The organism is Prevotella brunnea, from assembly GCF_008016795.1.
GTDB lineage: Bacteria > Bacteroidota > Bacteroidia > Bacteroidales > Bacteroidaceae > Prevotella > Prevotella brunnea.
The window spans coordinates 1-96,004 of record NZ_SDIK01000056.1 but is presented as its reverse complement, the minus strand read 5'-3'; the positions used below and the strand labels follow the sequence as shown (position 1 = coordinate 96,004).

Annotated in this window: 84 protein-coding genes, 1 tRNA gene, 1 pseudogene and 1 riboswitch; of the genes and pseudogenes, 36 read left to right on the top strand and 50 right to left on the bottom strand. The window is 49.9% G+C overall.

Annotation, left to right across the window (positions count from 1 at the left end):
- From ETF27_RS08020 to ETF27_RS11820, 4 genes and pseudogenes are all read left to right on the top strand, one after another.
- Window positions 1-376: transposase (locus ETF27_RS08020; protein ID WP_240048159.1), on the top strand; the 376-nt coding region annotated here is incomplete at its 5' end.
- A gap of 377 nt (window positions 377-753) precedes the next feature.
- On the top strand, window positions 754-1,083 hold the full coding sequence (locus ETF27_RS08015; protein ID WP_147785690.1) for a hypothetical protein: 330 nt from the start codon (window positions 754-756) through the stop codon (window positions 1,081-1,083).
- Window positions 1,084-1,085: 2 nt separating this feature from the next.
- A complete protein-coding gene (locus ETF27_RS08010; protein ID WP_147785689.1) occupies window positions 1,086-1,268 on the top strand; it encodes a hypothetical protein in 183 nt (60 codons plus the stop codon).
- Between the two features lie 691 nt (window positions 1,269-1,959).
- A pseudogene (locus ETF27_RS11820) lies at window positions 1,960-2,200 on the top strand (IS256 family transposase, variant Zn-binding type); the annotation flags it as partial.
- A gap of 330 nt (window positions 2,201-2,530) precedes the next feature.
- Here ETF27_RS11820 and ETF27_RS08000 read toward each other — a convergent pair.
- Window positions 2,531-4,120: a TaqI-like C-terminal specificity domain-containing protein gene (locus ETF27_RS08000; RefSeq protein ID WP_147785687.1), complete on the bottom strand. Its 1,590-nt coding sequence runs from the start codon at window positions 4,118-4,120 to the stop codon at window positions 2,531-2,533.
- Window positions 4,121-4,126: 6 nt separating this feature from the next.
- Entirely contained in the window at window positions 4,127-5,518 is a 1,392-nt protein-coding gene (locus tag ETF27_RS07995; RefSeq protein WP_147785686.1) for a DUF389 domain-containing protein, read from the bottom strand.
- A 166-nt stretch (window positions 5,519-5,684) separates the two neighbouring features.
- On the opposite strand from ETF27_RS07995, the gene ETF27_RS07990 reads away from it, so the two are divergent.
- On the top strand, window positions 5,685-6,869 hold the full coding sequence (locus tag ETF27_RS07990; RefSeq protein ID WP_130829791.1) for a CobW family GTP-binding protein: 1,185 nt from the start codon (window positions 5,685-5,687) through the stop codon (window positions 6,867-6,869).
- Between the two features lie 15 nt (window positions 6,870-6,884).
- On the opposite strand, the gene ETF27_RS07985 is transcribed toward ETF27_RS07990, so the two are convergent.
- From ETF27_RS07985 to ETF27_RS07960, 6 genes are all read right to left on the bottom strand, one after another.
- Window positions 6,885-7,304 (bottom strand): hypothetical protein, encoded by a 420-nt coding sequence (locus ETF27_RS07985; protein WP_130829790.1) that lies wholly within the window; start codon window positions 7,302-7,304, stop codon window positions 6,885-6,887.
- Window positions 7,305-7,309: 5 nt separating this feature from the next.
- Complete coding sequence (gene der, locus ETF27_RS07980) at window positions 7,310-8,623, bottom strand: ribosome biogenesis GTPase Der (protein ID WP_130829789.1); 1,314 nt, start codon at window positions 8,621-8,623, stop codon at window positions 7,310-7,312.
- A 164-nt stretch (window positions 8,624-8,787) separates the two neighbouring features.
- The gene (gene era, locus ETF27_RS07975) at window positions 8,788-9,669 is read right to left on the bottom strand and encodes a GTPase Era (RefSeq protein WP_130829788.1); all 882 of its coding nucleotides are present in this window, start codon (window positions 9,667-9,669) and stop codon (window positions 8,788-8,790) included.
- Between the two features lie 91 nt (window positions 9,670-9,760).
- Window positions 9,761-10,780 (bottom strand): beta-ketoacyl-ACP synthase III, encoded by a 1,020-nt coding sequence (locus ETF27_RS07970; protein WP_130829787.1) that lies wholly within the window; start codon window positions 10,778-10,780, stop codon window positions 9,761-9,763.
- A 6-nt stretch (window positions 10,781-10,786) separates the two neighbouring features.
- Entirely contained in the window at window positions 10,787-10,972 is a 186-nt protein-coding gene (rpmF, locus tag ETF27_RS07965; RefSeq protein ID WP_021991536.1) for a 50S ribosomal protein L32, read from the bottom strand.
- A 21-nt stretch (window positions 10,973-10,993) separates the two neighbouring features.
- On the bottom strand, window positions 10,994-11,512 hold the full coding sequence (locus tag ETF27_RS07960; protein ID WP_130829786.1) for a YceD family protein: 519 nt from the start codon (window positions 11,510-11,512) through the stop codon (window positions 10,994-10,996).
- Between the two features lie 112 nt (window positions 11,513-11,624).
- On the opposite strand from ETF27_RS07960, the gene ETF27_RS11180 reads away from it, so the two are divergent.
- On the top strand, window positions 11,625-11,768 hold the full coding sequence (locus ETF27_RS11180) for a hypothetical protein (protein WP_158635983.1): 144 nt from the start codon (window positions 11,625-11,627) through the stop codon (window positions 11,766-11,768).
- Window positions 11,769-12,037: 269 nt separating this feature from the next.
- Here ETF27_RS11180 and ETF27_RS07955 read toward each other — a convergent pair whose 3' ends face one another.
- Together ETF27_RS07955 and ETF27_RS07950 are read right to left on the bottom strand one after the other, a co-directional pair.
- A complete protein-coding gene (locus ETF27_RS07955; RefSeq protein WP_193557209.1) occupies window positions 12,038-13,207 on the bottom strand; it encodes a sensor histidine kinase in 1,170 nt (389 codons plus the stop codon).
- 268 nt (window positions 13,208-13,475) lie between these two features.
- On the bottom strand, window positions 13,476-14,150 hold the full coding sequence (locus ETF27_RS07950) for a hypothetical protein (RefSeq protein ID WP_147785684.1): 675 nt from the start codon (window positions 14,148-14,150) through the stop codon (window positions 13,476-13,478).
- 181 nt (window positions 14,151-14,331) lie between these two features.
- A riboswitch (cobalamin riboswitch) is annotated at window positions 14,332-14,512 on the bottom strand.
- 616 nt (window positions 14,513-15,128) lie between these two features.
- Between ETF27_RS07950 and ETF27_RS07945 the strand changes: the two genes are divergently transcribed.
- Together ETF27_RS07945 and ETF27_RS07940 are read left to right on the top strand one after the other, a co-directional pair.
- Window positions 15,129-15,566 carry a GatB/YqeY domain-containing protein gene (locus ETF27_RS07945; RefSeq protein WP_130829783.1) on the top strand — a complete coding sequence of 146 codons (438 nt, stop codon included), beginning with the start codon at window positions 15,129-15,131 and terminating at the stop codon, window positions 15,564-15,566.
- An 89-nt stretch (window positions 15,567-15,655) separates the two neighbouring features.
- Window positions 15,656-15,952, top strand: coding sequence for a glutaredoxin (locus ETF27_RS07940; protein ID WP_147785683.1), 297 nt, complete (start codon window positions 15,656-15,658; stop codon window positions 15,950-15,952).
- 164 nt (window positions 15,953-16,116) lie between these two features.
- Here the strand turns inward: ETF27_RS07940 and radA are convergent, their stop codons facing one another.
- A complete protein-coding gene (gene radA / locus ETF27_RS07935; protein ID WP_147785682.1) occupies window positions 16,117-17,496 on the bottom strand; it encodes a DNA repair protein RadA in 1,380 nt (459 codons plus the stop codon).
- Window positions 17,497-17,557: 61 nt separating this feature from the next.
- On the opposite strand from radA, the gene ETF27_RS07930 reads away from it, so the two are divergent.
- The 6 genes from ETF27_RS07930 to ETF27_RS07905 all read left to right on the top strand — a co-directional run bounded on the left by ETF27_RS07930 (window position 17,558) and on the right by ETF27_RS07905 (window position 24,297).
- Complete coding sequence (locus ETF27_RS07930) at window positions 17,558-18,451, top strand: ABC transporter substrate-binding protein (RefSeq protein ID WP_147785681.1); 894 nt, start codon at window positions 17,558-17,560, stop codon at window positions 18,449-18,451.
- Window positions 18,452-18,514: 63 nt separating this feature from the next.
- Window positions 18,515-20,707, top strand: coding sequence for a tetratricopeptide repeat protein (locus tag ETF27_RS07925; protein ID WP_147785680.1), 2,193 nt, complete (start codon window positions 18,515-18,517; stop codon window positions 20,705-20,707).
- Between the two features lie 42 nt (window positions 20,708-20,749).
- Window positions 20,750-21,373, top strand: coding sequence for a DUF2284 domain-containing protein (locus tag ETF27_RS07920; protein WP_147785679.1), 624 nt, complete (start codon window positions 20,750-20,752; stop codon window positions 21,371-21,373).
- Between the two features lie 145 nt (window positions 21,374-21,518).
- On the top strand, window positions 21,519-22,619 hold the full coding sequence (locus ETF27_RS07915; RefSeq protein WP_147785678.1) for a hypothetical protein: 1,101 nt from the start codon (window positions 21,519-21,521) through the stop codon (window positions 22,617-22,619).
- Between the two features lie 27 nt (window positions 22,620-22,646).
- Window positions 22,647-23,357 (top strand): hypothetical protein, encoded by a 711-nt coding sequence (locus tag ETF27_RS07910; RefSeq protein WP_147785677.1) that lies wholly within the window; start codon window positions 22,647-22,649, stop codon window positions 23,355-23,357.
- A gap of 205 nt (window positions 23,358-23,562) precedes the next feature.
- Window positions 23,563-24,297 carry a YczE/YyaS/YitT family protein gene (locus ETF27_RS07905; protein WP_181951334.1) on the top strand — a complete coding sequence of 245 codons (735 nt, stop codon included), beginning with the start codon at window positions 23,563-23,565 and terminating at the stop codon, window positions 24,295-24,297.
- 493 nt (window positions 24,298-24,790) lie between these two features.
- Here the strand turns inward: ETF27_RS07905 and ETF27_RS07900 are convergent.
- Window positions 24,791-24,864, bottom strand: a tRNA-Thr gene (locus ETF27_RS07900).
- Between the two features lie 258 nt (window positions 24,865-25,122).
- Between ETF27_RS07900 and ETF27_RS07890 the strand changes: the two genes are divergently transcribed.
- The 6 genes from ETF27_RS07890 to ETF27_RS07865 all read left to right on the top strand — a co-directional run bounded on the left by ETF27_RS07890 (window position 25,123) and on the right by ETF27_RS07865 (window position 29,558).
- On the top strand, window positions 25,123-25,668 hold the full coding sequence (locus ETF27_RS07890; protein ID WP_130829775.1) for a DUF4199 domain-containing protein: 546 nt from the start codon (window positions 25,123-25,125) through the stop codon (window positions 25,666-25,668).
- Window positions 25,669-25,674: 6 nt separating this feature from the next.
- The gene (locus tag ETF27_RS07885) at window positions 25,675-26,649 is read left to right on the top strand and encodes a glycosyltransferase family 2 protein (protein ID WP_130829774.1); all 975 of its coding nucleotides are present in this window, start codon (window positions 25,675-25,677) and stop codon (window positions 26,647-26,649) included.
- Entirely contained in the window at window positions 26,646-27,140 is a 495-nt protein-coding gene (locus ETF27_RS07880) for a DUF6452 family protein (RefSeq protein ID WP_240048158.1), read from the top strand. The genes ETF27_RS07885 and ETF27_RS07880 overlap by 4 nt, the downstream gene beginning before the upstream one ends.
- Entirely contained in the window at window positions 27,094-27,795 is a 702-nt protein-coding gene (locus ETF27_RS07875; protein WP_147785676.1) for a DUF6048 family protein, read from the top strand. Before ETF27_RS07880 ends, ETF27_RS07875 begins: the two co-directional genes overlap by 47 nt.
- 69 nt (window positions 27,796-27,864) lie before the next feature.
- Window positions 27,865-28,887 (top strand): FAD:protein FMN transferase, encoded by a 1,023-nt coding sequence (locus ETF27_RS07870; RefSeq protein WP_130829772.1) that lies wholly within the window; start codon window positions 27,865-27,867, stop codon window positions 28,885-28,887.
- Window positions 28,845-29,558: a Crp/Fnr family transcriptional regulator gene (locus tag ETF27_RS07865; RefSeq protein ID WP_240048157.1), complete on the top strand. Its 714-nt coding sequence runs from the start codon at window positions 28,845-28,847 to the stop codon at window positions 29,556-29,558. Before ETF27_RS07870 ends, ETF27_RS07865 begins: the two co-directional genes overlap by 43 nt.
- A gap of 186 nt (window positions 29,559-29,744) precedes the next feature.
- On the opposite strand, the gene ETF27_RS07860 is transcribed toward ETF27_RS07865, so the two are convergent.
- The 8 genes from ETF27_RS07860 to ETF27_RS07825 form a co-directional block, all read right to left on the bottom strand.
- Window positions 29,745-30,404, bottom strand: coding sequence for a lipid-A-disaccharide synthase N-terminal domain-containing protein (locus ETF27_RS07860; protein WP_147785675.1), 660 nt, complete (start codon window positions 30,402-30,404; stop codon window positions 29,745-29,747).
- On the bottom strand, window positions 30,397-31,155 hold the full coding sequence (locus ETF27_RS07855; RefSeq protein ID WP_130829964.1) for a glycosyltransferase: 759 nt from the start codon (window positions 31,153-31,155) through the stop codon (window positions 30,397-30,399). Before ETF27_RS07855 ends, ETF27_RS07860 begins: the two co-directional genes overlap by 8 nt.
- Window positions 31,156-31,207: 52 nt before the next feature.
- Window positions 31,208-32,761, bottom strand: a complete 1,554-nt coding sequence (locus ETF27_RS07850; protein ID WP_147785674.1) for an ArnT family glycosyltransferase — start codon at window positions 32,759-32,761, stop codon at window positions 31,208-31,210.
- A 507-nt stretch (window positions 32,762-33,268) separates the two neighbouring features.
- Window positions 33,269-34,246, bottom strand: a complete 978-nt coding sequence (gene queG / locus ETF27_RS07845; protein WP_147785673.1) for a tRNA epoxyqueuosine(34) reductase QueG — start codon at window positions 34,244-34,246, stop codon at window positions 33,269-33,271.
- Window positions 34,215-34,835, bottom strand: coding sequence for a polysaccharide deacetylase family protein (locus tag ETF27_RS07840; RefSeq protein WP_130829940.1), 621 nt, complete (start codon window positions 34,833-34,835; stop codon window positions 34,215-34,217). Before ETF27_RS07840 ends, queG begins: the two co-directional genes overlap by 32 nt.
- A 6-nt stretch (window positions 34,836-34,841) precedes the next feature.
- A complete protein-coding gene (locus tag ETF27_RS07835; RefSeq protein ID WP_147785672.1) occupies window positions 34,842-38,117 on the bottom strand; it encodes a glycosyltransferase family 117 protein in 3,276 nt (1,091 codons plus the stop codon).
- On the bottom strand, window positions 38,104-38,463 hold the full coding sequence (locus ETF27_RS07830; protein WP_147785671.1) for a hypothetical protein: 360 nt from the start codon (window positions 38,461-38,463) through the stop codon (window positions 38,104-38,106). The genes ETF27_RS07835 and ETF27_RS07830 overlap by 14 nt, the downstream gene beginning before the upstream one ends.
- A 106-nt stretch (window positions 38,464-38,569) precedes the next feature.
- Window positions 38,570-38,884 (bottom strand): hypothetical protein, encoded by a 315-nt coding sequence (locus ETF27_RS07825; RefSeq protein WP_130829938.1) that lies wholly within the window; start codon window positions 38,882-38,884, stop codon window positions 38,570-38,572.
- Between the two features lie 34 nt (window positions 38,885-38,918).
- On the opposite strand from ETF27_RS07825, the gene ETF27_RS07820 reads away from it, so the two are divergent.
- Complete coding sequence (locus ETF27_RS07820) at window positions 38,919-40,418, top strand: TrkH family potassium uptake protein (RefSeq protein WP_130829937.1); 1,500 nt, start codon at window positions 38,919-38,921, stop codon at window positions 40,416-40,418.
- A gap of 554 nt (window positions 40,419-40,972) precedes the next feature.
- Here ETF27_RS07820 and ETF27_RS07815 read toward each other — a convergent pair.
- The 4 genes from ETF27_RS07815 to ETF27_RS07800 form a co-directional block, all read right to left on the bottom strand.
- Window positions 40,973-43,333 carry a bifunctional dihydroorotate dehydrogenase B NAD binding subunit/NADPH-dependent glutamate synthase gene (locus ETF27_RS07815; RefSeq protein WP_130829936.1) on the bottom strand — a complete coding sequence of 787 codons (2,361 nt, stop codon included), beginning with the start codon at window positions 43,331-43,333 and terminating at the stop codon, window positions 40,973-40,975.
- A gap of 98 nt (window positions 43,334-43,431) precedes the next feature.
- Window positions 43,432-44,718 (bottom strand): serine--tRNA ligase, encoded by a 1,287-nt coding sequence (gene serS, locus ETF27_RS07810; RefSeq protein ID WP_130829935.1) that lies wholly within the window; start codon window positions 44,716-44,718, stop codon window positions 43,432-43,434.
- 282 nt (window positions 44,719-45,000) lie between these two features.
- Complete coding sequence (gene rbr / locus ETF27_RS07805; RefSeq protein WP_130829934.1) at window positions 45,001-45,654, bottom strand: rubrerythrin; 654 nt, start codon at window positions 45,652-45,654, stop codon at window positions 45,001-45,003.
- 888 nt (window positions 45,655-46,542) lie between these two features.
- The gene (locus tag ETF27_RS07800) at window positions 46,543-47,340 is read right to left on the bottom strand and encodes a YaaA family protein (protein ID WP_130829933.1); all 798 of its coding nucleotides are present in this window, start codon (window positions 47,338-47,340) and stop codon (window positions 46,543-46,545) included.
- Window positions 47,341-47,947: 607 nt separating this feature from the next.
- Here ETF27_RS07800 and ETF27_RS07795 point away from each other — a divergent pair.
- Window positions 47,948-50,755 (top strand): TonB-dependent receptor, encoded by a 2,808-nt coding sequence (locus tag ETF27_RS07795; RefSeq protein WP_130829932.1) that lies wholly within the window; start codon window positions 47,948-47,950, stop codon window positions 50,753-50,755.
- 96 nt (window positions 50,756-50,851) lie between these two features.
- Window positions 50,852-52,369, top strand: a complete 1,518-nt coding sequence (locus tag ETF27_RS07790; protein WP_130829931.1) for a hypothetical protein — start codon at window positions 50,852-50,854, stop codon at window positions 52,367-52,369.
- 76 nt (window positions 52,370-52,445) lie between these two features.
- On the opposite strand, the gene ETF27_RS07785 is transcribed toward ETF27_RS07790, so the two are convergent.
- The 5 genes from ETF27_RS07785 to ETF27_RS07765 form a co-directional block, all read right to left on the bottom strand.
- The gene (locus ETF27_RS07785; RefSeq protein ID WP_130829930.1) at window positions 52,446-52,712 is read right to left on the bottom strand and encodes a hypothetical protein; all 267 of its coding nucleotides are present in this window, start codon (window positions 52,710-52,712) and stop codon (window positions 52,446-52,448) included.
- Window positions 52,713-52,768: 56 nt separating this feature from the next.
- Window positions 52,769-53,503: a hypothetical protein gene (locus ETF27_RS07780; protein ID WP_130829929.1), complete on the bottom strand. Its 735-nt coding sequence runs from the start codon at window positions 53,501-53,503 to the stop codon at window positions 52,769-52,771.
- A gap of 271 nt (window positions 53,504-53,774) precedes the next feature.
- On the bottom strand, window positions 53,775-55,055 hold the full coding sequence (gene glyA, locus ETF27_RS07775; RefSeq protein ID WP_130829928.1) for a serine hydroxymethyltransferase: 1,281 nt from the start codon (window positions 55,053-55,055) through the stop codon (window positions 53,775-53,777).
- Between the two features lie 226 nt (window positions 55,056-55,281).
- The gene (locus tag ETF27_RS07770; RefSeq protein WP_147785670.1) at window positions 55,282-55,488 is read right to left on the bottom strand and encodes a hypothetical protein; all 207 of its coding nucleotides are present in this window, start codon (window positions 55,486-55,488) and stop codon (window positions 55,282-55,284) included.
- A gap of 123 nt (window positions 55,489-55,611) precedes the next feature.
- Entirely contained in the window at window positions 55,612-56,715 is a 1,104-nt protein-coding gene (locus tag ETF27_RS07765; protein WP_130829926.1) for an Mrp/NBP35 family ATP-binding protein, read from the bottom strand.
- A gap of 351 nt (window positions 56,716-57,066) precedes the next feature.
- Here ETF27_RS07765 and ETF27_RS07760 point away from each other — a divergent pair, with 351 nt between their 5' ends.
- Both ETF27_RS07760 and ETF27_RS07755 read left to right on the top strand, forming a co-directional pair.
- Window positions 57,067-59,982: a thiol protease/hemagglutinin PrtT gene (locus tag ETF27_RS07760; RefSeq protein WP_147785669.1), complete on the top strand. Its 2,916-nt coding sequence runs from the start codon at window positions 57,067-57,069 to the stop codon at window positions 59,980-59,982.
- Window positions 59,983-60,527: 545 nt separating this feature from the next.
- Window positions 60,528-61,496 (top strand): glucosaminidase domain-containing protein, encoded by a 969-nt coding sequence (locus ETF27_RS07755; protein ID WP_130829924.1) that lies wholly within the window; start codon window positions 60,528-60,530, stop codon window positions 61,494-61,496.
- A 27-nt stretch (window positions 61,497-61,523) separates the two neighbouring features.
- Here the strand turns inward: ETF27_RS07755 and ETF27_RS07750 are convergent, their stop codons facing one another.
- Entirely contained in the window at window positions 61,524-62,225 is a 702-nt protein-coding gene (locus ETF27_RS07750) for a peptidylprolyl isomerase (protein WP_147785668.1), read from the bottom strand.
- Between the two features lie 151 nt (window positions 62,226-62,376).
- On the opposite strand from ETF27_RS07750, the gene ETF27_RS07745 reads away from it, so the two are divergent.
- From ETF27_RS07745 to ETF27_RS07725, 5 genes are all read left to right on the top strand, one after another.
- On the top strand, window positions 62,377-62,886 hold the full coding sequence (locus tag ETF27_RS07745) for a gamma carbonic anhydrase family protein (RefSeq protein WP_130829922.1): 510 nt from the start codon (window positions 62,377-62,379) through the stop codon (window positions 62,884-62,886).
- 154 nt (window positions 62,887-63,040) lie between these two features.
- Entirely contained in the window at window positions 63,041-63,820 is a 780-nt protein-coding gene (locus ETF27_RS07740) for a ZIP family metal transporter (protein ID WP_130829921.1), read from the top strand.
- 270 nt (window positions 63,821-64,090) lie between these two features.
- Window positions 64,091-65,455, top strand: coding sequence for a dipeptidase (locus tag ETF27_RS07735; RefSeq protein ID WP_130829920.1), 1,365 nt, complete (start codon window positions 64,091-64,093; stop codon window positions 65,453-65,455).
- A 148-nt stretch (window positions 65,456-65,603) separates the two neighbouring features.
- The gene (locus ETF27_RS07730) at window positions 65,604-66,515 is read left to right on the top strand and encodes a glycosyltransferase family protein (RefSeq protein WP_130829919.1); all 912 of its coding nucleotides are present in this window, start codon (window positions 65,604-65,606) and stop codon (window positions 66,513-66,515) included.
- A gap of 48 nt (window positions 66,516-66,563) precedes the next feature.
- Window positions 66,564-67,601 (top strand): DHH family phosphoesterase, encoded by a 1,038-nt coding sequence (locus tag ETF27_RS07725; RefSeq protein ID WP_130829918.1) that lies wholly within the window; start codon window positions 66,564-66,566, stop codon window positions 67,599-67,601.
- A gap of 786 nt (window positions 67,602-68,387) precedes the next feature.
- Here the strand turns inward: ETF27_RS07725 and mnmE are convergent.
- From mnmE to ETF27_RS07665, 12 genes are all read right to left on the bottom strand, one after another.
- A complete protein-coding gene (mnmE, locus tag ETF27_RS07720; protein WP_130829917.1) occupies window positions 68,388-69,800 on the bottom strand; it encodes a tRNA uridine-5-carboxymethylaminomethyl(34) synthesis GTPase MnmE in 1,413 nt (470 codons plus the stop codon).
- A gap of 64 nt (window positions 69,801-69,864) precedes the next feature.
- Window positions 69,865-70,737, bottom strand: coding sequence for a nucleoside phosphorylase (locus tag ETF27_RS07715; protein ID WP_130829916.1), 873 nt, complete (start codon window positions 70,735-70,737; stop codon window positions 69,865-69,867).
- 180 nt (window positions 70,738-70,917) lie between these two features.
- Window positions 70,918-71,526 carry an HAD family hydrolase gene (locus ETF27_RS07710; RefSeq protein ID WP_147785667.1) on the bottom strand — a complete coding sequence of 203 codons (609 nt, stop codon included), beginning with the start codon at window positions 71,524-71,526 and terminating at the stop codon, window positions 70,918-70,920.
- 168 nt (window positions 71,527-71,694) lie between these two features.
- Window positions 71,695-73,086, bottom strand: coding sequence for a phosphoglucosamine mutase (glmM, locus tag ETF27_RS07705; RefSeq protein WP_147785666.1), 1,392 nt, complete (start codon window positions 73,084-73,086; stop codon window positions 71,695-71,697).
- Window positions 73,087-73,113: 27 nt separating this feature from the next.
- Complete coding sequence (locus ETF27_RS07700) at window positions 73,114-73,752, bottom strand: DUF4827 domain-containing protein (protein WP_147785665.1); 639 nt, start codon at window positions 73,750-73,752, stop codon at window positions 73,114-73,116.
- 530 nt (window positions 73,753-74,282) lie between these two features.
- A complete protein-coding gene (locus tag ETF27_RS07695; protein ID WP_147785664.1) occupies window positions 74,283-75,011 on the bottom strand; it encodes a nitroreductase family protein in 729 nt (242 codons plus the stop codon).
- 32 nt (window positions 75,012-75,043) lie between these two features.
- Window positions 75,044-76,291, bottom strand: coding sequence for a phosphoserine phosphatase SerB (gene serB / locus ETF27_RS07690; protein ID WP_130829911.1), 1,248 nt, complete (start codon window positions 76,289-76,291; stop codon window positions 75,044-75,046).
- A gap of 147 nt (window positions 76,292-76,438) precedes the next feature.
- Complete coding sequence (locus ETF27_RS07685; RefSeq protein ID WP_130829910.1) at window positions 76,439-77,470, bottom strand: YeiH family protein; 1,032 nt, start codon at window positions 77,468-77,470, stop codon at window positions 76,439-76,441.
- 29 nt (window positions 77,471-77,499) lie between these two features.
- Entirely contained in the window at window positions 77,500-78,840 is a 1,341-nt protein-coding gene (locus ETF27_RS07680) for an ABC transporter permease (RefSeq protein WP_147785663.1), read from the bottom strand.
- A gap of 3 nt (window positions 78,841-78,843) precedes the next feature.
- On the bottom strand, window positions 78,844-80,007 hold the full coding sequence (locus ETF27_RS07675) for an ABC transporter permease (protein WP_130829908.1): 1,164 nt from the start codon (window positions 80,005-80,007) through the stop codon (window positions 78,844-78,846).
- A gap of 21 nt (window positions 80,008-80,028) precedes the next feature.
- Entirely contained in the window at window positions 80,029-81,012 is a 984-nt protein-coding gene (locus ETF27_RS07670) for an HlyD family secretion protein (RefSeq protein ID WP_130829907.1), read from the bottom strand.
- 63 nt (window positions 81,013-81,075) lie between these two features.
- Window positions 81,076-82,563 (bottom strand): TolC family protein, encoded by a 1,488-nt coding sequence (locus ETF27_RS07665; protein WP_240048155.1) that lies wholly within the window; start codon window positions 82,561-82,563, stop codon window positions 81,076-81,078.
- Window positions 82,564-82,629: 66 nt separating this feature from the next.
- Here ETF27_RS07665 and ETF27_RS07660 point away from each other — a divergent pair, with 66 nt between their 5' ends.
- Window positions 82,630-83,028, top strand: coding sequence for a hypothetical protein (locus tag ETF27_RS07660; RefSeq protein ID WP_130829905.1), 399 nt, complete (start codon window positions 82,630-82,632; stop codon window positions 83,026-83,028).
- Window positions 83,029-83,102: 74 nt separating this feature from the next.
- Here ETF27_RS07660 and ETF27_RS07655 read toward each other — a convergent pair whose 3' ends face one another.
- Complete coding sequence (locus tag ETF27_RS07655; protein ID WP_130829904.1) at window positions 83,103-85,391, bottom strand: NADP-dependent malic enzyme; 2,289 nt, start codon at window positions 85,389-85,391, stop codon at window positions 83,103-83,105.
- A gap of 142 nt (window positions 85,392-85,533) precedes the next feature.
- On the opposite strand from ETF27_RS07655, the gene ETF27_RS07650 reads away from it, so the two are divergent.
- From ETF27_RS07650 to ETF27_RS11665, 4 genes are all read left to right on the top strand, one after another.
- Window positions 85,534-86,133, top strand: coding sequence for a TetR/AcrR family transcriptional regulator (locus tag ETF27_RS07650; RefSeq protein ID WP_240048154.1), 600 nt, complete (start codon window positions 85,534-85,536; stop codon window positions 86,131-86,133).
- A gap of 102 nt (window positions 86,134-86,235) precedes the next feature.
- On the top strand, window positions 86,236-87,630 hold the full coding sequence (locus ETF27_RS07645) for a GDSL-type esterase/lipase family protein (protein WP_147785661.1): 1,395 nt from the start codon (window positions 86,236-86,238) through the stop codon (window positions 87,628-87,630).
- Between the two features lie 17 nt (window positions 87,631-87,647).
- Window positions 87,648-89,183: an MBOAT family O-acyltransferase gene (locus ETF27_RS07640; protein WP_147785660.1), complete on the top strand. Its 1,536-nt coding sequence runs from the start codon at window positions 87,648-87,650 to the stop codon at window positions 89,181-89,183.
- A 137-nt stretch (window positions 89,184-89,320) separates the two neighbouring features.
- Entirely contained in the window at window positions 89,321-89,443 is a 123-nt protein-coding gene (locus ETF27_RS11665) for a hypothetical protein (RefSeq protein WP_262711918.1), read from the top strand.
- A gap of 258 nt (window positions 89,444-89,701) precedes the next feature.
- Here ETF27_RS11665 and ETF27_RS07635 read toward each other — a convergent pair whose 3' ends face one another.
- The 4 genes from ETF27_RS07635 to ETF27_RS11710 all read right to left on the bottom strand — a co-directional run bounded on the left by ETF27_RS07635 (window position 89,702) and on the right by ETF27_RS11710 (window position 92,432).
- Window positions 89,702-90,082 carry a hypothetical protein gene (locus ETF27_RS07635; RefSeq protein ID WP_130829900.1) on the bottom strand — a complete coding sequence of 127 codons (381 nt, stop codon included), beginning with the start codon at window positions 90,080-90,082 and terminating at the stop codon, window positions 89,702-89,704.
- Window positions 90,083-90,143: 61 nt separating this feature from the next.
- Complete coding sequence (ribH, locus tag ETF27_RS07630; RefSeq protein ID WP_130829899.1) at window positions 90,144-90,620, bottom strand: 6,7-dimethyl-8-ribityllumazine synthase; 477 nt, start codon at window positions 90,618-90,620, stop codon at window positions 90,144-90,146.
- 2 nt (window positions 90,621-90,622) lie between these two features.
- The gene (locus tag ETF27_RS07625) at window positions 90,623-91,297 is read right to left on the bottom strand and encodes a tetratricopeptide repeat protein (RefSeq protein ID WP_130829898.1); all 675 of its coding nucleotides are present in this window, start codon (window positions 91,295-91,297) and stop codon (window positions 90,623-90,625) included.
- Window positions 91,298-91,406: 109 nt separating this feature from the next.
- The gene (locus ETF27_RS11710) at window positions 91,407-92,432 is read right to left on the bottom strand and encodes a 2-amino-4-hydroxy-6-hydroxymethyldihydropteridine diphosphokinase (RefSeq protein ID WP_317131322.1); all 1,026 of its coding nucleotides are present in this window, start codon (window positions 92,430-92,432) and stop codon (window positions 91,407-91,409) included.
- 668 nt (window positions 92,433-93,100) lie between these two features.
- Here ETF27_RS11710 and ETF27_RS07615 point away from each other — a divergent pair.
- Complete coding sequence (locus tag ETF27_RS07615) at window positions 93,101-93,295, top strand: hypothetical protein (protein WP_147785659.1); 195 nt, start codon at window positions 93,101-93,103, stop codon at window positions 93,293-93,295.
- Here ETF27_RS07615 and ETF27_RS07610 read toward each other — a convergent pair.
- From ETF27_RS07610 to ETF27_RS07600, 3 genes are all read right to left on the bottom strand, one after another.
- Window positions 93,262-94,020, bottom strand: coding sequence for an SDR family oxidoreductase (locus tag ETF27_RS07610; protein ID WP_130829897.1), 759 nt, complete (start codon window positions 94,018-94,020; stop codon window positions 93,262-93,264). The two genes, ETF27_RS07615 and ETF27_RS07610, sit on opposite strands and share 34 nt — an antisense overlap.
- A 20-nt stretch (window positions 94,021-94,040) precedes the next feature.
- Window positions 94,041-94,529, bottom strand: a complete 489-nt coding sequence (gene trxA / locus ETF27_RS07605; protein WP_147785658.1) for a thioredoxin — start codon at window positions 94,527-94,529, stop codon at window positions 94,041-94,043.
- Window positions 94,530-94,798: 269 nt separating this feature from the next.
- Window positions 94,799-95,842 (bottom strand): DUF6377 domain-containing protein, encoded by a 1,044-nt coding sequence (locus ETF27_RS07600; protein WP_147785657.1) that lies wholly within the window; start codon window positions 95,840-95,842, stop codon window positions 94,799-94,801.
- Window positions 95,843-96,004: the final 162 nt, after the last annotated feature.

Genomic DNA, 96,004 nt, shown 5'->3' with positions numbered 1-96,004 from the left:
GCAGCAGCTCAGTGAGGTGTTCCAATTGGAGAACAACGAGATGAATTCCTTGCAGGGATACGAACAATTCATTACCTTTGTCGAGAAATGGGAAAGGAAATATCCTGCACTAAGAAAGTACAAGACCGAACGCAACAGTGCCTATTTCACGTATATGGACTTCCCGGCCCAAGTGCAGAGGTGCATATATACGACCAACTGGATTGAAAGGCTCAACAGGAAGTACAGGAGAACCATCCAAATGAGAACATCCATGCCATCAGAAAAGTCCGTCATCTTCCTCCTGGCAGCCGTGGCGATGGAGGAAACAAAGACAACATATGAAAGGAGAATATATCAATTCAAAAACTGGAAAGAAAAGAATAAAATAAAATAACAGTGGAAGTACAGAGAAAGGAAAGATGAATTACACACTTTTAAGGACACTACCTTTTCTTATCCCGAACTCACGTATAACTCATTGATAATCTATAATGGGATTTTGGATTATGCAGGAGCATGTGGAATTTTCCAGAGGTCTTAATGCGCAAAATTTAATATACGCAAAAAAAACAAATAATATTTAAAATAAAACAGCTTGTCCTAAAAAAAAGTATATATTTGTATTATATAATCTTTTAACAAAAAAATAACAATTATGAAAAGACATTTATTTTGTGTGCAACAACACTTTTATGCCTAAGTTTTAGCGCATGTAGTAATGATGAGGAACAAACTCAATTAACCAATCAACCGCAGGCGAAAATTATTCAAATGAATGAATACACAAATGCAGTATTGAAAAACAGGGATTTAATTACAAAATTTTGCATTGAGAAACAGAATAATGGAACAAGGGCAAGTGTCCAAAGCTCTATTGCAGAAGAAAACCTGGTAAAATCTTTATTACCAACAGCGAAAAAGTTTGCAGATGCAATAGGGCTAACTTATAATAATATCAAAGAAGTTACCCAAATAACTTCTCCCAAAGACTATGAAAAAGCATTGGTTGGCACACTACTTTTAGCATCAGAAATTAACAATTTAAATTACCAAAAGGAATTTAACACCAGGGGGGAGGAACTTTCAAAGACTGCTTTTTAGAAGTGGCTGGTATTACAGACGGGATAGCTCTTGTTGGTGCACTTTCAGTGGGTACCATGTCAAAAGCTCAGATTGTAAAAGCATTAAGAATAATTGGTCGTGTAGGAGGTAAAAATGTAGCAAGAGCCATTAGTGGTGCAGGTTTGCTTCTTATGGCTGGCGAAATTGCTTGGTGTATGTATTAAAGATTATAAAATATGAGAATAAAATGGATTTTATGGTTGGTGGCATTTGATGTCCTTTTAGCCCTTAGTCAATTAGCCGATATGGTAAGCTCTGGCACCATAGGCGCGAATCTACCAACAACGGCACGAATAATTGGACTGGCATGCTGCGGATGCTTAATAATAGAAAATGCGTATTTTAAGAAAGGAAAGATAAAGACACTATTCATATACAACACGTTATTGGCAGTACTCGTGATACGCTCAATTTATCTTATCTTTTTTGTTTAAGAAACGAACATCCCTCTGCTCTTCTTGATTATAAGAAAGTAGAGGGATGATAGTGAAGTACACCCTGAAAGTTGGACATAAAAACCTTCGGGATGTACTTCTCTATCAAAATAGTTGGCAATACAAGGATTATCCAAAACTGCCTGATTCTATCTTTTAGATGCATAATTGAGCAATATTAACGGTTTAGTATTTGAATTATAGTATATTTGTATCTCATAAACAATACTTAAACTACTACTAACAATACTAATGAAGACATTTAATAAAATCTCGGTGTAATGGACATTTGGTAGGCTGAAAAGCTCCAGATGTCCTTTATTTATTACCTTTGTACCATTTGAAAACCTATGAATAAAAAACATGTGTCTTCTGTGGCAGCTCAAATGTTAAAAAGAATGGTCATCGCCGGGGGCTGCAAATGTATTTTTGCGGTGATTGCAAGAAGCAATTTCAAGGTGGTTATCGCATTGAGGGTATCTCATTATGGAAAAGCTATCTGACAGAGAAACGAACTGTTAAAGAATTGTCGGTTATGCATAAATGTTCGGAAAGAATAATACGTAGGAAAATAAATTTGGTGATAGATAGTTTTTTCCCCTTCCTATCCCAAGGAAGCAACTGGCATAATTGATACAACGTATTTCTCAAGAACATTTGGCGGAACGGTATGATTTTAATTCGCTTTTGAAACACCCTTTGCCAAGGAGCGAAATGTGGGTTTAGATGGTTTGACACAGATTTGGTCATGATAGCTGCCGGGCATTTAACCTTGCCGCCGCCATGAAATAAGATGACAAAAACAGTGTTCGGGATGTGATTTGTAATCTGTTGATAATCAGGATAATATTAATTGTGATTTAAAAGCTTAGCTTTTGCCCTGCAATTCATGACCTTTTGCCGTGCAGAAGGTAAGCTTTTGGAGAGTGAAAGTTGAGCTTTGTGCCGGCGGGATGGAAAAAATCAGGACGTTATTGACGGGATGGAGGGAGTTATTTTTCGTTCAAGCGGTAGCCGGCGGGTGTTTTCATGATGTGATGTGTGTTGAGGAAGCGTTGTTCGTCGAAGTGGTTGCCATCGTGGCATGAGGTGAAAATGGGGAGTGTCTCGAGATCGGAGCGGAGAATTTTATGGGTGTGGAACAAGCGTTCGAAGAGGTGGTTCATCAATCTGCTGTTGAGGAGCGATGCCAACGCCCGACAACTGATGCCTAACGATGGTTTCGGCACGAGGATGTTTGCACTGTTGAGCACGAGGTTCTGTTGTGTGTCGCAGTGGAACACCAACTTGCGGGAAACGAAACGATAGATGAGTTTCTCGCTTGCTTCGTATAAGGGTCGGGGACCCACCTGCCGGCAGTCTTTCAGCGATTTGTCGATGTAGAGCGTTGGCGGTGCCAATGTTTCCGGCGATATGTCCCGTCCCCTGTAGATGGGTACGAGACCTTGGGCAGGGTGGGGACTGCAAATTCGGTTGTTGTCGCCCGTAACGATGCCCAAAGCCCATTCGGCGTTTCCTTTCAGCGAGCGGTGGGGCAGGGCGAGCAGTTTGCCGACGACGGCTTGTTCCTCCTTGGTTGTCCATGCGTTCAGGATGTGTTTCGGATTGTCTTCGAACGATGTTTGTCGCCTGTAGTGTTCCGTTTCCACACTGCAGCGCACTTCATGGTGTTTTTCCGGTTTTTTGTTTTTCAGTACAATGGAGAAAGCCTTTGACAACACGCCTTGGAACGGTTTGCCGTAATCCTTTATTTCCTTCAGTTCGCAGGCGAGGGCGCGTTTTCTGAGCGATTCGAAGGTGGCAATGTTCAGTACCGCTTCCGGAAGGAGGAACGCCAACGCGCCATCGGGTGCGAGCAGTTTCAGGGAAGCGAAGAAGAAGATGGAGCAGGTGTCTGTGCTTTTGCCACATTCGTAGTACTTGGCGAGGTTGTCTTTTTGCTTTTTGTTGAGTTTTTTCCCCCATGGCGGGTTCGTATAGATAAGGTCGAATCGGCGGTTGAGCGTTTTTCCGATGTTCAGGAAGTCGGCGCAGACGATGTGGGTTGGTTCCTTTCCCGTTTTTTCGCGAACCCGTTGTTTTGCTATTGCCACCGCCTGTTCATCGGTATCGAATCCATAGACGTTTTCCGGTTCGATGCCGCGTTCCAATGCTTCGATGATGAAGTTGCCGCAGCCGCAGCAGGGGTCGAGAAATGTGGTGTTTTTATCGGCCCTGATGTCGCGTGTCATGTCGGCGACGATGCTTTGTGGCGTGTAGAAAATTCCCTCTTTGTTGCGCCAAGCCTCGCTCAGTGATGCCTCGTATGTGGCTGCCGTTTTTGTTTTTTCCTTTCTTCTCTTCTCCTCCTTTTTCTTCTTGGTTGTCGCCGGCGCGTTTCCGCTTGTTGTTTTCCGGCTTTTGTTTGCCCGTGCCGTGAGGCGTTTTGTGTGGTCGAGCTGTTTCAGACATTCGTCCAGCGATGTGGCGCAGATGTTTCCCCGTCCTGCCGATTGCAACAATCCCGCCTTTGTCCAGTTGCGCACTGTTGCTTCCGACACTCCGAGTCGGTCGGCTGCCTCTCTGACGCGTATTTTTTCCACCGTTTTTTACTCTCTTCTCGTAACCATTACCAGACTATCCGCGCTCACTCTTGCCTTGAGCCATTGCGTCATTCTTTGTCGTTCTCGTTGGCTCTGCCAGTGGTTGGCGTCGAGTTTCACCACCGCCAACACATATTTCTTCGGTGGCATGGTGTCGATGGTTGCTTCGGTGGCAGGCGTGAGTGTCAGCGAGCGCACTCCGGGGTAGAGCGTTTTGATTTCCGGGCGCAGCAGTGTGCCCGCTTTCTCGTAGCGTTGATATTCTTCGAGCGATTCTTTCAGTTGGGCTATTTCCATCGATTGCTGTTGCAGAAGTCCCACGTTGTCGTTGTTGTTTCTGCCTGTGCCTGCCATGTTTGCCTCGAGTTTCATCAAGCTGTCGGGTCGCATGCCCTGAATCACTTCCAGGCGGATGCCTTTCAGTCCGCCGTATCGTTCCATTTCTTTTTGTGCCTCGGCAATTTGCTCGTCGGTGATGACGTTGCCCACCGCCACGACTCGGAAAGTGCTGTCGTTCCTCATGTCGTTGGCAACAATTTGTGTTCCTCCGAATGTGAGGTTTTCGCTCACAAAGCGATTCAATTGCCGTTTGAAGAAGCTGTCGCGCAGGAGGTTCAGGGTCATCATGCCGGCGGGTATCATCGTGAATACCACGATGGCGATAATGACGCGATGTACAAACTTGCGGCGAGTTTCGTCCACGTATTGCTTTCTTCGGAAGCGCAACAATCGCACACCGATGTAAGTGGCAACGGTGATGAAGACGGTGTTGATGAAATACAGGAAGAACGCACCTGCGAAGAAGGCGAGGTTGCCTGTTGCGATGCCGTATCCTGCGGTGCAGAGGGGTGGCATGAGGGCGGTGGCGATGGCAACACCCGGTATGACGTTGCCCTTGTCCTTGGCACATTGCACGGTGATGCCCGCCGCGCCACCGAAGAGGGCAATGAGCACGTCGTAGATGGTGGGAGCCGTGCGCGCGAGGAGTTCCGATTGCACTTCCTTGAATGGGGTGAGGAGGAAGTAAACGGTGGCGGTGATGATGCCGATGAGGGTGGCGATGAAGAGGTTTTTGCCCGATCGCTTGAGCAGTGGCAAGTCGTTGATGCCCACCGCCAAACCGATGCCGAGGATGGGACCCATGAGAGGCGATATGAGCATTGCGCCGATGATGACCGCCGTGGAGTTTACGTTCAGTCCGAGCGAGGCAATGAAGATGGCGAAAATGAGAATCCACAGGTTCGCTCCGCGAAAAGAAATGCTGGCGGTGATGTTTCCGATGATGTCAGCTTCGCGATCCTTGTCGCGCGACATGTCGAAGTAGCTTTTTATGTATTTCCAGATGGAGAAATTCTTGTCGTTTTGATTGCCGTTGTTTTGCGTTTGCGTTGTTTCCATTCGGTTCATGTTGTTTTATGCCTTGCAAAGTTACGCATTTCCCTTCGTTTACGCAACCCTCCCGACAGATATTTTTTTTGCTTTCTCCTCCCGGAAATATTGTCAGCCGGTGTTCTTTTGGCACAATTCTTGCTTTTCTAAAATCAAAAAAAACAGAAAGAAAGCTATGAATCATAATGAAATCCCCGTGCTTCTGCTCACGGGCTATTTGGGAAGCGGAAAGACAACACTTGTAAACAGGATTCTTGCCAATGAGAAGGGAGTGAAATTTGCCGTCATCGTGAACGACATCGGCGAGGTGAACATTGATGCCAACCTTATAGAGAAAGGTGGTGTGGTGGGGCAACAAGACGACTCGCTCGTGGCTTTGCAGAACGGTTGTATCTGCTGTACGCTGAAGATGGACCTCGTCAGTCAGCTCAACGACATTGTGAAGCTGGCGAAATTCGATTACATCGTCATCGAGGCAAGCGGCATTTGCGAACCGGCACCCATCGCGCAGACCATCAGCGTCTATCCCCAAATGTATCCCGACATGGCAAAAGAGGGGAGGGCGAAGCTCGATGCCATCGTAACGGTGGTGGACGCGCGAAGAATGCTCGATGAGTTCGCCGCAGGCAACGACCTGATGAAGAAAGATTTGGAGGAAGACGACTTGGAGAATTTGCTCATTCAGCAGATAGAATTTTGCAACATCGTTTTGCTCAATAAAGCTGCCGACGTGAGTCCGGAGGATTTGGGCAGAGTGAAAGCCATCGTCAGAGCATTGCAGCCCAAGGCGGAAATCATGGAATGTAACTATGGCGACATCGATCTTTCCGCCATTCTTCACACCGGCATCTTCGACTTCGACAAAGTGGCCACTTCAGCTTCATGGATAGCCGCCATAGAGGGGGAGGAGGAACACGACCACCACCATCATCACGACCACGACGAACTGCATAACGAGGAGAGTGGAGAGGCGTTGGAATATGGCATCGACACCTTCGTGTATTACAATCGCCGTCCGTTCGACATCAATTTCTTCGATGATTTCGTGGCGCGCAAATGGCAAAAGAACATCATTCGCTGCAAGGGCTTGTGCTATTTCGAGAACGAGAAGGATATATGTTATGTCTTTGAGCAGGCAGGCAAACAGGTGTCGCTGCGCAACGCCGGACAGTGGTATGCCACCATGCCGGAGTTCGAGCTGCGCGAGTTTCTCAAAAAGAATCCGGGTGTGCGCAAGGACTGGGAAGAACCTTATGGCGACAGAATGCAAAAACTCGTTTTTATCGGGCAACACCTTGACAAGGCTGCCATCACCAAAGCACTCGACCGGTGTTTGGTAGTGGCCGATGCCGACCGGTAGCGAGTCGATTGCGACTCATCGCATATACCACAGTCCTTTTTTCTTCACCATCGGAACAACAATCTGCTCGCGACCGCCATCGCCGAAATGGAACAGCAGATAGGCGTTTGCCGTGCTGTCCCTGCCGTTAAATTCGGTATGGTGGATGGAAATGGAGTCGATGCCATGGTGTTGCTCCTCCATCCGGTCGCAAAACTGCCGGAAATTCATCAGCATCTGGTCGCGATAGCTTCCGGGAATGGTGTCGGGCAGAAGGATGCCATCCATGAATAACGCGCTCTTGCCTGCAATGAGGCTCTCGTAATACACCTTGGCTGCCCGGGCAGCTATCATGCCGTGGTCGATAGTCTTGCCCGACTTCCCGCACGCCGTTGCCAACAATGTGGTGGCAAGGACGAGCGGGAAAGCAAGATGTCTGAGGTTTTTGCTATCCATTCTCCTTACTTTTGACGAATGAACACGTTGATGGGGCAACCGTTGAGGTTCCAGTTCTCGCGAATCTTGTTTTCCAAGAAGCGGCGATAAGGTTCCTTGACGTATTGTGGCAGGTTGGCGTAGAACACGAATGACGGAATCTGCGTGTTGGGCAGCTGTGAGCAATACTTTATCTTGATGTACTTGCCTTTCAGCGATGGTGGGGGCGTGTTCTCGATGATGGGGAGCATGACGGCGTTTAACTTTGTTGTGCCGACATGGATTTTCCGATTGAGATACACCTGCTTTGCCACGTCGAGGACTTTGAAGATGCGCTGTTTGGTGAGTGCAGAAGTGAAGATGATGGGGAAATCCACGAAGGGTGCCATGCGTCTGCGAATGGCGTCCTCGAACGTCTTGATGACCTTTTGGCTCTTGTCTTCCACCAAGTCCCACTTGTTTACCACCACCACCAAACTCTTGTTGTTACGCTGTATGAGTTGAAAGATGTTCATGTCCTGTGCCTCTATTCCGCGAGTGGCATCGATCATGAGGAGGCAGACATCTGAGTTTTCGATGCTTCGGATGGAACGCATGACGGAATAGAACTCCAAGTCCTCCGTTACTTTGTTTTTTCGTCGGATGCCGGCGGTATCGACGAGGTAGAAATCAAATCCGAACTTTGTGTATCGTGTGTAAATGCTGTCGCGTGTGGTGCCCGCTATTTCGGTAACGATGTTGCGGTCTTCTCCGATGAAGGCGTTGATAATGCTCGACTTGCCTGCGTTGGGTCTGCCCACTACGGCGAAGCGTGGGATTTCGTCTTCGAGGTCTTCTTCCGGAAGGTCTTTGAGTCTTTCGAGGAGCAGGTCGAGCAGTTCGCCCGTACCGCTTCCGGTCTGTGCGCTGATGCAAACCGGTTCGCCCAGTCCCAATCTGTAGAATTCTGCCGCCTGATAATATTCGCCACTGTTATCCACTTTGTTGGCAACGAGGATGACGGGGAGTTTGGCTCGTCGGAGGATTTGTGCCACGTCCTGATCCCAATCCGTTACGCCTGTTTCGTTATCGACGATGAAGAGGACGAAGTCGGCTTCCTCTGTTGCTATGAGCACTTGTTTTCGTATTGCGTCTTCGAAGATGTCGTCTGAGTTTACCACCCATCCTCCGGTATCGACGACTGAGAATTCTCGTCCGTTCCATTGGCATTTGCCGTATTGTCTGTCGCGTGTGGTGCCGGCTGTATCGCTGACGATGGCGCGCCGACTTTGGGTGAGGCGATTGAAAAGTGTGGATTTGCCCACATTGGGGCGTCCCACGATTGCTACTAAGTTTGCCATAAGTTTGTATTTTCCTTCCCGAAAGTCCCGGAAAGGTTGTGAAGGCGTGGTCGGGTGCCTTCAAACGTAATTGCCTGGAATGACCGGTTCCCGGCCCTCGCATTGTGCGAGAGTGTGCCCTACCATGCAGTCAGGGCAAAACAGGGGGAGATTCCCGTGATTGTTTATTCGGGATTGTATCCGAAGTTGTTCAGTTCTTTCTGTGAGTTGCGCCAGTCTTTATCCACTTTCACGAAGGTTTCAAGGAATATTTTTTTGTTGAAGAAGTGTTCCAGACTTTTGCGTGCCTCTGTGGAGACTTTCTTCAGTGCTTGTCCCTGATGGCCGATGATGATGCCTTTCTGACTGTCGCGCTCCACGTAGATGATGGCGTTGATATGGATTTTCTTGGTTTCTTCTTTGAAATGTTCCACCACTACTTCCACGGAATAGGGCACTTCCTTGTCGTAATAACGAAGGATTTTCTCGCGGATGATTTCCGTAACGAAGAATTTTGCCGGTTTGTCGGTCAATTGGTCTTTGTCGAAGTATGCCGGGCTTTCGGGCAATAGTTCCAAGATGCGCTTCATCAGCAAGTCTGTTCCAAACTTGTTTTTTGCCGATATGGGGAGTATCTCTGCTTTGGGCAGTAGTGTGTGCCATTTCTCGACTAATTCCACTACTTTTTTTTGTTCGCTCTCGTCGATTTTGTTGATGAGCAAGATGATGGGGATGTCCATCTGTGCTACTTTTGCGAGAAATTCCTTGTTTTTCTCCGGGTCTTCTATCACATCTGTTACGTAGAGCAGTATGTCGGCATCTGCCAGTGCCGATTCGGAGAAATGCAACATCATTTCCTGCATTTTGTAGTTGGGCTTCAACACTCCGGGTGTATCGGAGAAGACGATTTGTGCGTCATCGGTATTGACGATGCCCATGATGCGGTGGCGGGTGGTTTGTGCCTTGAAGGTGGCAATACTGATTTTCTCGCCGACAAGTTGGTTCATCAGCGTGCTTTTTCCCACATTTGGATTTCCCACAATGTTTACAAATCCGGCTTTGTGCATAATCGAAGATTGTTTTTAATCGAAAAACGCACCTTGTCTTTTATTGGAAAAGAAAGATGCGTTGAGACGTTTTTTTTATATCGTTCAGAGCTTATTTCTTTGCCACCTCCGAAGTTCCGTCGTAAGCCCATTTCAGATAGGATGCGCCGTGAACAAATCCTGCTCCGAAGGCTGTGAAGATGACGTTGTCGCCTTTCCGCAGTTTCGATTCGTAATCCCAAAGTGCGAGGGGGATGGTTGCTGCACTGGTGTTGCCATAGTGTTCGATGTTGATGAGCACCTTCTCAAGTGGCAACTCGGCGCGTTTGGCAACAGCTTCGATGATGCGCAGGTTGGCTTCGTGGGGCACCACCCAATCGATGGCATCGGCGGAGAGATTGTTCTTCCGCATGATTTCTGCCACGTCGTCGCTCATGCTCTTTACCGCGTAGCGGAAGACTGTTCTGCCTTCTTGGTAAAGATAGTGCAAGTGATGGTCCACGGTGAAGCGCGAGGGTGGACAGACTGAGCCGCCGGCTTTCATGTGAAGGAAGGGCAAGCCCTTTCCGTCGGTGCGCAGAAACGAGTTTCTGATGCCTATATTCTCTTCGTTGGTCGCTTCCATCAGGACCGCTCCCGCACCGTCGCCGAAGAGCACACAAGTCTGGCGGTCGGTGTAATCAACCATCGACGACATCTTGTCGGCTCCGATAACGATAATTCGCTTATAGCGTCCGCTCTGAATCATCGATGCTGCCACGTCTGTGGAATAAAGGAAACCACAGCAGGCGGCCGAGAAGTCAAAGCCGAAGGCGTTGCGCAATCCCAACTTGCCTATCACGATGGATGAGGTAGAGGGGAATTTATAGTCGGGAGTGGTGGTGGTAACGATAAGCGCATCGATGCTGTCCGGGTCTGCTCCGGTTTTTTGCAACAGTTCTTTGGCTGCTTTGCGTGCCATATAGCTTGTTCCCAAGCCTTCTTCCGTTAATATATGGCGTTCTTTTATGCCCACGCGGGCCATGATCCATTCATCGCTGGTATCGACCATGCGCGACAGTTCTTCGTTGTCGAGCACATAATCGGGCACGTATCCGCCGATACCGGTGATGATTGCGTTTATCTTCTCCATCCGCTGTTATTCAGCTGTTTCCTTTACGATGGCCACCTTGCCGCGATAGTAACCGCAGGTGGGGCAAACAGTGTGATAAACGTAGTACGCACCACAATTGGGGCAAACGGCGAGTGTGGGAGCCACTGCCTTGTCGTGAGTTCTTCTCTTGAGTGTACGGGTCTTTGACTGTCTTCTTTTAGGATGTGCCATAATGCTTAAATCTTTTAATAATTATTCTTTTAACTTTAATAGTGCTTCCCAGCGCGGATCAATGGTTGTCCCGGTGCCCTCACCGCTTCGGGCGGCAGAATGCTCGTTCAGAGTTCGTATCATGGCAGGGTTGCATTTTCCAGGTGCATGCACATGCTTGATAGGGATTGCGAGTACCATAAATTCGTAGATGTACCATGTTACATCGAGTATTCCTTCGTTCTCGGCCACAATAACACGGTCGCCATCTTCTGAGTTCACGTTTCCAAATTTGGCTTCGAGGTGCTGTTCGGTCTCGATGGGTTGTTCCATCGGGTCGAGACAAAGGTCGCAGGGAACAATCACCGTACCTTTTTCGCGAAAATCCAATGTGAAGAAATCATCCTTGGTACGAACAATATCGAGCGAAACACGCACAGAACCCTCACTCACCTCGGAAGCCTTAACTTCCTTAAAGTAAGCGTTATCCAGGGTGAACTCAAAGCTGTTCAAGCCAATGTTCAGACCTTTCAAATCGATTTTAAGGGTTTCAAAGTCCATAATCGGGTTGCAAAGTTACGAATATTTTTCTGATTTTTAGAAAATTGTAGATAGAAAATCGCAAAAAACATCAATGTCGTGCCAATTGTGCGCAGTGGTGTCCCAAATAAATTTGGTGAAACCTCATGCAAAGTTGCATCGAATCGTGGGATTTGACGTGTTTTCCTGCACGACCGAGCGGACATGTTTCCCCGTGTCGCCCCATGCTCATTCAGGTGGTGGCAAACGAATTGTTGATGCGGAACACGCCATCTGACCATTGAAAAAACATGACAAAAACAGCGATTCGTAATCTCTTGATAATCAGGACGATGTGAATGGTAATTTAAAAGCTTAGCTTTTGCACTTCAATACATGAGCTTTTGCAATGCAAAAGGTTAGCTTTCGGAAAGCAAAAGGTTAGCTTTGTGCCGATGGAATGGAAATTATGCGGACATTATCGGGTTGTGAGGGGTGGAGCGAAGACCGAAGAACCCTGTTTTCCACGGAACAAAATCGGGGTGGGAAAAGCAATGGAGGAAAGGGTTATTGTCGTTTTTTCAGTTCTATCCGGAAAGTGGTTCCGCGCCCCGGAGCCGACGACTTCACGTAGATTTTCCCATGGTGATATTCTTCTACGATGCGTTTGGCAAGACTGAGTCCCAAGCCCCATCCGCGATGTTTTGTGGTAAAGCCCGGTCGGAAGACGTTGCCTACATCTTTCTTTCTGATTCCCTTGCCCGTATCGCTGACCTCCACGCTGACTTCGCCGGCGGTTTCCTCAACGTGCAAGGTGATGGTGCCGGCTTCTCCTTTCATGGCATCGACGGCATTCTTGCAGAGATTTTCAATCACCCACTCGAAGAGGGAGGCGTTCATCTTGACGATAATTTCATGATTGGGAACTTCCAAAGCGATTCTGACGTGCTTCGAGGTGCGCTTGTCCATGTAATCCACCACATGTTCGAGCACATTGTTGAGCGACGAGGGCACGGGCTCGGGCTTGGAGCCGATTTTTGAAAAGCGGTCGGCAATGAGTTGCAAACGCTTCACGTCCTTGTCCATCTCCGGAAGAAGTGCATCGTGGGGATAGGTCTCTCGCAAAATGGTGGTCCATGCCATCAACGACGAGATGGGGGTGCCCAATTGGTGGGCAGTCTCCTTGCTCAATCCCACCCAAATCTTGTTCTGCTCGGAACGCTTGAGGGTCAGGAGGGCGAAAATGGCCAAGACGACAAACACGACGACCATGCCCAATTGCACATAAGGATAAATCGCCAAACGCTTCAATATCATCGACTCGTCATAGCAAACTACTATGACGTCGCGCCGTCCCGCCGACAATGGAATCTTTATGAATTGCCGTGCCTCCATGTACTGTTGTGCCAGGGCGGACACCTGACGCATGCTGTCGGCCTTACTCTCTGCCTTGAGGCGGACATTCCTGAAGTCGGTTACGCGATTGCGGTTGTCGAGGACGATGACCGGGATGGTGTTGTTTTCATTGAGCACCTTCAGCACCAATGCCAAGTCGGTGTTCTCGTCTGCCTGACTAAGCGCGCGCATTGCCTCCGCCCATACCTCCATCCGGCTGCGCTCTTGTTGTGCCAAGTCCTTCGTGAGCAAACTCGATGCCGCCAATGATGCCACCGCGATGACAATTGCCATCACCACCAGCCCGATCTTGATGCGTCGTATGTGATCTGTCCACTGCATAATTCTCATTGATAACGAGCGGCATCCCGATTTATTGCAAGACAGGCGGGATTATTATACGCGCCGGGGCTGGGAATGTGTCGTGTGGAGAAAACATCGTCCGCAAAGCAGGGAGCGTTGCCTGTGCGAACATGAAACGGAAAAAGCCGGGCGTCATCGCGATGCCCGGCTTTTGTTGAAAAGAGGAATTAAAGATTTGTATTATTTCACAACAATACTTTTACTCATAATTCTTTTTTCCTGAATCAATCTTCGATATGAAAATACCTTACGCTGTACACGGAAATTGTACAGCATGATTAACATCTACAATATACTTATTTACTAATACTTCTGATGTGGTGTAAAGGCTCACCTTGCTGCCTTGGGTAACATTCTTCACGATGGTGTTTCCGTTCTCAAGGTTTACGCTTGCCACGATGATGGTCTTCATCGTGCGGCAGCCCTCCGGGTTTTCTTCCGTTTCCGCGGCATGGACGCCATCGCTGAGCTGAACGAGCGTCAGCGTGGCGTCGATTTTTTGTCCGTCGGCAACGTTCTCTTCTGTGTCGCAAGCCAACCGGAAGAGGTTGTTTCCCTCAACTAGTGCGAGGGGTTCAGTAGTGGTAATTTCAAAGGCGTTGTTGGTTACGTCCGCCTCTCCGAGTTTTTTTGTGGTTGAAAAAGTATTGGAATCCTTGCTATAATATAAGGTGGCGAGTGCCACTTGGTTGTGCGTGTTGTTGGTTGTGAATCCGAATTTCCCGGTGTTGTTCTTCAGCCGTGTGGTGAGCGCGCCATCTTCGGCCGATGATTTCCCGCTTCCCACTTCTTGTTTGCTGAAGGGGGCAAGTCGGCTCTCTGCCGTTGCTTTCGTCGCGAGGACAATCCATCCGCCGATGCGCAGCATCGTTGGCAAAAACAGATGTGGTCTTTGGTTCATACCATTATATATAGGCTTCATGCTTCGTTTTTTTCATTCTTGTGTTCGGCTGCCCCTCCCAAGATCGTTGGGTGCGTTCTTTGTCGCGAAAGGACAATCCACACAAGCAATATCAACGAACAACGGCAACCTGCCATTTTCGTTATGGGTATTGATGTATGTTGATTTCTAACTTCTCAGCCTAACCCCGGAGGCTTTTCGTGAAGCGGAATGAAATAAGGCAGGTCTTCTGACTTTGTTGTCTGCTCACAAACCCCTTCCCGAACCTTGTTCAGTGGTTATGGTTTGTGCCCACAAAGACAACTCACAGCAGCCGGACTGTTTGGGATTCACACCCAATTCCCTTTTAATCGCTGTCGCGAACCAAATTCGTTGCAAAGGTAAGAATATTTTTTGAACCACAAAGAGAAAACAGAAAAAAAATGAAAAAAGTGTGTATTTGTTACAAGCGTTTCATCGCCGGGCATCACTAAAACACAAAAAAAGGGTGTTTCTCGCTTTTGAACCACGGGCGAAAACCTGCCTGCGCACACGGATTTTGTAAAAGAATATATCCTGCCGAAACTTGAAGGCTGAGCTTTTGGGTGGTAAAAGGTGAGCAAATGGAGAACAAAAGGTGAGCTTTCGCATTGCAAAAGGTGAGCTTTTGGAACATAGTTTCTAAACACTTGTGTTTCAATGGCTTGCAATCCTCATAATTTCCTTTAATGTGTAAAATTTTTTCCTCTCGTTTCCACTTCGTCATTGTGTCGCGAAATGGTTTGGCAAACTCTCTTCCAAGCGTTGCAATGGAAGAAAAAAGGGTTGTGAAATGTTTTGCAACGCCTGTTCAATGCCTGCATACGTGTTGCCGACCGGTGGATGCTTTCGATGGTTTTGTCATAATTCCGCCACGCGAATGATTGGTACAGATATTGCTATATCTTTCATGATGCTTCCGAAAAGTGGACGGAAGGGACAAATGGAAATTATAAACCATATATATATAACAAAAAAGATATGATTCACGCACAGATTGACGAGTTGATTCGCAATGCGATGAAAGCTCATGAAAATGACAAGAGAGACGTGCTCCGACTAATCAAGACGGAGTTTCTCAAGTATAACACTTCCAAAGAGGGGGCAGGAAAAGAGATGGACGAAGAAAAGGAGTTCGCCATTCTGAAGAAAATGGTGGCGCAACGCCAAGATGCCATTGCACAATACAACAAGGCGAACCGACCGGAACTGGCAGAGAAGGAACGCAAGGAACTCGACATCATCAGCGGGTTTCTGCCTGCCGTGCCCACGGAGGAGGAGCTCACGGCTTGCGCAAAATCGGTCATTGAGGCACGTCCCGAGGCAAACATGGGAATTATCATAAAAGAGGTGAAGGCACAACTCCCCATGGCGGACGGCAAGACGTTGGCGGGCATTGTGCGCGGATTGCTCAATTAGGAAACAAAAGGGCAGGGGAGGAAAGGAAAGACTTTGGCGAAAACCGAACCATCGCTTGTCCGAAGAATAAAAAAAGAAAGGAAAAGAAAATGATAAAGATGTATGTCATGCCGACTTGTCCGCACTGCTCCCACGTGGAGAAACAAGTGGAGGGCAACGCGAATTTCGAGATTGTGGACATTGGTGCACACGTGAGAAACCTAAAGGAGTTTTTGCGACTGCGCGACGCTCACCCGGCTTTCGCCGAAGCGAGGAAAGCGGGCGACGTGGGCATCCCCTGTTACGTGCGGGAGGACGGCAGCGTAACGTTGCAATCTGTCGAAGTGGGATTGGAACCCATGCCCGAGGAAGGCGCATCGTGCGGTTTGGACGGCAGCGGTTGCTGACGAATTGCTTCCCCGCGTCTTGACTTACGCCCCGCGTTTGCCTTGTCGTGGCAACATGGCGCGTGCGCAGACGTTGGCAGGTTTCGGCGTATCGACCGCCACGAGATTTTATGAGGTAAGTCGCGAAAGAGCCATGCCGACATGCCGGCATGGCTTTGCGATGTTCAACCAAAGAGCAGGCGCAGAGCTTCCTCCACTTTCGCAACGGGGTGGAGAGCTATGGTCTTGTCGGAGGGAAGTCCCGAGGCGTTGTTTGCGGGAATGATGATGTGCCCGAAGCCCAATTTTCCGGCTTCGGCTATGCGTTGTTCCATGCGATTCACGGGGCGCACCTCGCCACTCAGCCCCACCTCGCCCGCCATGCACCAACTTGCATCGATGGGTGTATCGACATTCGAGGACAACACGGCGGCTATGACGCTCAAGTCCATTGCCGTGTCGGTGATGCGCAGTCCGCCGGCAATGTTGAGAAACACGTCTTTCTGAGCCAATTTGAAGCCCACCCGTTTTTCCAATACGGCAAGCAACATGTTCAGACGGCGTTGGTCGAACCCCGTTGCCGAGCGTTGGGGCGTGCCGTAGGCAGCCGTGGAAACCAAAGCCTGCGTCTCCACAAGAAAGGGGCGCATCCCCTCGATGGCACTTGACACGGCAATGCCCGACAAGTCGCGGCGCGCTTCGGTGAGAAGCAGCTCCGACGGATTTTCCACCGGTCGCAGTCCGTCCTGCCGCATCTCATAGATGCCCAGTTCGGAAGTGGAACCAAATCGGTTCTTGATGCTTCGCAGGATGCGATAGAGATGATGTCGGTCGCCCTCGAACTGTATGACGGTGTCCACGATGTGCTCCAACACCTTCGGACCGGCTATCGACCCTTCCTTATTAATATGTCCGATGAGCAACACGGGAAGATTGACCGATTTTGCCAGCTGCAGCAAGAGGGCAGCACACTCGCGTATCTGACTGATGCTTCCCGCACTGCTTGCCACCGTCTCCGTGGCAATGGTCTGTATGGAATCGATGACCAACAGCTCCGGCTGCGTTTGTCTGATGCTGTCGATGATTTTCTCGAGCGAAGTCTCCGACAGGATGAGCACAGAGTCGGGGATGTTGCCGGCAATACGCTCCGCACGCATCTTGATTTGCTGCGGACTCTCCTCGCCACTGACATAGAGCACGCGGCGATTGGTGCGCAACACGGTTTGCAGCGTGAGCGTACTCTTGCCAATGCCCGGCTCGCCACCAAGCAGCACCATGCTTCCGGGCACCAAACCGCCCCCCAAGACTCGGTTCAGCTCAGGGTCGGTCAGGTCGATGCGCTTCTCCGCAGTGTAAGACACGCTCGAAAGCTTTTGCGCTCCACATGTCTTGCCATTCGGCGCAAAAGCATTGCCCAACCCGTTGATGGCATTTCGCCCCGCATCGCCGGCAATGCGTATCTCCCTAAACGTGTTCCATTGTCCGCAACTCGGACATTTTCCAATCCATTTCGTACTCTCCTGTCCGCAGTTCTCGCAGACGTAAGCAATCTTGTCCTTTGCCATGATGCGACAAAAGTAAGAATATTTTTCCTTGTTACAAAATTTATGTTTACTTTTGCAGGATATGAAACGATACTATCTTTGGGCTGTCGCACTCCTCTTCCTCATCGCGGCATGCGGAAAGTCGGAGAAAGAAAAGGCAATCGACCGGCGACAGCACAACCTCAGACAGCAACAAGCCTATCGGGAAGCATTCAAGGTGGCAGTATTGCCAACGTTGGATTGTCTTCCCATTTATCTGTTGAAAGACAGTTTGTTATACGATACAACTAAAGTAGATGTTCGGCTGCTCGCCTTTACCTCACAGATGGATTGCGACACGGCGATGGCAGGAGGCAGCGTGCAAGCTTCCGTTACCGACCTGATACGCGGCGAAAGACTGAAACGCCGGCGGCACGTGCCGCTGATTTACCTCACGGAGACCAACGCCGTGTGGCAGCTCATGGCAAATAAGCAATCGGAAGTGAAGAAACCATCCGACCTCGCCGATAAGTATGTCGCCATGACGCGTTTCTCCATCACCGATTACCTCACCGCAAGAGTAATCAAACTCGGAAAACCAAAGTATGCCGTGTACAAAGTGCAAATCAACAACGTCATAACAAGGCAAAAAATGCTGGAAAACAACTTGTTGGATGCCGCATGGCTCACCGAACCACAATCCACTCAAGCCCGACTGCGAGGCGACAGGTTGCTCTACGATTCTTCCGATGAAGCCTTCGTGCCCGGCGTCATAGCCCTCGTGGGAGAATCGGATATCGCCAAACAGGAAGCCTTTCAACAAGCATACGACAAGGCTGTGGAACTGATAAACAAAAAAGGTGTGAAATACTATGGAGCACTCATCGAGAAATACATGAAAGTAAACGCAAAAGTGGTTGATGCTCTGCCGAAAACAACATTTAAACGCATCGTCAGTCCACGTCCTGCAGACATCCTGAAAGCACAACGACCCTGAAAAGTCCGACACTCCAACATTGATCATGCAACCGGCTCACCACCCCTTAACACAACAAGCACAGTGAACGTAGAAAAAAAACTTTCCGAAGTCGGGGCATCGCTCCGCAATTGCAATTTGGGAAATGCCCTCGCGCTCGTCAGGAGCATCTATGACGCAAAACCATCGCTCGTCGGTCATGACGAGTTTCAGGACATTCTGCACGATTTTCAGCTCATGGGCAACTTCTTTCTGAGAGGCTTCGCCGACCCACAACGCAAACAATTCTATCAATCGCTCGTGAAACGTCTGTACAAGGTGGCAGCCGACTTGTTGCTCAGTTGGCAATGTGGCAACCTTCCCACCTTCATTGAAGCCCATCGCACAGCCAATCGGCTCAACATGAGCCCCGATTTCCTGAGAACCATACTCGAAGGATTCGTCTCCGACGTGGCAATGCTGTCGCTGGAAGCAGGCACCGTAAGACAACAGAAGGCAGACGAACTTCACACGCGGCATCAGCAGTTTCTCAATCGCTTGTTTTGCGCCCTTTTGGTGTCGCCACAATGGAACAAGTCGGACGAAGATTTCTATTCCGACCTGCTCACCACTCCCACCATAGACGCGCTCGATCAGCAGGTCATGGTGGCAGCCGTAACACTCTCATCCCTCAACCTTTTCGACATGGGCAAATACCGAACGCTCGTCCATACCTGTCTCCACGCGAACGACGAGGGGGTAGGAAAACGCGCTTTGGTGGGCTGGACACTCGTCGCCAACGACCTTCCGTTCTACGCCGATGAGAAACAGAAAGCCTTGGAACCCATCATGGCACAACCCGACCTCATCGCCGAGCTGACCGACCTTCAACTGCGGTTGCTCAACTGTAGGGAAGCGGAGCGGGATGGAGAGAAAATACAACGCGACATCATGCCCAACCTGATTAAAAATGCTCCCATCGACATGAAGAACTTTGGCCTTTCGGAGTCGGAAGCCGACCCCTTGGAGAACATCATGAATCCCAACGCCGATGAGGAGAAGATGGAAATACTCGAGGAAAACATTCAAAGGATGATGGATATGCAGAAGAAAGGAGCCGACATCTATTTCTGCGGATTTCGGCAGCTGAAACATTATCCCTTTTTCAACGACCTCTCAAACTGGTTTACCCCCTTCTCGGAAGAACATCCCGCACTGAAAACCGTGAAAGCGAAGCCCCACGGCGAACAACTGCTGAGATTGGTGCGCGAGCGGAGCAACTTCTGTGAGTCGGACAAATACTCGTTGGCGCTCTCCTTGTCGATGATGCTCGACAAAGCCTCGCCCGACATGATGGAAGCCATGCTGTCGTCCGATGCGATGGGATTTAACTCCGATGAGCAAACAACGGCAGACGGAAACCATCTTCTCGGTGGCTATCTGCAAGACCTCTATCGTTTTTTCAAAATAAAACAGGCATCGCAACACGATATTGCCGACCCTTTCGCGGATTTGCCCAAGGGACGATGGCTCATCTACGACAACTTGAGCTTCGAAGGCAGGGATTGGGAGGAACAAAAACTCACGATGGCACAACTGCTCTATATGAAAAAACGATATGAAGACGTGGAAAAACTACTCTCTACGTTTCACTCCGATAAGCTGACATACAACGTTTTGCAGGCTTTTGTGCAGGTGAAACTTCACAAGCGGAAAGAGGATGGGGGCTACTTGATGAAAGCGCGCGAGCAAGTGTCGGACGAAGGCTGGGCATTGAAGTGCCTTGCCGACTGCTACATGGAACTGGCGATGTACGAAAGGGCTGCGGAAGCCTTTGGAAGACTTGCCGATTTATATCCCGAAGCCGTGAGCTTTGCCATCAATTCCTGTTTCTGTCTGCTGAAGACACAGCGATATGACGATGCGTTGCGTAGGCTCTATGAACTGAACTATAAGCACCCGGACAATAATAAGGTGAAGCGACATTTGGCTTGGGCATTGCTTTGCACGAAAAGCCCTGATAAGGCGAAGCGGCTTTACGCGGAACTGATGGCCGATGGTCCCACCCCCGACGACTATCTCAACGCCGGTTATGCAGAATGGATAGGCGGAAACCCCACCGATGCACTGGAACTCTTCCGGAAATGGCGCAATATCAGTCGGGAAGGGGACATCATGCGACAGTTCTCCGACGATTGGTTCATGCTCAGACGCTATGACTTTTCATCCACCGACTTGGCAATGATGCGCGATTTGACCAACCATCCCGACCCATTCGACCCGCGGTGGCAAGCCTGAAAGCATACAGTCACGGAAGAACAACAAACAACAATATTGAAAATGAACATCAGGAACATCACCACACCGGGCAAAGCCGGGGGAAAAGGCTTCACTCTTGAGCATGTTGTTACGGAAATTGCGGTGGAAGAATACGCCGAAGGCTATCGCGAGATTGACCGGTTTCTATCGCTTTGTAAGCAATGCCCGCGTTTCGGAAAACAATGGACGTGCCCACCCTGCGAGTTCGATGTGAAAGCATACGTGGGACAATTCAAGTACGCCCACATCCTTGGCTCCAAAATGACTTTCACGGCCGATACTCTGCGCACCACCATCACTCAGGAGGGCGTGAAACAGGTGTGCGACGACGCCATGAAGTATGCCCTTACCAAAGCTTCGGCTTACCTTCGGAAGTACGAACGACTATCGCCGGGCAGCCTCTGCTTCCTCGGATCGCGCTGTCTGCTGTGTGGAAGCCAACCCTGCGCCCGGCAAGACGCCAAGCCCTGTCGCCATCCTCACGATGTTCGCGTATCGTTGGAGGCGGTGGGCTTCAACCTGGGCAAAACTACGAGTCAGCTGCTCGGCATCGATTTGAAATGGGGAGGTAAGGACAGGCTTCCCGAATACATCACGTTGGTTACGGCACTGCTGACCAACGATGCTACCTTGCGACTGGAATGAGTGTGCCCCCGACTGCCTTTTCCCGTGATTTTAGGGAAATCCCCCTCACGATTAGGCTTACTCCCTTGCGCGGATGGTAAATTCCCGCTATCTTTGCGATATACAATCAGAAAACGGAAGTTGAACCCTCTAAACACATACAGTCATGAAACGTCAAAATCTACTTATCACCACGGCAATCATCACTACCTTATCACTCGCGTCATGCGGAACAATGTATCTCGAAGGAGGAGCCTCCGCACCGGTTTACACCTCCGGTTCGACCTATGGCACTTCCTACGACGACGGTTATAGCGTGGCTTACAGCCGAAGCGGAATGAGCTACGACGATGCACGTCGCCAGGCATGGTTCCTGTCGGACAAGATGGCGTATGAGTTGGGCTTGTCCGATGCGCAGTTCAATGCCATCTATGAGATAAATCTCGATTACCTGCTCTCCATGCGTGGCGAACGTTCCATCTACGGAAACTATTGGACACGTCGCAACACCGACATCTTCTACGTGCTCAACGCCAGCCAATACAACTACTTCGTGAGCCTCGACTATTTCTATCGCCCCGTCTATTGGTACAACAATGCCTATTCTTTCGGCGTATATCGTCATTATGGCAATCCGCGCTATTACTATCGTGCACGCCCGACCTATTATTCCAGTTATCGAGGCGGACGCAACCGACTAAGGAAGAGCTACTATGCCGGCAGGTTCGGTGAACGAACGGGGCGTCCCATCGTAACCAACCGCAGCGGATACAGAGGAAACAATGGCTACAACGGCGTGGCGAAGACCCCGAAGAACGGCAACAACGCGGGCAGAGCCACCTTTGGAAACCAAAAGCGAGACTCGTTCAACAACAACGGAGCAAAGTTTGGCAACCAAAACCGAAACAGCAACACGAACAAGGGTTTCTCCTTCGGCAACCGAAACCGAAACAACAACACCAACACGACGCCCGTCGGACCACGTCCCAACGTGCAACCGGGCAATGCCAACGGTAGGTTCGGAGGCTCGCGCAATGGTAACGTGAACCGTCCGGCGGTAACTCCGCAACCGAAGTCCGGCACAACGCGCCCCATCAACACAACCACCAATCGACGCAGCTTCGGAGCGGGGCGCGACCGCACCATCACCACGCAGAAAACACAGAGCGTAAGCAACTCGACCGGCACATCGACGACACGCGTTGCGACACCGCAACCCAACCGGACGCAGCCCAAGAAAAACGGCAACTTCGGCGGACACAGGTGAAACCACAAACCAACATTGACACACGAAATGAGAACGACACACATCAGCAGCCGGAGAGTGGCGGCAGCATTGACGAGAGGATTCTTCAATGCCTACTTCTCGGGACAGATTGATGCCCGGTTTCCGGAGCGAAAAGACATTCAGCCGACTGCATACAAACAGATTGCTGCCGACAACTACGAAGAGCTGTCGGCGGTTTTCCTTTCCGTCTTGTTCCCCATCCTTGCACGGCTCAACTTCAGCGATGCAGAGACCGTGGCCGAAGACATGCGCCGTCGCCACTTCTCCGACAGCACGTCGCCGAAGATTCTCTTGCGCTATGCCTGCGGTTCAAAGCCGGTTTACGACACGGTGGTGGAGGAATATCGCCGCCAACTCGCGGCAATGCTGGGCGGACACGGACAATCCGTCGCCGACTTCTTTGCCGGCTGCGCACCTTTCGATACCGACGAAGCCAAAGTTCCGGTGGCTCTCGCCATTCGTTCCATGGTGCGTGTGCAGATGCACGCCTATGCCACCGGGCTGACTGCCGGACCCGCGGGGGCGCGACACTTCCGACAAGCCTCCATCTATCGCCTGATGATTGGCGGAATGACGGCATTGCTCCACACGGAACCTTTCGTTCCGAAAACCGACAACTTAGAGATGATATTCCGTGCGGCAGCACTCAACTCCGACAACTTTGAAACCCTCATGAACGAGATGAACCTTGCTCATGAGGAATTTTCAAATGGCTGAAGAGCGGGGGAGCGATTTCTCCGCAAACTCCCACCGGTGCGCGCCTGCCTCCTTCAGTCCAAATCTATCATCAGACTGCAATTTCACAATGAAAGGATGAAAACATGACTGTGATGGCAGATTGGAGTTTAACAAAAATAAAACCTTTCCCTTGCGCTTTCAGCCAAAAAAGTCCTAACTTTGTGCCCGATTTCAAACAACAGACATGGCAAGAGCAAAAAGAAGCAATCTGGAATGGACACGACGTTACGTCAGTTTCGTCTTCATCCTCTTTATCATAGCATTCGGAACCTCCTTATCCATCAGGGCAAACTTAGGTTCATCGCCCATCTCCGCCCCGCCTTACGTGCTGTCGCTGGTGCCGGGAATGCCGCTCACCATGGGACAGCTCACCATCATCATGCACGTCTTCTTCATCCTGTCGCAGATTGTGCTCTTGCGAAAGGAATTCGACAAACTGCAATTCACGCAAATCCTCGTCAGCCTGCTCTTTGGGTTTTACACCGACCTCACCATGTGGCTGACCGGTTTTCTGCAAGTTCCCTTCGACATCAACCCCCTCACCGGCTATTCCCTTCGCTTCGCCGAACTGCTCATTGGTGGCGCATTGCTGGCTTTCGGCATAGCCTGCGAGGTGCGTTGCGATTCGCTCATGCTTGCCGGCGAAGGCTTTCCACTTGCCATTGCCAAGTTTCTTCATCAGGATTTCGGCAAGGTGAAGATATGTTCCGATACCGGTCTGGTCGGTCTTGGCGTCCTCTTCATGTACGTCTTCATGGGACATTGGGACTGGAAGCTCGTTGGCTTCGGCACCCTCTTCTCTATGTTCTACGTGGGATATATGGTGCGTTTCTTCGCTCCCCATATCGAATGGCTCGATACAATCTTCATTCCTCAATCCGAAAGGCTCGCGCCACAGCGCAGCCGCGTGTCCCGGTAGGCAGTTGCCACGACTTTTTTTTTAAGTCAGTGCCTGCTTCCTTTCCCTCTTTTTGGTCAGCCGTCTTCCCATCATTAATCCACCGTTCTTTCCGTCCGGCTTTCCCCTTTTTGCATGGATAAGCCCCCTTGCCTGCACAGATTTTCAGCTTTCAATTTCAAAAGCTCACCTTTTGCGTTTCAAAAGCTAAGCTTTTGGACGATAAAAGGTAAGCTTTTGGAGAGCAAAAGGTAAGCTTTTGAAAAGCCATTGTTATGTTTCTGAAAATCAAGAGGTTACAGATGTCAATATTTTTGCTTTGCACCACACTCTGCAACAACGCAAAATTCTTGTCCGCCCTGCCGACAAACCCAAACCGGAAAAGCATGGGGCGAAGCTCCAAAATTGCTGTAAGCCGGCTTCGCAACTTGGGGAAAAGCCAAAAAAGCGAAAAAGGACGACCCACAAGGGCAGTCCTTTTTCATTTAGATTAAAGTGGAATTTATATGTTGAGAGCCTCTTGTCGGATTCGAACCAACGACCCCGAGATTACAAATCACGTGCTCTGGCCAACTGAGCTAAAGAGGCGGGTGGGCAAGCGATTCTTATCGCGCCGCTACAACCTTCTGCCCTTGCTATGTTCCCATCCTGGGGGATTCAAAGGGAGCTGGCCGTAAGAGACTTGCCCATGTCGGTACTTTCCGTTTCGGGAAAGCGAGTGCAAAGATAACAAAAAGAATTGATATAGAACAAGTATTGTATCGTTTTTTTTCGTTTTTAACAAAAAAGTATTAAAATGCGCCCCTTTTACCTATTTATATTATTTTATTTGAGTACTTTTGCAGCATGAATTACATGGAATTACGACAACTGCGTGCTTTCGCGTGGTACGACGGCATCTATCTCGCCATTGTTTGGGCAGCAAGTTTCGCTTGTTTCCTCGCGCAAACGTGGCTCCCCATGCTGGGCGATTTCAGCTCGGTGCTCATCCTCGTTACACCTTTCTTCGCCGGCTACCGACTGAAGCTGTTCCGCGATGTGGCACGCGACGGAATCATCAGCTACCGCGACGGATTTTTCTACTCCATGCGAATGTTCTTCAACGCCACATGGCTCTTCAGTCTAGCACAATGGGCATACATGACATTCCTCGACCGGGGACGAATGTTGCGCATGGTAACCGCCTTCTGCTCCACACCGGAGTTCGAGGCAACGCTGAAAGAAATGAACATCAGGAGCGACACCTTCCTCAAAGCACTGCCCGAAGCCTTGGAACCTTACTCGCTGGTGGTGAACGGCGTTGTGTGGGAACTGCTGTCGGGAGTGGTCATCAGCCTCATTGTCGCCGCCATCTTTGCACGCAAAGTGAAACCAAGAAAACTATACAATTGAAAAACTATGGATATATCTGTGATCGTACCACTCTACAACGAAGACGAGAGTCTGCCGGAACTGCATAAGTGGATTGGCAGGGTGATGAGAGCCAATCACCTCAGCTACGAAATCATATTCGTGAACGACGGCTCCACCGACAACAGCTGGGAGGTGATACGCCAAATTGCAGCAGAAGATGAGCACGTGGGAGCCATCAAGTTCCGAAGAAACTACGGCAAGTCGCCGGCACTCTACAGTGGCTTCAAGGCAGCAAAAGGCGATGTGGTCATCACCATGGATGCCGACCTGCAGGACTCGCCCGACGAGATACCGGGACTGTTCCGCATGATAAAGGAGGACGGCTACGACCTCGTGAGCGGATACAAGAAGAAACGCTACGACCCACTCTCGAAAACCATACCCACGAAACTCTTTAACGCCACCGCACGCGCCATCAGCGGCGTGAAGAACCTGCACGACTTCAACTGCGGACTGAAAGCGTACAGAAAAGAAGTGGTGAAGAACATCGAGGTATATGGCGAGATGCACCGCTACATCCCTTACCTTGCCAAAGAGGCGGGATTCGCAAAAATAGGCGAAAAGGTGGTGCACCATCAGGCACGGAAATACGGGAAGACAAAGTTTGGCATCAACCGCTTCTTCAATGGTTATCTCGACCTCATCACACTCTGGTTTCTGACTAACTTTGGAAAGAAACCCATGCACGTCTTCGGACTCCTTGGCAGCGCAGTCTTCTTCATCGGCTTCCTTGCGCTCGTGTGGCTCGCCGTGGAGAAAATCATCAATCTCGCAACAGGCATCTATGGCGACTTGCTTGCCGACCACGCCTCGTTCTTCATCGCACTCACCGCCATGCTCTTGGGAACGCAACTCTTCCTTGCAGGCTTCCTTGGCGACCTCATCAGTCGCAACAGCGCGGGAAGAAACGAATATCAGGTGGAAGAAGAAATCAACATCGAGAAAGATAACGCGAAATGAGACCATCCGGAGGAAACACTCGACACGCCTTGCTCGCACTGATGGCAACAACTTTGCTACTCGCTGCCTGCTCGGAAGTGGATTGTCCGCTGAGCAACAACGTTTACGCACGATACGCCATGAAAGGCGACACACTCAGGGACACACTCACCATCATCACACTCAGACCCGACAGCGGCGATGCCGTGATGCTCAACCGGCTCATCGGAGCAGACCACTTCTTTCTGCCCGTAAGCTACAACAACGATGCCGACCAACTGCTCTTCCTATACACCGACACAACGGGAACAGAGAGGCGCGACACCATAACCATGAGCAAAACCAATCAAAAGCAATTCGAGGGAATAGACTGTCCGCCAACCTTCTTCCACACCGTTACGGAGATGAAACACACACGCCATCGCATCGACTCCATCGTCATCCGCGACCCCAACATAGACAACAATGAAACGAAAGAGCATTTTTACATCTATTTTAATAGCACTCGGTAGTCTGCTCGCACTGCTGCCTCTCCCGGCACAAGCACAAAAGGGCGGAACAAAACGAAAAGTGGTGGCAAAAACGACTCCCGACTCCATACCGCTCTTCCGGGGATTTGCCGTGGGAACCGACCTCATCGGCATGGGACAACGCCTCATTGCCGACTACGGACAATATGAGGCATGCCTGATACTGAACCTCAAGGATTGCTACTTCCCCACCATAGAAGTGGGATACGGACAAGCCGACAAACTGAGCGATGCCACGAACATACGCTACAAGACAGCAGCACCTTACGCAAGAGTGGGATGCGACTACAATGTGCTGCGCAACAAGCACGATTCCTACCGACTGCTCGTCGGAGCACGCGTGGCATACACTTCCTTCAAATACGATATTAGCAGTCCGGGCGTTACCGACCCCGTATGGGGAGGACACACCGAATATGCCGCCAACGACGAAAGCTGTTCCATGCTTTGGGCAGAAATAGTGGGAAGACTCGACGCAGCCATTGCCGGACCGCTCAGGATGGGATGGTCGGTGAGGTATCGGACACGCATCACCAATAAACAAGGAGAGATGGGCGCACCATGGTACGTACCCGGCTTCGGCAAAGATGGTTCCACCCGATTGGCAGCCACCTTCCACATCCTACTCGAATTCTAACACATCATCACACAGCCGGAAAGGGAAACGAAACTACTTCGGTCCCTACGGCTATTCTGTAATTCGGTCATGAACAAAAACAAAAAACTTCTTTGGCAACTGCCTTTCCTAACGGCACTCATCATTGCCACCATCTTCATCGTAAAACAACAAAGGGCGATGCCCTACCAGCACAATGAGGGATTTGTCTTTGGAACAATCTACCACATTACCTACCAAAGCGACAAAGACTTGCAGCAAGAAATAGAGGCAGAACTGAAAAAGGTGGACAACTCGCTCTCCACCTTTAACCCGCAATCGGTCATATCGAAAATCAACAACAATCAGCCTGTTACCCCCGACGAGATGTTCGTGGAGGTGTTTCGGAAAGCGGAGGAAATTGCAAAAGAAACCGATGGAGCGTTCGACATCACCGTCATGCCACTCGTGAACCTTTGGGGCTTCGGCTTTAAGCAAGGCGTGAACCCATCGCAAAGCAAGATAGACAGCCTGAAACAATACATCGGCTACCAAAAAGTATGGCTCGAAGGAAAGCAAATCCGGAAAAAACAACCCAACATCATGCTCGACTGCTCCGCCATTGCCAAAGGTTATGGGGCGGACATCGTGGCACGATTGCTGAGAAAAAACGACATCAGCAACTTCATGATAGAAATAGGTGGCGAGATTGTTACCAGTGGAAACAGTGAGAACAGGCTGCCATGGAAAATCGGGGTGAACAGACCCATCGATGACAGCACAGCCACAAACATGGAAATACAGACCGTGCTCAACGTTACCGACAAGGCAATGGCAACCAGCGGAAACTATCGCAACTTCTACTACAAAGGAGGAAAGAAATACGCACACACCATCGACCCAAAGAGCGGATACCCCGTGCAGCACTCGCTATTGTCGGCAACCGTGCTGACAAAGGATTGCGCCACGGCTGACGCATACGCCACGGCATTCATGGTGATGGGAATGGAGAAAGCAAAAAAAGTATTGGAGAAACACGAAGAACTCATGGCATATTTCATCTACACCGACAAGAAAGGAAACCTAAAGGTGTGGTACAGTCCGGAGTTGGAAAAGAAAATCGTGGAAGAATAGCCATGCTGCAAATCTACGACAAACTGCTCGAATTGCCACTCTTCCTCGGAATAGGCATGGATGATCTCACGCACATTGTGGAAGCTACGAAGTTTGAGTTCATAAAACTGAGGGCAGGCAAAACAGTCGTCAGCGAGAACCAACCCTGCGAACAGCTTTATTTCCTCATGGACGGAATACTGAACATGGAAACGAGGGCGGACGACAACAGTTATACGATGACCGAGGAGATGAAGGCTCCGGCAGTGCTACAGCCCGAACGATTGTTTGGACTGCGCCGACATTATTCCAAGAGTTTCCGTACAAAGACAACTTGCGGACTGCTTTCCATTGAGAAAAGCGAACTCCTGAAACTGCTTGACGAACATTTTATTTTCCGGCTCAACTACTACAATCTGCTGTGTACTCGGACACAACGAGCCGGAGGAATGCCATGGAGAAGAACCGGAGAACAGCCACGCGACAAATTCACACGCTTCGTGAGCGACCGAAGTGACAGACCGGCAGGAAGGAAAGAACTCTGCATCACCATGCAGCAACTTGCAAACGCCATCAACGAGAGCCGTCTCAACACCTCAAGGATGCTTCACGATCTCCATGCACACGATCTTATCCGTCTTTACCGCTCGAAGGTCATTATTCCTCATCTTGAAAAACTCGTTCAAGCATAATCTCTTCCTACACATCTTTACCATTTCTCCACGCATTGTCCCACATCATTCCCCACGAATTAACAATGCATATCCCGCCATTTGCAAACAGTTGGGACAGAGCTTTCCACCGGTTGGTCATGTGTTGCGAATCGATGCGAAATGGTTGTCAAACCTTTATGTATTCATGGAAATGGGTGAAGCTCGTTATCGGGATTGGGATGACGGGTGATTAACTCGCACTCTCTTCTCGTTGGCTATGAGGAAGAGATTGCGCGTGTAAGCGATGATGCCGAAAAGCTGTCCGACGATGAGCACGGCATCGGATCGAATGATGCCATAGGTGAGAATGAGCGTTGAACCGATGAGACTAATGACCCAAAAACCTGCAGGGAGACGCGATTCGTTCTTGTTGTGGGAATAAATCCACTGATAAACGAAACGCAGTGTAAAGAGCACCTGTCCCGCGGAACCGAAAACGAGCAGCCACGGTTTCACTTCCCCATTGTTTAGGAAGCGTGTCACGAACTCGCCGGCGTTCTCTGCCACAAAGCCTGTTGCCACCAACGGCGTAACCGTTAAGACCAGTCGGGCGATGCCGGGTAGATGTTTCCATACTCCTTTGAGGTTTAAGTTCCAGAGATAGATATAATAGGAAATGAACTGTCCGAGAATGATGGCGAAGTCGTTGCGCAACCATCCGTAGATGCAGAGCAGATAGGCTCCCATGAGGCTCAGCACCCAGAAGATGGTGGGCGAGAGCACGTGGCGCGCCCTTTCCGATAGAATCCACTGTACGAGGATGCGTGCCGAGAAGAATGTTTGTGCCAAGAAGCCGATGGCGAGTGTGAGGATGCCGTCAGCCATTTTCGCGGTTTGGTTTCATGTAATTGTTTTCTGCTACCTTGTAGTTGATATAGCGCGTTTTCATCCAGCGATAAGCAAAGCAGTCGAAGAACGGTTGAACGAGGCGGTTTTGCAGGTGATATTTCGACTTCCCATTGACGCGGGGGAAGTGGCGCACGGGCATTTGCTTCACTCTTCCGTTCTGCAGGAGAATGAGTGCGGGCAGGAAGCGGTGCATTCCCGTGAAGAAAGGAACGCGGCGTGCATAGTCGGTGTGCATCACTTTCAGCGGACAGCCTGTGTCCCGTACGCCATCGTGGGTCATCATGTTGCGGAAACCGTTGGCAATGCGCGATTGAAACTTCTTGAAGAACGTATCTTTGCGGTTGGCACGTATGCCGGTAACGAGTTCGAACTCATCAATGAAGGGGAGGAGCACGTTAAAATCTTCCGGAGCCGTTTGCAGGTCGGCATCCATGTATCCCACGTATGCCGATTGGCAGTTGTCGATTCCGGCTTTCAAGGCGGCACTCAGTCCGCTGTTCTTCGTCAAGGCGAGGAAGAAGAAGTGACTGTTTCGCTCGCACACCGCCTTGATGCGTGGCAGACTGTCGTCCTTTGAGCCGTCGTCGATGAACATGACGCAGGCTTTGCGCAGCGATTGTGGCAGGAAAGCGACAAGTCGTCGTTCCAAGTTCTCTATGTTGCTCTCTTCGTTGAACACGGGCACGAGGATGGTCAGCTCGTATTCCGATGTCAGATTTGTATTCATCTCTTTGGTGTTGTTTTTTATCAAATGGATTGTATTCTTGAGTGGGGCATCGTCAATCAATGTAAATGACGGCATTGGGTCCCACAATGCATGCTTTTTTGTCGGGAAAGTATTTCAGATACTTTCGGCGCAGCATCACCACCGTGCGATGCGAGGTGCGCAGCAGTCCCAAATCTTTCTCTTTCAGTTCATTCACCGGCAGTCCCATCAAGGCATCCATGTTCTCCGGTCGGCGCAACTCCAACGCGCTGATTTTCCGCGTGTGTTTCTCGTTGGCAATCTCTTTCGTTTTTTGGCACAATGCTCCATAGCCTATCCATGGGTTGATTGCCGGCAGTGCGCATCCGCCAATGAAGAGGGTTGCCAAGAGTCCGTGGAAGAGCGTGCCGACAACGTCTTTGACTTCGCTTTGCTTTCGGAAAACGCGCCACAGCGCGAGCAATCCGGCGAGTGTCATGACCGTTGCAGCGGCGAAGAGCAGCCGGTGGGCGAGGTAAGCCGTTTCTCCGATGTTGGCAACGATGATGACTGTCGGCAGGGCGCAGACGAAGATGCCTGCCGTGACGGAGAGTATGATTTTCAGCCATCGCTCTCTTGCCATCGTCTGCAGATGGAAGGCAGCAAGATAGATGATGAAAGGAAAGGCAGGCAACAGATAAACCTGTAGTTTGGAGCTGATGCAGGAGAGCATGACGAAAGTGGAAGCGGCGGTGGCGGCGAAGAGGCGTTGAAGATTGAACAGTGGCAGGCGGCGAACGGCAGCCATGCCGATGATGGAAATGACTACGAGCGACCATGGTGCGATGGAATACCACACGGCGATGGCATAATAATAGAATGGTGCCTTGTGATGGAAGGAATTGACCGCACGGTCGAACGTCTGATGAAAGACAAGGTTATGGAGATATTCCGTACCGCCTTCCGCATAGACGGCGCCGAGCCAGAGCGTGGCACCCAACAATGGAAGCACCCAGGTTCGCCATCCCCAATAGCGGAAGAGTGTTTTGATTTCGCCGTTCCACAGCAGGTAAACCACGGAGGAGCAGAGTGGGACGAGCAGACCCACCATGCCTTTGCTAAACACGGCGAGGAAGGTGTAGAGACCCAGCAGGAGCGCGGAGCGATTGCGGTTCTCCTGCGGGCGAGTCATGCGATGGAACTCGCGCAGGGCGAGGACGATGAACATACATAAGAGCATGTCCATGCGCAGCGTTACGGCAAGACCGGCGAAGAGTCCGCCCGTGAGCAGCATCATGCGGGCGATGGTTCGGTTGGTGTCGGGCATTTCTCCTTCCACCCATTTATCCATGGTTCTCACGGTGATGAGGGCGGGAACGAGCGAAGCGAGCGAGAGAAACCACATTCGGTGAGTTCCAAACATCCATTTCCCGAGCATGACCCACCAAAAATAGAGTGGTGGCTTGTCGGCATACGCTACGCCGTGGTTGGTGAAAGTAAAGAACGTATGGTTGCGCAGGGCTTCTTCGGCGATGCTCAGATAGCGCAATTCGTTGGCGGGGGTGAAGTCTCTCAGGAACAATGTTGGCAGCACCGCGAGGAGAAACAAAACATAACAGGATGCCGCGTCCGATTTATTCCATCTCATGTAGTCAGAATCTTATACCTTTTATATATATGCTCTTGGTTTGTCATCATGCCGCTTGTTTTCAGTTTTGCGGCGTAAGGATGTGTGCAAAGGTAGATATTTATGCCGAATATGACCTATTAATTTGTTAATAATTCCTTTTCTTCCGTTTTTTTTCATAGTTTTGTAACATGAAGCTCTTGTTTTCTCCCCACGGTCATTGGGATTTCCCGGTGGCGCATGGCAGTGAGAATTTCTTTATCTTTTCCCAATTATGTTCTAATCGCCATGAAATTACATTACAAAAACCACGTTCTCGACACACTTCGTAATCCACTGATAATCAGGAGAATATTAATTGCTGTTTAAAAGCTTAGCTTTTGCACTGCAATACATGACCTTTTGCATTGCAAACGCTAAGCTTTCGGCGTGCAAAAGCTAAGCTTTGGATGGAGGAATGAAGAAAATTTAGGACATTATCGAACTTTTTTCCTCCCCATGGACGGAAAAGACTTCTCGCGTGCGGACTTAGCCCTTGTCCCCGGTGGGTGGTGTCCCTGCCGCCTCAATGTTGCGTTTCAGACCTTCATATTTGGCGCGTTTCACCGCCGAACCTTTGAACAGGCGGCGATATTCCTCTATGGTGAGGTTGTTCCATTCCTCTTTCGTCATGCTCAAGAGTTCTCGTCGCGGCATGAAATCGGGATTGTCCGAAGGTATGGCAAACCGATTCCATGGGCAAGCCTGCTGACACCGGTCGCAACCATAGATGCAATTGCCCATGGTGCGTTTTGCTTCGTCGGATAGTTCGCCACGATTTTCTATGAGTTGGTAGGACAGACATTTGGCGGAATCGAACTCCTTGTCCTCGCCGAGTGCTGCCGTGGGACAAGCGTCGATGCACCGTTGGCAGTTTCCGCAGTGGTTTCGCATGGGTTCATCGTAGGCATCCAGTTCGAAAGGCAGGAAAATTTCGCCGAGAAAGAACATCGACCCGGCATGGGGAATGATGAGCTGATGGTTTTTCCCCACCCATCCCAGTCCGCATCGCCACGCCCAATAGCGTTCGAGCACCGGTGCCGTGTCCACGAATGTGCGTATTTCCGCATTGCCATCTGCGGGTAGGGGTGGGAGTGCATCTGCCTCGTTGAGTCGTTGCAACAGCTCGCGCAGTTTTTCTTTCATTACCTCATGATAATCTCTGCCGTAAGCATAGGCAGCAATTTGATACCCTTCGGGGGGAATGTGCTCTGCCGGTGCGTAGTTCATCGCCAACGACAGGATGGTTTTCGTTCCGGGGACGAGCAATCCTGGGTCGAGTCGTTTGTCGGTGTGGTTTGCCATGTACCCCATTTCCGCATTTCCGCCCTTTTCTATCCACGTCCTGACCCTCCGTGCAGTGTCCTTGTCCACCTTTTCGGCACGAGCCGCCCCACAAGCGAAAAAGCCGAGACGTTTAGCCTCGGCTTTTATCTTAGTCGCCAATTTTGAATACTTTGAATTCATACCCTTCATTCTTCAGCCATTCCAAAGCCTTGGGCAGTGCGTAATGGAGTTTGTCGATGCTTTTCAGCGAGTCGTGGAACGTGATGATGGAGCCGTTTCGAGCATATTGCTTCACGTTCCGGAGCACGTCTTCGCCCGTGAGCCATTTCGAGTAATCGCGCGTAACGAGGTCCCACATCACCACCCGATAGTTTTGTTTCACCCACCAATACACCGTATGGCGCAACCAGCCGTGAGGGGGACGGAAGAAATGCGACTTGATGAGGAGGTTTGCCTTCATTACGTCCATGGCATAGGTCAGAGTCCAATGCCTGAACGACCCGAGATGATGATAGGTGTGATTCCCTACGAGATGTCCGCGTCGCACAACCTCATCGAAGATTTCCGGATGTTTGCGCACATTGTCGCCCACCATGAAGAAAGTGGCTTTGGCATCATACTTGTCGAGCGTGTCGAGGATGAACGGAGTGGCTTCCGGTATGGGCCCGTCGTCGAATGTCAGGTAAACGGCGTGCTCATCGGGCGACATCCTCCACAAGGCGTGGGGGTAAAGCCATCTCATCCATCTTGCCGGTTGCTCTATCAGCATATGAGTTTAATTCATTTGTCCGCCCTTCATTTGGTAGGCTTGAAGCAGCATGGCAAATTGTCTTTTGTGCTTTGCCGCCCAATTCGGGTCAGTGTCATTGCAAATATCCATCATTTCTTTCATGATTTGGAAGTGCATCATGCACGAGCTTTGACTCATGTTGAAGTAACGCTCATCCAAGCTGAGATAGTATTGCATGTACTGCCATGAGTTTTTCCACAGCGTGTCGAAGAGCTTTCTTGCCTTTGCCTTCTGTCCGAGCATGGCATAGGCTTGCGCCATGTAGCCGGAGCCGGAGAGATAGCTAACGGGGATGTTGTAACAAGGCAGCTCTTTCTCTACTTTTTCGAGCACCTTCAGTGCCTTCTGGGGCTTCTTCTCCTCGAGTAGTCTGAGGGCGAGCTGTGCCATTTCACGCCGATGGGTGTAGCACATGCGCATGATGGTCTCGTCAATGTAGAGTCCTTTGGTGGACATTCCTCCCCACTTAAATCGGTTCATCATGATGTCGTATGACTTTTCCGTATCGTAATTGTTCCTGCCCCCTTTGGTATAGAACGGTGTGATGCGGTTCACCAATCCTTCTTGGATGAAGTTGTCGCCGAGGTTCATGAAGTTTTCCGAACCCACGGTGATGGCTACATAGAGCGGACGTGTCCAATTGGTGTTCGCTATCATCTCAAGCATCATGAGATCTTTCTTGTAAATGGCTTGTTTTCCTGCAAGCGAGATTGCCATTCGGTCGGGAATGCTGTCGGTTGGTATCATCATTCCGCTCTTGCGCACAGCCTCTTTGTCGATGGTCATGTAGATGGTATCGGTGGGAATGACGTGGAGTTGCGGATCTTTCGAGCGCACCCAATATTTCAATATGTTCTTCAGCTCGAATGGGTCGTTGCCAAATTCGCTGCGTGCCGCCTGCGGGTCGTCCCTGTACAATGCCTTTAGTTCCTCCTTAATCGAGGGGTCGATGGGAACATACTCATTGGTTCCGCTCACATAGTCGATTCTTTGCCAGTTGATGGGGACACTCGGCGAGTCGTAGGCCGGTCGGCGCATTTGGTCGATGTACCAGTCGGTTTGCAAATAGGAGAGGTTGCAGACTCTTGCGTCGGTTCTGACGCCCTCAACGTCCTGATTATACCACAGCGGGAATGTGTCGTTGTCGCCGTTGGTGAAGATAATGGGGCTACCTTCCCTTTGCAGGGAGTTCAGATAGTTCTGTCCGAAGTCGCGAGCGGCGTATCGTCCGGAACGGTCGTGGTCGTCCCATGTCTGCGATGCCATTTGTATGGGTACTATCAGGCAGGCAAGCGATGCAATGGCAGCAGCTGCCACGCCTCCGACCTTGAGTTTCCTGAGTCGGTCGTAGATGGCTGTTACGCCGAGTCCGCACCAAATGGCAAAGGCGTAGAACGATCCGGCGTAGGCATAGTCGCGCTCACGTGGTTGTCCCGGTGTCTGATTCAGATAGAAGACGATGGCCAATCCTGTCATAAAGAAGAGGAAGAGCACCACCCAGCATTGCTGTACGCCGCGGCGTCCGCGATAAGCCTGCCAGAAAAGTCCGATTAAGCCGAGCAGCAGTGGCAGACAGTAGAATACGTTGTGTCCCTTGTTTGCCTTCAGTTCGTCGGGCATGAGGTCTTGATTGCCGTAGAGCATGTTGTCGATGAAGCTTATTCCCGTTATCCAGTTGCCGTGTTCCGGTTCGCCGTTGCCCTGAATATCGTTTTGTCTGCCTGCAAAATTCCACATGAAATATCTCCAATACATGAAGTTGCACTGATAGGAGATAAAGAATTTCAGGTTTTCCCATTGCGTAGGTATCTTCACTCCCTCTACGTCGTGTCCCTCGATGCCGCCCATCCATTGTTCGTATTGTGCGGCATGACTTTCATCCCACAACCGTGGGAATAGCATATTTTGTTGGAACACCTGCGTGGACTTGTGGCGTACGATGAAGTAGGAGTCTTTTTCATTGGCTGAAGCCTTTTCCTTGCGTTGATAGACGGGTGCACCCTCATTGAATTTGTAGTGCATTCCGTCGTCTTCCACTGCCGGTTGGCTGGTGTAGGCTTGTCCGTAGAGCAGCGGTCGGTCGCCATATTGGTCGCGACTGAGGTAGTTGCCTAAGGTGAAGATGTCCTCCGGTGAGTTTTGGTCCATCGGTGGGTTGGCAGTGGATCGGATGACGATGAGTGCGTAGGACGAATAGCCTATGATGAGCATGAGCATGCAGAGCAGTGCGGTGTTCTTTGTGCGCGAGCTGACCCATGCCTTTCCGTCTTTTTTTCTTTTCAGTACGAAGAAGAGGATGGAAAGGATGATGATGCCCGTGAAGAATGCTCTCCAGCCGAAGCCCACGAATGGGATACCGATGAGCGCGAAGGCAATGAGGAAGGCGATGTTCTCACGTGGCGTATTCTTGCATTTACAGGTTTCGCAGATTGCCCAAATGAATGAGCCGAGCAGCAGGAAGATATAGAGGATTGTTCCCGTGTTGAATGGCATGCCGAGTGTGTTGGTGAAGAGCAGTTCGAACCATCCGCCCACGGTGATGATGCCCGGGACGACGCCGTAGAGCACGGCTGCCACGAGCAGGACGGAGCCTCCCAATGCCAGCAGAGAGCCTTTCAGTGTGGCATCGGGTACCTTTTTATAATAATAGACTAAAACGATGGCAGGAATGCAGAGCAGGTTGAGCAGGTGCACGCCGATGGAAAGTCCGGTCATGTAGGCGATGAGCACGAGCCAGCGGTCGGCGTGCGGTTGGTTGGCGTTGTCCTCCCATTTCAGGATGAGCCAAAACACCACTGCCGTGAATGCCGATGAGTAGGCGTAAACTTCGCCTTCGACGGCTGAGAACCAGAACGTATCGCTGAAGGTGTAAATCAGTGCGCCCACCAGTGCCGAGCCTTCGATGGCGATAAGTTTTGGCAAGGAGATTTCCTCACCATCGCGCACGATGAGTTTGCGTGCGAGGTGCGAGATGGTCCAAAACAGGAACAGGATGCAGGTGGCAGAGAGCAGTGCGCTCATGGTGTTTACCATGCGTGCCACTTGCGAGGGGTCGCTGACGAATTGTGAGAAAAGATTGGCGGTAAGGGCGAAGAAAGGTGCCCCGGGGGGATGTCCCACTTCCAATCTGTAAGCTGTTGTAATGAATTCGGGACAGTCCCAAAAACTGGCTGTCGGTTCGATGGTGGAGCAATAGGTGAATGCCGCAATCAGAAAGGCGAGCCATCCCATTGCGATGTCCACGATTTTAAACTGTTTCATCCGTATCATCAGATTTTTTGTCGTTCCCATCGGGCTGTCCGACGGGTATGTTATTCTCTAATTTATTGGTGCAAAGATAAGAATATAAATTCAGAAATATACAAGGGAAGGGGATAAAATCTTTATCTTTCCAATTTTTAACATCATCGCTTCCATTCTCTTCATGGATTGTTTTCCACACGCAAGCCCCGGCGTGGCTTGCGGAGCGTGGGTGGAAGGGACAACACTGCCCTTCCTTGTTGCTTCCCGACGTGCGCGGAAAGTCATGCCGCTGGGGCTCGTGCAGTGCAGAATCCGGCTGTCTTTTTCCCTTGTGTTTCCTGCTTTCTAAGTTGTTGTGTTTCAAAAGCTTACGCTCCTGTCTGCAAAAGCTCACCTTTTGAGTTGCAAAAGCTTACCTTTTGAGTTGCAAAAGCTTACCTTTTAAATAGCAAAAGCTTAGCTTTTGTTTTTCAACGCTGAATCTTGTGTGGCAAAGGGGGTGGAAGTGTCGTTGCGAAGCGTTCTTCATTCAATATTTTTCCCATCGGGATTCCTCTTCTAACTTTCTTTGCTTTCCTGCGCTTGCATATCATATATTTTGCGTACCTTTGCCGGCTGAAAGGGCAGGGCGGATGTTGCGCAACGGCAATTCTCCCCGCCTCCCGATCAAGACTACATTCGTCATTGAAGTAATTGCACGGATGGTGTCGGATGATGTCGGGATATGGGTGGGCGGTGCTCCCGAGATGCAAACCGAAGCAGGTTGCGACAAGAGTTCGCTTCATTCCGCAGGATGATTGAATATAGAGAATACGGATTATGAATTTCAACATTTTCACGGCGCGCCCGAAGGAATCGGACAATAAGGCGAGCCATAAGCTCATTGCCCACATGGTGGGACAGCTGTTGCTCTTTGAGCCGTTGTTGCTTTTAGCTTGTTGTGGCGTGTCGCTATGGTATGGCGAGGAAGACTGGAAAGCGTTTCTCATTTCCTTGTCGGCTTGTGCGTTGGTCAGTGTTACGCTGCTGATTTACGGTAGGAACAGCAGCGACACGGCAAGTCGGACGGAGGGTTACATCGTGGTTGCATTCTCATGGGTCTTCTACACACTCTTTGGCATGATGCCTTATGTCGTGGGTGGGTACATTCCCTCGGTGGCAGATGCTTTCTTCGAGACCATATCCGGATTCACCACCACCGGAGCGACCATTCTTAACAACATCGAGCAGATGCCCCACGGCATACTCTTTTGGCGCAGTCTGACGCAATGGATTGGCGGACTGGGCATTGTCTGCTTCACCATTATCCTCCTGCCGGGCTTCGGCACCAGCGGACAGATGCTCTTTTCATCCGAAGCCACGGGCGTTACGCATGACAAGATACATCCCAAGACGCGCATCATGGCACGTTATATTTGGACTATTTATTGCATCATCACGGCCCTTGAGACGGTATTGCTCATCGCGGGCGGCATGGGTGTCTTCGATGCTCTCTGCCATGCCTTTACCACCACTTCCACGGGTGGGTTTTCCACCAAACAAGCGAGCGTGGCTTACTGGAATTCGCCATTTATGGAATATGTCATTTCGCTGTTCATGCTTTTCTCGTCAGTGAACTTCTCACTCTATTTCATAGCCGTCAAGGGGCATTTCCGACAGGTTTGGCACAGTGTCGAACTGCGTTGGTTCTTGGCTTCCGTGGGAGTTCTCACCATCATCATCACCCTTACGCTGATTTGGCAGAATGGTTATGGAGTGGAGGAAGCGTTCAGAAAGGCATTTTTCCAAATGTCTTCCTTGCACACCTCCTGTGGTTTTGCCACCGATGACTACAACCTTTGGCCGCCGTTCACGTGGATGCTCATCCTCTTCGCCATGCTCTCGGGAGGTTGTACGGGTTCGACAAGTGGCGGAATCAAGAGCCTTCGCCTGGCAATTATTGCCATCTGCATCAAAAATCAGTTCCGACAAATCCTCCATCCGCATGCCGTTTTGCCCGTGCGTGCCGGCAAAATGTTCGACAACAAGGTCGTTACCACGGTTCTTGCCTTCTTTGCCACTTACTTTGTGTTGATTTTTGTGGGTTGCCTGCTGCTGATGTTGTTGGGCGTAGGCTTCACCGAGGCAACGGGAACTGTTGTTTCCGCCATGGGCAACACCGGTCCGGGCTTGGGCAAGTTTGGTCCGGCTTACACGTGGGCGTTGCTTCCCGATGCCGGGAAATGGATTCTCTCCGTGCTGATGATTATCGGACGATTGGAAATCTTCGGTTTCCTGCTCATCTTTTATCCACCCACTTGGCGCGGAAGCTGGGCTTAGTGAGCAATTTTTCTCACCACAAGTCATCTTCCATAAACTCATGTATCGACATCTGCGCCTGTCGGGGCAAGACAACCGACAGGCATATTCTTTGGTTTTTGGGCGTTGAAAACACGAAAATTCTTCCCCGGCGGCATGGAGAAAGTTCAATAATGTCCTGAAAATTCTTCATTCGTCAATCCAAAACTTAGCTTTTGCACGCCGAAAGCTAAGCTTTTGCAATGCAAAAGGTCATGTATTATGGTGCAAAAGCTAAGCTTTTAAAAAGCAATTAATATCCTACTGATTATCAGCGGATTACGAAGTGTGTCGAGAACGTTGTTTTTGTAATGTTATTTCATGGCGGTTAGAGTGCCATCGGGAAAAGATAAAGATTTTCTCACTGCCATGGAACACCGAAAAATCCTAATGAGCGATTTGAGATAAAAGAATATTCATGGAAGCAGCAGTATATAACGAAGAAACGAGCGGACGCAATGCGCCTGCTCGTTTCTTTTGAGGAATGATGGCAGGGAGAATCGCCTGCCATCGTATGTTTGCCAATCGGCTTTTGCCTATTTTCCTTTTTGCAGAAGGCTTTCCGCCATGTTCTTCGCTGCGCGTCTGCCATCGCCCATGGCAAGGATGACGGTGGCACCGCCACGCACGATGTCTCCACCGGCATAGATGTCGGCTTGCGAACTCTGCATGCTCTCGTTCACGACGATGGTGTTCTTTCTGCCCAATTCCAAGCCCTTGATGGATTTCGGAACCAGCGGATTGGGCGATACACCCACTGCCACCACCACCTGATCGCAGTCGATGGTAATTGTCTTGCCCGTGGTTTCCGGACGGCGCCGACCACTCTCGTCGGGTTCGCCAAGCTGCATTACGTCGAGGATTGCACCGCTGACGCGCCCATTCTCATCGGCGAGATACTCCTTTGGGTTGTGGAGCGTGAGGAAGTTGATGCCTTCCTCCTGAGCGTGCTTCACCTCTTCGGCTCTTGCTGGCATTTCTTCGATGGAACGGCGATAAACCAGCGTAACGTCGGCACCCAGCCGTTTTGCCGTGCGACAGGAGTCCATGGCGGTGTTGCCACCTCCCACGACGAGCACTTTCTTGCCAATGATGATGGGAGTGTCGGTATCGGGGTTGGCAGCATCCATGAGATTGACACGTGTGAGATATTCGTTGCTCGAAAGAATGTTGATGCTGTTCTCACCGGGTATGCCCATGAAGTTGGGAAGTCCGGCTCCCGACCCCACGAAAATGCCTTTGAATCCGTTTCGTTCCAATTCCTCCACGCTGATGGTTTTTCCAATGATGGTGTCGGTTTGGAAGTGTACGCCGAGTTTTCTGAGGTTCTCCACCTCCACTTCTACGATTTTGTTGGGCAGTCGGAACTCCGGTATGCCGTATTTCAATACGCCTCCCACCTCGTGGAGTGCCTCGAAGACATATACTTGGAAACCTCTTTTCACCATGTCGCCGGCAAAACTCAGTCCGGCGGGTCCTGACCCGATGACTGCCACTTTGATGCCATTCGATGGTTCAAGATCGGGCAGGGTGATGTTTCCACTCTCGCGTTCGTAGTCGGCAGCGAAACGTTCCAAATAACCTATGGCAACGGCAGGCTCGTTCATCTTCAGGTGGATGCAACGGCTCTCGCACTGTTTCTCCTGCGGACAGACGCGACCGCAGACTGCCGGCAAAGCGGAAGTATCTTTCAGCACACGGGCGGCATTGAGGAACTGTCCGCGCTCAATGTTCTTGATGAAACTTGGGATGTTGATGCTCACCGGGCAACCTTCCATGCAGGTGGGCTTGGCACAATCCAAACAACGTTGCGCCTCGCGCATTGCCATTTCCGTTGTCAGTCCTTTGTTCACCTCCTCGGTGCGTGTCGTGGCGCGATAGATTGGGTCAAGCTCCGGCATTCGCACACGCTCTATTGCTGTTCGCTCCTTGGGTTTCATACTCTTGCGCAGCTCCTTTCGCCATTCAGCATCGCGGTTGGTAAGTTCGGCGAGTGGCACTTTCGTTTCTTCCGCAGGGTGCAAGTTGTCCGTCCCGGCAGGTGCTGCGTTCTCGTCTTTCTTTTCCGTGTGTTCGATGACAGCGGATTTGCGTTCCATCTCTTCGCGTTCCACTCCCTTGAACGTTCCCATTCGTTTGAACATCTCGTCCCAATCCACGAGGTCGCCGTTGAATTCCGGACCATCTATGCAGACGAATTTCGTCTTTCCGCCAATCGTCAGTCGGCAAGCGCCGCACATTCCCGTTCCGTCCACCATGATGGTGTTGAGCGATACATCGTTGGGGATGCCGTATTTCTTGGCGAGCAGCGATGTGAACTTCATCATCATGGGTGGACCGATGGCAAGCACCTTGTCCACATGCTCGCGTTGTATGACTTCTTCCACACCTACGGTTACGACACCTTTCTTCCCATAAGAGCCATCATCTGTCATGATGATGACTTCATCGGAATATTTTGCCACGTCGTCCACCATGATTACCAGTTCTTTGGTGCGTCCGGCGAGTACGGATATGACGCGGTTGCCGGCTTTTTTCAGTGCCGTGAGGATGGGCAGGATAGCTGCGATGCCGATACCTCCGCCTGCACAGACCACGGTGCCGTAGTTTTCGATGTGCGAGGCGTTGCCCAACGGACCTACGATGTCGAGTACTTCATCGCCGGGTGCTAATTTACACAACTTGGTGGAGGAGAGTCCCACTTCCTGAATGACCATGGTGAGTGTTCCTTTGTCAGGGTCGGATTTGGCAATGGTGTAAGGCACTCGCTCGCTGTTCTTGTCCACGCGAACGATGATGAAGTTTCCCGGTTTGCAACTTCGTGCAATGAGGGGTGCTTCCACAACGATGCAATACACCTTCTCTGAGAATTGTTCTTTGCTGATAATCTTGTTCATGATATTTTCTTTGTCCTTTTCGCTCCCGGTTGGCATTTTTGGTGCTAATCGTGGAGTGGGGTTGATGTTTTTGTGGAAAGGGAATGTCCTCAGAAGGGTCAGTTCTTGTCGTCAAGCAACTCGAATCCGCAGTAGGGTACGAGTACTTTCGGCACTCGAATGCCTTCAGCTGTCTGGTTGTTCTCAATGATGGCTGCCACGATGCGGGGCAATGCCAATGCCGAACCATTGAGGGTGTGACAGAGTTCTATCTTTTTGTCTGCCGAGCGGCGGTAACGACAGTGCAGGCGGTTGGCCTGATAGTTTTCGAAGTTGGACACGGAACTTACTTCCAGCCAGCGTTCTTGTGCCGCGCTCCATACTTCGAAGTCGTAGCAGATGGCTGAAGTGAAGCTCATGTCGCCGCCGCAAAGTCGCAGGATGTGATAGGGGAGTTCCAATTTTTGGAGCAGTCTTTCCACGTGGTCGAGCATTTCGGCGAGCGATTGGTAGGAATGTTGTGGTGTGTCGATGCGTACAATCTCCACTTTATCGAACTGATGCAGCCTGTTCAGTCCGCGTACGTCTTTGCCGTAGCTACCTGCTTCGCGTCGGAAGCACGACGAATAGGCGCAACGTTTCACGGGAAGCTGTTCTTCTTCGAGGATTTCGTCGCGGAAGATGTTGGTAACGGGTACTTCTGCGGTGGGAATGAGGTAGAGGTCGTCGGTCTGTGCGTGATACATCTGTCCTTCTTTGTCGGGCAATTGTCCCGTGCCGAGTCCTGATGCCTGATTGACGAGTAGCGGGGGTTGTATTTCCAAGTATCCGCTCTTGCGTGCTTCATCGAGGAAGAATGCTTCCAGCGCACGTTGCAGTCGTGCCATCTTACCTATATATATGGGGAATCCCGCTCCGGTGATTTTCACTCCGAGGTCGAAGTCCACGAGATTGAACTTCTTGCACAAGTCCCAGTGGCACAATGCCTTTTCGTTGAAGATGGGTTTTGTGCCTCCTTCTTTCACCACCACGTTGTCGGAAGCGTCTTTTCCCTCCGGTACGTCATCGTTGGGGATGTTCGGAATGGTGAGCAGCACTTCGTTTAGGGCATTTTGTGCCTTTTCCATTTCCTCGCGAAGTGTCTTGTCAGTGGCTTTCAGTTCTGCCACTTTGTTTTTTATTTCTTCTGCTTCGTTTTTCTTTCCTTCCTTCATCAATCCGCCAATCTGCCTTGAGAGTTGGTTTTGTTGTTGTTTTCCGCTGTCGAGTTGTTGTTGGTTGGTGCGACGAAGTCTGTCGAGTTCCAATACTTTTTCTATGGTTTTGCGCGCGTTGGTAAAGTGCTTTTTTTCAAGCCCTTTTATCACACGTTCCGTTTCCTCACTGATGAGCTTTAATGTAAGCATGTTTCTTTTTATGTTATGATTTCCTATTTGGGAAACAAAGTTACGAAAAATATATTTGAAATGCACGAAAATTTCGCGTAATCTTTTTTTCTCGGTTGTCGGACTTTGCGAACCGGGTTAAATTCCGTGTTTCGACGTTGTGTTTTCCGGTACAAGCGGCATTGCGTTTCGGCACTTGATTTCGGGTCATTGCCGTTCGGTGTTGGTTTGTCTGATGAGCGAAAAAAGCCGCGTCCAGACGGGACGCGGCAAGATTGATGTTCATGTTTCAACACTGATGGATTAGAAGTTTTCCGGAGCTACTTGGAAGAAGCTCTGTGGATGGTCGCAAACGGGGCATACTTCCGGTGCTTGTTTGCCCACTACGATATGTCCGCAGTTGATGCACTGCCATACGGCGGAGCCGTCCTTTGCGAATACTGCTTTGTCGGCGATGTTTTTCAACAGTTTGCGGTAGCGTTCCTCATGTTTTCTCTCTATGTCGCCTACCTTTCGGAACTTCACGGCGATTTCGGGGAAGCCTTCTTCCATGGCTTCTTTTGCCATGCGCTCATACATATCGGTCCATTCGTAGTTCTCGCCTGCTGCTGCGTCGCTCAGGTTGCGGTCGGTGGAGGGGATATCGCCCTCGTGCAGGAACTTGAACCAGAGTTTTGCGTGTTCTTTCTCGTTGCGAGCGGTCTCCATGAAGATGTCCGACATCTGTACGTAGCCGTCTTTGCGAGCTTTCGAAGCGTAGTATTGGTATTTGGTGTGAGCCTGACTCTCACCGGCGAATGCTGCTTGGAGGTTGGCTTCTGTCTTTGTTCCTTTCAGGGCAGATGGGTTGAACTCCTTGAACTTGTCTGCCTTAGCGTGGCAAACGGGACATTCTGCGGGTGCTTCGGCACCTTCGTACATGTATCCGCAAGCGGTGCAAATAAATTTTTTCTTCATAATGTTTTTGTATTTGAATGAGTTTGTTGTTTCTTGTTTTTTGCCTTTCTCCTCTCTCGCGGGGAGCGTGGCTTCATTGTTGGGTGATTGTCGGGCGCGCGAGGCGGAGCGATAAATCTGCCTCAGGCAACTTCAGCGTGTTGCGTCTCGATATTTGTAATCTTTACAATGTTTTTTCATCTGCAAATTTACGATATTTCTTTCACATTTCATAATTATTTTGGTTTCTTTTCGGTCTTTCTTCTCAATATAGACGGAAACTAAATAATTTCTTTTTTCTTCCCTTTTCCCGGTTGTGTGCGCTGTGTTCTTTGTGTGGATGCGGAAAAAGAATATGGGAGGACTCGCCGGTTGCGTGTCCTCCCACATTAATTAATCCATATATATGGATGTTTATCTGTCGAAATTGTCCTTCTTTGACATGATGATGACTTCGGCAACTACGGCTGCCAATGTGGTTAAAACTCCAAATGTAAACATGATTGTTGTCCTTTCTTCTTTTCTGTGCGCGTCCCTTTGACACGCGGTTATTTTTTATTCACTTATTAACTCGGTGCAAAGGTAATGAAATAAAGGCAGTCGGGCAATGATTTTGCGTTTGCGCATGGCTGTCATGCTGTTTTTCTTGATGTAGGTCAAATGTATTGACGCACATCAAAAAAACAGTGGTGAAAGGCTGAAAACCGTCTGAAATGCTTGTCGGCAAATCCAATCCGGGCTATCTTTGCGAACGTTTGGAAGAATAAAAAAAAGGAAAAGCAATGGAAAAGTTAATTACCAAGAATCAAGAGGTGGGCACCACGCTCACCCTGCGTTTGCAGCAGATACGCGACACTCGGCGCAAGGCTCTCGAGGCGAAGCGCAAGCAGGCGTAACGTTTCGCGTGGCTCATCCCTGTGCCGTCCACAGCCATTCCACCGGTCCGCTTTTCGGCAGGGTCTCGCCCACGCTGCGTGGCACGATGCGGAAGCCGTTGTATTCAAAGTCGGTGAGTTGTTCCGGCAGTGTGGCGCGATTTCTGATGATGTGGCGCGTCATGGCTCCCCGACAGCTCTTCGCATAGACGGTAATATTCTTCAGTTCGTCGCCTTTTTGCACGTAGAAGCGTGGCTGAACGACACACACCTCGCTCAGCACGCGTTTCCAATCGAAGAGTTGTTGATATTCCGCCGTGGCAAGATGCACCAAGATGCCATCATCGGCTTTCACGTTGTCGATGAGGAAATCGGTGAGCACCGGTTTCCAATATTCAAACATGGTTCTGCCGGCTGACACGCCCGTCATTACCTTTCCTTCCATGCGGTAGGGGTGAATGTGGTTCAGGGGGCGCAACATGCCATAGAGAAAGCTGAGAATCCACAGTCGGCGGTTGGCAAAAAGCAGGTCGTCGGCGTTGAGCGATGCGGCGTCCAGACATTTGTACGCCTGCCCGAAGTAAGCCAACACGGCGGGCAGCCTGCAATTCGGGTTGGGGAACTCCTGATAGCGCAACTTCGTCTCTGCTGCCAATTGGCGGTTGCACTTCAGTTCTGCCTGCAGCTCTTCCACCGACCGTCCTGCCATCTCTTGCGCGAAACGTTCCGCCGCACGCAGGAAAGGCGGTTCCGAGGTGGGTGGCAATGCCCCTTGCTCGTAGCGTTCTTTATCCGGGTTCATAATCTTTGCCGAAGCCAAAATAATCTGCATGGTTCTGTTTTCTGTTGTTTTTACGCTCGTGTGTCATGGAATTTTTCCCTCCCCATGACCATTATGTCCGCGTAGTGGTTATGTTTTGAATTTACAAAGATAATCACATTTTCCGTAAAAATCAGCCGTTCCCGCATTATTTTTTTCATTTCCCCCTTCGCCATCCTTGTCCGTCATGGAGGCAAACCTCTTGTTTTTTTGCCTGTCAAGGAGCAAGTTTGTAAAGAAACTTCCGCAACAACTTGCAAAAGCTAAGCCATTGCCTTCTAAAAGCTAAGCTATCGGCTGTCAAAAGGTGAGCTTTTGCAAGACAAAAGGTAAGCTTTTGCATCCCAATTTTTATGGTTCTGTGTATCAATAAGTTACAAACCATGTAATCAATCCTCGGAAGTAAAATATTTTCATCATGCTTCTTCTTCCGCGTGAACTGCGGAGAAGTTCTGCATTTTATTACAAAAATCAAACGAACACCACGCTTCACAACTTTGTAACGTTTGCAACAAATTCGTAACAAAGACGTAAAAACCTATTCACATCTTGTTAATTTTTCTTTAACACAACGTCCGTACTTTTGCAGCGACAAATTAAAATACGAAAAGCAAAAAAGATGAATTGTATGAAAAGGGGATTTTTCGCGGCACTCTTGCTCCTTATCGGAGTTTTGCGGCTGCAAGCGCAGGAAATCATCGGAAATGTTTACGAGGCGAAGACCAATCTTCCCATCATTGGCGCCACCATAGAAATTGAGGGCGACAAACCGGTGGCAGTTACCGACATCGACGGAAACTTCACCATCACCGACTTGAAAGCGGGAAAATACAACCTCATTGTGAGGTATGTGGGATACAAAACAAAAAAAATTGACGGAGTTGAAACGCAGGCTTCAGGAGCAGATAAGATGTTGAAAGTGGCTCTGGAGACTGACGAGAAACAACTACAGGAAGTATCGGTTACGGCAGTTGCAAGGCGCAACACCGAACAAGCGATGATTCAGGTGGTGAAAAACAGCTCCGTCATAGTGAGCAACATATCGGCACAAGAAATAAGTAGAACTCAGGATTCCAACGCCGGCGAGGTGATAAGACGCATACCGGGCGTGAGCCTCATAGAGGATAAATTCGTCATGGTGCGCGGACTGTCGCAACGCTACAACAACGTGTGGATAAATGGTGGAGCAGTGCCCAGCTCGGAAGCCGACTCAAGGGCTTTCTCGTTCGACATCATCCCAAGTTCGCAAATCGACAACCTCACCATCGTCAAAACACCGGCACCGGAATATCCTGCCGACTACAGCGGAGGATTCATCATCGTCAATACGAAGGAAATCCCAACAGAAAACTCGTTCAGCGCACTTCTCGGCGGAAACTGGAACACCCAGTCGGCTTTTCAGGACTTTAAGTATTACAAAGGGTCGGGCACCGACTTCCTCGGCTTCGACAGTGGGAAACGAATGCTCGGCGGAGGATTCCGGGCACACCTCAACAACTTTGGAAACGAGCGCATCGACCTGATGGGCAACGAACTGAACAACGACTGGACAACACACACCCGACAACCATTCGGCGACCTGAAGATGGCACTGAACTGGAACCACCGCTGGAACCTGGGCGAACACCGCATGGGACTGATTGCAATGATGAACTACAGCAACGAAACGCGCGCTTACAGAGGAATGGAAAACAACCTCTTCGGCATCTACGATGCACAAAACGACCAACAGAACTACTTGCGCCACTCCTTAGACGACCAGTACAACCACAACGTACGACTCGGAGCCATGCTCAACCTCACATTTCTCACTGCCAACGGATTGAACAAGTTTCAGTTCAAGAACATCTTTAACCAAATAGGCAACAGTCGATACACGTGGAGAGAAGGAATCAGCGCACAATCAAACCAAGAACATTCGGCAGAATACTATTACAGAAGTCGTGCAACCTACAACACACAATTCACCGGGAAACACACCATAAAAAACGATGAATTGGACTGGAACGTCGGCTACGCCTACGCCAATCGCATGATTCCCGACCGCCGTCGCTACCTCACCGACGACGCCATAGAAACAGGACGAATGGCACTGACCACGGGAAACGACATATCGAGAGAATGGACAAGACTCAACGAACACATCGTCTCGGCAGGAGTGAACGACAAACACCACTTTGCCTTCGGCAACTTTGAACCCATAGTGCAGGCGGGAGCCTACGCGGAATACCGAACCCGCGACTACGATACCCGCGAGTTCATCTACAACTGGGACGCTTCCGACAACAATATGCCAATGGGATTCCGCTACATGGACATGACAGAACTGCTCAGCAATCCCAACAACTTTGGCAGCGACAAACTCTATCTGCTCGAACAGATGAACATGCGCAACGACTACATCGGACACAATACTTTAGGCGCAGGCTACCTGTCGGTCTCTCTCCCCTTTGGGAAACTCGGTATCTACGCCGGTGTCCGATTTGAACACAACAACATGGAACTCATCTCGAACGCAAAAGACACAGAAGTGAGCCATGTAAGCACATATTACAAGAACAACGACTTCTTCCCATCACTCAACGCCACGTATAAATTCAACGAACAACACCAGTTGAGAGCATCCTACGGAAGAAGCATCAACCGACCCGAATTCAGAGAAGTGTCATCATCCGTATTCTACGACTTCGACCTCGCCTCCAACGTACAAGGTAACGCGAAACTGAAAAACTGCTACGTGGACAACATCGACTTGCGCTACGAGTTCTATCCCGGAAAAAGCGAAATCATATCATTGGCAGCTTTCTACAAACACTTCGATTCGCCAATAGAATGGACCTACACCGTGTCGGGAGGAACAGACCTCATCTATTCCTACAAGAACGCACAATCGGCAAACAGCTACGGAGTGGAACTCGACATCAGAAAAAGACTCGACTTCATGGGACTGCCCGACTTCAGCTGGTCGTTCAACGGCGCACTCATCAAGTCGAAAGTGAACTTCGAAGCAGGAGCAAAAGAAGCAAACCGACCCATGCAGGGACAATCGCCTTACCTCATCAACTCAGGCTTCTTCTACATCAACGAGAAATATGGATGGAACGTTTCGCTGCTCTACAACAGAATAGGAAAACGCATCATAGGAGTGGGACGCAGCGAAGGAACAACTTCGGGCAACGACGTGAACTCTCGCGTACCCGATAGCTACGAAATGCCACGCGACGTCATAGACCTCACGGCATCAAAGAAGTTCGGAAAACACTGGGAACTGAAACTAAGCCTGCGCGACCTGCTCGCACAAAAGGTGAACTACAAACAGTTTGCCGACGTTACCTACGCCGACGGAACCTATCGCAAGGTGGAAGAAGTAACCCGGTCTTACCGACCCGGACACAACATCGGATTCTCTGCCATCTATAAGTTTTAACACAAGAACAACAAAAATAATTTCTAACTTCTTCCCAACAGAAAAACCGACTCATCATCGGCAATAAAGAAGGGAAACAAAATCAACAAAACAGTTATGAACAAGAATTTTAAGTTTTTCGGTTACGCTGCAATGCTGACCCTCACATTGGGTTTCGCAGCATGCAGCAGTGATGACCCCAACCCCAACCCTAATCCCACACCGGGAGAAAAATATGTCTGGGGAACGGACGGCTCAATCAAATCATGCGACCACCTGCTCTTTACCAATGGAATGGAAGACCCAAAAGGAAAGGAAATAGGCAACGGCAATCAGGAATTTGTCTTCACCGGCAAGCAGACACTGAAAAAAGGCACCTACACGCTGAAAGGCTGGATATACATTGCCAACGGAGCAGAACTCACTCTTGAACCGGGAACCATCATCAAGGGCGACAAAACCACCAAAGCGTCAATCATCGCCGAACGTGGAGGCAAACTCATCGCACAGGGAACGGAGAACGAACCCATCGTCTTCACCTCCGCACAACCAAAAGGACAACGCAAACCGGGCGATTGGGGTGGAGTCATACTCTGTGGAAAGGCTAAAACCAATCAAGGAGAACAGCAGATAGAGGGCGGACCACGCACCAAACACGGCGGAAACGACGATGCAGACAACTCGGGCGTGCTCAGTTACGTACGCATCGAATTTGCCGGGTATCCTTTTGAGAAAGACAGAGAAATCAATGGCTTGACATTCGGTTCCGTAGGCTCGGGAACGAAAATCGACCACATCCAGGTTTCATATAGCAACGACGACTCTTACGAGTGGTTCGGAGGTACGGTGAACGCTAAATACCTCATCGCTTACAAGGGATGGGACGACGACTTTGATACCGACAACGGCTACCGCGGAAGCGTGCAGTTTGGACTCGTGGTGCGCGACTCGAAACTTGCCGACACATCGAAGAGCAACGGATTTGAAAGCGATAACAACGCAAGTGGCTCAGATGTCAGTCCATTCACGGCTGCTACTTTCTCGAACATCACTTTCGTAGGTCCGAAGGTGCTCGACCCTAACTTCAAGAACACCACCGACTACATCACAGGCGGAAGCATGAACCCCAACAATGGCGCGGCACTCGGTAAATTTCAGGCTGCAATGCACATCCGTCGCAACTCGCGCATGAATTGCTACAACTCTGTTGCCATGGGCTACCCCATTGGATTGATTCTTGATAATCAGAAGGGCGATACACAGGGTGCAGCCAAAGCCGGGAAAATGAAATTGGAGAACATTTGGTTCGCAGGAATGGACATCATCGGATCCGACTACAACGGAGTTTACAAGGATGAGTTGTACGATTACAAGACCAATACAACCGATCCGGGCAAACCTTCTTTCACAAGCACCTTCTTTAAGGCACAGAAAGGCAACCTCGTGATGGACTCGTGGAAATCATTGGTGGGAGCTAATGGTTACACACCGGTAGCGGGCAGTGCGTTGCTCACCGGGGCTGTGTTCGATTTCGCGGGCAATTGGTTCGAGAAAGTACCCTTCATCGGGGCATTCGGTGCTACCGACTGGACGAAAGGATGGGCGGAGTTCGACCCACAGAACCGCGATTATTAAGCAAAGTCTGATAAGTGGAAGACAGAGTCGGCGTTGCGCGTTGGCTCATATGAATCGAGTAGGAGGTAAACACCGGTCATAGGGGTTTATCTCCCACTTTTGTGTTCACCGATTGCTCAACCGCCATGCGTGCCTTTCGGCATACGGCGGTTTTTCTTTGCAGCCATTGCAGGAAAATCTGCCACATTCCATCACCGGACAAGGTGGCTGTGAGGCTTCTTCTTGTCAGGTATGGCAGGAGTGTTGCTTTGTGGTTGCAAGTCCCGGGCAAGTTCTTGTTGGTGGGAATTCCTCGGATGTATCGGCGTGAATCTCTCTTTGCTTCCCATTTGTGAATAACCAAAAACCGCGACGCCCCAAAGTCGGAACGTCGCGGAAAAAATGAAAAAAAATTGAAACTTATTTTGCAATGTATTTCGATGTCTCTACAGTGCCGTTCTTGAAGATTGATTTCTTGATGAGTACGCCTCTTGTTTCCTTATTGACTTTCTTTCCGTTGAGGTCGTAATAAATTTCATTGTTGATTTCGCCGTTGTTTTCCTTGTTCGTAACTTTGTCAATGGCAGTTGCTTCTGCATTGAAAGTATATTTGGACATTATATCTGTCGAAACTATCCATTCCTTATTATCGGAGTACCATCCGCTCAATACGCTCGTTAAGTCTTCTTTTGTATTATCCAAACTGATTGTATTGCCGGCAACAGTATAGGTGAAGTTTGGCATATCATTATTGATTTCAAACGACGATCCTTCGGAATTTATTTTCATCATGCCTACTTGTACGCCCCATCCTTCGTTACTCTGATAAATGTATTGACCACACGGAACAGTGATTTTGTTTCCTTCAATGGTACCTTTTACCCATGTGCCTATATCTTCGATGGAAAGGGGATCTTTGATGTAGATGGTTTTGTTGTCAGGTGCATAGACAATCGTCATGGTGCCCAGAGTGTCCTGTTTCGCTTTTCCCAGCTTTCCTTTTCCGTCTGCACCTTTGTAGTAATAAAGTGCCGAACCGTCTCTGTCGTAAACTTTCACGGTTCCTTTCGGTTGTTCTGTGATGATTGTTACTTCTTGTGCTGATGCTGCAAGACTGCTGATTGCCACGAGGGCTAAGAGTAGAATTTTTTTCATAAGTTTAGGTATTAACTTGTTAGTAATTACGGTTAGAATATATACCTCATGCGTATGTCGCATGCGACAAAGATACAAAAAGTTTGTGAAAAGTGTTTGTTTTTTCTCTAAAAAATATAAATTATTTCATTTTTCTTAATATTTTTCCTTTTTTCGGATGAGGAATGTGAGTGAGAGGGGGTGAAAAAGAGGATGTCCGTTCCCCGAAGAGAGCGGACATCCGAACATAAAATATAATTTCAAAAATCTTCTTTTTTTCTTTGCTTGTCGATTAGTAAGCGAACAAAGGATAATCCTTCATGGTAGCGTTTACTTTCTCGCGCACGCTGGTGATGACCTTGTCGTCTTCCGGAGCCGTGAGCACGGTGTCAATCAGTTCGGCGATGAGGTGCATCATGTCTTCTTTCGCGCCACGTGTGGTCATTGCCGCCGTACCCAAGCGGATGCCGCTGGTTTGGAATGCGGAACGGCTGTCGAACGGAACCATGTTTTTGTTCACGGTGATGTCGGCTGCCACGAGTGCGTTCTCAGCCACCTTACCTGTGAGGTCGGGGAATTTGCTGCGCAAATCCACGAGCATGGAGTGGTTGTCCGTACCGCCACTGACGATGTCGAAGCCACGATCGATTAATGCCTGTGCCAGTGTGGAAGCGTTTTTCTTCACCTGTGTGGCGTATTCTTTCCAACTTGGTTCGAGGTTTTCGCCAAAAGCCACTGCCTTGGCAGCGATGACGTGCTCGAGTGGTCCTCCTTGGTTGCCCGGGAAGACGGCTGAGTTGAGCACGGCTGACATTTTCTTGAGGTTGCCGTTCTTGAGTCTGATGCCCCATGGGTTGTCGAAGTCCTTGCCCATGAGGATGACACCTCCGCGCGGACCGCGCAGTGTTTTGTGTGTGGTTGTGGTAACGATGTGTGCGTATTTCACCGGGTTCTCAAGCAGTCCGGCAGCGATTAGTCCGGCAGGGTGAGCCATGTCCACCATGAAGATGGCGCCTACCTCGTCGGCAACTTTGCGTATGCGTGCGTAGTCCCATTCGCGGCTGTATGCCGATGCGCCTGCCACGATGAGTTTTGGTTTGTTTTCGCGTGCGAGTTGCTCAAGGTTCTCATAGTCCACGCGTCCCGTCTCGCGGTTGAGCTTGTAGCCGATGGGGCGGTAGAGGATTCCCGATGTGTTCACGGGGCTTCCATGAGAGAGGTGCCCTCCGTGGTCGAGGTCCATACCCATGAAAGTGTCTCCGGGCTTCAGGCAAGCGAGGAACACTGCCTGGTTGGCTTGTGCTCCGGAGTGGGGCTGAACGTTGGCATATTCTGCGCCAAAGATTTTCTTGATGCGCTCGATGGCAACCGTTTCCACTACGTCAACTACCTGACAGCCACCGTAATATCTTTTACCGGGGTAGCCTTCGGCATACTTGTTGGTAAGGTAGGAACCCATTGCCTGCATTACCTCTTCACTTACGAAATTCTCCGATGCAATCAGCTCCATTCCTTTCAGCTGGCGCTGGTGCTCTTTCTCGATAAGATCAAAAATCTCAAGATCTCTTCTCATGTTGTATAATGTATTAAGTGTCTTTTCAAGCGGTTTTGTTTGGTTAGGCTCTCGAAGACATAGGTTATGTTTTTAATTGTTTGCAAATATAATGAAATTCCGCAAATCGAACAAATAATTGTGAAAAAATATTCAGTATCAGTTCCCGAAAGCTCATCTTTTGCCGTGTAAAAGATGAGCTTTCGGCAATCAAAAGGTAAGCTTTTGCACTGCAAAAGGTAAGCTTTTAAAAGCTGTTTTTTAATCTGTTGTCTTTCAGTGTGTTGCGAGTGTCGGGACAATCCTTCAGAATGTAAAATTTTTTCGTCATGTTTCGATTTCCGGATGAGCTGTTGAAAAACCGGTCGGAACCACATTCCCTATCGTGGTTCAGCCCTATCCAAAAATGTTCGGAAACGCGTCTGTCGCCGTGTGGTTCAATGGTTCGCAACACGCATGTCCGCCGATGGCAAATGACCGGTTGGCGAATGAGGGGAGATTTGCGTACCGCCTATATATATAAGGTGTGGGGGAGGGAGGAGCGTACAGCCCTGCCACGGCAATTCTGTTGCCTTTTTTATTTTCTTGTAACGTTGATAATCTTTGTGGGGGCTTGCGCCTTGTTGCGCCGATTGACCACCGTTACAACGGCTTGCGCCAGATTGATGAATGCCTGTCCCGTCAGTGTGTCTGTCCGTATGGCAGAAGGTTCCCCCTTGTCGCCATTCTCGCAGATGCTTTGCACGATGGGAATTTGTGCCAACAGCGGGCAACCTGTCTCCTTTGCCAATTGTTTCGCACCCTCTTTGCCAAAGATGTAATATTTGTTGTCGGGCAATTCGGCAGGTGTAAACCATGCCATGTTCTCCACCAATCCGAGAATGGGCACGTTCACTTTTTCGTTGCGATACATGTCTATGCCTTTGCGCGCGTCTGCCAATGCCACGTTTTGCGGTGTTGAGACGATGACAGCCCCGGTGATGGCAAGTGTCTGCAACAACGTCAGGTGAATATCGCTTGTTCCGGGCGGTGTGTCGAGAATGAAGTAATCCAAATCGCCCCAGTCGCCATCGGCGATGAGTTGTTTCAGGGCGTTCGATGCCATGCTGCCACGCCAGAGCGTTGCCGTGTCGGGATGTACGAAGAAGCCCACGGAGAGCAGTTTCACCCCATATTTCTCTATCGGTTCGATGAGTTGTCTGCCGTCCTTCTCCACTGCATAAGGGTGTTCGTTCTCCACGCCGAACATCTTGGGCATGCTTGGTCCGAAGATGTCGGTGTCGAGCAGTCCCACCTTATAGCCCAATCGTGCCAAGGCGATGGCGAGATTGGCTGAAACGGTGCTTTTCCCCACACCGCCCTTTCCCGAACTTACGGCGATGATGTTCTTCACGTTGGGCAGCAGCTTGCCCACTTCCGGGCGCGGAGCCGACTTGAACTCAGTTTTTATTTCCACCTCCATCGCTTTGTCTATGGAATAATGTATCTGGGCTTCAGCCGCTTTCAACGTAGATTTCATGAAAGGGTCGGTCTGGCGGGGGAAAATGAGCGTAAAACTCACCTTCATGCCGTCTATTCGGATGTCGTCAGCCACCATCTCGCTCTCCACGAGATTCTTCTTCGTACCGGGATAAATCACCTTCGACAAAGCGTCGGTGATGAGTTTCGGATATAATGTCATTTCTTCGCTTTTTTTATTTTTGTATGGAACGATTGCAAAGATAAACAAAAACAACGAGAAACGCTCCCCTTCAATCAATATATTTCTTAACTTTCCGAAGCGGAAGAAGCAACTTCGGACGCGAATTTCCACAGCATCGACATTCCGCCGGTTGGTTACAGAACACTTTATAATGTTAAGTTGTGTTATAAGTTGTGAAATAACAAAAGATAAGTCCCTTAGTCTTGAATAATTACTCTAAATTTGTGCACTTAGTTTTTTATTTAGGTAAAAGATTGGAGGTTGGCGAACCCTCCTCATTCAGGATATGAAAAACAGAATATTCAGTTAAACTTTAATAGAAATCAACAAATGAGAAAAACATTACAACTTTTACTGTTGTTTACGTTGCTTGCTTTGCCATCGTTCGCAGAGAAAGTAACGAAAGCGCAGGCACAGCAAATCGCCCGGAAATTCATGGCGGGGCAGCTACACCGTGGAGCAAAGGCACGCTATGCCGCCATTCCTGCCAAACTGCGATTGAGCAAGAGCACTGACAGAGATTACGAACCTTTCTATGTATATAACGCCGATGGCAATCGCGGATTCGTGATCGTCTCCGGCAACGATGCCGTGGGAGCAATCCTCGGCTATTCCGACTCAGGCTCTTTCGACATGGAAAACGCACCCGACAACGTGGCAGCCATGTTGCAAATGTTTGCTCGCGTGGTGGAGAACGCTTCCGCACGCAAGGCACCGCACGTTGGCGATGCAGTGCCCTCTAAGGGAAAAGTGGTGGTAGCACCGCTGCTCGACAAAGACGGTATTCAATGGGGACAGGACGCGCCATTCAACGGCATGATGCCCACCTACACCGCCGAAGCGAAGACAAAGCATTATTTCGTGGGTTGCGTGGCAACGGCAATGGCACAAATCATGCGCTACCATCGTTGGCCCGCACAAGGCACCGGCGAACTAACTTATAAGAGTAATATCGGACAAGACCTCACCGCCAACTTCGGCACAACCACCTACGATTGGAACAACATGCCGGGATGGCTCGAAAAAGACAATGCCAATGCTGAACAGAACAAACAGGTGGCAACGCTCAGTTATCAGGCTGCCGTATCGGTTCACATGTCGTTCGCACCGGCAGGCAGTGGCGCTTTCTCGCAAGCTGTTACAGGTGCGCTCGTCAATTACTTCGGCTACGACAAAGCCATTGCCTACAAGAAACGCGAATATTTCAGCACCAAAGAGTGGATGGACATGATTAAGGCAGAACTCAACGCAAAACGCCCCGTGTTCTACAGTGCCTCAAATGAGGACGGACAGGGCGGACACGCCTACGTTTGCGATGGTTACGACGACCAAGACTACGTGCACATCAACTGGGGATGGTATGGCAAGAGCAACGGCTACTTCCTCGTGAACGCGCTGAACCCCTACGACCTCGGCATCGGAGCCAACGGCGGAGGTTACAATCTGCAACAGGAAATCATCACGGGCATACAGAAACCCGTGGAAGGTAGCAAACGCTCATGGGATATCTATTGCGATACGCGCTTCACAGCAACACTCCTTTCCACCGGCATACAGTGCATGTCCATCATCAGCAACCACGATTGCGACGACTTCGACGGTGTCATCGCCGCAGTGCTCATCGACAAAGATGGAAAGATTGTTGCCAATCTCAAGGAGCAACCCTTGAACGTAAAGGGCGTGAACCTCGACAAGAAGCCGCTGACCAATGGCGATTGGGCTAAGATGCAGGATTGCTCGGTCAATGTACCCGGTGTGGCTGACGGCAATGACTATAAGATCATCTATGCGGTGAAAGCCAAAGGAACGGAGGATTGGAATATTGTCCTTGCACCGAACAGCCTCCCCAACTATGCCATCGCAACGGTGAAGGACGGCAAAATCATCGCCGTTGACCAGCACAAGCCGATACCTGACGTGACATTGCTTGAGAAGATAACACCCGATGGAACTCTCTATGCCGGAGGAAGTGGCTGTTTCAAAGTGCACATCCGCAACAATTCAACCGATTATTACGTTACACGCGTATGGCTGAAGTTCACTTCCATCGACGACCCCTCGAAGGTTTACTATCTGCACGAGGCTGATGAGAAACTCAATAACGTCTATGACAGTAGCGAAAAAGAACTCAGCCTGCTCATCAATCTTCCGGCAGACATGCCCGAAGGCAAGTATAAAGTAATCGCTTTCGATAAAGCAAAGCCAAAAGCTCCGGCAGGTGCCGACTTCGAACAATATCCATTCAAGGAAGACCTCGTGGGCGAAACTATCCTTGAAGTCAAGAAAGCGGCCCAAATACCGGTTATCCGCCAATTGGGGAACTTTGCATGGCTCAGCAGCGGTGCAAACGAGAACGAAATTGTGCAGGGCGACAAAGTGCTCTTCACACACCCTGTTCGCAACTATGGATTGGAAGGAACGGTGAACCTCTTGCTCAAGGTGCAGAATGTAGAGAACGAGGAGGAAACTCGCGACTTCATCCGTCTCGATGCACAAACATTCAAACAACAGGAACGTCAAGATCCGAAATATTATGTCCGTACGGATTTGAATCCGGGTAAATACAAGTTGTTGCCCTATTTCGTATATAAGGACACGGAATACCCGATGGAAGGCACTTTTGAGGATTGCATCATTGAAGTGAAGGCAAACAATGCCCTGCCACTCACCGCAACAGCATTCGAGGTTCCGAGTATAGAGTGGAAACAAGGAACAAACGTGAAGAACATCAAGTTTACGCTGAAAGCAAGCGAAGCCACTAAGGGAATGTTATACATCCGTTTCCGCCCGGCTTCCTACCGAGCAGGCCAACTTGCCAACATGCAGTCTGTCAGCATGGCAGCAGGCGAGACAAAAGACTTTGTCTTCGATTATAAGCCTTCCGCCACACTCGCCAACGGAGCTTACCTCCTCTATATGGAATATCGTCCGCAAGGCAAAAAGAGTGGCGAAGAAATCACCGTGAGTGGCGAAAACACGAAGGTTATTTACTTGGGCATTACGGCAGGCATCGACGATGCGCAAACCACGACACAATCGGCAGAGTTTACCATCAATGGCAACGAACTGCGCTTTGGCAACGCCGGAAACATCCGTCGCGTGGAACTCTACGGCATTTCCGGAGCCAAGGTCTTCTCTGCGACAGCCGTTGGCTCTTCTCTCCAACTGCCTGCAACAGCCGGTGTCTATATTCTGCGCGTAGTAACGCCACAAGGCACGGTCAGCAAGAAGATTGTGCTGAAATAAAAGGTATCAGAGACATTAAATAAAATTGTTTTTTAAATCATGGGGGCACATCTTTTGGGATGTGCCCCTTTTTAATAATGTCCTGAATATTCTTCATTCGTTTATCCAAAGCTTAGCTTTCGTGTTCCAAAAGGTAAGCTTTTGCAATGCAAAAGGTCATGAATTGGCGTGCAAAAGCTAAGCTTTTAAATAGCAATTCATATTATTCTGATTATCAATAGATTACGAAACGCGTCCCGGATGCGGTTTTTGTAATATAATTTCGTGGTGCCGGATGGGTAGAATGTTCGCTGTCAAGAGCCTTTTTGCCATTGCCCGAATTACGATTTGGAGGATGAGGAGGCATGTGTCATTCGCCATTGAAACAAAATACATCAAGTCTCATGATTTGATGAAACCTTGCGTGGGACACAAAACCATTTCGGACACTATCGCCCCCTGTTCCTTATATTTCGTGTTTTTGCGTTTTTTAAGAGTAAATATTTTGAATTGGTCGTTAAATTATTTAACTTTGCGAAAATAACGCAAGCATTATCATCAGCCTCATGAAACGATACGTTCTGTTGGTTTTTGGTTTATTGTTCTTTCTTGGTTCTGCATTTGGTACGCCGAAAATCAAATGGAATCAAGCCTATCAATCCTATTTTATCAAATATAAGGACATCGCCATCCGGGAGATGTTGCGTTATGGCATACCGGCAAGCATCACCTTGGCGCAGGGAGTGCTGGAGAGCGGGGCAGGGCGGAGCAGACTCGCCACGGAAGCAAACAACCATTTCGGCATCAAGTGCCATGACTGGACGGGGCGCACCGTCTCGCACAACGATGATCTTGACGGAGAGTGCTTCAGAGCATACAACTCGGCACTCGAAAGCTATGAAGACCACTCGAAGTTTCTCACCGGCAGACAACGTTACAACAGTTTGTTCCTGCTCCCGCGCACGGATTATCGCGCATGGGCATACGGATTGAAACGAGCGGGCTATGCCACCAATCCCAATTATGCCAACAGCCTGATTTCCATCATCGAGCTTTATCAGCTTTACAGATATGACAACGCAACGTCGTACAACGCTTTCCCGGATAATGTGTTCATCGCCGGGAAAGATAGCGAAAAGCCTTCGCCGGGAGCTTCGCGCCAACCACCGACGGCCGGCAATGCCTCGGCCATGCACTCGCTCCGCGCCTATAACAGCAACTGCTATCTCGTGGTGAGACGTGGCGACACATTCAAGAGCATAGGCAGAGAGACCGGCATCAGCGGTAGGAAACTGGCACGATACAACGAGCGGAAATATAAGGACACGCTCAGAGAAGGCGAAATTGTATGGCTCGGAAAGAAACGCAAACGCGCTCCGAAGGAGTTCAAGAAGCGGCAGCACATCGTGGGCAACTCGGAGAGCTTGTACGACATAGCACAGAAGTATGGCATAAGACTGAAGAGTCTGGTAAAGAAAAATCGCCAACTCGCTGAAGATGGCGTGCGAGTGGGCGATAAGGTGCGGATTTATTGATTTTCTCTCACGTGCTTTTGTTCGCGGCTATTGCCTGACGAGCATCGCTTTGCGAATGTGTATGTCGGCGATGGGGCGGTCGTTGGCATCCGTTTCGGCACGCTGGATGCGTTCCACTACGTCCAAACCCTCCACCACCTCGCCAAAAACGGTGTAGGAACCATCAAGATGGGGCGTTCCGCCGATGTTCTTATAAATATCGCGCGTGGCAGGCGACATCTGTACGGTGCTGTCGGTGGCACGATTGAGTCGCTCCTGCACCTTGTCGAGCCCGTCGTCGGTGAATTTTCTTCCCCAAACAATGTAGAACTGCGTGGAAGAGGAAGCCCGCTCCGGGTTCACCTCGTCCGATTCGCGCGCCGCTGCCACTGCCCCTCGTTTATGGATGAGTCGCGGATAACGAAATTCCGCCGGTACAGAGTAAGCCTCCGGCGTGTCGCCCAACGGCTGTCCCGGCAGCGCGGTCTTAGAGCCAAGGTCGCCGGTCTGAACCATGAAGTCGCTGATGACACGATGAAAGAGCACCCCATCGTAAGCACCACTCTCCACCTGTCGGATGAAGTTGTCGCGGTGCAAGGGCGTTTCGTCGTAGAGCCGGATGCGAATGTTGCCACTGTCGGTCTCCAATAAGATTTCGGTTTGCTTTTGCTCGTTTTGCCCCTGTGCCGAGAGTGATGCGAAGAGCAAAAGCAGAGACGAGAGGATGAGTTTCATTCTGTTTGTTTCCATAAATCAATAAGTGTGTAAATGTTCCTTTATTAATTAGGTGGATATAACTCCGCTTTCGGTTTATCCGGCAACAAATTTACGAAAAACATCGCGAAAACTCCCGGTTTTTTCGTAACTTTGCTTGAAAATTCAAGAAAAAACGTTATTCATCATGGCAACAATAAAAACCGTAAAAGGAAAGTCTCCCACATGGGGAAAACGATGTTACATCGCCGAGAACGCCACTTTGGCAGGCGACATCATCATGGGCAACGACTGCTCGGTGTGGTTCGGAGCCGTTATCCGCGCCGACGTGGCGGAAGTGCGCATCGGCAACGAGGTGAATATACAGGATTTAGCTTGCGTACACCAGTCGGCTGGCATGCCGGTGGTGCTGGAAGACGGTGTCAGCGTGGGACATGGTGCCGTGGTTCATGCCTGCACGGTACGGTGTGGCGCGCTCATCGGCATGAATGCCACGGTACTTGATGGGGCAGAAGTGGGCGAAAACTCGGTGGTGGCTGCCGGAGCGGTGGTGCTTGCAGGGACAAAGATTCCCGCCAACGAGATATGGGGCGGCATTCCCGCGAGACGATTGAAAGAAACAAGCCCCCATCAGGCGCGAACCTTTGCCGACAACTATCTGAGGACAAAGAAATGGTATGAGGAGGAAACGAGCTGATTGCTCCACCGCTTTCCCGACAGAAGCAAAAGACTTTCCATGACGGTATTGTTTTTGAAAAAATATACGTAACTTTGTGGCGAGAAAATTACCCTGAACACCACAAAACCGGCACAATGAAGGTTTTGCGATAAAAAAACAAAAAGACAACAACATGCAAGATATCATCCTCGGACTCCTCATCCCTCTCTTCGGAACAGTGCTGGGCTCGGCTTTCGTTTTCTTCATGCGCAAAGAAATGTCCGCAAGTTTGCAGAAAGCATTGCTGGGATTTGCCTCAGGCGTCATGGTGGCAGCCTCCATCTGGTCGCTCATCATTCCCTCAATGGAAATGTGGGACGATGCAGGAAAAGCACGCATCATCCCCGCCGTAACGGGATTTCTCATCGGTATAGCTTTCCTGCTCTTCATCGACTTCATCACACCTCACCTCCATCTTGGCAGCAATACACCGGAAGGACCCAAGTCGCACTTGAGCCGGACGGCAATGCTCACCTTCGCCGTTACCATCCACAATCTTCCGGAAGGAATGGCTGTGGGCGTGGTGCTGGCAGGTGCGATGCAGGCAAGCACCGACATTACCATGGCGGGCGCCTTGGCAATGGCTGTGGGCATAGCCATACAGAACATTCCGGAGGGAGCTATCATCTCCATGCCAATGCGCGAAGCCGGCAATTCCAAACTCAAATCGTTCGTCATCGGATCGCTCAGTGGCGTGGTGGAACCCATCGGCGCCGTACTCGTCATCCTGCTTGCCGGCATCATAGAACCTGCCTTACCTTATCTCCTGAGCTTTGCGGCGGGTGCCATGTTCTATGTGGTAGTGGAAGAACTCATACCCGAAGCCTCCGAAGGAGAGCACTCCAACTTGTCCACCATCGGCTTTGCCGTGGGCTTTGCACTAATGATGACCCTTGATGTGGTAGCCGGGTAAGGACAGAAGGCACATTCCCGACCGGGTTTTAATGTTTTTACCCCCTCTTCCACCGTGACATCACACGCCACGAAAATCTGACAGGACTGTGTTTTAATGTTTTTTATAATCCCCGTTCCTCCTTTTCCTTGCGTAATCCGTAAAAATTACGTAAGTTTGCAACAAGAAGCGGATGCCCCCCGAAGCACCCATGAAGAGGCTGTGGCAGTGGCATGAAACCCTATTCGGTATCTGCTCCCTTTGGAAAATAATTCACTTAATACCAAGAATATGATAAAAGAATATATCCAAGAAAACCAAGAGCGCATGCTCGAAGAGTTGTTCAGCCTGATACGCATTCCCAGTGTGAGTGCGCAGCCCGAGAAGCACGGCAAGGACATGATACGCTGTGCGGAAAGATGGAAAGAACTGTTGCTCGCCGCCGGAGCCGATAAGGTGGAAGTGATGCCCACAGAGGGCAATCCGGTGGTGTATGGCGAAAAAATCATCGACCCAAAAGCCAAGACGGTTTTGATATACGGTCATTATGACGTAATGCCGGCAGAACCTTTCGAACTATGGAAGAGCGAACCCTTTGAGCCGGAAATACGCGACGGACACATTTGGGCGCGCGGTGCCGACGATGACAAGGGGCAATCCTTCATTCAGGCAAAAGCCTTTGAATACGTGGTGAAGCACAATCTGCTGAAACACAACGTGAAGTTCATTCTCGAAGGTGAGGAGGAAGTAGGCTCACCCAGTTTGAGCACATTCTGTTCCACCCACAAGGACTTGCTCAAGAGCGATGTTATCTTGGTGTCGGACACCAGCATGCTCTCAAAAGACCTCCCTTCACTCACCACCGGGCTGCGTGGGCTTGCCTACTGGCAGATAGAGGTAACAGGTCCGAACCACGACCTGCACTCCGGGCATTTCGGAGGTGCGGTAGCCAATCCCATCAATGTGCTTTGCAAACTGATTTCCGACGTTACAAATGCCGACGGCAAGATAACCATTCCCCATTTCTATGACGATGTGGAGGATGTACCGGCGGAAGAGCGCAAGATGGTGGAGCAAATACCCTTCGATATCGAGGCTTACAAACGTTCGCTCGATGTGGAGGAACTTTTCGGTGAGAAAGGTTACAGCACCATCGAACGCAATGGTTTCCGACCCTCGTTCGATGTCTGTGGCATTTGGGGCGGCTATCAGGGCGAAGGCTCCAAGACCGTCATTCCATCGAAAGCGTATGCCAAACTCTCTTGTCGGTTGGTGCCTCACCAAGACCATGAGAAAATAGGGCAGATGGTCGTTGAATATTTCCAAAAAGTAGCCCCGCGGAGCGTGAAAGTGAACATCCGGTCGCTCCATGGGGGGCAGGGCTACGTCTGTCCCATCAACCTCCCCGCCTACAAAGCAGCCGAAAAGGGTTTCGAGAAAGCCTTCGGCAAACGCCCTTTGGCAGTTCGACGCGGCGGAAGCATCCCCATTATTGCCACTTTCGAACAGATACTCGGTGTGAAGACCGTGCTGATGGGCTTCGGATTGGAATCAAACAGCATCCACTCGCCCAACGAGAACATTCCGCTCGACATGCTGTGGAAGGGCATGGAGGCGGTGGCAACCTTCCATTTGGAATACGATAAGGCGGAATAGAACAAATCCGCGAAGACATAATCAACGGAGAAGACAAATGCCATATGGAAATAAAGCATTCGTCTTCTCCGTTTTTTCATTGTTTTTTATTACCTTTGCAAGTCGAAAACCGAGTTTTCGCATAAAGGAAATAAAAAACATCACTCGCATGAAACCAACTTTGTTATTGCTCGCCGCCGGGATGGGAAGTCGCTACGGTGGCTTGAAACAGCTCGACGGCTTAGGTCCCAATGGCGAGACCATTATGGACTATTCCATTTACGATGCCATACAAGCAGGCTTTGGTAAAATCGTCTTCGTCATCAGAAAAGACTTTGAACAGCAATTCCGCCGCCAGGTGCTCTCAAAATACGAGGGGCACATCCCGGCAGAACTGGTTTTCCAAGGCATCGACACCCTCCCCGAAGGCTTCACCGTGCCCGAAGGCAGAGAGAAACCATGGGGAACCAACCACGCCGTACTCATGGCGAAGAACGTCATCAATGAACCCTTCTGCGTCATCAACTGCGACGACTTCTACAACCGCGACTGTTTCAAAGTCATAGGCAAATATCTTTCCGATCTCCCACAAGGAGCGAAGAACCGCTATGCCATGGTGGGCTTCCGCGTGGGCAACACCCTGAGCGAGAACGGTACCGTGTCGCGCGGACTCTGTTCCACCGATGCCGCCGGCAACCTCACCACCGTGGTGGAACGCACGAAGATAGAACGACACGAAGGCAAAGTGCAGTATCTCGATGACAACGAAAAATGGATTACGGTGGACGACAACACGCCCACGTCCATGAACGTTTGGGGCTTCACACCCGACTATCTGCAATACAGCGAGGACTATTTCAAGGTCTTCCTTTCCGATCCGAAGAACATGGAAAATAAAAAATCGGAATACTTCATCCCCATGATGGTGAACAAACTCATCAACGACGGAACGGCAACCGTGAAAGTACTCGACACCACAAGCACGTGGTTTGGCGTTACCTATCCCGAAGACCGCGATGGAGTGGTGGCGCGCATCAGCCGACTCGTAGCCGACGGAATCTATCCCAACCGCCTGTTCTGACACGACCACCGGCACACCAAGCCTCACTCTTACATCAAATCAAAGCGAATGAACATCAATATCTTAGACAACGAACGTTTGGGACAACTGCGCACGCTCATCGACGAAGCGCACCACATCGTCATCTGCGCCCACAAATCACCCGACGGCGATGCAATGGGCTCTTCGCTGGCGTGGAAATCCTATCTGAAACAAATTGGGAAAGACGACGTTTCCGTCTGCGTGCCGGATGCCTTCCCCGACTTTCTGCAATGGCTGCCGGGCTCAAACGAAGTGTTGCGATACGACAAACGAGCCGACGACGTGAGAAAAGCCTTCGAAAACGCCGACCTCGTTTGCTGTCTCGACTTCAACCAATCCATGCGAGTGGAGGACATGCAGCCGCTGCTCGACGAAAGCAAGGCAAAACGATTGCTCATAGACCACCACCTCGAACCCGACACCAACAACCGGCTCACCATTTCACACCCCGAACTCTCGAGTACCTCAGAGATTGTCTTCTCGCTGATATGGCAACTCGGTGGCTATGAGGGCATGACAAGAGATTGCGCGCGCTGCATTTATTGTGGCATGATGACCGACACGGGAGGATTTGCCTATAACTCCACACGCCCGGAAATCTATTTCATCATCACGCAACTGCTCGAAAAAAAGGTGGATAAGGACAAAATCTACAACCGAGTTTACCACAATTATTCCTCACACGCCATGAAACTGCGCGGACACCTCATCCTCAACAAGCTCGAGGTGGTGGAACAGCTCCACGCCTCCTACTTCGTCGTAACAAAAGAGGAGATGAAACGCTTTAAATTCATTAAAGGCGACCTCGAGGGATTAGTGAACATACCATTGCAAATCAAGGGATTAAAACTAAGCATCTCCCTTCGCGAAGACACCGATAAACCCAACACCGTGCTCGTCAGTCTGCGCTCCGCCAACGGCTTTCATTGTCAGCCCATGGCAACGAGGTTCTTCAATGGTGGGGGGCACGCGGATGCCGCAGGCGGAAAGCTTCATTGCTCCATTGATGAAGCCGGACAAATAGCACTGAAAGCCATCCTTGCATATAAAGATGAACTAAGATGATACAACCACCTTATTTACAGCTAACTATATGTAGCTGATTAAAGTTCTGCAATATGTTCCGCCAACTTCCGGAAGTTCAAATACAAACCGAGAAACTACCGACAATCAAGCCCACACAGCCCACGTACAGATAACGCCACGCGGGCATTTTTTTCCTGATTTTTAGCCATGAAGTTCTGTAGTCGAACTGTTGTTACACAAAAGCTTAGCTATTGCAATCTAAAAGCTTAGCTATTGCAATCTAAAAGCTTAGCTATTGGAGCCTAAAAGCTAAGCTTTTGGAAGTCTGTTCATAATCTTCTGATTATCAACAGAATACATTGCCCTAAATTTTGTCTGTCAATTCCAATCTCAGCCATGTTCTTGCAGAGAGTCGCATCGACAAAATCGCCGATGAAATCAACAATTTTTCCCAATGCCGTAAACAATTTTTTCCGATGGATGGGTGGATTTATAATGATGGGAACTTCAATTTACCTCAGTAAAAAAGATGATTTACTTCTATGGATAGATGAATTTATAACTAAGAGAACTTCAATTTACTTCGATGAAATCGATATTTTATTTTGATAGAATAATGATATATCCCGATGAAATCGATGATTTTTTTAAGCGGAATGGATAATCCTTTTTGCGAACAATAATGTTTTTTTCAGTTCCAATAAATCCATATTAATCAGTTCTGCGGTCTGCGTTCAGACAAAATCAGATACCTTATTTACCATAATACTGATTAAGAAAATAATAATGGTAGCAGTTTTGCTGTCGTATTTGCAACATTTAAACTCATTTGCCGATGCAGAAATGTTTAAAGATGTTATGGAGGGTTTCGGTGCTGCTGATTTGCGTGCCGGTGATGGTGCCGAGTTCCTCGATAACGAGTTTCAAGTCTTCTGCCACAAGGTCGCCACTGAGTCCGAGGTTGATGGATTGTGCTACGGCGAGCAATGCCTGATGTGCTTTTGTGAGGGCTTCGTAGTGGCGTGCGCTCGTTACGATGACCGAGTTTTCGGTGAGTTCGGGCAATTCGGCTGCGTGATAGATGATTTGTTCGAGTTTGTCGATTCCCAAGTTTTGTTTTGCTGATATGGAAATGACGTTCTTATCGTTGTTGTTGTGAGGGTGTCGGTTCCCGCTCAGTATTGCCTCTTGTTTATTCCGTACGATGATGAGTTGTTTTTCGCGACATCGTTGTTCCATCTCCGTGGTCTCTTCGTTTGTGGGTTCTTCGTCAATAACCCACAGTACGATTTGTGCTTTGTCGATTTGCCGATAGGTGCGTTCTATGCCCAGTTGTTCTATTTTGTCGTTGGTTTTTCGGATGCCGGCGGTGTCGATGAAGAGAAATTCAATGCCGTTGATGGACATGGTGTCTTCTATCACGTCGCGCGTCGTTCCGTGAATATTGCTTACGATGGCACGGTTGTCGCGTATGAGTCGGTTGAGTAGTGTCGATTTTCCCACATTTGTTTTTCCCACAATAGCCACCGGTATGCCTCTTTTCAGGGCTTGTCCCATTTTGAATGATTGTGCGAGTCCGATTACTTTTTCATCTATTTCTGTTGCCAATGCTTTGAGTTCGGATCGGTCGGCAAACTCCAATTCTTCATGGTCGGCGAAGTCGAGTTCCAGTTCGATGAGTGAGGTCATCTTAAGCAGTTGTTCGCGTAGTTTTGCGAGTTCTCCCGAGAAGTGTCCCTTGAGTTGCGACATTGCCATTTTGTGGGAGGCTTTATTAGCCGATGCGATGAGTTCGGCTACGGCTTCTGCCTGCGACAGGTCGAGTTTTCCGTTGAGATAAGCTCTTTGTGTGTATTCTCCGGGTTCGGCTTGTCGGCATCCTTTTTCTATGAGTCGTTGGAGCACTTTGTTGAGAATGTAGGTGGAGCCGTGGCACGATATTTCTGTGGTGTCTTCTCCGGTGTAGGAATGTGGTGCTCGCCAAACTGCCACTACGGTCTCGTCGATGGTTTCCCCTTTCGCGTTGGTTATTTCTCCGTGGTGTAATGAGTTTGCGGGTGCGTTCAGTATGTTTTTTGAAAAGATGCTGTTTACGATGTCGATGGCTTTCGGTCCGGACACTCGAATAACGCCGAGTGCTCCTCCCGGTGGTGTTGCCATTGCGCAGATAGTGCCACTCCCGTCCCCTCTCCGTTTGGTGAGGTAGGAATTGTCATGAAGCGATTGCGTTTTATTCATAATTAAAAAACGGGAGGGCTCTATCTTTTTGCGTTATCGCGGTGTGAAGGTTTGTCCACTTCTGTTAGATTCTTTCCAGCACTTCTTTGATGAGTCCGTCAATGGTGTTTTTGTATCCCGCGTTTGCTTCTTTCTGTCTTCTGTTGGCTATTACCATGCAGCAAGTCAGGGCTTTGTGTCCCATGAGGTATGCCAATCCGGCGAGTGCGGATGATTCCATCTCGAAGTTGGTTATTTTGTGTCCTTTGTATTCAAAGTCCTCTATTTTCCTGTTCAAGTCCGGGTCGGCGAGTGGCAATCGCAATCTTCTTCCTTGTGGTCCGAAGAAGCCTCCGCAGGCAATGGTTACGCCTCTTACCATGTCGTCTTGCGCTATTCTGTTCAATAGTTCCGGGTCGGCGTTGGCAACGTATGGGTTTCCTAATTGCTGCATCCATTTTACTTGTTTTTTGAACTCTGCTTCAAATTCTCCGTCGAGCTTTTCTCTTCCTTCGTAGAAGTTGAGCAAGCCATCGAAACCGATGCTTTTTTCCGATGCCACGAAAGTGCCGATGGGCGTGTGGGGTTGTAGTCCGCCACAGGTTCCGATGCGCACGAGGGTGAGTTGTCGTTTTTCGGTTTTCTCTCTGCGTGTTTCAAAGTCGATGTTTGCCAACGCGTCGAGTTCGTTCACGACAATGTCGATGTTGTCGCATCCTATTCCGGTGCTGAGCACGGTGATGCGTTTTCCTTTGTAGGTTCCCGTTACTGTGCGAAACTCTCTGTTGCTTACTTCACATTCGGCATCGTCGAAATGTGATGCCACGAGTGCCACGCGTCCCGGGTCGCCAACGAGGATAACTTTGTCGGCGAGGTTTTTTGGTTTCAGGTGTAAATGGAATATGCTGCCGTCCTCATTGATGATGAGTTCTGATGGCGCAAAGTAGTTTTCGGTCATGTTCTTATTTTTTTGTGAATCATTATGTCATGTTGTTCCACAAAGATAATTATTTTTTGATGGTTCAACGAATTTTTTATTGTTTTTCTGTCGTGGAGCGGTTATTTTGCTGAATTTTCTTTAGGGGTGGTCGGGTTGTTCCTTTCCCATCTTAGTTTTTGGTGTTTGTTTTTGCGTTTTTTAAAATAGTTGTAGCCAGTCGTTGAACTCTTTGTTTTGAAAGGTGTGCAATCCCTGTCGCTTTGCCGCTTGGCAGTTTTCCTTTAGGTCGTCAATGAATAGTGTTTCTTCAGGGTTGATGCCCGTTTCGGCTATGACGGTTTGGAAGATTTCGTCATCGGGTTTCTTTTTGTGCATCACTTGTGAGAGGAACATTCGTTCGAAATAGTCGTCCACGGTATGTTTGCCCATGGGAAAGAGTTGTTGCTTACAATATTGCCAATGCAGGTCGATGGTGTTGCTCAACAGGTAGGTGTGATAGCCTTGTTTCCTGATTTCCAATAGTTTGCGTTTTTTCTCTTCGGGAACATAGAGCAGCATTGCATTCACGGCTTTGGTTATCTCGTGGTCGGAGAGGTCGCGGTGTGTAATGCGCCGCACGGCATCGAAGAATGTTTCGTTGGACACTGTCCCTATCCCCATTCCTCTTATCAGGTCTGCCACTTCGTCGTGTTCGGTCTGTGCTTTGTCGTGTCCCAATCCAAGTGCCGCAAATTGTTTCATTGTGGCTTCCTCGTCGAGTTTCACGAGCACGTTGCCCATATCGAAAATGATGTTTTTATAATCCATGTCGCAAATTTACACATTTTTTTATATACCATTGCCACCATTTCAACGAAAAGTTTATGGCTTTGGGCTGTTCGGGTGATGGGTTGCAACGGATGAATGTCGGCGGTGGAATGGAATTGCACCGCCGTGTGCGGACCGACATGGTGTTTGTCCGCACTTCCCAATGGTTTATTGCATATCGTACACCACTTGCATGAGTTTTTTGCCTAAGGCATCTGCTTCTGCCATGCTGCCTGCCTCGCTGTAAACGCGGATGATGGGTTCGGTGTTCGATTTGCGGAGGTGTACCCACGATGAGGGGAAATCGAGTTTCACGCCGTCGATGTCGGTTATCTGTACGTTGTTTTCTCTGCCATAGAGTTCTTTTACCTTTTCGAGGATGGCATTGACATCTGTTTCGGGGGTGAGGTCGATGCGGTTTTTTGCGATGAAATATTCGGGATAGGTTTGGCGCAGTTCGCTTGCGGTGAGTCCTTTTTGTGCCAATGAGCTGAGGAAGAGTACGATGCCCACGAGTGCGTCGCGTCCGTAGTGGCTTTCGGGATAGATTACTCCCCCATTGCCTTCTCCGCCGATGACGGCGTTCACGGCTTTCATTTTTGTGGTAACGTTTACTTCGCCCACGGCGGCGGCATAGTATTTTCCGCCATGTCGTTCGGTAATGTCTCGCAGGGCGCGTGTGGATGAGAGGTTGCTGACGGTGTTTCCTTTCACGTGGTCGAGGATGTAATCCGCCACGCTGACGAGGGTGTATTCTTCGCCAAACATGATGCCGTCTTCACGGATGAATGCCAAGCGATCGACGTCCGGATCGACGACGATGCCAAGGTCGTAGCCGCCGTGTTTCATTTCGTTCATGATGCCTTCGAGGTTTTTCTCGATGGGTTCCGGGTTGTGGGCGAAATCGCCTGTTGGTTCTCCGTTGAGCAAGGTGTAATCCACGCCCAACTCATCGAAGAGCAGGGGGAGGATGATGCCTCCCACCGAGTTGATGGTGTCTGCGCAGACGCGGAATTTTCGTTTTCGGATGGCATCGAGGTCGGCAAGTCGGAGTGTGGTTACGGCTTCCACGTGCTTTTGGTTGTAGGAGTGTTCTTCCGTGTAGGTGCCCAATGCGTCCACGTCGGCATAGTTGAAGTCTTCTCGTTCGGCGATGTCGAGCACGGCTGCTCCTTCTTCTGCGGTGAGAAACTCTCCTTCGTTGTTGAGCAGTTTCAATGCGTTCCATTGGCGTGGGTTGTGCGATGCGGTGATGATGATGCCTCCGTCGGCTTCTGCCATGCGCACTGCAAGTTCTGTTGTGGGTGTGGTGGCAAGTCCGATGTTCACTACGTCGGCTCCTATTCCCATGAGGGTGCCGCACACGACGTTCTTCACCATTTCTCCGGATATGCGTGCGTCTCGTCCGACGATGATTTTTAGTTTCTTTCCGAGGTTCTTTTTTGCCATGAATGTGGCGTAAGCCGAGGTGAATTTCACGATGTCGAGCGGGTTCAGTGTGTCGCCTGTTTGTCCGCCTATTGTTCCGCGGATTCCTGAGATAGACTTTATGAGTGTCATGTTCTTTTTGTTATGCGTTTTTTATGTTTACAATCCTCGTCCGTAGGTGATGTCGTAGAAGCAAGCGTACACGTTTTGGCTTGCGTTTTGGTGTCCTTGCGTCGAGGGTACGATGATGCGCACGTGAGCCAGTGAGTCGGTGGCGCTTTTTATTCGTCCTATTTTGATGTAGGCGAGTGGTGCAAGCCATCCGGGGGGCACCGATGCGCTTTTGTAGGTTCGGAACATCAGGCTGGAGCTTTTGTCGAACGAGGCGGTGAAAGTGCCGCTGGTGTTGGTTACTGACATCTTGTCCACTATTCCGCTCCAATGGAGTGAGCGGTTGGTGAGTTGCAGCGAGTCTTCCATGACGTTGAACTCGTCGAAGCGGCAGAGCACGGTGGCAGTTTCGCCTTTCCTGAGTTTCTCGCCTATTCCTTTATGGAGTATTTGCATATAGACTCCGGTGTTGTTGAATCTTACGAATTCGTTTTTGGTGATGTCGGTGCTGAAGTTTTGTCGTTCAAATTGGTCTTCGGATATGACTTTGATTCCGTGTTTCACGATGTACTCGTTCACGGAATTGCGTTCACGCTCAATCTGTTCGGCATAGGTGTCGTTGCCATTGCAGGCGGCGAATGTCGCGATTGCTGTCAGGATGGCGAGCAGGATGGATATTTTTTTCATGTTTTATTGTTCGGTTTCGTTCCGTGCAAAGGTAAGAAAAGTATTTTGGATAGAGTGTATCGAGAGTGAGAAATAATCAAAAAAAATGTTGCTTTAAGGCAATGGTGTTCTAAATAATTCCATAAAGTTCGCACAAGGTTGCATCCGGTCGTGCGATTTAACGTGTTTTTTCCAAATGCTGAACGGCACCTGCGTTTTCTTATGTCGTCAATTCGTATTCGCGTGGTGTCAAATGGCTTCGTGGCGCAGAAGATTCCGCCTGCCGTTATCTACAAAACCGCATGGAAAACCAGTGGTCAAGATGCGGTTTGTAACCTGTTGATAATCAGAGCGATACTGCTTGCGATTTAAAAGCTTAGCTTTTGCAACGCAATACATGACCTTTTGCAATGCAAAAGCTTAGCTTTTGGAAGGCAAAAGGTTAGCTTTTGGAAATGCAGAGGTTGGGCTTTGTCTCGACAGGGTGAAATTTATTGGGTAAATTATTGGTGTTCCAAGGTGATAATTTGCCCACGCGCATGAGCGAAATGCTATCCTCTGTAGTGATAGGTTTCGGAGAATGGCACTCGGAAGCGGTCGCCCCAGACGCCATCGGGAAGTCGGATGCCACAGGTGATAATCATGTTGATTTCGCAATCGCAGGGCAGTCCGAGGGCGCGTTTCACGAGACGGCTGTCGAAGCCTTCGAGCGGACAGGTGTCGTAGCCTGCCTCGCTCATGGCGAGCATGAAGGTCTGCACCGCCAAGGCGCAACTCTTGTGCACCACCACTCGCATGTCTGCTTCGGAAACTTGTCGGACAATGGGTCGGGACAGTCCGATGAGTTGTGCGAGGAGTTTGCGCAGCAGTCCCCACACACCGAGGAATCGGGAATAGACGAAGGGCATGAGTTTGCCATAGTAAAGATTCCATTTCTTCACGCGTTTTGCTTGTTTCTCTTCCGGGCTGTGGCGGCGGGTGTTTTCCGCCTCAAATTCCATCACTGCCTTAGCGTGAGCCTTGTATCGGTCTTGTCGTGTTACGAATACTACCATCTGTTGTGCCGATTTGGCGGTGAGCTGTCCCAAACAGGCGTGTGTCAGTTTTGCCATCAGCGTTTTGTCGGTAACGTGGTAGCACTCCCAGAGTTGCATGTTTGAACTGGTGGGTGCGAGGGTTGCCATTTTCAGACATTCCTTCACTCGCTCGGTGTCGAGTGGTTTTTCAGAATCGAAATGGCGGATTGCCCTTCGGTGTTCCAATATCTCGGTCAGGGTCATGATTTTTATGTTTTTTAAGTTGTTTCTCCCTCTTAGAATTTCCCCTCATCGCCCAAGTAGCTGTCCTTGAATCCGAGGAAATAGAGCACTCCGTCGAGTCCGATGGTGTTGAGGTTTTGTTCTGCTGTTTCTCTCACGCGTGGTTTGGCATGGAAGGCGATGCCGAGTCCGGCTTCCGAAATCATCGGCAGGTCGTTTGCTCCGTCGCCCACGGCGATGGTCTGTGCGAGGTTCACTTTCTCCACTTGTGCGATGAGCTTCAGCAGTTCTGCTTTTCTTCTGCCATCCACTATTTCTCCGAGGTAGCGTCCCGTGAGTTTGTTGTCGGCATCTATCTCTAACTCGTTGGCATAGACGTAGTCGATGCCGTATTTATGTTGCAGATATTCTCCGAAATAGGTAAATCCGCCACTGAGGATGGCAATTTTGTAACCACAGTTTTTCAACACGCGCATGAGTCTGTCCACGCCTTCGGTGATGGGCATGCGTTCGGCAATGCCCTGCATCACTCCGGCATCGAGTCCCTTGAGCAGTGCCACGCGTTGTTTGAAGCTTTCGCGGAAATCTATCTCGCCTCGCATGGCGCGTTCGGTTATCTCTGCCACTTCTTTCCCCACCCCGGCGCATTTCGCCAGTTCGTCGATACATTCGGTCTGTATGAGTGTGGAGTCCATGTCGAAGCAAATCAGTCGGCGCATGCGGCGGTACATGTTGTCTTTTTGGAAGGAGAAGTCGATGCCTTGTTCGTGGCTCATCTCCATGAGGTGTGCCTGCATCCGGTCGTAGTCGGTGGGTGTGCCGCGCACGGAAAATTCCACACATGCCCTTACGTTTGCGTTTTGTCGGCGCAGGCTGGGACGTCCCGTCAGTCGGCGTATGGAATCGATGTTCATGTCTTGTTCGGCGAGAGTCGCCGTTGCCGCCTGAATGCTTTTGGCTGTGAGTTTGCGCCCTATGATGGTGAGAATGTAGCGATTTTTCCCTTGTTTTTCCACCCATTCCTCATATTCATCGTCGGGAATGGGCGAAAACCCTATGTTGATATTCAGTTCGGTGGCTTTGAAGAGCAGTTCTTTCATTACCTTTCCGGAGTTTTCCTCTGTCGTGCGGATGAGGATACCGAGCGAGAGTGTGGAGTGGATATCCGCCTGTCCCACATCAAGTATTTGCGCATCGTAGCGTGCCAATATTGCCATGATGGAGGCTGTGAGTCCCGGTCGGTCTTGTCCGGTGATGCGAATGAGAATTTGTTCTTCCTGAATCATTGTTTTTTCCTTCATAAATAATCGGTATTATAACACTGCAAATTTACGAACTTCCGTTGAGGTGGGCAAGTTTTTCCGGGCGGAAAGCTCACCGTGGGCAATGGAATGGCTTTAGGGCGGGGATTTTTACAATTGCTTCTTGAACTTCGCGAGCTTCGCGCTTTACATCATGATGGGGACGAGATATTTCGCCATGCAGTAGCCGCCGCCAATGAGCCACAGCCAAAGGAGGAAGGCAAGGAGGAAGGGTTTGAAGCCGGCTTTCTTGAATTTGTCGATGCTGGTCTCTGCTCCGAGTGCCGTCATTGCCATGGTGAGCAGGAAGGTGTCGAGGGTGTTGATGAAGGAAACCACGCTTTCGGGCAGCAGATTGAGCGAATTGAACCCGATGACGACAAGGAAGAGAATGGCAAACCATGGAACGGTGATGTTGCTTTTCCCGCCTTCCGGACGGTCTGCCACGTCCTTTGCCACGAAGAATGCAATGACGAGGAGCACCGGGACGAGCATCATCACTCGAATCATCTTCACGATGATGGCATTGTCGCTCACGGCTCCGCCCATGGCGTTGCCCGCTCCTACCACGTGTGCCACCTCATGGATGGTGCTGCCGGCAAAGATGCCCATCTGTGAGAGGGGGAGATCGAAGATGCCGGCGCGGAAAAGGATGGGATAAAGGAACATGGAGAGTGTGCCGAAGATAACTACCGTAGCCACTGCCACTGCCGTTTTGTAAGGCTTGGGCTTGATGGCTCCATCGACACCCATCACCGCCGCCGCTCCGCAAATCGCACTACCGCTTGCCGTGAGCAGGGCAATGGAACGATCCATCTTCAGCAGTTTGCCGAGCACGATGCCCAAAAGGATGGTCGCGGTTACGACAATGGCATCGATGACGATGGCAGGCAGACCAACGGCAATGACATCTTGAAAGCTGAGTTTGAATCCATAGAGGATGATGCCAAAGCGAAGGATGCGTTTGCCGGTGAAAGCGATGCCCGGAACCCATGTTTCGGGAAGTTGGTTGCGCAGGCTGTTGGCATAAATCATTCCGAGTATGATTCCCACAACCAGCGGACTGAATGATAGTGCTTTCACCCATTGCATATCAGCAATGTAGAAAGCGGAGCAGGCAAAGAGTGCCATGAGGAGCACGCCGTTGAGCATACTGGCTCGTTCTTCTGAAATTTTCATTTGTTTTCTTATGTTTTTTCTTTGTTGGTTTATTCTGATTCTTTCCCTTCTGCGTTCTCGCGCAACAGCCGTTCTTTCCTTATCTTGTCCTGAATATCCCTGACGTGGGCGATGGCGTGTCGGCGTGCCCTGATGATTTGGTATCGATAAACAAGACAGGTGCTAAGGAAGTAGCAGCCGGCGAGAACCCATAGCGCGATGTGTTCCGTGTGGACGTCCTGAAGTGTCGCACCCATCGAGGAAATTCCGAGGAAACCTTGCACTCCGAAGGTGGAGGGAATGAGCAGGCTGATGCCTTTCCACACTCCGGAAATGTTGCTCTCGGGCCAGCTCAATCCGGTGAGAAAGAGGAAGGGAACGGAAGTGAAGACGGCGAGCAGGATGACGTTCTCGCGATAGCGTATCATGCAGGAGAGCGTCATTCCGAAGAAGATGGTGGCAAGCAGATAAGGCAGCAACAGCCCAAAGAGGTCGGATGGACTTGAGAGAGTGGTGAAGCCGAACATCTTTGGCACCACCAATGTCAGATAGGCTGCCATGACGCTGTATATCATGAAGTAGCAGAACGATTTGCCCAATACGATTTTCAGTATTCCGTTGTAGTGTTTGCTGATGGGAACGAGGTCTTGATAACGGTTGTTCTCTCGTGCCGTTCCCGCCGATAATCCTATTCCGAGCAACAAGGTTTGCTGCAAAATGATGATGAGCACTCCGGGCAGTATGGCGTTTCCGTAACCTCCTGTGGTGTTGAAGATGGGCTGTTCCTCGATAATCATGGGCTGCGTGGCTATCTCCTCATCGCGAGTGGTGATGTTGCCTCCTCTCTCCTTTTGTATATCGGAGTTCATGTCGATGGAAACGAGCACGGACGACAGGTATAAGGCTTTGTAGGCAAGCATCAAGGTCATGTCGCAAAACACGCTGACCTGAGCTTGTTCGCCTCTTTGGAGCTTTCGCCGGAAGTCCTCCGGGAAGTAGATAAATCCCTTCACGTCCTGTTTTGCCATGAGGTTTCGGGCTTCCTGCATGTTCCGACATCGGTAAGCCACATGAACATCGGGAGAGGCGTCGAGGCGTCGGATGAACTCTCTTGAATCGATGGAGTTGTCGTTGTCGATTACTGCCACGGGAACGTCGCGTACCACCTCATTGTTGTAAATCCAAGAGTAGAGCAACGGATATGCCAATGGAACGAGAATGAAGAAGATGAGCACTCCTTCGTCCTTGATGGAGTTCTTCATCTCCAGCCACCATATATAGCAGATTGATGCCAGCAGTCCCGGTTGGTTGTTGTCGCGTCGGGAATGGTCGGGCAATCTGTATTCGTTCTGCCGTTTGTATGTTGATTGTTCTGTTGTTTTCTCTGCCATTGCTCAGGGTATATATACGTATTCCAACATGGCTTTCCTGATGTTTCTCGCCGTGAGAAGTGGAAGAAGCGTGAAGAGGGTCAGTACCGAGAAATTCCACCATGCATTGATGAGCGGATAGCCGTGGAAGATAGTCATTTGCTGTATCATGTAATAATGGCGCAGGGGGATAAGTTCCGCCACCGCTTCTATCATCGGATCCATGGCGAAAGTGGGATAGGTGGCTCCGGCTGCCGAGAATCCGACGACTGCCCATAGTGAACAGACGCTCATTGAGAGGCGCAGCGAGGGCATGAGTCCGAAGAAGAAGATGCCCAATCCTTGTGATGAGATAACGATAAGGATGCCCAGCAGGAAGATGATGGGCAGTCCGCCCGGGTGTGGGAAGCCGAGATGACCGTAGATGTACCATTCATAGGAGGTGAAGACGGTGAAGAAGATGAGGAATTGGGGCAGCATTTTCCCAGTAAGTGCCACGAAAATGTTTTTCCCTGCCATCTGCATCCACTCGCGCGACCTGTCGAATTTCAGTTCCGTTCCTATGGAATAGGCGGTGATGAGCAGGATGAAGAGAATGAAGATGCCCGGCACCATGACGTTGGTGAGGTAGATGTTGTAGTTCATGTATGGGTTTTCGGGCATGTGGGCATCGATGACGATGGGTTGCAGTGTGGCTTTTATTTCCTTGTCGGTCTTTCCGAGCATTTGCAATTTGGCTTGTCCCATGGCTGCGGAGCCAAGTGTGGTGATGGTTTTGAGGTCTTTGAAGAGCATGGAGCCCGCCAAGAGTGTAACGTTGCTGTAATAGAAGGAAACGGTGGGTTGGCGTCCCGAGACGAGTTTTTCGGTTGTTCCGTTGGGTATGTAGAGGAAACCGTAGATTTCGTTGCATTGAATGGCTCGTCTTGCCTCATTGGGATTGTTGAAGTGTGTGGTTACTTTTGTGTTTTGGAAGGCGTCAAGCTGTCGGATGAGTGCGCGGCTGACGGTTGTTTTGTCGTTATCCACCACGCCGCAGGGCATGTTCCCGGGTTGTCCTTCTCCGAGTAGGGATGTGAAGAAGATGACGACGATAATCGGGAAGATTACCATGGAGAAGAGGTAGATGGGCGTTCGTGCCATTATGCCCGTCTCTCGTGCTGCTATGTTGAATATCCGGCGTATCATGACGTCTGCCCTTGTGGATGGCTACTTGATGACGAGCGACATGCCGGGTCGCAGTCCGTCTATTTTCCGAATGGGTTTGGCTTTCACTTCAAAGGTTTTGAGGTCGTATTGTCCTTTTGATTTTGTGGCTTTCCACACGGCGTAGGATCCTTGGTCTTTGATATGGGTAACGCGCATTTCAATGGTTTTGCCGAATGCCGGAATGAAGGCTTTGAACTTTGTGCCTATCTTCATGCCGTTGAGTTGGTCTTCGCGTATGTTGAATGTTCCCCAGATATCGTCCATGGTGGAGATGCTCATGATGGGGCTGCCGAGTCCCACGAGTTCTCCTTCTTTGGGATAGATGGTTGATACCTCTCCGTTTCGGGTGGCTCTTTGTACAGTTTCTTTGAGTACCGATTTCACCACGTCCACTGCCGAGCGTGCTGCCTGTGCTTGTTTGCGTGCTGCTCGTTTCGATTCTTCTCTGCTGCCGCTCATTGCCAGTTCCCATTGCGATTTTGCCACTTTCACGGCGGCTTGTGTGGTTTGGAAGGCTCCCAATGCTTCGTCGCGTTTTTGTGCCGATACCACACCTTCGTCGTAGAGTCGGCTCATGCGTCCGTAAGTCTTTTCTGCCACGTCGTTGGCTGCCACTGCTTGTTGATACACTTGATAGGCACTCTCGATGATTTCCTTCCGGTTGGGAGCGTCGGTGAGGTCGCTCAGTGCCTCGGAGGCATTGGCTGCTGCTTCCATCACTTTCTCTTGTGCGCTTGCTTCGGGCAGTTCGAGCACGGCGAGCACGTCTCCTTTGCGCACATAGTCGCCCTCGCGCACTTTTATTTCGCGTATGCGTCCGGGGAATTTGCACGACACGCGGTATTCTCCCACTTCCACTTCGCCTTGTATGATGTCTTCTTCCCGGTCGAATGCGAAATAGCCGATGACGCCAACTATCGCGATGACGGTGGTGAGTCCGAGTATGGCGAGGAGGATGTTGTTATGTTGTGATTTTGCTGACATGATATGGTGTATGTTTTTATTGTTGTTTCCTTTCTTTTTGTTTTTCTGTTGTTTGTCGTGGCATCAGTAGATTTTTCCCAATGCTTTTCTCAGTCCCACCTGTGCGGTGCGCACGGCTATTTCTGCATCAAGCACTGCGGTGCGGGCGGCGAGCCATGCTGTTTGTGCGGCCATCACGTCGGTAACGGTCATGACGCCTTCACGGAAGCCTATGTCTGCCGTTCTGAGGTTTTCGTTGGCTGATGCCATGTTCTTGTGTGCCGTTGCCAGTCGCTCGTTGGCATTGTCCAGTCTGAAGCGGTTTTGTTCCGTCTCGAGTCTTATTTTATTGCGCACATCGCTGAGTTCCATTTCTGCGAGTGTGGTGGCAGTCTTGGCAGCCCTTACCTTGTATTTTCCTTCGCCCCAGTTCCATAATGGGACGTGCACGATGATGCCCACGTTCCACATATCGGCAAATTTCTGTTCAAATCCGTTGAAGGAGTTGGGGTTCGACAGGTTGTAACCTGCTGTCAATACCACGTGGGGGAGGAAGAGCGAGCGTATGAGTTTGGTGTTTTGGCGTTGCAGTTCGACGGAGTTTTGCAGCAGTCGCACTTCCGGTCGTGCGTTGTACGTGGTGTCGGCTGCATTATAGTTCACGGTTTCCACTGCCGAGAGTTCGTCGGAGTCTTCATCGGCGAGTCGCGGGTTGGTATTCAGGTCGAGTCCGCAGAGTTCGCAGAGTGCCATCTTTGCCAGTGCGATGCCGTTTTGCAGTTCGGCGATTTGCAGTTCGGCCGTGTTCACTGCCACCTCCACTTTCAGTCGGTCGGCTTTGGTTGCCACGCCTTCCCTGTACATTTTGGAAACGTCGCCGGAGAGGTGTTTTGCGAGGTCGCAATATTGCATGGCGAGGCGTTCTTTCTTCTTCAGCGAGACGATGAGCCAATAGGCGTTATCCACGGCGTAGAGCACCGTTTGTTGTTTCAGTGCGATGTCGTTTCGTGCCATTTCTTCACCGATGGCAGCCATGTCGTTGGCGGCTTTGATGGCTCCACCCATGTAGATGGGTTGCATCAGCATGACTCCTCCGGCGTAGATGTTTTTCGAGTTGGTGCGCAGGTCTTGTCGGAGTGCCTCTCCGATGTTGTTGCCCGCTTGGGCGAGTGGTGTGGTAATGTTTCCCAATGCCTTGCCGAGGTCTTGTGCCGTCTGTGGCGATATAAGTCCTTGTTGTGCCCATTGGGCGATGTTTTTTCCTATTTCGCCGCTGATTTTTCCCACCGAGTTGGTGCCGAGGTTCGACAGAGTGTTCTTCTGTTCGTCGCTGAGCAGCGATATTTCGCGCGACAGGTGTTCATAGCCGGCGAGTGCGGTGAGTCGCGGCAGGTATTTTGTTTTGGCAACTTTGTGCACGTCCTCCGCGATGCTTGTCGTTAATTTCGATATTTTCAGTTGTCGGTTATTCTCCAATGCCATGTCTCTGCACCGTTGCAGCGTGAACGTGCTTTGTGCCGACACCGCTGTTGCCATGCCGATGAGTACCGTACAGATAATCGACTTTTTCATGTTTCTTCTCATCCTGTTGAAAACTATTTGCAAATTTATGGTTATTTGTGGATAACACCAAGCGAAATGTTGCCTATTTTATTTATTTTGGTGTATTTGATTGAATTTTTCGGAAAAAATCATCAATTTTTCGTTGCCGAGCCATTGCGATTGCCGGTTTTTCTCTTGCATGTAACGATGGTGCATCTCGCTCCGATTGCCAATGCGCACATCTTCCGCAGGGGGCAGACCTCGTGTTTGTCCGCACGCCAAAGATGCGCAAAAGGAGCATCGACCGACTGCTTTTTTTCATTCCGCGGGCGGACAAATCCGGGGGTTGCGGCACGTAGAGAATGTGGTTTTGTAATTGATTGTAATTCAGTATTTTACAAAGGCATTATAAAAGGTAAGCTTTTGCATTGCAAAAGCTTACCTTTTGGGGTGCGAAAGCTTACCTTTTGCAATGCAAAAGCTCACCTTTTATAATTGGCATGCTAAACATCAACGGCAAATTGCTGTTTTTCCGCATGAAACAGTCCCGACTTTTGATGCGCGGATGGTTATTTTCGGTGTTTTATCTTCTCCACGTAGGCATCGATTACTGCCACGGCAGTGATGTTCACGATGTCGCGAACGGAGCTTTCAAAGTCGGTGAAGTGGATGGGTTTGTTCAGTCCCATCTGTATCGGACCGATGACTTCCGTGTCGGGGCTCAACGCCTGCAGCAGCTTGTATCCGCTGTTGGCTGAGGAGAGGTTCGGGAAGACGAGTGTATTGACATCCTTTCCCTTCAGTCGGGTGAAGGGATATTTCTCATCGCGCAACTCCTTGTTGAGTGCGAAGTTCACTTGCATTTCCCCATCAATGGCGAGGTCGGGATATTCTCGCTGCATTCGTTCCACCGCCTCATGCACGTAGCGAGGCGTTCCGTCGGGGTCGGTTCCGAAATTGGAATAAGAGAGCATGGCAATCTTCGGTGTGTCGTTGAAGAACTTCACCGAGTGCGCTGCCAGCTTTGCTATGTCGGTGAGTGCATCGGCATCGGGATGTCGGTTGATGAGCGTGTCGGCGATGTAGAACACTCCTCGTTTTGTGTTCAGGATGTGCATGGTGAGGAAGTGGTTGTATTCCGGTCGGATGCCGATGACCTCTTTCGCCACGCGAATGGTGTTGCTATATTTCGTGTAGAGCCCGGTGATGAAGGCATCGGCATCGCCGTTTTCCACCATGGACATTCCGAAATAGTTGCGTTCGTACATCTTATCATACGATTCTTCAAAGGTGTAGCCTTCCCGCGCCCTTTTTTCGGCGAGATGTTTGGCATAGGTGGCTCTGTGTCCCTGTTCCTTGTCGGCGCGCATGTCCACGATTTCGATGTCGGAGAGGTCGAGTTTCAATCGGTTTGCCACACGTCTGAGTCGGTCGGGATTCCCCAACAGGATGGGTTGGCATATTCCCTCTTGCTTCGCCTGTACGGCAGCCTTTATCATGTTCGGGTGTCCTCCTTCGGCAAAGACGACACGTTGCGGATGTTGTGCAGCCGTGGCGTGCAGATAGCGCATGAGTTTCGTTTCCTGTCCGAGCAGTTGCCGCAGTTTGCCTTTGTATGCATCGAAGTCGCGGATGGGTGTTCGCGCCACGCCGCTCTCCATGGCAGCCTTTGCCACTGCGGGGCTGACTTCCGTGATGAGTCTGGGATCAACCGGTTTGGGTATGAAATATTTTGGTCCGAAGGTGAGATCGTTCACCCTATACACCTCGTTCACCACATCGGGGACAGGCTTTTTGGCGAGTTCCGCTATGGCATGAACCGCCGCCAGTTTCATTTCCTCGTTGATGGCTTTGGCATGTACATCCAGTGCGCCGCGGAAGATGAACGGGAAGCCAATGACGTTGTTGATTTGGTTGGGATAGTCGGAGCGTCCCGTGGACATGATGACCTCCGGGCGTGCTGCGATGGCATCCTCGTAGGATATTTCCGGCACGGGGTTGGCAAGGGCGAAGACGATGGGATGTTCGTTCATCGAACGTATCATGTCCTGCGTGAGGATGTTGCCTTTGGAGAGTCCCACGAAAACGTCGCTGCCCCGCATTGCCTCTTCGAGCGTCCTGACGTCGCGCCGGTCAGTGGCAAAGAGTGCTTTCTGCGGGGTGAGGTCGGTGCGGTCGGTGGTGATGACCCCTTTGGAGTCGAGCATGAGGATGTTTTCCTTTCTGGCGCCGAGTGCCATGTAGAGTTTCGTGCAGGAAATGGCTGCCGCTCCGGCTCCGTTGATGACCAACCTGACGTCGGCGATGTTCTTTCCTGCCACTTCGAGGGCGTTCTTCAGTCCGGCAGCCGAGATAATGGCTGTTCCATGCTGGTCGTCGTGCATGACGGGGATGTCGAGCGTGCGCTTCAGTCGTTCCTCAATGGCGAAACATTCGGGTGCCTTGATGTCCTCAAGGTTGATGCCGCCGAAGGTGGGGGCAATCTTTTCCACTGCCTCACAGAACTTTTCGGGGTCGGTCTCGTCCACTTCTATGTCGAAAACGTCGATGCCTCCGTAAATCTTGAATAAGAGTCCCTTTCCCTCCATGACGGGTTTTCCGCTCATTGCGCCGATGTTTCCCAGTCCGAGCACCGCCGTTCCGTTGGTGATGACTGCCACAAGGTTGCCCTTGTCGGTATATTTGTAAACGTCGTCGGGGTTTTGTTGTATTTCCAAACAGGGGTATGCCACTCCCGGCGAATAAGCCAAACTGAGGTCGGTCTGGGTGCTGTAGGGCTTGGTGGGAGTTACTTCAATCTTTCCCGGGCGACCTTCGCTGTGATATTCCAATGCCGCCTCTTTCGTAATCTTTGCCATAATCTAATATCCTAAACAATCTGTCATTTTCGCACAGATATATGTTCTTTGTGCAAAGTTAAGAAATTATACCCGAAAAAATATCGGAATACCAAAGATTTTTTATAATTTTGCGCTTAAATTCAATCTTTATCCATCGGGGATGATTAACAGCGAGAACACTTATCGGTCGGAATTGCGGGAGAGAATACTTGCCATCGCCACGCAGATGTTCACTACACGGGGCATCCGCAAGGTGAAGATGGACGATATTGCCAACCGTCTGAAGATATCGAAACGCACCTTGTACGAAGTGTACCAAAACAAGGAGGACTTGGTGCTGGAGGTGCTGCAAAGAAACGATGAGGAGAAACGGAAAAGACTGAAACAGTTCGACCGCCCGGGAAGCACCGTCATCGACATCATCACGCGCTTTCTGCGACAGAAAACCGAAGAGTCGAGCAAGGTAAACCCCGAGTTCATGGAGGACATGGAGCGTTATCCGAAACTCAGGAACTTTCTCAGGGAGAAGCTGAAGCTCCACAGCGCACAGACCATGGACTTCATGAGAAGAGGCATCCGGGAAGGATATTTCATGCCGGACATCAACTACGAGCTCGTGATACAGCTGATTGACACCTCCGTCTATCACGTCATGAATCACTATTCAAAAGAGAAATACGACCTAAGAGACCTCCTGCGCACGTTCACGTGCCTATATATCAAGGAGCGTATGCACACCAAAGGGAGTGGAGCTGCTTGACAAGTCGATGAAGAAGATTTAAGAAAAAAAGAGAAAGAAGCCCCCGGCCCGGAACGGGGAACGACAAGAGAGACTGCCAATAATTACTATTTAAACAAAAAGATGGGTAACAACACATACAAAACACTGTTGCTGACAGTGCTGACTATCATATGCTTGATTTTCTTACATTTCCTTCCGCCGATGAAGGTGGGAGGAACTGAACTGCGCCGGATTGACATTCTTGCCGATCTGACCGCCCGAAAGAACACAGCCGGTCTGCTGCCACCGGCTCAGGCACATCGCGCCGAACGCGTTTACAGAGACAGCAATGGAAAGAAGGTGAACTTCAAGGAACATTGGAAGAAGGGAACAGAACCCATTACCGACTTCGCGGAGGGGCAGGCTGGCGGACCGGACGCGTTCTATGAGAAACTCACCCGATTGGCAGAAGGAAAGAAAAACGGAAGACCGGTGAGAATAGCCTATTACGGCGACTCTTACATCGAAGTGGACATCCTCGTGGAACACCTGCGCGAAGCACTGCAAAAGCATTATGGAGGAAAGGGAGCGGGATGGCTCGATGCAGGCAACGACCTCAACCGATACAGACACACCGTAACCTTTGACTTCAACGGGATGACGGAACACATGGCACGCAAACGCAACAGCTACGACATCACAAAAGCAGGCCCGGCAGAACGATACTACACCGCAAACGGCAAAGCAAAGATAAGCATGGCTCCGTTCATGCTGCCCGAATTTCCCCGAACCATGCAATGGGACGTTACACAACTCTACCTGAGGGCAGACGCGGGCGCAAAAATCACGATGACACTCGACAACAACGTGAGTCGAAGTTTCCGCCTGCCACCATCCAAACTGCCACAAAAGGTGGAAACATCATCGCCCACCCGACACGCGACAATAGGCGTAGAAGGGAGGAACCTGCTGCTCTACGCCGTGGCACAGGAGGGACACGAGGGCATTGTCATCGACAACTTCAGCATGAGGGGCACAGCCGGACAATCGTTGCGCAAGCTGCCGCGCCCCATGTTGCGCCGATTCGCCACACTGAGACCCTACGACCTCATCGTGTTACAATACGGCGTGAACGTCGTCGGTGAGAAAACCGAAGCGTTACATCTGAAACGGTACATGGAACAAATGAAACAAGTGGTGGAGAACTTCCGAGCTGCCTACCCGAAGGCGGGAATACTCATCATCGGAGCACCCGACCGGGGGTCGAAATCAGCACCCGACGGAACAATGCCACAACTGAAAGCACTCGTGGGATATCAGGAAAAACTTGCTGCGGAATGCAAGGTGGGATTTTACAACCTCTTCAATGCCATGGGGGGAGCCGGCACAATGAAACGCATTGTGGAAACTGAGAACATGGGTTCGAAGGACTATATACACATCAACCACAAGGGAGGAAAATACATTGCGGAACGAATGGTGAAGTCGTTCATCGAAGGACAACAAAATTACGCGCGCCGCAGGAATTATAAATAAGGATGATTGCTTCAACAATGGATTTCAACACGCTCATGGATAACTTGGCAAACTTCATCGCAAAGATGAGAGAATATTTCGCATCAGCGGATTGCAGCCGCGCCATCGAACTGCTAAAATACAACCCGCAGGAGCCGTTGCTCTTCTCGTCGGGACTGTTCCTCTTCCTTTTCGCGGCGTTCATGCTCGGCTACGTGCTGCTGAGCAAACGCAATGAGGCACGCATGCTCTTCGTAACGCTCTTCTCCTATTATTTTTTCTATAAGAGCAGCGGATTCTATTTCGCACTGCTCGCCGCGGTAACGCTCATCGACTTCCTCGCGGCAAGGCGCATCCCCGACAGCAAACATCCGCGATGGTGGCTCGCACTGAGTTTGTTGGCAGACCTCGGCATGTTGGGCTATTTCAAATATACCAACTTCTTCGCGGGAATGGTGAGCCAAATGCTCGAATTCAACTTCCAACCATGGGACATCTTCCTACCCGTGGGCATCAGTTTCTACACTTTCAAGAGCCTCTCCTACGTCATCGACGTCTATCGAGGCAAGATAAAACCCATGAATAGTCTGCTCGACTATGCCTTCTACGTGAGTTACTTCCCCACGTTGCTGGCAGGACCCATCGAACGAGCCGACCACTTTCATCCGCAAACACGCCAACCACTTCGCATCAGCTCGGAGATGTTCGCCCTCGGAGTGTATTTCGTGCTCGCGGGACTGATGAAAAAGGTGGTGATATCCGATTACATTGCACAAAACTTCGTAGATCGCGTCTTCGACAATCCGCTCCTCTTCTCCGGAGGCGAAGTGCTCTTGGCAATGTACGGCTACTGCATACAAATCTACAGCGACTTTTCGGGCTATTCCGACATGGCAATCGGCATATCACTGCTGCTGGGCTTCCGCCTGAAAATGAACTTCGATGCGCCATTCAAAGCCGACTCGATGAGCGACTTCTGGCGTCGCTGGCACATTTCGCTCTCCACATGGATACGCGACTACGTCTATATCTCCTTGGGGGGCAACCGCCACGGAAAGGTGCGGATGTATCTGAACCAAATGATTGCCATGACGGCTTGCGGACTGTGGCACGGAGCATCGCTCAACTTCGTGGTTTGGGGCGCACTCCACGGCTTCTTGGTCTGTCTGCATAAGTTTTGGTCGCAAACCATCATGGGACACGACCGCCATTACCACCCCATGGGAATAAGGCGGTTCTTCTCCGTGTTCATCACTTTCCACGTTGTGTGCTTCTCATGGCTGTTTTTCCGTTGCAGAGACTTCGATGGCGTCGCGCAAATGCTGAGACAACTCATCGGAAAATTCAATCCCGGAGTGTTGCCCGATGTGCTCGTGAGCTATAAATACGTGTTCCTGCTCATGGCAACTGCCCTCATCGCGCATTGGCTGCCCAAGGGGTGGCAAGACGGTTGCGTCGGTTTGTTACGCAAGACGGGCGTAGTGGGAGCCGCAGTGGTTGCCACGGTGGTGATATTCCTTGTCATGCAGGTGAAGAGTTCCGACATCCAGCCTTTCATCTATTTCCAATTCTGAGGGAAACATCGAAGAACAGCAACCGGAAACATTATCCATCCCTCCCCCACTCGCTTCATTCTTGCATCATGAAACATTGCAAACCGGCGGGCATCGGTACGCGATGGAAAGAAAGGTAACAAAAAACGGGATGAGAATTGGCAAAAATATTGTATTCAGGCGATGCCAAACAGATGCCGGATAGCGGACATTCCATCCGCCCGGCACCACGAAATTACATTACAAAAATACTATCGGGAGTGCACTCCGTAACTCATTGATAATCAGTATAGTATTGATGGTGATTTAAAAGCTAAGCTTTTGCACTGCAATTCATGACCTTTTGCACTGCAAAAGGTAAGCTTTTGGAAAACAAAAGCTAAGCTTTGACCGGATGAATGAAGAATATTTAGGACATTATTGCAACAAACGGAATGAAAGTCAGCAACAAACGGAATGAAAGTCAGCAACAAATGGAATGAAAGTCAGCAACAAGTGGGATGAAAGTTGCCGACCGAAAGTTGTGGATTGAGAGATGGTTAGCGAATGATGGATTCGAAATCGGAAATGAAAGATTTGGGGTGTTTTCCTATCAGAACGGTGTTGAGCAGGCAGTTGGCTGTTATCTCCGCATCGGTGAGGTCCACCGGCTGGTCTTTCTTCACTTCCTTTCCCACAATCACGTCCCACGGTGCCTTGAAATTATTGTCGTCGGCACCACAAAAAACCTCCTGCGTATCCGGATCTTGCATGAGTTGATAGCGGATTACTTTCTTCGATGCCACCGGTTTTATCTCTTTCAGCAGTTCGTAGGCATGCCGGAATTGCGCGCGTTGATGTCTTGCCTTGGGGAACATGAGTCCGATGAGCGGATAAATTTCCTCAAAATCGTAAGCCAGAAAATATTGTTGCAGTTTCATAGTTATTGTTCCTCGGCGAATGGCTTGCTTCCTTTCCCGATTGTTTGCGTTCTTCGGAGTTTCAGAACTTCGCCATTTTTATGGCAACAACGGCACACTCATCCCCTTTGTTTCCGTGTTTTCCACCGCTCCTGTCCTTTGCTTGTTGCAAGTCGTTGGTCGTGAGCAATCCGTAAACCACGGGTATCTCGCAAGTGGCGTTGATGCGTGCTATTCCATAGGTAACGCCCTGACAGATATAATCGAAGTGTGGCGTCTCTCCCCTGATGACACTGCCTAAGACTATGATGGCATCATAGCCCCCGTTGAGTGTCATTTGGTGGGCACCATAGACGAGTTCAAAGCTTCCGGGAACCGTTTTCACGTGTATGTTCTCCGGAATTGCTCCGTGTTTCTCGAGTGTCTTTACCGCTCCTTCCAATAGTGCTCCCGTAATTTCCTTATTCCATTCCGAAACAACGATTCCGAAACACATATTGCTTGCGTCGGGAACGTTTTCAGTATTGTAATCGGAGAGATTGTGCAGTGCTGTAGCCATTGTTAGTTGCCTGCCCTTTCTATGTATTTATCTATGTCTTGGTAAGCCGGCGAGTTGAGATAAGTCTTCTTGATGTCTTTGTAGATGGCGAGGGCTTCTTGCTTTTTACCTTGACTTTCGAGGAGTATTCCTGCTTTCTTCAGTGCCATGGGGGCGATGCTGTTGCTGGTTTTGTCGAATGCCTGTGCGTTCGCCATGTCTGCCGCCTTCTTGAAGGCTTCTATAGCCTTGTCGTTTTGGTTGTTGTTGGCGTAGATGTCGCCGAGTGCCATCTGCGAAGCCGGACTGATGATTTGGTCTTTTCCGGTGCTGTATTTCTGTATGTTCTCCAATGCCTTTGCCCAATTGGGTTTTGGTTGATGGGCGTAGCACAGGGCTACATAAAGGTTGGCGAGGTTGCCTGCATCGGTTCCGCTGTAATCGGCTTGCACTTTTTGAAATCCCTTCAATGCTTGGTCGTACTGTTGGGTATTGAAGAGTGTCTGACTTTTTGCCAATTCGGTTGAAGCCTCGTTCTCGCGTGGTTCTGAAATGTAGTTCTTATACACGATGATGCCTGCCACCACGAGCACGATTGCGGCGATAATCATGAGTGCGGGTTTTCTGTATTTCAAGAAGAAAGCTTCCGACTTGTTGAGGGTTTCTTCGTATGTTCCCTCTGTTTTTTTGTTTGCCATTTTATGTTTGTTCTTTTTATTGTTATCGGTTGTAAGGTTGTTTACCTGCATTTGGCGACAAAATTACTTAAATTCTCTCAGATATTGAAATTTTATCGTGTATTTTTTTTCATTCTGATTGGTTTCCGTTGTTTGCGGACTGCTGCCTTGGGGTGTTTTGTTGTGGTTGTTCTGCTTTTCCAATCATTTTCCTACAGCCCTGTTCCATTCGTTGTGCTTGTGCCATTCGTGCTTTGACGTTATCGGATTGTTGGAAACACCGGAAATGGTTTTGTGCTCTGCCGAAGTAGTCGGCAGCCCTTTGCCACTCTTCTTGGAACATGGCGCAGCACCCCAGCCGATAGTAGATTTCCCCTTTCTCGTTTTCGGCGCAGAGGCTGAGAGCGTTTTCGTAATATTGGGTTGCCTGTTGGTATTGTTGCATGAGGAAATGGCTTTCCGCCGCCGCGAAAGCATAGACGGAACGTTCTCGCGGGGCGAGTGTTTGCAGCCGGGGCAGCGTGGCATCGAAGGTCTTGGCGGCGTTCGGATAGTCCCAATCGTGATAGTAGCACAGTGCGATGTATGCCCTGAAGCGGTCGTTGAGTTTGTATTTCTCATCGAGTTTCCGAAAGATGAGCAGTGCTTCGTGATATTTCCCCGACGTGAAGTATTCCAATGCCTTGTCCAGTTCCACGGCATCGCTTTTCGTTGCTTGCGCCGCGGTGGGTTGCAGACAGCTGAGACAGAGCAAGATGCCGATGATGGTTCGCCAAATGATGTCTTTCAATTTTGTGTTGCCATACTGAATAAGGTCGATGTCGATGTGTACACACCCGCGCTGATGATTTTCGTGTGTATCGCCCATGTCGCTTTCCACCTTTTTAAAAAAGCAACGCAGTTCTTTTGCTTTGAGCGTTGTGGAGAAACGTCCGATGCAATTGAGATATTTGTCCGATTCCACCCCCACGGGTTCCGTCCATTCCTCGTCGGTGAAGCGAATGTCGGGGAAGCGTTCCCGCAATATTTCCTTGGCTTTCAGGATGTTTTCTGTCTGCCGGATGTTGGAGCCGAGTGTGATGACAATTTCCATGACAGGTGCAAAGGTAAGGAATCGTTTTCGATGGATGAAGGAAATTGCGCGAAAGTTGTTCACATTCGGTCCGAAGGAGGGTTTGATAAGCAGGGCGGCAGCACGTGAAAGGGAAAATTATCGGTGTGTACGCAAACGTGAAAGAATATGAAAAAAATTAGAGGAAAAATTTGGATGGTTCAAAAAAAGGAATTATCTTTGCAATCGTTATCCTGAAAACAATCTTTTTACCTTAAATGACTAATACCCTATTAGGTTATAAAGCGATCACCTGTGAAGGTCATCGCTTTTTTTTGTTTCCTCCACGTTCATTCTCCGGCTTTTGGTTCGATGCACTGTTTGGTTCAAACCGGTCATGAGAAACGATATGGGAAAAGTGCAATAATGTCTTGATTTTTCTGCGAGCATCTGTCAAAAGCTAAGCTTTTTACTTCCAAAAGGTAAGCTTTTGCACTGCAAAAGGTCATGAATTGGAGGGCAAAAGCTTAGCTTTTAAATCGCAATTAATACCATCCTGATTATCAACGAGTTGAGGAGCGTGCGTCGGACGTGGATTTTGTAATGTAATTTCGTTGTGCCGGGCGGATGGAATGTTCGTTATCCGGCGTCTGTTTGCCATCGCCCGAATACGCGTTGGCGGCATGAGGCGATGGGTGTTATCCGGCATTGGAACAAAACACGTCTCGGTCGCATGATTTGACACGACCTTGCATGGGGCAAAAAAAAATCATTTGGGAAACGATAGGAAGAAGATAAAGGATTTCCCGCCGGCATGCGACATCGGGAAATTCCAATGGCTGATTCGGGGTTTATGGTTCAGTGGAAACGCCATTGCCAATGGCAGGATAACCATTGGCAATGGACGGAAACTTTATTTCTTCGGTGGGGCGATTTACTTGCGAACCACCACAGAGCCGCTTGCCTGATGGGTGGCAAGGATAAGCACTTCTGCTATCTGAACGTGAGCAGGTGCGGAGGCAGCATAGAACGCCACATCGGCAATGTCCGCACCCGTCAGTGGTTGGATGCCCTCATAAACGCTCTCTGCCTTCTTGTCGTCGCCATGGAAACGAACGTTGGAGAAGTTGGTTTGAACCAATCCCGGCTTCAAGTTCGTTACTCGGACGGAAGACGCTGCCACGTCAATGCGTAACCCATCGGCGAGAGCTTTCACGGCAGCTTTTGTGGCACAATACACATTGCCGTTGGCATAGGCGGCATCGCCTGCCACCGACCCGATGTTGATTACGTGTCCGCTGTCGCGACTCACCATGCCGGGCACGATGAAGCGTGTCATGTTCAGCAGTCCCTTGATGTTCGTGTCAATCATTGTGTCCCAATCTTCAAAGTCGCCCTCATATTCTTTGTCGAGCCCGAGTGCGAGTCCGGCATTGTTGATGAGCACGTCTATGTTTTTCCATTCTCCGGAAAGACTTTCCACCGCAGCTTTGGCGGCATCGCGTTGTCGAACGTCGAACGTGAGCGCGAGCACTTTCGCGCCCGTCTTCTCCAATTCCGCCTTCAGCGATTCTAATTTCTCGGCGCGTCGTCCGGTGATGATGACGTTGTAACCGCCCCCGGCAAATTTCCTTGCGCACGCCTCTCCGATGCCGCTTGTGGCACCTGTTACCATTACGATTTTCTTTACCATGATTTTTTGAATGTTTTATCTTACTTCTTCAACAGATATTGTTCAATCATTTTCTCAAACTCCGGTTTCGTCATTGCCCCCACCGAGGTTACGGGATTGCCCTCTCCGGGGATGAAAAGCAAGGTGGGGATGGTTCGGATGTCGAACCATGCCGCGAGTTCCTCGTTCTTGTCCACATCCACCTTGTACACATCAATCTGCCCATCGTATTCCTCCGCTATCTCTTCCACGACGGGTGCCGTTGCTTTGCAGGGTCCGCACCACGTGGCGTAGAAGTCGATGATGGCAGGTTTGTCGCCTTTGAACTCCCATTTGTCGGTGTTCGCAAGGTTGGCTATCTTCTCTTGGAACATCGCTTTATTCATTTCCGTTACTTTCATGTGCTTTTTCTCCTTTGTTTTGTTTGCCTGTGTGGTCTGCATTGTCATGGGTGCGTTGTTGTTTCGCTTCTTCGAGCAACTGCCCAACGTGAGTGCGAGGACGATACAGGCAAATAATATTTTCTTCATCTTACTTTTTTCTTGCGTTTCCGGTGGCGTTGTTCGTGGCAAAGGGTTGTTTCCCATTTGCCGAAGAGCGCGCTCCTTAACCTTCCACAAAGATATTATTTGTGGTTGTTATCAACAAATTTCCGTCCGTCTCGTCCTTGAGTTATAACACGCTTTAACGCCATGGAGCTTTGCTTAACAATCTTTGCACATTCTTTTCATGGCGAGAATGTTCGTTCCCCTTGTGCGGATTGAAACCACAACAGGACTGAATTGCCGCGCGATGCGTGCTATCTCTCCGCCTCCAATGTGCCGATGCGCGCCACTTGCTGTTCAAAATTGTCGCGATCTTTGGCACGTGCCTTGAGTTTGGAGCGATAGGTGTAAATGGTGGTAAGCCTTGAACGCAGGATGGAGGCTATCTTGGCATTGTCGTTGATGCCAAGACGGATAAGAGCAAGGACGCGCAACTCGGTGGTGAGGTGTTCTTTCTTTTTCTGTTCCAGAGGTTGGTCAGGCAATAAGAGGGCGTTTACCTTGTCCACGAAATCGGGATAGATGTTCAGAAAGGCAGCGTCGAAATTAAGATAGAACATCCGGGTAAGTTCCTGCAAATACTCCGCCGATTTCAAGTCGCGAACCAGCTCTGCCATTTTCTTTTCTCTTGCCAACCGATTGTGCAACTTGTTTCTCGCATCGGCATGGTCGATGATGGTGGAAGATAGGTCGAGAAATCTGCCGATGTACTCATCCTTCAGTCGGTTGCCTTCGCTCATGTGCAAATTGGCATGTTTCAGATTGCGCACAGCATCGTTAAGCAGTCGATTTACGTCTTCCACCCGGGTGTTGGCAGTTCTGTAGCGTCTGATTAACAGCCGGTTGCGAGCAATCGTTACGATGAGCAATACTGCCACGATGCTGATGACGAGCAGCAGAGCGAGAATTTGCGTGCGTTCCTTTTGCAGATGTTCCGAATGAACTCGCTGAATTTGAGGAATGAGGTGCGTGTCCTGCATGTTGCGTATGCGGGTTCCGAAGAAGTTCGCATCGCCCACTGCCACGGAGAGATATTTGTAGGCGCGCTCCACGTCGCCTTCGTTGAAGAGCAGTGTGGCAAGTTGGCGCAGCGAAGTATTCTCCTTGATGACTCCTCGAAAGTCTGCCATTGCACTTTCCACGAGGTAGTGGCGTTGATTCTCGCTATCGCCCAGCTGCCCGAAACATTCCGCGATGATGTTGGTGTACATGGCATATTCGTGTCCATTCCTGTTGATTCTGCCCAAATGGCTTTGCAGCAGTGCAATGGCTTGCCGTTGTCGGTGGAATCGGCACAACTCCGTGGCCTTGTTGATAATGTATAGAAACGAATTATTACTGTCCGCTAAACATAGAAATCCTCATTCCAACTCATTGAGACACAATAGTTCGGATGACAGCATGTTAGTGACAAGCCCCCTTATTCATTTTCTGTTACCTCGGGTGGCGCTTCAGCCGCT

Bases quoted from the DNA above. Each gene is read 5' to 3' on its own strand.
- ETF27_RS08015 (WP_147785690.1), top strand. From the start codon at position 754: ATGAATGAATACACAAATGCAGTATTGAAAAACAGGGATTTAATTACA.
- ETF27_RS07995 (WP_147785686.1), bottom strand. From the start codon at position 5,518: ATGGAAACAACGCAAACGCAAAACAACGGCAATCAAAACGACAAGAAT.
- ETF27_RS07990 (WP_130829791.1), top strand. From the start codon at position 5,685: ATGAATCATAATGAAATCCCCGTGCTTCTGCTCACGGGCTATTTGGGA.
- ETF27_RS07985 (WP_130829790.1), bottom strand. From the start codon at position 7,304: ATGGATAGCAAAAACCTCAGACATCTTGCTTTCCCGCTCGTCCTTGCC.
- der (WP_130829789.1), bottom strand. From the start codon at position 8,623: ATGGCAAACTTAGTAGCAATCGTGGGACGCCCCAATGTGGGCAAATCC.
- era (WP_130829788.1), bottom strand. From the start codon at position 9,669: ATGCACAAAGCCGGATTTGTAAACATTGTGGGAAATCCAAATGTGGGA.
- ETF27_RS07970 (WP_130829787.1), bottom strand. From the start codon at position 10,780: ATGGAGAAGATAAACGCAATCATCACCGGTATCGGCGGATACGTGCCC.
- rpmF (WP_021991536.1), bottom strand. From the start codon at position 10,972: ATGGCACATCCTAAAAGAAGACAGTCAAAGACCCGTACACTCAAGAGA.
- ETF27_RS07960 (WP_130829786.1), bottom strand. From the start codon at position 11,512: ATGGACTTTGAAACCCTTAAAATCGATTTGAAAGGTCTGAACATTGGC.
- ETF27_RS07955 (WP_193557209.1), bottom strand. From the start codon at position 13,207: ATGCAGTGGACAGATCACATACGACGCATCAAGATCGGGCTGGTGGTG.
- ETF27_RS07950 (WP_147785684.1), bottom strand. From the start codon at position 14,150: ATGAAGCCTATATATAATGGTATGAACCAAAGACCACATCTGTTTTTG.
- ETF27_RS07945 (WP_130829783.1), top strand. From the start codon at position 15,129: ATGATTCACGCACAGATTGACGAGTTGATTCGCAATGCGATGAAAGCT.
- ETF27_RS07940 (WP_147785683.1), top strand. From the start codon at position 15,656: ATGATAAAGATGTATGTCATGCCGACTTGTCCGCACTGCTCCCACGTG.
- radA (WP_147785682.1), bottom strand. From the start codon at position 17,496: ATGGCAAAGGACAAGATTGCTTACGTCTGCGAGAACTGCGGACAGGAG.
- ETF27_RS07930 (WP_147785681.1), top strand. From the start codon at position 17,558: ATGAAACGATACTATCTTTGGGCTGTCGCACTCCTCTTCCTCATCGCG.
- ETF27_RS07920 (WP_147785679.1), top strand. From the start codon at position 20,750: ATGAACATCAGGAACATCACCACACCGGGCAAAGCCGGGGGAAAAGGC.
- ETF27_RS07915 (WP_147785678.1), top strand. From the start codon at position 21,519: ATGAAACGTCAAAATCTACTTATCACCACGGCAATCATCACTACCTTA.
- ETF27_RS07910 (WP_147785677.1), top strand. From the start codon at position 22,647: ATGAGAACGACACACATCAGCAGCCGGAGAGTGGCGGCAGCATTGACG.
- ETF27_RS07905 (WP_181951334.1), top strand. From the start codon at position 23,563: ATGGCAAGAGCAAAAAGAAGCAATCTGGAATGGACACGACGTTACGTC.
- ETF27_RS07890 (WP_130829775.1), top strand. From the start codon at position 25,123: ATGAATTACATGGAATTACGACAACTGCGTGCTTTCGCGTGGTACGAC.
- ETF27_RS07885 (WP_130829774.1), top strand. From the start codon at position 25,675: ATGGATATATCTGTGATCGTACCACTCTACAACGAAGACGAGAGTCTG.
- ETF27_RS07880 (WP_240048158.1), top strand. From the start codon at position 26,646: ATGAGACCATCCGGAGGAAACACTCGACACGCCTTGCTCGCACTGATG.
- ETF27_RS07875 (WP_147785676.1), top strand. From the start codon at position 27,094: ATGAAACGAAAGAGCATTTTTACATCTATTTTAATAGCACTCGGTAGT.
- ETF27_RS07870 (WP_130829772.1), top strand. From the start codon at position 27,865: ATGAACAAAAACAAAAAACTTCTTTGGCAACTGCCTTTCCTAACGGCA.
- ETF27_RS07860 (WP_147785675.1), bottom strand. From the start codon at position 30,404: ATGGCTGACGGCATCCTCACACTCGCCATCGGCTTCTTGGCACAAACA.
- ETF27_RS07855 (WP_130829964.1), bottom strand. From the start codon at position 31,155: ATGAATACAAATCTGACATCGGAATACGAGCTGACCATCCTCGTGCCC.
- ETF27_RS07850 (WP_147785674.1), bottom strand. From the start codon at position 32,761: ATGAGATGGAATAAATCGGACGCGGCATCCTGTTATGTTTTGTTTCTC.
- queG (WP_147785673.1), bottom strand. From the start codon at position 34,246: ATGAATTCAAAGTATTCAAAATTGGCGACTAAGATAAAAGCCGAGGCT.
- ETF27_RS07840 (WP_130829940.1), bottom strand. From the start codon at position 34,835: ATGCTGATAGAGCAACCGGCAAGATGGATGAGATGGCTTTACCCCCAC.
- ETF27_RS07835 (WP_147785672.1), bottom strand. From the start codon at position 38,117: ATGAAACAGTTTAAAATCGTGGACATCGCAATGGGATGGCTCGCCTTT.
- ETF27_RS07825 (WP_130829938.1), bottom strand. From the start codon at position 38,884: ATGAAGCGAACTCTTGTCGCAACCTGCTTCGGTTTGCATCTCGGGAGC.
- ETF27_RS07820 (WP_130829937.1), top strand. From the start codon at position 38,919: ATGAATTTCAACATTTTCACGGCGCGCCCGAAGGAATCGGACAATAAG.
- ETF27_RS07815 (WP_130829936.1), bottom strand. From the start codon at position 43,333: ATGAACAAGATTATCAGCAAAGAACAATTCTCAGAGAAGGTGTATTGC.
- serS (WP_130829935.1), bottom strand. From the start codon at position 44,718: ATGCTTACATTAAAGCTCATCAGTGAGGAAACGGAACGTGTGATAAAA.
- rbr (WP_130829934.1), bottom strand. From the start codon at position 45,654: ATGAAGAAAAAATTTATTTGCACCGCTTGCGGATACATGTACGAAGGT.
- ETF27_RS07800 (WP_130829933.1), bottom strand. From the start codon at position 47,340: ATGCAGATTATTTTGGCTTCGGCAAAGATTATGAACCCGGATAAAGAA.
- ETF27_RS07795 (WP_130829932.1), top strand. From the start codon at position 47,948: ATGAATTGTATGAAAAGGGGATTTTTCGCGGCACTCTTGCTCCTTATC.
- ETF27_RS07790 (WP_130829931.1), top strand. From the start codon at position 50,852: ATGAACAAGAATTTTAAGTTTTTCGGTTACGCTGCAATGCTGACCCTC.
- ETF27_RS07780 (WP_130829929.1), bottom strand. From the start codon at position 53,503: ATGAAAAAAATTCTACTCTTAGCCCTCGTGGCAATCAGCAGTCTTGCA.
- glyA (WP_130829928.1), bottom strand. From the start codon at position 55,055: ATGAGAAGAGATCTTGAGATTTTTGATCTTATCGAGAAAGAGCACCAG.
- ETF27_RS07765 (WP_130829926.1), bottom strand. From the start codon at position 56,715: ATGACATTATATCCGAAACTCATCACCGACGCTTTGTCGAAGGTGATT.
- ETF27_RS07760 (WP_147785669.1), top strand. From the start codon at position 57,067: ATGAGAAAAACATTACAACTTTTACTGTTGTTTACGTTGCTTGCTTTG.
- ETF27_RS07755 (WP_130829924.1), top strand. From the start codon at position 60,528: ATGAAACGATACGTTCTGTTGGTTTTTGGTTTATTGTTCTTTCTTGGT.
- ETF27_RS07750 (WP_147785668.1), bottom strand. From the start codon at position 62,225: ATGGAAACAAACAGAATGAAACTCATCCTCTCGTCTCTGCTTTTGCTC.
- ETF27_RS07745 (WP_130829922.1), top strand. From the start codon at position 62,377: ATGGCAACAATAAAAACCGTAAAAGGAAAGTCTCCCACATGGGGAAAA.
- ETF27_RS07740 (WP_130829921.1), top strand. From the start codon at position 63,041: ATGCAAGATATCATCCTCGGACTCCTCATCCCTCTCTTCGGAACAGTG.
- ETF27_RS07735 (WP_130829920.1), top strand. From the start codon at position 64,091: ATGATAAAAGAATATATCCAAGAAAACCAAGAGCGCATGCTCGAAGAG.
- ETF27_RS07730 (WP_130829919.1), top strand. From the start codon at position 65,604: ATGAAACCAACTTTGTTATTGCTCGCCGCCGGGATGGGAAGTCGCTAC.
- ETF27_RS07725 (WP_130829918.1), top strand. From the start codon at position 66,564: ATGAACATCAATATCTTAGACAACGAACGTTTGGGACAACTGCGCACG.
- mnmE (WP_130829917.1), bottom strand. From the start codon at position 69,800: ATGAATAAAACGCAATCGCTTCATGACAATTCCTACCTCACCAAACGG.
- ETF27_RS07715 (WP_130829916.1), bottom strand. From the start codon at position 70,737: ATGACCGAAAACTACTTTGCGCCATCAGAACTCATCATCAATGAGGAC.
- ETF27_RS07710 (WP_147785667.1), bottom strand. From the start codon at position 71,526: ATGGATTATAAAAACATCATTTTCGATATGGGCAACGTGCTCGTGAAA.
- glmM (WP_147785666.1), bottom strand. From the start codon at position 73,086: ATGACACTCATAAAGTCTATCTCAGGAATCCGCGGAACAATAGGCGGA.
- ETF27_RS07700 (WP_147785665.1), bottom strand. From the start codon at position 73,752: ATGAAAAAAATATCCATCCTGCTCGCCATCCTGACAGCAATCGCGACA.
- ETF27_RS07695 (WP_147785664.1), bottom strand. From the start codon at position 75,011: ATGACCCTGACCGAGATATTGGAACACCGAAGGGCAATCCGCCATTTC.
- serB (WP_130829911.1), bottom strand. From the start codon at position 76,291: ATGAAGGAAAAAACAATGATTCAGGAAGAACAAATTCTCATTCGCATC.
- ETF27_RS07685 (WP_130829910.1), bottom strand. From the start codon at position 77,470: ATGAAAATTTCAGAAGAACGAGCCAGTATGCTCAACGGCGTGCTCCTC.
- ETF27_RS07680 (WP_147785663.1), bottom strand. From the start codon at position 78,840: ATGGCAGAGAAAACAACAGAACAATCAACATACAAACGGCAGAACGAA.
- ETF27_RS07675 (WP_130829908.1), bottom strand. From the start codon at position 80,007: ATGATACGCCGGATATTCAACATAGCAGCACGAGAGACGGGCATAATG.
- ETF27_RS07670 (WP_130829907.1), bottom strand. From the start codon at position 81,012: ATGTCAGCAAAATCACAACATAACAACATCCTCCTCGCCATACTCGGA.
- ETF27_RS07665 (WP_240048155.1), bottom strand. From the start codon at position 82,563: ATGAAAAAGTCGATTATCTGTACGGTACTCATCGGCATGGCAACAGCG.
- ETF27_RS07660 (WP_130829905.1), top strand. From the start codon at position 82,630: ATGTTGCCTATTTTATTTATTTTGGTGTATTTGATTGAATTTTTCGGA.
- ETF27_RS07655 (WP_130829904.1), bottom strand. From the start codon at position 85,391: ATGGCAAAGATTACGAAAGAGGCGGCATTGGAATATCACAGCGAAGGT.
- ETF27_RS07650 (WP_240048154.1), top strand. From the start codon at position 85,534: ATGATTAACAGCGAGAACACTTATCGGTCGGAATTGCGGGAGAGAATA.
- ETF27_RS07645 (WP_147785661.1), top strand. From the start codon at position 86,236: ATGGGTAACAACACATACAAAACACTGTTGCTGACAGTGCTGACTATC.
- ETF27_RS07640 (WP_147785660.1), top strand. From the start codon at position 87,648: ATGGATTTCAACACGCTCATGGATAACTTGGCAAACTTCATCGCAAAG.
- ETF27_RS07635 (WP_130829900.1), bottom strand. From the start codon at position 90,082: ATGAAACTGCAACAATATTTTCTGGCTTACGATTTTGAGGAAATTTAT.
- ribH (WP_130829899.1), bottom strand. From the start codon at position 90,620: ATGGCTACAGCACTGCACAATCTCTCCGATTACAATACTGAAAACGTT.
- ETF27_RS07625 (WP_130829898.1), bottom strand. From the start codon at position 91,297: ATGGCAAACAAAAAAACAGAGGGAACATACGAAGAAACCCTCAACAAG.
- ETF27_RS07610 (WP_130829897.1), bottom strand. From the start codon at position 94,020: ATGGTAAAGAAAATCGTAATGGTAACAGGTGCCACAAGCGGCATCGGA.
- trxA (WP_147785658.1), bottom strand. From the start codon at position 94,529: ATGAAGAAAATATTATTTGCCTGTATCGTCCTCGCACTCACGTTGGGC.